Below are 84884 nucleotides of genomic sequence, written 5' to 3' on the forward strand. Positions count from 1 at the left end.
AATGAGTAAGTGCCCTTTAAACCCATAATAAGTTTCACTTTTTGAAGCACAATAACCGTAGTCAGCCTCTCCTTTAAAACGGCTACAGCTTTTTGCCCGTTTAAAGTGGCTCACGGGTAAAGGAAAAGCATCGACAATATGGAGTGGGTCAGTGATTGTTCCCAGTGCCATAGTGACTCGTTTTTGCAACTGCTGTTTTACCGCCCATAAGTTTGCTGCTTGCTTTGAAAATTGGCTTCTTGAGCCGATACCTGGAAAATAATTTCGCCAATGTTCGCGAAAATACCGCTAGATATGTGTATCTTAATCTAGCCCAAAAAACTCGCCGATGAGCTCCATTGCAATCACTTCAGGATCAGAAAGGGAAGGCATAGCCCCTCGTTCACGTAATCGCTGGCCTTTAAGTAAATCATTAAAGGTATCATCAACCCAGCAATAAACTGCTATGATAAACTCTTCTATTGACATCCCCTGTCCCTTTGAATTTGTTTCGGCAAAACAAAGGTTGGGGTCAGGGGTTGTCATTTCAAACTAATAAAAGTCGAGCATCGCGTTTATTTAATTATTTTAAACAGGATTGTAAACACGTAGCATTAAAACATGCTGATTTAATCGATATTTTTTTGTGATATAATTTGCAGGTTGTATACAGAATAGCTTGAGATTTAAATTCTCATTACACATTTTCCAGTATTGTCTAGAAGTATCTAAATTCAATGATTAAGCAAACCATAGCATCCTGGCGTAAATTCAGAAATGGCATGAATGGGGTATTAAATAGCTCCCTTTTAGTTTTGTGTACCATTGTTTCAAGTATTTGTTACGGAGGTGTTTCAAATCAAATTAAAAATGAACTTAGTATTAATAAAAATCAACTTGCTGTGCTAATTGATAATGAAGATGTTGACCTCGTAAAGATTGCTGCAACTAATAGCTATGGTGTTTCTTACAATAAGTTTTCCTCTTTCAACACGTTCGGAAAGCCTGTGAAGTTAATTAATGATGCTTCCTTAAACTTGAATTTATCAAGTCATCCTGCAACGGTGATTGTTATTGAAACAGAAGACACAAACGGTATACACTTAGAAGGGAGAGTTGAAGTTATTGGGCGACCTGCAGATCTTATTTTTGTGAATAAGACAGGTATAAGCTGTAATGGTTGTTCATTTAATGACAGCCCAAGAGTTGTTTTTGGTACAGGTCAAATTGACTTAGCCGATGATGGTGCAATCGATAAAATCACAGTTGATAGCGGACATATTTCCATTGAACAAGGTGGCCTTAAGACCTCTGGAGCTACTTTTTTAGACTTCATTAGTTATGGCATGTCTATTTATGGTGATGTATCAACTAGTTCGAAAGCTAAACCTTTAGTAAATGGAGAGTATGAGACTGACGAAAATGGATCTTTGGACATTATTGGTGGTGATATTCAAGTACTGCTTGGGAAGAATCAATATAAATACTCAAGTGCTAAAAGCACAGTCTTAGGTCGTATAGAAAATGATTACACTGCACTTCAAGGCAATGATGCTAAAATAATTGCTGGTGGAATAAAGATTAACTCGACAGTATTTGGCGGGAAAGTTGAATTACCAATGGAATTAACGACTGTTGGAGATTTAACAATGTCTAGCCAATATCGAGGTAAAAATATTATCCCTGATGATTCTATACATATTAAAACTAATGGTGTGGTTATTGTTGATGGTACTTTAACTGCCACAGATCAGGTTTCTATAGATTCGACATCAAGTATACGGATAAATAAAAATAGCACAGGCTTGCCAAATATTATGGCGAATACTGTGAATATCGCTTCTGTGGAATATTTTACCAATCTAGGTAATATAAGTAGTAATAAAATTTATATTGCAGGTTTGAGTATTGTTAACGAAGGACATATTGAAGGGCAAGAAGTAGTATATCTTTCAGGAACAGAAAGAGTATTTAACCAATTTGGAGGTACTGTATATGGAGAAAATATTGCACTTTTATCAGAGTCCCTGATTAGAAATGGTTCACGTAAAGTATATAAGCTTGAGCAAAGGAAAAATAGAAGAAGAAAACGTTCACTACTGGTTCGTAAGCCTCTCAAGGAAGGGATCTTTTTTAAAAATCCACCAGACCCTGAAAATACAGAACAAGTTATCCCAGATAATTTGAAGGCGTCAATAATTGGAAAAAATGTAAACATTAAAAGTAGTACATTTGAAAATATAAATCCCTATTCAGTTGTTTGTACAGATAACAAAGATTTTAAATCAGGTGGTGAACATATTACAGCAAGGATGGGGAATTGTGGAGATATCAAAATAGATAGTTTAAAGGCAAGTCAAGTTTCGGTTTCTGCAAGTAATAGCATATTAATAGATGCTCCAATAACAGTCTTAAATTCATCTTCTGTAATAGAAACTGTTAGTGGAGACTTAAAGATTATTACAGCAAACTTGATTAATGAACGATATCACTTAACTACTGATGTACGTTACAGTATATCCATTATTAATAGTGGGATTCATAATATTAATGATGTTTTTATTAGTGTTCCTAATCGGGATATATGGAGTAAGAAGGGGGTACAACTTGAAGCTAAAGTATCAACAATAGCTAAAGGTCGTGGAACAAGTAGTAGCACAGATGTATTTGGTGAAAGACAATTTGTTAAAGTTTTTTCACCTGCTGGACGTATTTACTCAGGAAAAAATGGATTCTTGAAAGTTTCGGGGCAATTGGATAATAATTTTAGTTTTATTGAAATATTTGGGCATTTGAATGGTGAGGTTAATCAATTTAATCAGAAGGGACTTCAACTTAAAAAAATAATTATTACTACACGAAAAAGGGTTAATTACGGCAGATCGTGTGGTTCTAAAAAATGTAGTTGGAGTATGTCTGTTTCTGGAAAAGATTACAAAAGTGAATTTGAAAATGGATATTTACTATCAGTGTTCGCTGTAGGTGGAAGTGTAGCAATTGAAGGGGATAAGGATATGAGTATTGTAACGCTTGATTTGCAAGATAGTGAAAAACAAAACCCTGAACGTAGAGAGTGTGATTGGAATAATCCTTTTCAGACTCTTTCAAAATGGTTTGAAGTTGCAAATAAGTGTTTGTTTTATAAAGAATATTATTCGAATAGTATGATTGAAAACATATTTTTAACTGAACGTGAGCTGATTGACGAATCACGTAAACCAAATTAGTTTTGTATTGATAGTAAATACCTTAAGAAGTAAATATGCTTAATTTTCAAGTCAGAAAGTTGCGTTGTATTGCAATTATCACATTACTTTCATTTGTTAATACAATAGTGCTATCTGCTCATGCGCATGTAGCAACGGTACCACAAACCCAAATTGCTTCTTCACTGAAAAGCTTAACTACTATAGAAAATAGTGATAGTGAGTATCTATTTAAAGAGGTTGAGTACTTAACAGATGATGTATTTAATGGGTATAAATATTTTTATGAAAAATTAAAAGCAGATAATTATAATGCTCTTTTAGATACAGATTTTATTCCTATTGGTGTCGGTGATATTACAATATTTATTCCTTCCATGAGGAGTATGCCGAAACTCATCGGAACCCCTTTTGTTGAAAGAGCTTTAATTCAGAGTCAACTTACTACTTTGATCCATCAGCGTTGGATACCAGGGTATGATAGCTATGAAGATCAAGTAAAACAGCTGTATACGAATGGTATAAGACTTTCACTATCTTGGGGATTAAAAATTGGTGAGTCAGTTCCGAAGGAAAAACTATCCTCAATCCCCTATGATATTATTTGGCCAGAAGTAGTCAATGTTAATGGTCAGCAAGCTTTAGTACCTGTTGTTTACTTATCACAAACAACGCTTAATACTAAGATTGAAAATAATACAGTGTCCTTGGGTTCAGCTAACTTATCCTTTGAAAATATCACTATTGATGGAGCTCATATTCAAGTTAGACGAAATGCTTTGATTAAAACGCGTGAAAATTTTGTTAATAAAAACACTGTTTTCGAAGCTAAAGATATAATTATTGCTTCAGGCAGAAATATTGAAAATCATTCAGGAACAATCAGTGGTGACAAACTCAAGCTTATTGCGAATAAGGTCGTTAATAATACACTTGTTATAAGACATAATTATGCAATGGGGTTTAACGATAAAATAGGGTCAATTGCTACAATTAAAGCAATTGGTGATATTGATGTTGATACCAAAAGTGATATTGCCAATATTGGAGGAGAGCTTAGTGCTCAGGGTAGTATTAAATTAAACGCCGGTGGGTCAATTTTTATTGTCCCTCAGCAAAAAACGAGCAACCATGAATTTAACTCAGAAATTTGGAAGCTCAAGGAGTCTTCTCTTAAGAATATACCTTCTAAAATTACTGCAGGAGAAGTACTTTCTCTTATAAGTGAGAAAGCGGTTTTGATCAAAGGCTCTGAACTGGAAGGTAAGACACTTGTTGAGATCTTGGCTAAACTTGGTATTCGTATTTTAAATGATGAAGACAGCTACTCTTATTATGAAAAGTATGAAGTTGAACTAGAAGGTTTTTTCAGTAAGGAAAGGGAGTTTACTGAGAAACAACAACTTGCGACTACCTTAGTAAGATCGTTGATTAAATCGGGTAATAATATCGTTATTAATACAAAATTAGGCGATATTGTGCTTAGGGCAATAAAACTTGAAAGTGAGGGAAGCACAGAGATAGTTGCTGAAGATGGTGCGATTGATGTTCAAATAGCTAAGGAAAAAAGCTTTTATAGTTACAGTAGTGTAAGCGAAGGGGCATTTCGCTTTAAATATCGAGGATATGGACATAATAAAGAAACAGCATTTTATAATGAGCTATTTGCGAGAGGGATTCTACGGTTAGATGCGGCAAAGGGGTTTCGGATCGAATATGCCGGTGAAGGTAGTCTAGATGAGATTATTAACAACCTTTCTCAATCTCCTGAGCTTGCTTGGTTAAAGGATGTTAGATCTCGAAGTGATATCAATTGGCAACATGTTGAATTAGCGCTTGAAGAGTGGGACTACAAACAGCAAGGTCTCACAAAAGCATCTGCTGCAATAATTTGCATAGCTGTTGCTGTTTCAACGGGTGGTGCTGGTGCATCATTATTATCAGGAGTGACGACAAACTCAACGTTAGTGGCAATGACCCAGGCTGCTATAACCAATATTGCTACCCAAGCGACAGTTAGTATTGCGAGTGGAAATAGCATAGGAGAAACACTTCATAACTTAGGCTCCAAACAAGCGATTAAATCATTAGCCACTTCAGTCGTTACGGCAGGTGTTTTAGATGTGGTTGATAGTAATTTATTTAATTCAACACCTACAGCTGAGGCAGGTAGTCAAGCTGCTACAGCTAATAGTTCTGTTTTAATTGATATACCTGAACAGTCGTTGCAGATGCTTAGCCATGCAATAGTGAACGTTAGTGTTGACCGGCTAATTAATGGCTCAGCTCAGGATAGCTTTAGCCAAAGCTTGATTAATAGCATGGCATTAGATGCGGTTAATAAAATAGGGGCAACTTTAGCTGGTAAAATTGGTAATGCAGCAAGAGGAGGAAAAATAGATACAGCTATTCAGTATATTTTGCATGCGGCACTAGGGTGTGCCATAGGAACAGTAAGTGCATCAATAGATAACGATGAAAAAGAATTGGCATGTTATTCAGGTGCTGGAGGAGCTGTTGTTGGTGAGTTTATAGCCCAGCAGTATTTAAAATCATTAAAAGAAGACCTTAATTATAAACTTACTGATTGGATAGAGCACCAAAATCCTGATATGGATACGGTGATTAGAAAGTCTAAAGAGTGGAAACGTAAAGGAGTTGATCTAGCAAAACTTGCTGCAGGTATTACAGCTTTTGCTTTAAAAGGCAATGTGGATATTGCAGCACAAACGGGGGCAAATGCTGCAGAAAATAATGCATTACCTTTAGTATGGATTGCAGCAGTTGCCATATCTGCGGCTTATACAACGTATGTAGGTGATGGTAACCCTATTGAAGGCCTAAAGGAAATTGGTCGTGGTAATGATGTTATTTCTCAAACTATGGGGCCAATTATTGATGAAGCCATCAAAAAAGGATTTGAAACACTGTCCCATGATCAGCAGGTTTTAGTTGTTAATGCATTGCAGAAGCTATCAGCACTCACTGAAGCTGCTTTGTTAACTGCAGACAATTCAACAGGTAACATTGCTAGTGAGTGGTGGAATAGCCTTGATGAAGAAACACAAGCCGCATTAAAAGGTACAACGATTGTTGTTTCTAGTATTACAGGTGGTGGTGCTGCTGCTAAAACAACGCTTAAAGTCGGTGAGAAAGTAATAGATGTTGTTGGCAATGCTAAAGCACTGTTGAAAAAGAAAAAAAATAGTGGGAGAAATATTCTTAGTGATGGGGGAGGCAGTGATGCTGAAGCAGGTCATAGTAACTTACCAGTTAATGAGACAGGTGCGACCACTAGAGCTGATAACCCTGGTGGTAGAAATATAGGGGATGAAACTGGAGGTGAGAGTGATTTTAATGGAAGTGAGAGTCATCCAGTTAAAAAGGATGACCCTAAAAGTGAAAGTCTCTCAAAGTCAAATATAGAGCTAAACCGTCTGGCTGATGACTTTATTGTTAAATTACCTGAATCCAAACAAATCATAAATGATATGCTTGAGCTTTCTAAATCTGGGAAGATTAAAGGTTTAGGTGATTGGATTGAGTTTGCTAGTCCAAAAGGACACTCAAATAAATCTGATTTGGTTTCAGAGTTAAGAGAAGCTAAGCGTATTATATTAGATAACCCAAATTCCATTGTCGATATCGGAAGTGACTTGAATCCACCCCTTAGAAAAAATGGTGAAAGAATGACAACAATGGATCTTATTGTTGAGGGTCCAATAGTAAGAAATATTGAAGTAAAAACTATAGAAAAGCCTATTCGAACTTCAAAAGAAGTTTTGAAAGGAATAAGCCATGCTGCAGAAAAAGCTAAAGAGAGAGTTGAGGATGGTAAACCATTTAAAGGAAGAATAGAAGGGACATCTGTGATAGAGCTACAATTAGGAAAAAAGCGAAAAGGTAAACTAATAACTGATGTAAGCTTGGACGGAACAGTCAAAACATATTCACTAGATGGCGTTGAAAGAAAATCCTCAAATATCTTTGACTCAATTACTAATGACTTAAATAATTATAAAGGTGAAGGTGTTGAGTTAGTAGATTCGTTTAACGTTGTTGATAAAACAAGTGGGGAGCTATTAGCTCTATATAGTAAAAATGGAAATATTTGGGTTAGAATCAAATGACTGGTGATAATTATTTGTATGAGAATCCTGAGTGTAAGATTTTTCTAGAAAAGACATGTTCTGATTCATGTGGTAGTGAGAGTCAGTTTATTTCCTTGGGTTTAAAAGATATTTTTGAATCATTTGGTGAATTATTATCACCACTTGTTATTGATATGGAAGTTTGTTTTATTGATAAAAAATATTTCTTTACTCGTGATGAATTTAACCCTAAGTATCCACACTTTAGATTTTGCCCTAAAGATATTGATTCAAAAGTGAAACTTATGGAAACATGGACTGATTCTGAGTTAATAGTGGTTGATAGTATTAATGCTGATGTTTTAATTAATAAGATTGATTATATTTTAAACAAAAACGGTGTTATTGATAAGGACTATATTCCTTCTGTAAGACAAGTTATTTTTAAGGCTTCAGATGTTAAAGTACCTATTGAAATTGATGATCTTGAAAATGGTGGAATACAAGTTATCGATGATCTAGAGTATAAGGTGTGTTATCCTGCAAAAATAGTTGATGGAGATGTTTGGGCAATTGGACCAAATTCACTTTCACGGATGGCACCTATCTACTTAGAGTTATCTCATGAGTCAGGTTATTTTGAGCTGGATATTCAATTGCCACTTGCAATAGGCGATTCAAGAGGTGAGTCATTAATTCATGATTCTTTAAAGAGGCTATTCGATAGAGGCTGGGAAGAGTTGAAGCCTCCAGAGCCGTTAACTCTAAGCTAATTAATTTACGGTAAGCTCTCCCCATCCTAAAAAGGTAATATTCATTTTAGGGGGGGAGTCTTAATAATAAGTGATTATTATTGAGGCTTACTTAAAACAGCATTCAAGCTACCAATGGTTCTAGGCCAAGGTTTTATATTATGTAGCTGGTTGAGTGGTGGTGTTGATAGTGCAAGTTTGGCTTGTTGTTGATTTTCATAAAGCCCATACACTAGTACATGCCAATTTTTTTGTTTAGCTGTGTACTCAAGCAAGATGCCACTTTGCAAGAAAGGGTGTTGTTTAAGTAGATTATTGATCGTTTGGGTCTTTTGTGCCGCTAATAACTGTAAGGTTAAGTAGTTAGTGGGTACCTCAGAAAAAATATTTCGAGGTATACTTGCTTGCTTTATTTGTTTACGAATCACTTTGGTAATACGTGGGCGTTCTTTCGTACTTACTGACTCAAGTGTTTCAGTAAAGTTTTCTCCATTATCTTGTTCTCCAGGTTTACACTTCCAAGCCGTGTTTTTACCTGCCAGACATTCCCAGCCGGAGGCGATACCTGTAGAAAACTCAGCCATTGATACGTCAGCATCACTGACTGCCTGGGTGTCTGACGTTTCCATAGTGATATCGTCTTGGCTGTCTTCTGAATCATCAAAAGAAAACCAAGAGCAGCCAGCAATTGACATGATCAATAGCATGGCTAGATAAAGATTCAAGGTTAACTTCATGGAAACGCCCCCGTTTGATGCTTTACGAAATCTTTAATTATTAGAAAGAACCTTTTGAGATGACTAGATAAACGAAACCTTTCTTCTTTTTGGGTGAGGCTCTTCAGTTTGGAACTACTTAATTAGATATAGCAATCGAATGGCTATAAGGCGAATCTTTCATTAATTGAATACGTACCATCCGCGAAGGTTGTAGGTTAAAAACAGCATTTACGCTGAATCAAAAGTAGTAAGTAGTCACTTATTGTTATGACAGTTTAGATAACTCAAGCCATACTAAAAGTATGCATGTTGCTGTTAGGGGGATATTTAAAGCAGAAGAGAGGTTCCCATATGCCGATTGAAAAACTTAAACAACAGACAGTTGAATCTACTCAACAATTAAATGCACTCTATAAAACATTGGCTTCAACCATTCAACAGCAGCCAGAAAATCAGGAGTTGATAAAACTGGTTGAAGAACTAAACCGTTGTTGTCATCGAGTTGAAAAGCATACAAAAGAACTGCTTGTAGCCGCAGGTGTTATGAACCAAACGCTTGAGCAACAGTTTGAAAGGGATTTACAGCAAGTGATGGAGAAGTGGTAATTTTTAATGTTAATCGTTGAGTAGCCTTGGCATGTGGAACTGTTAGCTCAAGGCTAGTTCAAAAACTAGAAGTCTTTAGGGGCTTGTTCGAACACTAGGTTTACTTGTTGTTGCTGGGCTAAACGATTAATTTCAGCATGAAGCCGTTTACCAACGCCTCTGTTTCGAGTTACTTTTCGCACACACATGGAGCGAATATGCCAGTCATGTTCAAGTTGTTCAACTACTGCAGCACCCACAAGCCGGTCATTGAAACGGGCTCCAATAAAGTGGGTCACTGGCTGCTCAATAATGGATTGAACAAACTGTTTAACTCGGCTAATGGCATGATGGTTTTCATAGTCACATAACATCCAGTTAGGCGCATCCAAGTAAATCTTGGTTAAATCCTCACGGTCTTGTTCGCTGGGAAAGTCAATAATTTCAACAATAATCGGCATAATTAACCATCGTCTTAAAACACAAGTCGTATTCTAAACAGCTTCTATGTAGGATCATTAGATAGCATGTTTGTTATGAGCCTACCATAAGTCGAGTATATACCCTGCGTGAACTCTTTTTTATACACATTATCGTTAGCACTCATTATTTATGGGATGGTGATGTATTACTTATGTAAGCTAAATTACTCTGTGTTGAAGTGTATATGTATATACAACTCCTTTGCTAAATACTCGGTAAATTAGCTTAAAATGCGGGCAAAATGATTATATCTGCGGTTATAATGTGCCTATCTTTAAATTGGTGATAAGTTTTAATGGGTTAATTTATACCTAAAACGGCAAGTGTATTTGAAGCAAGCACCCATATATGGGTGAGAAGTGTGCTGAAGTAAGCTTTGAACTCATTATCAAATAAATTCATATCAACAAGATGAGTGCGTGGAGATCGAAATGGTGAGTCGTACTGCCACTGTAGAACGCAATACCCTGGAAACTCAAATCAAAGTGACAGTGAATCTGGATGGTTCTGGAAAATCACAGTTTGATACAGGCGTTCCCTTTTTAGAGCATATGCTAGATCAGATTGCACGACATGGTCTGATTGATATGACAATTGTGGCCAAGGGCGATAACCATATTGATGATCACCATACTGTTGAAGACATTGGCATCACACTTGGTCAGGCTACTAGCCAAGCGCTTGGTGATAAAGCGGGTATTACTCGCTATGGTCATGCCTATGTTCCTCTAGATGAAGCACTGTCTCGAGTAGTGGTTGATTTTTCGGGTCGGCCGGGGCTGGAGTTTCATGTTCCTTTTACTCGCGCGATGATAGGACAGTTTGATGTGGATTTGTGCTATGAGTTTTTCCAAGGGTTTGTGAATCATGCGCTTGTGTCCTTGCATGTGGATAACTTGCGGGGGCGTAATGCTCACCACCAAATAGAAACGGTATTTAAAGCATTTGGGCGCGCACTGCGTATGGCGTTGACCCTTGACTCACGAATGTCTGGCATTGTGCCCTCCACCAAAGGCAGCCTATAAGAAATTTCACTTTCTTAAATTAAGTTTGATTAATTAGAAAACGAGGGTTGTTCATGAAACGTGTGGTGGTGGTGGACTATGGCATGGGGAACTTGCACTCTGTGGCAAAAGCGCTGGAGCATGTCGCGCCTATTGACTGGCGAGTACAGGTAAGTGCTGATGCAGAAGTGATTCGCCATGCTGATCATGTGGTATTTCCCGGGGTTGGTGCTATCCGTGACTGTATGGCTGAGATTAAGCGCTTGCACTTGGATGAATTGATCAAAGAAATTGTTCAGCGAATACCTGTACTCGGTATTTGTGTAGGGATGCAGTCGCTACTCAGTCACAGTGAAGAAAATGAAGGTGTTGATTGCATTGACTTGATTCCAGGTCATGTACGTTTTTTTGGTAAACACTTAAAGGATGAGCACAGCCAACGATTAAAAGTACCGCATATGGGGTGGAATCAAGTTGAGCAAGTAGGAGGCCACCCTATTTGGCAAGGTATTCCTGATAATAGTCGCTTTTACTTTGTGCATAGCTATTACGTTCAAGCTGATCAGCCTGCAGATGTTATTGGACGTGCCTACTACGGGGTGAAACTCGATGCTGTGCTGGCTGTGGATAACTTAGTTGCAGTGCAGTTTCACCCAGAAAAAAGTGCAGCGCTGGGACTTCAGCTGCTGAAAAATTTTCTTTCCTGGCAACCATAAGATAGGGCTTTCTCAATGTTGTTAATTCCAGCCATTGACTTAAAAGATGGAGAATGTGTTCGTTTACGCCAAGGTGAAATGGCCGATGCTACCGTCTTCAGCGATGATCCAGTTGCCATGGCAAGTCATTGGGTTGATATGGGATGTCGTCGCCTGCACTTGGTCGATTTAAATGGAGCCTTTGCAGGAGAACCTGTGAATGGGGAAATTGTTAAAGCTATAGCTAAGGCCTACCCTAATCTACCTATTCAGATTGGTGGTGGTATTCGCTCACTCGCTACGATCGAAGCCTACCTTAGGGCTGGAGTGCATTATGTGATCATTGGTACTCAAGCGGTTAAACAACCTGAATTTGTAGCCGAAGCTTGTGCAGCTTTTCCTGATCATATTATTGTGGGATTAGATGCCAAAGATGGCATGGTAGCCATTGATGGTTGGGCAACAGTGACCTCGGTTAATGTGATTGAGCTGGCTCAACGCTTTGTGAATGATGGCGTCTCTGCCATTGTTTACACTGATATTGCCCGAGATGGCATGATGCAAGGGGTCAATGTTGAAGCAACAGTACAGCTTGCTGAGCAGTGTAATATTCCAGTGATTGCATCAGGTGGCATCACCAATATGGATGATATTCGGGCACTGAGTGCTGTAGCTGATCGCGGTATTCTGGGCGCGATAACAGGGCGTGCTATTTACGAGGGCACATTAGATTTGGCTGAAGCACAGGCATTTTGTGATTTATCCACAGAGCAGCGGGGTAGTTAGTCAAATGGGTCTAGCGAAACGCATTATTCCCTGTTTGGATGTTGAAAATGGCCGCGTTGTGAAAGGTGTGCAGTTTGTTGATATTCGTGATGCAGGTGATCCCGTTGAAGTGGCTAAGCGTTATAACGAGGCTGGGGCGGATGAAATCACGTTTCTGGATATTACCGCCAGTCATGAAGAGCGGGATACCACCGTTCATACTGTGGAGCGCATTGCTGGAGAGGTATTTATTCCTCTGACTGTTGGCGGAGGTATTCGTAAGATTGAGGATATACGCACCATGCTCAATGCAGGGGCAGATAAAGTCAGCATTAATACCGCTGCTGTCTTCAACCCTGACTTTGTGAAAGCGGCTGCAGACCGTTTTGGTGCTCAGTGCATTGTTGTAGCCATAGATGCGAAAAAGGTGAGTACACCACAGGAAGAAGATCGGTGGGAAATTTTTACCCATGGAGGCCGTAAACCCACAGGCTTAGATGCAGTTGAATGGGCAACGAAGATGGAGGCCTATGGTGCGGGTGAAATTTTACTGACCAGTATGGATCAGGATGGTGTTAAGTCTGGTTATGATTTAGGCGTCACAAGAGCTATCTGTGAGGCGGTCAATATTCCCGTGATCGCATCAGGTGGAGCGGGTAATCTCGACCATTTGGTGGATGGCATTAAACAAGGCCTGGCTGATGCAGTGCTTGCTGCCAGTATTTTTCACTTTGGTGAGTATACGATCCAGCAGGCTAAAGATTATATGCGTCAACAAGGCATAGAAATGCGTTGATTGGTGCTTGAATAACACTTATAGCGGTTTATTCCCCAAAAAAAACGGCAATCTTTACTTGGATTGCCGTTTTTAAATATCACCTACAGTACTGTACTAGTGCGTTGCCTGATCACGTTGATGGCGAGAAATACCTTTAACAAATGTCTCCTTGATATTTCGATCATCCCCCAGAATACACAGCACAAACAGTGTTTCAAACACATTGTTGCAGTTGTTCATGCGGTACTGCATGAGTGGCGTACTGTGCAGATCCAGCACGATAAAATCTGCTTCTTTTCCTGGTAAGAAATTACCCAGTTGATCATCCAGCTGTAATGTTTCTGCGCCTGCTAATGTCGCAAGATAGAATGACTCAAAGGGTGACAGCTTGTCGCCACGCATTTGAGTGACTTTATAGGCTTCATTGAGGGTTTGCAGCATGGAAAAGCTGGTGCCCGCACCAACATCAGAGCCAAGGCTGACTTTAACCTTATGTTGCTTCATCTGCTTCAGGTTAAATAAGCCACTGCCTAAAAACAGGTTGGAGGTTGGACAGAAAGAAATGGCTGCATCCTGTCGAGCAAGCCGTTGTATCTCGTCTTCACAGAGGTGAATACCATGAGCAAACACCGAGCGTGGACCTACTAAACCATAATGGTCATAGACATCTAGATAGTGGCAACGTTCTGGGAACAGCTCACTGATCCAGGCAATTTCTTTGTGGTTTTCGGATAAGTGGGTCTGCATGTACAAGCCATCATACTCTTTGAGTAAGTGGCCAGCTGCTTCGAGCTGTTCAGGGGTACTGGTGATGGCAAAGCGTGGAGTGACAGCATAATGTAAGCGACCTTTGCCATGCCACTGCTCAATAAGAGTACGGCTTTGTGTAAATCCTGCCTCTGGCGTATCACGAACCGTTTCTGGTGCATGACGGTCCATAAGCACTTTACCTGTTATCAAGCACATATCGCGCTGGTAGGCTTCTTTGAATAGGGCTTCTGCAGATTCAGCGTGGACACTGGAAAAGGCCATTGCTGTCGTGGTGCCATTACGAAGTAACTCATCAAGGTATACGCCGGCGACTTGCTGAGCATACTCCAAGCTCTGGAATTTACTCTCCGTAGGGAAAGTATAGGTTTCCAGCCAGTCGAGTAGCTGTTCACCAAAAGCAGCAATCATTTCTGTTTGAGGAAAGTGGTTATGTGTATCAATAAACCCTGGAGTAATGATGGCATTTGGGTAAGTTGTGATAGGAAACCCTGATGGGAGTGTGGGTAGAATTTGATCGGCAGGCCCCAGGCGCTCAACCTTACCTTCATCATTAATCACCAGAATACCATCAGCATAGTACTCATAGGCTTCTTCTGGTGTTGCTGTGGATGTTGGGTCTGCAAGGCAGTGAAAGATGCCTGCTCGATATGCATGGCTGACAGATTGTTTACTCATGGCATTAGGACTATTTTTAACTACTGCTTAAAGTTTATTCACTTCGGATACCCTTTGTGTGCCGCATTTACAGCGAAGTAGCTGCAGCACGAATGTTTTACTGGATATGACGAAGCACGTTTTAAACACTGCGAGCAAAATGATGGCATATGGGGACTGAATCCAATGCGATGACTGAAGTTTGCTGATGGACTGATAAAGCAAATTTTAGTCAATAATTGACTCACAAACGCTCAATTCTATTTAAAGTGAGACTGGCGGTCTAATGCTTTTAAGTGGTTTTTTTCACATAAAAAAATGCCCTTTTAGAAAGGGCATTTGTTCAGCTTGAAAAATGTGTATGTGCTGTTGCTTAAGGTGATGTTTTAACAGCAATATGTAAACCTTTTAGTAAGTTTAGTGCTTGTTGAACTTGGTAATCTTTCTCTGCAAGGTCATCTGTGTTGCTGGCTGTTGCCTGTGATGAGGGTTTGTCTGCTTTACCATTTCCGTTCGAAAGGTGTCTTGCCAGGTCAGCCTCTTTGTAAGAGGCGGCATTTTCATCTTCGATCTTGGTGACTTTAGCGCGGTCAACTCGAATATCGGGGGAAATACCATGTGCTTGAATAGACCGCCCATTTGGCGTGAAGTAGAGTGCTGTTGTGAGCTTTAATGCACGATCACGGTTAAGTGGTAGCACAGTTTGCACTGAGCCTTTGCCAAAGCTATCTGTACCCATAATGATGGCACGCTTATGATCTTGTAAGGCACCTGCAACAATCTCAGAAGCGGAGGCTGATCCGGCATTGATCAGTACAACCATCGGTACTCCATCAGATGGGTCGTCGACTGTAGCATTAAAACGTAATTCTGAATTGGGGATACGACCTTCAGTGTAAACAATAGTCCCTTTGGTTAAGAATGCATCTGATACGTTAACCGCTGCTTCCAATACGCCGCCAGGGTTATTACGGAGGTCTAAGATAATGCCATTTAAGCCGTTAGCTGACTTTTTAAGCTTTTGCAAGCTTTTGATCACCTCTTCACCCGTTGAGGTTTGGAATTGGGTTACACGTAAGTAGCCATATTTTTGGTTGAGAACTTTATGCTTAACACTTTGGACTTTGATTACTGCACGTTTGAGTGTGAGCGTGAATGGTGCGCTTTTTCCTTCTCTCACAATCGTCAGGCTGATGGGTTCACCTACTTTGCCACGCATCTTTTCAACAGCTTCCAGTAAGGAGAGGCCTTTAACAGGCTTGTTGTCGAGTTTGATGATTAAATCGCCAGCCTGAATACCTGCTTTTGCCGCAGGAGTATCATCGATAGGGGCTACCACTTTAATAAAGCCATCTTCCATCCCTACTTCAATACCCAAACCGCCAAACTCACCCGTGGTATTAATTTGCAGGTCCTTGTAGTCATCAGGCGAAAGGTAGGCTGAGTGTGGATCAAGTCCAGATAACATGCCTCGAATGGCATTTTCTAAGAGCGTTTTGTCATCAATCTGTTCAACGTAAGCAACCTTGATACGATCGTAAACTTCAACGAATGTTCTTAAATCTTCAAGTGGAAGGCGTGGCTGGACTTGCTCTTTGATTTGCTCTTCAGCACCTACGGGGATTGCCAGTGTTAGAGCAAGGGTGACACTGCCAAATAATGACCAAAGCTTACGGTGTGTCATATTCATCAATTACTCTCAGATAAATCAAAGTCTGTAAGTGTAGTTATATCCCATTACTGGGCTACACACCAATGTAATGGATTTTGCGGTTTTCCTTTGCGGCGAATTTCAAAATATAAGCCATTCTCTTGCCGCCCTCCGGTATTACCTACGGTTGCTACTTTTTCCCCAGCTTTAACCCAGTCTCCTGTTTCCTTTAACAGAGTCTGGTTATGAGCATATAAGCTCAAAAAGCCATCGCCATGGTCAATGATTAGCAATAATCCAGATCCACGCAGCCACTCTGAGAAGACAACGCGGCCATGATGAATAGCATAGATGGGCTTACCTGCACCTGCTTGAATAAACAGACCATTGTTACGAAGCTTGGTCTGTTTATTCATTGCACCAAATGACTGCGTAATGACTCCTTTTGCGGGTAAGGGCATCTTACCTTTATTGAATTGGAAAGGTTTGCCTGGTACCACGAGGTTGGCAATGGTACTCTGTAAATTTTTTAAAACTTGCTCTAGTTCGCGTCTGTCCTGTTCTAATTTTGAAAGCTCTTTATCTTTACTTGCAATGGTTTTTAGCAGCGTTGTAATAATTTGCTGGCGTTCGTTATGTCGCTTAGAAAGCTGTTCTTTGGCTTTAACAACTTCCATTCGTTGTTCATTTAACTTTAGCTGTTGCTGATTTATTTGGTCAGTAACTAATTTCAGTTCTTGTAATGTCTGGTTATAAGCTTTGATTTCTTTAATTCTTGATGCATTAAAATAGTCAAGATACTCAAGCTGCCGGGCCAGTTTCATCGGATCCTGCTGGTTTAGCAGCAGTTTCAGATAAGGTTGATGTCCTGCGAGATAGGCGGCACGGAGTGTGGCCGCCAGTCCTTGTTGTTGGCGCTGCTTAGCAACATCAAGGTGATGTTGCCGGGTTTGATACTTTTTTAGTTGTTGCTGGCCCTCCACTAGCCGGCGTTCAATGTTGGCAATTTCCTTATGCAAGCGTTCCATTTCAACTTCAGTTTTACGAAGTGACTCTTGTGCGGCAGAACGTTTTTGCTTCATTTCGTCCAACAAATCACGCATACGTGAGATATCAGCTTCAAGTTGATCGAGTTGTTGCTTGGTTGCTGCTTCATCATTGATTTGTGGCGATTTATCAGCCTGAACCTGAAATGCACCAAACCACAGTGGTAATGAAAGGCCGATAATACAAATGAGCTTTTTAGCCATTCGGGGCTTTGGAGTTGAATTGCTTATCATCTTGTCATTCTTCAAAAACGGATTCGGGTTAAGTATGCATGTAGCTCTAAATATAAATAAAGCCCGAATACCACAAACGGGTATTCGGGCTCATTTTTTTATAACAAAATGTGATTAATGATGAGTGCTTGGTTAATGTTTGATAAGCGACTTTCCAGTCATTTCCTCAGGCTGAGGAAGCGCCATTAAATCCAACAGTGAAGGGGCTATGTCAGACAAAACACCACCATCATGCAGCTGGATTTGCTTAGGTCCACAGTACAGCAAAGGTACTAACTCTGTTGTATGCGCTGTATGAGCCTGGCCTGTTTCCTTGTTCACCATGAGCTCAGCATTACCATGGTCAGCAGTAATGAGACACTGGCCGTTAACTTCCTCTAACGCGGCAACAACACGACCCACACATTCATCCAGACACTCAATGGCTTTCACAGCTGCATCGTAATCACCCGTATGGCCCACCATATCGCCATTCGCGTAATTACAGACAACTAAATCAAACTGACCACTTTTGATTGCATCTACCAGTTTATCAGTCACTTCTGGCGCACTCATTTCTGGCTGTAAGTCATAGGTGGCTACTTTAGGAGAGTTGACCAGAATACGGGTTTCACCTTCATAAGGCTCTTCTCTTCCGCAGCTGAAGAAGAAGGTGACATGGGCATATTTTTCGGTTTCTGCAATCCGTAATTGGGTTTTACCTAGGTTAGCCAGGTATTCTCCCAGTCCATTCTCGAGCACAGCAGGTGGGTAAGCGCTAGGAGCAGCAAGGTCGGCTGAATACTGGGTAAGCATGACAAAGCCAGCTAGCTCTCTAACCACCTCTCGCTCAAAGCCTGAAAATTCTTTATCTACGAACACTTGAGTGAGTTGGCGAGCGCGGTCTGCACGGAAGTTCATAAAGATGACCGCATCTCCCTCTTCAATAAATGCAGGATTGTTACTTTCGTCAACAATAGCTGTTGCTTTGACAAATTCGTCATTTTCATCACGCTCGTAAGCGGCCTTAAGCCCTGCAACTGCTGTGTCAGCAGTGAACTTAGCTTTACCTTGGGTAAGTAAGTCATAGGCTGTTTGAACACGATCCCAGCGCTTGTCCCGATCCATGGCAAAGTAGCGACCAATAATGCTAGCGATTCGACCTACTCCAAGGTCTTTTAGCTTGGCATCCATTGCTGCAAGCGAGTTTTCAGCACTTCTAGGCGGCGTATCACGACCATCTAGAAAGGCATGTACGTAGACTTTTGTTGCACCTTGTTTAACGGCAAGATCAACCATGGCATGTAAGTGAGACTCATGACTATGGACACCACCAGGAGACATCAGGCCCATAATATGTACAGCTTTATTAGCTTGAGCAGCAGCTTGTACTGGCTTGACTAAGACTTCGTTAGTATAGAAGTCACCATCCTCAATAGCTTTGCTGATACGGGTGAGTTCTTGGTAAACAACACGCCCTGCACCGAGGTTCATGTGTCCCACTTCTGAGTTACCCATTTGGCCATGCGGTAGACCCACATCATTCCCTGATCCAGAAACGAGCGCATGAGGGTTATTTGCCCAGAGTTTATCCCAAACGGGTTTGTTGGCTCCAGCAATGGCATTTGCTTCGCTTTCTTCACGATAACCAAAACCATCCAAAATGATGAGAGCTGTAGTACAACGTTTGTCAGTCATAGGATTCCACTACTTATGTGAAGGGTAAGTGAACGAGAAATACTAACGATTCCTGAAGTGAATAGCTATTGATACTGGCTACTAAGTATACATCACTAAGCAAACAATTGTGCTGCATCAATTATGTGTTTTGCCTTAGTGTTGAGTGCCAATTTGATTCACTCAAAGCATGTTTAAAAGACAATGGGTGTTTAGCCAGGAAATGTAACACGCTATACTTGCTAGCTTGATTAATATCGGGTTGGTAAGTTAGATGGAACACCTAATCGTATTTGTCAGTAATCACCCAGTGTTGGTTACTTCATTTGTTGTGTTGTTATTGCTCCTGCTATTTACTGAGAGCCGAAAAGCAGGCAAGACAGTGACGACCCAACAGGCGACACAGTTGATTAATCAGCAGCAAGCAAAAGTGGTTGATGTAAGAGAGCGAAAAGAGTTTTCAGAAGGACATATTGTGGATGCGATCAATATTCCTCTCAATAAGCTGACAGAGCACATGTCAGAGTTGGAAAAGTTCAAAGACACTCCCATTATTATTGTTGATAATATGGGACAGCATGCAAGCTCTGCAGGTAAAGCCCTAAGCAAAGCGGGCTATACGCATGTGGTTCGATTACAGGGTGGAATTTCTGGCTGGCGGGGAGAGAATCTTCCGTTAGTGAAGTCCTAGTGCAGGGATTGTCGATGAGTAAAGTTGTAATTTATTCTTCTGCCTATTGCCCTTTTTGTATACGTGCGCTAAGACTGCTTGATGCAAAAGCGGTGGACTATCAGTTGATTTCTGTAGATGGTCAACCTAATGTCAGGCGCGAAATGACTGAAAAAGCTGGTCGTACTTCAGTCCCGCAAATCTGGATTGGCACTACTCATGTTGGAGGGTGCGATGATTTGTATGCGCTTGAAGCCAAGGGAGAGCTTGATCGTTTGCTAAGTCAAGCGCAGTAACTGAGTACATTACATTTTAATGAGTAAACTAAACAAGAAAGGAAAGCTCGATGGCTGAAAATCAAAATAATCAGGCGCAACCTCAATTTGCTTTACAACGTATTTATGTAAAGGACTTATCATTTGAATCACCTAAGGCGCCTGATGTATTTACCAAAGAGTGGAAGCCACAGGTAAACTTGGACCTTAATACACAGAATAAGCAGTTGGAAGATAATGTTTATGAAGTTGTATTGACACTAACGGTAACAGTGACCTCTGATGAAGAAACTGCATTTGTTGTAGAAATCCAACAAGCGGGTGTATTCTTGATTCGCGGCTTAGAAGATGAGTCTTTACATCAAACACTAGGCGCATTCTGCCCAAATATCCTGTTTCCCTATGCCCGTGAAGCGGTTGATAACCTTGTACTACGTGGTAGCTTCCCTCCAATTATGCTTGCACCCGTAAATTTTGACGCACTTTATATGCAAGCTTTAGAGCAAAGAAAGGCAGAAGCCCAGCAGTCTACTGAAACTATTCAGTAATTATCACTGTAACACGTCAAATAACCACATTTAAAAAAAGCTCAGTGTACTTGTGCAATGCAAGTACTGAGCTGAAGTATAAGCGTCGTGAACTTGATGTGTTACACCCGTTATATTTAATGTCTGTGATTTAGTAATACGTTCTTCACTACATTTTCCCTATCCCTCTCCTGTCTACCATAAAAAACCTTCTCTGAGGGTATACGTAGAAAATACTTAATACCTAAGTCGAATAGTCAACATGCCGTAGAGAAATATATAATGTTCTGTGAAAAGGCAGGCATAATAAAAATCTAAATTAGCTTTTTCTAGGGAGGAGGAATGAGTAATGATTATGGCTATGATATCAAACTAATAAATGTCAATAAGATCATAGCTACTGAACATCACTGCAAAGAACATGCGTATAAATTATCTCAAATAATTAAAGTAGAAAGTGTCTGGACTGACCCTCTGATTATTGAAAAAAATAAATTTTTTGTCATGGATGGTCACCATCGTTTGGCTGCAGCACAGTTGCTGGGTTTTTCTAATATTCCATGTATTTTACTTGAATATAGTGACTCTCGTTTAAGCGTTTCAAGTTGGCGACCCGAGTTTGAGATTACAGAGTCACTTATTAATCAGTATGTACAAAAGCAAGCGCTCTTACCTTATAAAACAACGAGACATACACTGAATCCAAAGCCAAAAAAAATAAAAATTACAATAAATGAGTTAACTCAAAATGAATCAACCTGTAGTTACGCTTTTTGATAATAAAGTAACAGAAATATACCATTCGCCGATAGATTATAGGCCCAGTAATGTATTTTTTTGTTTAGATAATATTATTCGCAGCAATGTCTATATGAAGTATGAGGCAGGGAACTTTGCCGGATCGATAAAGATAAAGCCTGCCCTCAGAATGATAGAAGCACTAGAAAAAGAAAATAAAATTAATCGTGATACAGTGATTGTTGAATCTTCATCAGGTAATTTAGGAATAGCCTTGAGCTTAATTGCAGCGTCAAAAGGCTATAAATTCCTATGTGTCACTGATGCGATGGCTTCTCAGCAAAGTATTAACCTTATGAAGAGTTATGGAGCGGAAGTCGTTGTTATTACTGAGCGTGATGAAAATGGTGGGTATTTAAAAAAACGCTTAGCGTACATCAACCATTACTTACAAGATAACCGGAATTGTATTTGGTTAAACCAATATGCTAACCCCAACAACTATCTTGCACACTATTACTCAACAGCAAAAGAACTGCTAGATAGCTTTTATCATATTGACTATCTATTTGTCGGCGCAGGAACAACAGGCACATTAATGGGGTGCATTAACTATTTTGAAGAATTTTCCCCTAAAACAACGATTGTTGCTGTAGACAATAAAGGCTCCGTTACTTTTGGTTTACCACCGGGCAAACGTAATATTCCTGGTCTAGGGACCAGTCGAGCACCAGAAATTCTACAGGCTGATAAAGTGAGTAATTTGGAGGTTGTCAGCGATCAAGAAACAATCGCCATGTGTAGGGAAATGGTTAAACGAGGTTATCTGGTGGGTGGATCCACAGGAACTGTTCTGGCAGCAATTAAACGTTGGAATGATGTTATAGAACCCCATGAAACCGTTGTGATGATTGCGCCTGATAGTGGAGAAAAGTATATCGACACGATTTATAACGACGAGTGGTGTCAGCATATTGCGGGATAGCGTAGGCCACCACTAAAAGTACAATTTTTACAGCAAATAAAGCGACTTTATTTAAAAGAGTTAAATATGAAAATGGTTCCAAAGTTCCGTGTAATATCTGGTGAAACAGTTAATGATTTACTCTCACAAAACTATGAAACCTTATCCAATATTGTTGAAAAAACATACTTAGATCATGGGCAAGGATTAACAATTAATCCTGATAGTTACTTTTTACGGTTTAAGCACAAGCCGAATGCGAGAATTATTGCTTTGCCAAGTTACATTGACCCAATCAATGTCAGCGGTATTAAATGGATTTCCAGTTTTCCAGATAATATTCAAGAGGGTATTCCTCGGGCATCTGCTGTACTGATTCTCAATGATGGAAATACAGGCTATCCTTTAGCTTGCATGGAAGCCAGCATAATCAGTGCAATGCGTACTGCTGTTTCGGCGGTTATTGGTGCATACCATCTGAGAAATAAGAATGACAAGGTAGGTACCCTGGGAATCGTGGGCAATGGGCTTATTGCAAAATATGTTGTGGCTGTTTTGCAGGGGTTACAGTGGGATATTGGTCAAATTAATGTTTATGACCAAAATAAAGAGTACAGTGCTCAGTTTGCAGAATCTATTGGTAATAAAACAGGTTACGCCTTTAATGTCAGTCATAGTTTAGATGAGTGTTTACAAAACTCAGAGATGATATTACTGACAACAACTGCAGCTCAACCATATATTAATGATTTGAGCGTGTTTGAGCATAATCCACTGATTCTTAATATATCTCTTAGAGACCTGGGAGAGGAGATTATTCTCGGATCATATAATGTGCTAGACGATATTGACCATTGCTTGAAAGCAAATACATCACCACACTTGGCTGAAATAAAAGTAGGCCATAGAGAGTTTATTGATGCTACTTTGCCTGAGATATTAAGTGGTTCTAAAAAAATACCAGATAACAACAAGCCTATCGTTTTTTCACCCTTTGGTCTTGGTGTATTGGATCTTGCATTAGGACACTACATTTACCAACAGGCTATTGAGCAAGGTTCTAGTATCGAAATAGATAACTTTTTTTATGATCTGAGCAGAAATTAACGTTAGGGATAAGTTATGTTAAAACAAGAAACTATTGGACATAGTCGATTTCCTCATGAGCAATACTGGCCGCCTGTAAATGCAGCCTATGAATTTAGTTTAACGCTAAATGAGTTGTTAGCTCTTAATATGGGAGAACTTACTGATAAGTTGCAAGAGATCATTTCAGCAACTCACAATGAAGAGCTTGTCAATAAATACTTGGCAGAGATTTATTCGTTGTACTATGGCTATAAAGATGCACCAAGAATAGACTTTTGGGAAAAGCCTGAGACTTTTTCTCGTATCGAGTTTATTAAGCTAACTTTAGAAGGTTTTTTTATTAATACGTTACTAAAATCTAGGTATGAACTCCCTGAAATCAGTTGTGCTGCCCAAGTGGGCGACTACCTTAGATTTTTTGTCGAACATAACTACGGTGTTAGTCATGCATTCTTTGACTTTGTTGCTGATGAAATGTCAGAACAGCAAATGAAAGAGTTTTTACTGCTGGAAGTTATTCGAAATGAAATAGTTGATGATGAAGTTGCTTTAATGGTGCCAGGGTTACAGTACTCAATGAAGCAGGTTGTAGTGTCTAATTTATGGGATGAGTGTGGAAATGGGGCTATTGATAATTTCCATACTAATTGGCTAAGACGTTTACTGACAGCCCATGATGAGTGGTCAAATATTTTAACGTATCGGGCAGAACAAAAACCTTGGTTTGCATCGATTTCATCAAATTCGTTTAATGCGGTGTTAACGACGCGTTTTAAATGCCACCGGGCTTATGGTCATTTTATGACAACAGAAGCGTGGGTAGCTCCTCACTTTAAAAAGATACTTCAGGGAATGGATCGTCTTGGTATTACTGATCAGAATGTACGGGTATATTTTGACGCCCATATGAGAATTGATCCACACCATGCTGAAGAAATGATTGAGGGGCTATTAAAAAATACGCCAGAATTAGCACAGGTAGTGTTGTATGATATTATCAAAGGAGCCCACCAGGCTGCGATGGCTGGTGAGATGATGTATGACAAATTATTAGAATACTTTCGAGGGAATGGACATTGAACAGTATCTACTTCTTACTAGCCGCATTGCCGGTGCTGTCGTCGATTACTGTAATTCTTTGTGGAAAAGGAGCCCTAAATGGGGCTCTTGTTGGTTTAGTCACAGCCATTTTAGTTTCTTTGTTGATACCAGAGTTTGCGATTGACTCTGCCCAATATAATGCAGGTATTGGGACGGTTTTGATTTTAGGTCTTAGTGTTGCGTTGGTTATTATACCAGGACAACTTCTAAATCGAGTTCTTCAGCAGCAAAATATTATTAAAGCGTTAGCACACTATATCGACTGTGTACAATTACCTAAATTACATAAAGCGTTGTTGTTGTTATTGGGAGTAGCGCCCGCTGTCGAATCTCTTACAGGATTTGGTGTTTCACTTTTTTTATCTGTGCCAATTATTTTCCAGCTTTATCAGGGAAAAGCTGCATATCGAACAGCCATGTTAACCATGAATATTATGCCGTGGGGAACACTGGGGCTTGCGACAGTCGTTGGTGCTGGAATTGCGGGTTTGTCTATTCAGCAGTTAGGAATTTATTCTAGCATAACCAGCATGGCCGTATTTCCAACATTAGGTATTGCCTGTTTATTTGCATTAGGGGGCTGGCAGGCATTTCGCCAGTATGCTTGGCTGGCTATTTTGCTGGGACTGGTTTTTTCTAGTCTTTTGTATATTAATAATCGCTGGTTATGGGTTGAAACAGCAGGTATTTTTTCGGGGTTAGGTACGCTTGTTGTTGGTGTGATTTTAACGAAAGCTCGGTTTGAAAAACAAGAGTTTGCTGGTGTGCCTCTTATTAGAGCATTAATACCTTACGGTCTTTTGTTAATGCTTGTGGCTTTACCGCGATTAATTCCTGGCGCTTGGGACTGGTTAAGTAATCTTTTAATTTTAGAAACTGAGCATATCCGGTTTACCCCTTTTACCAGCCCTGGTTTTGCTTTATGTATTACTGCGATAGTTATTGCGCTATCACAGCGAACTAAAGTGTCTATTAAATCAATATTACCCACGGTTGCACGACCAATAGTGTCTATTATTGCTTTTGTTGCTATGGCTCAAATTATGCGTGAAAGTAATATGCTGAGCTATGTCGGTAGTACACTGGTAGGTGCAAATCAAACCCTTAATGTCGTACTTTCCTCTTTTTTAGGAGGCGTCAGTGGCTTTGTCACAGGCTCAAATGTAGGTGGCAACGCATTAATGATGCCACTGCAGCAAACGCTTTCATCTGGAGCCGATACCCAATTGACTATATTGGCGGCTATTCAAAATAGTGCAGCAGGGCATTTAGTCTTTGCTTCAATTCCCATGATTTTATTAATGACAACCATTGCAAAGGATTTATCTGGTCCTCAGGAAGTACCAGTAGCTTCATTGCTTAAGTTTGGTTTAGGTATGTCTGTGTTAATTGTGAGTGTGATTGGCGTAATGGGAATAGTTTTGGCGACTGTTGCGTAGATTTTATTAGTAAGTAAGAATGTTATTTAATCCCCCAATTGGGGGATTTTTTTGTGCTTTATAGGCATTTTAAATGCCTTCTTTATAATCCAATTGTCGCCAGCTTTCGTAAACCATAATGGCTACTGTATTTGAAAGGTTTAAACTGCGGCTTTTTTCTCGCATTGGAATGCGGATAATTTGCTCTTCGGGGAGTGATTCTAAAATGGAGGCAGGTAAACCACGGGTTTCTGGTCCAAATACTAAGGCATCACCCTCTTGGTAGCAGGGATCAGCATGATAGCGCTTACCTTTTGTGCTGATGGCATACACATTTTTAGGCTTAACCTGCTTAAGAAAAGCAGAAAAGTCATCATGTAATTGTACGCGCGTAAATTCATGATAATCCAATCCAGCACGTCGCATACGTTTGTCATCAAAATCAAAGCCTAATGGTTTGATTAAGTGCAAATGAAATCCCGTATTGGCACAAAGCCGAATAACATTCCCAGTGTTGGGCGGAATTTCAGGTTCAAACAGTACAATGTGTAGCATACTTGGTTCAACTTATTGGTAATACAGGCTAAATTGGCCTAAGCAAGTATATAGAAGGTCTCTAAAAATGCACTATCTGTTGCTATATCCTTCGCTGTGGTTATAGCTAACCAGAGCGGCTGAAATTTTTATACACAGGTTACTGTGTTTGGAAGGTCAGCTGGCTATTCCTTCATCTTCTTCATCGTCATTATACATACCTAACTCTTTTATCTTTCGTGTCAGTGTATTGCGCCCCCAGCCCAGCAAGTTGGCTGCATCCCGCTTGCGTCCACCAGTGTGCTTCAAAGCGACTTCAATCATAATGCGTTCAAAAGTCGGTACTGCAGTTTCTAGAATATTTTTATGCCCTTTGCGTAACTCTTTATTGGCCCATTGCTGTAAGGCTTGCTCCCAATCTAGTGAAGGGGTGGGTTGCTCACTGTGTTGCAAAAGCTCTTGCGGGAGATCTGAAATATGAACTTCGCGGCCTGAAGCCATGACTGTCAACCAGCGACAAATATTTTCCAGCTGGCGGACATTGCCGGGCCAGTCAAATTGGCTCAGGAAGTTAGCCGTTTCTGGGAGAAGAATTTTAGGTTCAACGTCAAGTTCATGGGCTGCGCGTGACAGGAAGTGGTTGGCTAACAAAGGGATATCTTCCCGGCGATCACTGAGCTTAGGGATGTGAATACGAATAACATTTAAACGATGAAATAAGTCTTCGCGAAATAAACCCTTAGTGACGAGTTTTTCTAAGTTTTGGTGAGTCGCTGCGATAATTCGAACATCTACTTTTATCGGCGTGTGGCCGCCAACGCGATAAAATTCACTGTCGGCTAGCACTCTCAGTAGGCGGGTTTGCGTTTCTGCAGGCATATCGCCAATTTCATCTAAAAATAGTGTGCCCCCATTGGCTTGTTCAAAACGACCTTGCCGTTGTTGGGCTGCACCTGTAAAAGCCCCTTTTTCATGACCGAATAACTCTGAGTCCATCAAGTCCTTGGGAATTGCTGCCATATTCAGTGCGATAAAGGGATGTTGTGTTCTAGGGCTGTGGCGGTGTAGGGCTTGGGCAACCAGTTCTTTCCCGGTGCCCGACTCCCCGTTGATTAATACGGTGATATTTGATTTTGATAAACGTCCAATTGCCCGAAACACCTCCTGCATGGCAGCTGCTTCACCAATAATCTCGGGTGTAACAGGTACCTGCTCTGGTGTTATGTTCGGCTGTTGCTCATGGGCATGGGCTAATGCTCGTTTTACCAAGTTAACCGCTTCATCCACATCAAAGGGTTTGGGTAAGTACTCAAAGGCTCCTCCCTGATAGGAGGCAACAGCACTTTCTAAATCTGAGTGAGCGGTCATGATAATGATAGGAATATGAGGAAATTGACCGCTGACGCTGTTTAGAAATTCAAGTCCATCAGTACCGGGCATACGGATATCACTAATGATAACTTGAGGCTGATGGCGTCGGAGTTGAGCCAGTGCGGCATCAGCAGATGAAAAGCTGCTCACAATATAGGTTTCCCGTTGTAAAGCTTTTTCCAGCACCCAACGGATAGAGCGGTCGTCATCAATTATCCAGACGTGATCATTTGTGTTCATGGGCCGATCCTTGATGATGCTCAAAAGGTAAATAAATCGTAAAGGTTGTGTTGCCTGGCTCGCTGTTGCAACGTATAAGCCCTTTGTGCTGGCTGACAATAGCCTGGGCAATACTCAACCCAAGTCCAGTGCCGTCAGCTTTGCCACTGACCATTGGATAAAAAATGGTATCAATGAGAGAGGCTGGTATGCCTGGACCATTATCATGAATGTCAATCTGGCAAACTAAACGATGACAGATACTGGCAATAGTGAATTGGCGAACAATACGGCTGCGTACAGTCAGTATGCGAGGTTGTGATTGTTGACTGGTTTGAAGTGCCTGCAACGCATTATGCATGATATTGAGGACAGCCTGGATAAGCTGTTGTGCATCCCCAGGAAGCTCAGGAATACTGGGGTCATAGTCACGAATAACATCAATACACCCTGATGCTTCTGCGCTGATTAGATTGCAAACATGTTCCAGCACAAGGTGGATATTGATGGGATTCATTTGCGGAGGGCGCATGGGACCTAGCATCCGGTCTACAAGATCCCTTAAGCGGTCTGCTTCTTCAATAATAACCTGAATATATTCTTGCAAATCAGCGCTGGGCAGCTCTCTGGAGAGGAGTTGAGCTGCACCTCTAATGCCACCAAGGGGATTTTTTATCTCATGAGCTAAACCACGAACTAAAAGCTTTGAGCTTTCTTGCTTGGCGAGAATGGACTCCTCTTTGGAGATACGCAGTAAGCGGTCTTTAGGAAATAGCTCAACAAGCAGTGTACTGGTATCCGTCAAGGCACTAGGGTCAGTGATGGGGGTAATGGTGTAGTCCAGAATTAGCTGTTGTCCATTAAAGAGTGTGAGTTTGGCCTCTCGTTTGGTGAGTGGGTGAGCGCTGCTTAAGGTTTGTAGAAGATTCGCTTGAAACTCATCAGCATTTCGGAACAGATCTTCTGAAGCTTTATGCTGAATACGTTGCCCACTGACCGCTAACAGCACTTCTGCGGCATGGTTGATGTAACTGAGTTGTAATTGGTGGTCAATTACTACCACTGCAGTCGTTAAATTATTAAGAATTGTTAGGTTATCCAAGGTAATTTGTTGTATTGCTAATAGGTTAATGGGCACTTCATATTTAAAGGTTCAAAGCCAACCAAAATTTGCCCGTTAGTAACGCAAAATTGGGGCCAAAAAGGTTATTAAGAGATAAATACTTATAACAAATTTTATTTTCTGGCTGCAGTAGTTGGTGAACTTCATGCGTTTCTAAGTACTGAGTGGTTTAGCAGCAATGATACGCAGTTGTAATGATAAGCTGATTGGACAAAGGCAGGCTGTCAGTGCTGAAATCATCCTTGCACTATTTTAGTGCAAGGATGCATTTTTGCGAATGGTTTCGATAGATTATCTTGCTTGATATTAGCTGCCACTATTATTGCTTGGGGCTGGGGCTGGGGCTGGGGCTGGGGCTGGGGCTGGGGCTGGAGTTGGAGTTGGAGTGGGCTTAGGTTTATTTTGGGGGTGGTTAGGGTTTTGGATGCTTGTGCGCTTAACATGTACTGTGGTGCTGGCAGATTGAATCTCATTACCTTTGCTATCAAACAGCTTTACTTCAACAGTATGCGTTCCTCTTTCAACATTACTTAGTGAAAAACTGAGTAGTTTTTGTTTTGAGCCTTGGGATGCGCCATCCAGAAAAACCTGTGCCTTATGACCCCGCTTGAGGCGAGGAGAGGTTTTTGCTGTTACTTTGAAATTGCCTGGGTCACGGATGGTTTCATTATTTTTAGGTGAAGTAATGGTAAATGAGTCATAGGTAAAGCTTTCTTTGTCATCTTGTGATGTGTCTTTTGAGCTTGCAGCTGGTTTGGGTAGAGAGATAGTTGTTACAGGCTTGACGTCAATTTTTTCAGGGTTTTTGGTTTTAGGCTCATCCGTAAAAATAATATTGCCTTGCTCATCAGTTTCTTTATAAATCTTGTCTGCACCTGTCAGTAATAAGAGGCAACAACCCAGAAAAGCGATTGTTTGTAGCCCTTTGCTCACCACTTTATTTATGTTGTACATAAGCGTTCTGTCCTAGATGGGGATTTACCAGTAATTATAACGATGAACCATATCAAGGACGTGTCAAGGAAGAAGAGGAGAGCTGAACAGAAGATAAGCTGTATCGTATAAAAAGGGCTACTTGATAGTAGCCCTTTAGCATTGTGCCTAAAAGCTGAATTACACGCTGTAGTACATATCAAACTCAAGTGGGTGAGTGGTTTGAGCTAAACGCTCACACTCAGACCGTTTAAGATCAATGTAGCCATCAATCAGGTCATCACTGAACACACCACCTTCTTTTAGGAACTCACGGTCTCTGTCTAAAGCAATCAGTGCTTCTTCAAGACTTGTCGCAACGGTTGGGTATTCTGCCGCCTCTTCTGGAGGCAAATCATACAAGTCTTTATCTGCAGCATCCCCAGGGTGAATTTTGTTACGGATACCATCAAGGCCAGCCATTAGCATTGCAGAGAATGCTAAATATGGATTTGCAGCAGGATCAGGAAAACGAATTTCAACACGGCGTGCTTTTGGACTATTCACGTAAGGAATACGGATAGAAGCAGAGCGGTTACGTGCAGAGTAGGCAAGCATAACAGGCGCTTCAAATCCTGGCACTAAGCGCTTATAGGAGTTAGTAGCAGGGTTAGTGAAAGCATTGAGTGCTTTCGCATGCTTGATAATGCCGCCAATGTAGTAAAGGGCTGTTTCAGAAAGGCCAGCATAGCCATCTCCTGCAAAAATATTTTCGCCTTGCTTGGAGATTGATTGGTGACAGTGCATGCCACTACCATTATCGCCTACTAATGGTTTCGGCATAAAAGTAGCGGTTTTACCATAGGCATGCGCAACATTATGTACGCAATATTTGAGGATTTGCACTTCGTCAGCTTTGCGTACCAGTGTATTAAATTTAACGCCTATTTCATTTTGACCTGCAGTACCTACTTCGTGGTGATGAACTTCAACCGCCAGTCCCATTGCTTCCATTGCAGAACACATGGCTGTCCGTAGATCATGACAAGAGTCAACCGGTGGTACAGGGAAATAACCACCTTTTACTTTAGGACGGTGACCAATATTACCGCCTTCAAAGACTTCAGATGACGCCCAGTGAGCTTCTTCTGAGTTGATGTGGTAGTTACAGCCAGAGATATCCACTCTCCACTTTACATCATCGAATACAAAGAACTCAGGCTCTGGGCCAAAGAATGCTGTGTCACCAATGCCTGTAGACTTCAGATACTCTTCGGCACGCTTGGCAACAGAGCGCGGGTCACGATTGTAACCTTGCATGGTGGCTGGCTCGATGATGTCGCAGCGAACGATTAAGGTTGTTTCATCAGTGAAAGGGTCAAGCACAGAACTGCTGTCATCAGGCAACAGAATCATGTCTGATTCATTGATTCCCTTCCAGCCAGCAATGGATGATCCATCAAACATTTTACCTGATTCAAAGAACTCATCATCAATTTCGCTAACGGGCATAGATAAATGCTGCTCTTTACCATGAGTATCAGTAAAGCGAAGATCTATCCATTTAACTTCATGTTCTTTGATAAGATTCAGCGTATGCTCTGACATTGCAATTCCTCCAGAGGGGTATACCCAGCGGGACACTGCTATTGTTATTTTGCAGAGTTGCCCGTAATGATTTTGGCTACTCAGTTTAAGTAAAACGCGAACAGCCCCCATAAAAAGATGTTTACCTTGACAGCAATTAGTGTGCCATTCAGATAAACACCCTTATTTGGTGAGTAAATGCACCAGAATTGGGGGTGAGTCGATTCACTATATGCACAAACTTAGTGCAATATATTGATTTATGCACTTAAAAAGTGCTTTTTTAAACCAACTGGCTATTTAATGATTCACGGATGATCCATTCCTTGGCCGAGAGTGAGCGTTATCAGAGCACTCAATGCTCGAACATACAATGAGTAGCATGTGTCTTCGGTGTTAATGAAAAAATACAAGATAGATTAACGGTGCTGATAATAGCCAGATTTTGTATAATGTTTTGCTACATTTTTATTGACCATCCATGAATTTTGCCCATGAATTTTGTTGTAAAGATCTTTCCAGAGATAACCATTAAAAGTAAGCCGGTTCGGCAGCGCTTTGTTAAGCAGCTAAGACGTAATATCCGAACCTTATTACGGCCTATTGATCCTGGTATCGATGTGACGGGTACATGGGACAAAATCATTATATCTACTGAACAGCAAGACAAGCAGGTATGTCGACAAATTAGAGAGCAGCTCCAACATACCCCCGGCATTTGTCATATTTTGGAAGTCGTTGATTTTCCTTTGGTTGATCTAGATGACATTACTGAAAAAGCTTTTCAAGTAATGGGTGAAGCCATACGAGGCAAAACATTCTGCGTTCGTTGCCAGCGTAATGGACATCATGAATTTTCATCAATTGAGGTCGAGCGTTATGTCGGTGGTGGGCTATTGCAGCGTGTGCAAGATTGCTCTGTTAAACTCAAAAACCCTGACGTTACTGTACGTATCGAAATTCATCATAAACAGCTGTATATCGTTCGTGAAAGGCACCTTGGCATTGGTGGCTACCCATTAGGTACGCAGGATGCTGTCTTGTCACTGATTTCAGGTGGGTTTGATTCAACCATTTCTAGCTTTTTGACGATGAAGCGAGGTGTCCTCACCCACTTTTGCTTCTTTAATTTAGGCGGTCATGCTCACGAAATAGGCGTTAAGGAAGTTGCTTACTATCTTTGGAGCAAATATGGTGCATCCCACCGTGTGAAATTTATTACCGTGCCTTTTGAGGGCGTGGTGGAAGAAATACTCACCAAAGTAGATAACTCCTACATGGGTGTTGTGCTCAAGCGAATGATGTTGCGTGCTGCTGATAAAGTCGCTGAGAATCTGGATGTTCATGCATTGGTAACAGGGGAGGCTATTTCTCAAGTCTCCAGTCAAACCTTACCTAATCTGGGAGTTATTAATCAGGCTACGGATCGGTTGGTGCTGAGACCTTTGATTACAATGGATAAGCAGGACATCATTGATACTGCCGCCAGAATAGGTACAGAAGAGTTTGCGAAGCATATGCCTGAGTACTGTGGAGTGATTTCGGTTAACCCTACAACTCGGGCTAAACCCGAAAAAGTTTCAAGAGAAGAGCAGGTATTTGACTTTGCTGTGCTTGAGCAGGCAATTAATAGTGCAAGTGCGGTGAGTATTCATGAAGTTATGCAGGATGACCGGCAGATTCATGAAGTGCAAATTGATGAAGTGCTACCTGAACAGGCTATCGTGATAGATATTCGCCACCCTGATGAAGAGGAAAATAAACCGCTTGAACTGGATAATGAAGTGAAAACGGTACCTTTTTATCAGCTGAGTCGTGTATTTGCAGAGCTGGATCGTAATCAGCACTATTATCTCTACTGTGAAAAAGGGGTTATGAGCCAATTACATGCACTGCACTTGCTCGATGAGGGCTATAAAAATGTTAAAGTGTATCGTCCTGCTAAATAACTCACGCTGTTTGTCAAATATGCCCACTACGATGGGCATTATTATAAATTTTTAATGCTTTTTAGTTGAAGGTGACATATCTGCGGTTAAGATATGGCACTTTTTATTTGCCGGTTGAAATGTCACATATTCTTTCATCAGAAGGGAGTGTGAAGGGTAAAAACGTATCGCTACTTAGTCGTTATGTTAGTAATGAGCTTATACTTTACGCAGAACTCTTGGGTATAAAGCTAAGCGTTTGTCTGTTGGTTTGTTCATTGCAGTCCAGTAAGACCGGGTAATCCTTATTGAGGCACTGTCTTGTGATTGAGAAGTTACGGAATATAGCCATTATTGCGCATGTTGACCATGGTAAAACTACGCTGGTGGATAGATTGTTGCAGCAGTCTGGTACGCTGCAGCGCAAAGATATGGGTACAGAGCGGATCATGGATTCCAATGATCAGGAAAAAGAGCGTGGAATCACTATCTTAGCCAAAAATACCGCGATAGAGTGGCAAGATCACCATATCAATATTGTAGATACACCAGGACACGCTGACTTTGGTGGTGAGGTAGAGCGTGTACTATCCATGGTCGACTCTGTACTCTTACTGGTTGACGCGGTTGATGGTCCGATGCCTCAAACACGCTTTGTTACACAAAAAGCATTTGAGCAAGGATTACATCCTATTGTGGTGGTAAATAAAGTCGATCGTCCAGGTGCTCGTCCTGAGTGGGTGGTGGGTGAAGTACTGGATTTGTTTGACCGCCTGGGGGCTACTGAAGAGCAGCTGGACTTTCCTGTAATGTATGCCTCTGCCATTCAAGGAAAAGCAGGCTTAGAGCCTGACCAGCTGGCTGATGATATGACACCACTGTTTGAGATGATCGTAAACAATGTGCCTACACCGGATGTTAATGTGGAGGGTCCCTTCCAAATGCAGATTTCTGCGTTGGACTATAACAGCTATGTAGGTGTTATTGGGATTGGTCGAATTACCCGCGGTAAATTAACGCCTAATATGCCTGTCAAACTGGTTTCCAGTGAAGGTCAGCAGCGTAATGCCAAGGTATTGAATGTAATGGGATATCTTGGTTTGGAGCGTGTTGATACAGCTGAAGCATCTGCGGGTGATATTGTCTGTATTACCGGTATTGATGGCTTGAATATCTCTGATACGCTCTGCCATCCTGACCACCCTGAAGCGTTACCAGCGCTAACGGTAGATGAGCCTACTGTGAGCATGACCTTTCAAGTCAATGACTCCCCTTTTGCAGGGCGTGATGGTAAATACGTCACCAGCCGTAATATCAAAGAGCGTTTAGAGCGAGAGTTAATCCATAACGTTGCACTGCGTGTTGAGCAAGGCGATAGCGCTGATAAGTTTATCGTTTCTGGGCGAGGGGAACTGCACTTATCTGTGTTGATTGAAACGATGCGCCGTGAAGGCTATGAAATTGGTGTCTCTCGTCCAGAAGTTATCACCCGTGAGGTGGATGGTGAGCATCAGGAGCCTTATGAGCATGTCATGATTGACATCGAAGAAAATCATCAAGGCGGCATCATGGAAGAGCTGGGTAATCGCAAGGCTGAGTTAAAAAATATGGTTCCTGATGGCCGTGGACGTATTCGATTAGAGTACATCATGCCTGCGCGAGGCTTAATTGGTTTCCGCTCTCAATTTTTAACCATGACTTCAGGTAGTGGTATTCTGACGCACGTTTTTGATCACTATGGCCCTGTTAAAATCGGAGAAGTGGCGAGCCGGACAAATGGTGCCTTGGTGTCAATGGTATCTGGTAAGGCATTAGGTTATGCCCTTTATAATCTTCAGGATCGTGGTCGTTTATTTATTGGTCCAAATGTTGAAGTGTATGAAGGAATGGTAGTTGGTATCCATAGTCGTGAAAATGATTTGGTGGTTAACCCAACAAAAGCGAAACAACTAACTAATATTCGTGCATCAGGTTCTGATGAGAATATTATTTTAACACCGCCAATTAAACACTCTTTAGAACAAGCACTTGAGTTTATTGAAGATGATGAACTGGTTGAAGTAACACCAACATCAATTCGAATTCGCAAGAAGTTCTTAAAAGAGAATGATCGGCGGAAGGCGGCACGTGCTAAAAAATAAAGTACTCACAAAAAAATGAGTATTATATTGAGTTAAAAAAAGCCTGTTGTTATGCAGGCTTTTTTTATGTGAGCCTAAATATGGTGAGTATTTTTAAAATGGTATTACTATGGAAGCAATGAGTAAGTATAAGTATTTTTTAATTATTGATTTAGAAGCGACCTGCTGTGATCAAAAAACGATAGCACGAAATCAAATGGAAATTATTGAAATCGGTGCGGTCCTGACTGAGGCAAAGACACTCGCCATCGTAGACGAATTTCAAACATTTATTCGTCCAGTCAGAAATCCAGTATTAACTCCTTTTTGTACTGAGCTGACAAGTATTACACAAAAGAATGTAGATAATGCTCCAGGTTTTGCTGAAGCAATAGAACATTTAAAACAGTGGTTACAGTCTTATAGTAGCTATATTTTCTGTTCATGGGGTGATTATGATAAAAAACAGTTTGAACAAGACTGTCAATTTCATCAAGTAGCTTATCCTTTAACTAATGGACATATCAATATTAAAAAAGCCTTTTCAGAGGCTCAAGGTCTTAAGCGCAAGTACGGTATGAGTACAGCTTTAAATTTGATTGGTGCTCAGCTTGAAGGTACACACCATCGTGGTATTGATGATGCGAGGAATATGGTTAAACTGATGCCGTTTGTTTTAGGGTGCAAGAAATTAAGTCGTTTATAAACTTGACGAGTTATGGTTGATCATAAAAGCTTGTAGTGAGTGTTATTGGTTATGTGGGTGAACCTTAGGCGAGTGGTTAGCTTATGGAAATTTTTGCTATAGGTGTAATTATAATCGCTGTTATTTTTTTTGTTATTAATCATAAGGTGAAGAAAGTTCAACAGCTACATTATATTGAGCGCTACCCATTTCAAAATGCGCTTAAAATGAAAGTAAGTAAAAAGTACCCTCAACTTGATAGAGAGCAATTAAAGCTCGTTTTTGAAGGGTTGAGGGATTATTTTTGGATGTGCCATAAAGCTAATAGTCAAATGGTTGCCATGCCTTCACAAGTGGTTGATGATGCTTGGCATGAGTTTATTTTATTTACGCGAGCGTACAGTCAATTTTGCAAAATGGCCATTGGTCAGTTTCTTCATCATACCCCAACAGAAGCAATGAAATCTTCAACAGATGCCACTGAAGGTATCAAGCGTGCTTGGCGCTTAGCATGCGCAAGAGAGGAAATAAACCCTAAATATCCAGCTCAGTTACCCTTGATCTTTGCTATAGATACCATGCTCGATATTCCTAATGGGTTTAGGTATGTACTGGACTGCAAAGAAAACAAATTTGGTGATGGCTATTGTGCCAGTCACATTGGATGCTCTTCGGGATGTGCTGGCAGTTCTGGTGCCTCAAGTTGTAGTTCTGATAGTGGTGGTTCAAGTTGTGGAAGTAGTTGTGGTGGTGGCTGTGGAGGAGGTAATTGAGTGTATAGGCCTTTATAAGGTTGACCTACTAAATAAGGTAGTAGGTCCTGGAATGAATAAAACACGTTAAGTTTTGATTGGTTAAGGTCCAGGAAACATTGTTGTTACCTGGTTAACTACAGAGTTATATAACATACTTCCTTTTTTTGTTGCTGAACAATTATTGCTGGCAAGGTTACCTAAATCATTTGTGAGTGTAGCTGAGCCTAATATTCTTCCTCCACGAAGAGGTGTTTCTGAGCAACTGGTGTCAGCAATGAGTGAATTACAAAGATCTATCATGGTTTGTTTTGATGCGCAGTGTGCACTATCAAACGCACTGTTGGTATTAGCAACGCAGGGATTATTACAATAAGTATTTTGTATATAAGTCCATGTGGCATCGCTGAAGTTTGTGCAGTTAATATTTGGACAGGCTGCCTGGACATTAAAAGGTAATAAAGATGATAACAAAATTGCTGAAAAAAATTTAAAGTACTGAGTAAAGGGGCGTTTAAGCGTATCCATTATATTAGCCTCCCTGTTAGAGTAATCCTTCTTGGTACTTATTTAGTAGTTTATAGTAGTTTAGTAGTTGATATTTTTCTCTTATTGAATATAAACCATGAATGATGATTTAGGGCTAACTTGTGCTATAAAAGTTCATTACAGCGGGAGTCATAAAAAAGCCTACCAATAATTAGATAGGCTTAAAATATTATGTGCTTAAAACGAGGTTTATACTTTTGTTCGTATTATGCGTAAAGCTTCCAGTAGTATTCAATATAATAGTGACCACCATGACCATAAAAATGACTACGGTGGATGCCTGAGGTGGTTGAGCCCCAAACGCCATTAATTGTCCAGCGAGCACCAAAAGAGGGAACAGTACAGCTGACTGTTTTGGGGGGGAAGATATCATCATTCCAAGCATCGATAAACCAGTCAACAATTTTGGCAACCGCATAACCTACAGCTGCACCAATGAGGGTGCCTAGTGGACCGAAGCTGGAGCCAATTAAACCACCCACATAGGCGGCAACAGCATCCTTAACTTGAGACTCTACTTTTTCCCATAGTTTTTGTAAGAAAGCGGCTAAACCACCATTATCTTTTTCTGCAAGAATCATCGTAATGTAATAGGATTTTGGCCAGCTGTCACCTTCACGCATACTAAACCAGTGGAAACGCCAATGAGGGTTATACCAACGGCTATCACCGTCATCAAAACCTCCACCAACAAAGTGCTCATTTATTTTTTTGGTATCACCTGTTTCATCTACAGATGTTCCAGCAACAGATACTTCATCGGAACCCCACCACTCTGGATTTGTTTCATCAACACACTTCACACGACGTACATAAAGTGCGAGTTTGTCTGTAACAGCTTGAGGTTCAAAATCATCATGATCAAATTCAGCTTGTAAATCAGTAAATACACGACCACCACCTAACAAGGCATCTGAGGTTAAAATATTATGACTATTTAGGATTTGAGGTTGTGTTGAACGCATACGTTCTATTTCTGGCTGACTGATATCAGATACAGGGGAAGGCGTCCAAATACCCAGTAGACGAGGATCAATTTTTAGCTTAGGCAGTTTTGTCACTTCATGTTCAACACTTTCCATTGCTTTGACATCTATTGCACCTAGATCACCGTATAATCTAGTTCTAATGGCTTTATCGGCAGTGTAAATGGGCTTTAGATTTCGCCTAATGGTTTCTTTCTTTTCCTTAGAGTACTCGTCAAAGCGTGATTTGAAAACATCCTCAAAGCTACGCTCTAATGGATGAAAGCTTTCCTCAACGGCAACTTTTTCAGCAGCAATTTTTGCACTATTTATTACACGCTCAACGATTTTTTTTATTTCACTGTTGGCGAGTGTAATGTTGTCGTTAATAATCGGTTCCTGTTTCATGTAGTCCTCACTTTCCTTATGTTAGTAAATTCCCTACAAATCAATTTATAGGGTTATTCTTTCTGACTGATAAAATCAGTTCTGCAAGAGTGCTTGTTAGTGTTTAGGAATGACTTTAGGGTAGGTTAAGTCACAAGATTTATTAGATTTACTGAAACGGTTTGCCTTAGTTTTAGCACTAAAGATGAAAAGTGCAAAAAAAATTATTTTTTTAAATAATTATGAACTGTCAACCCTGCGGCAATGACACAGGCCTGGGAACTTCCTGAGTGGGTATGCCAACGTGTTAAACCCGTTGACTCAATGTTTTCTCCTGGTGCTAAGTAATAATGACTTTCCGCCTGGTAACATTCTGGCAGCGCTTTTCCTTGATTATTACAAGCAGAGATAGCAAAAACCTCTGGAAGTATTGCAGGAAATAAAAGCGTATCACGACCATAGTTGCCCGCTGCTGCAAATATGGGAATATGTTGTTGACTTAATTGTTTAACAATATGCGCTATTGTTGGATGGTTTCCCATTGCGCCTAACGGCATAATGATAAGTCCAGCATGTTTGGTACACCATGTTAATGCCCTCGATATAGCATTAACTTTTTTTTGTTTGGATAAGTGCTTACCTATGACTTTGGCTATGACTAGAGGGGAATTGGGTATTAAACCACAAAAACCGGAAACATCACGACCTACTAAAATACCTGCACTATGAGTACCATGTCCTATTTCATCATGACAGTTACCCTGTGGATAAGTGAAGTCTTTTAAAATGAGCTGACTGTTATTAAAGGCTGGATGGCTTACATTAATACCTGTATCCAGTAAAACAATATGGTGCTTGCTATGCAATCTCTCTTGCTGGTTTGTAGATAGTTTGGGTAATAAACAGTAGTTTTTATTTATTTGCTCATTGATGGGTGGTATGAACATTCGGTATATAGAGTTCATTTAGTACTTACTAAATTAAAATAGATACCCATAACGAAGTTTTTTAGGGGAGTTTACCATAAACCCTAAAAATGATTTGTGAAGGGTATAGATCTTGAGGATTGGTATTTAGTCCTTTATTTCCATATAAGATAATAACCATTGGTCGTCAACTTTTTTCCAGCGGCCTTTGACTTGGTATATTTTGCCAGACTCAGGTATCCATCCAGCTTGTCCAGTCACTAGAACAGTAGCCTCTGTATCAGCTTCATTAGGGTGTTGCTTATTTATTTCAGTGTCTGATTTTGTAATTAGAATCGTGATATTTTTATGACGAAAAAAATAAAGCGCCATGATGCGTTTTGCCCAGGTTTTATCCTGGTTCTTATTCGTCACAAAGTCATCACTAAGCGTATTAAGGACTAATTTGCTATTCTTGGTTTCCAGTCCCTCTTGTATGCTGTTGATAGCTTCTGCAATAATCTCTTCATCAGGAGAGGAGCTGCATGCACTTAAAAGAATACTGATGGTTAATGCGAGTAATGCTTTTATTAGTTGCGAAAAAAAGGTACTTTTTCTATTCATAGCGATTTAGTTATACTCAAAGCGAATTTTAGTGGGAATGTCAGCAAACAACCTGAGGTAAGCGTATATTGAGTGCGTGTGTACCCAAAATGTGGGTATAAATTAGGTTAAACGAGTTTGTGCGTAAGTCCATGTAAATACATGCTTAGCCATTGATTACATTGGCCACATCTTTTCATAAAGACGTTTCGTGAAGGGTATATCATATAGGGGTCAGGCCTGGGTAAAGGAAAAACTATGTATACGCTCTATCCTGCAATTAAGCCTTATGCTCGTCATACATTGCAAGTAGATGAACCACATCAACTCTATCTTGAAGAAAGTGGCAATGCTGACGGTATCCCGGTTTTGTACTTACATGGTGGCCCAGGGGCTGCATGTGATAAACATAGTCGACGTTTTTTTGATCCTCAAACCTACCGCATTATTTTATTTGATCAGCGAGGATGTGGACGATCTACGCCTCATGCTGAGTTGAGAGCAAATAATACACAAGCGTTGATTGAAGATATTGAAGCAATACGAAAGTTTTTAAATATTGACCGGTGGGTGCTTTTTGGAGGTTCCTGGGGTTCTACACTTGGACTACTTTATGCGCAACAGTATCCGTCTAATGTGATGGCAATGGTGTTGCGAGGTGTTTTCTTGTGTCGAGAGACAGATATTCGCTGGCTTTATCAAGAGGGTGCAAACCGTATTTTTCCTGATTACTGGCAGCACTTTGTTGCACCTATTCCTCCCGATGAGCGAGAGAATTTATTAGGTGCTTACTATCGTAAATTAACAGGAAATGATGAGTTAGCCCGTATGTTTGCAGCAAAAGCCTGGTCTGTCTGGGAAGGGCACTGTGCAACGCTACGGCCTAATCAAGAAGTACTTGATTCCTTTTCAGAGCCGCATCGAGCAACATCCCTAGCAACCATTGAATGCCATTATTTTACTAATAATGGTTTTCTAGAGCCTGACCAAATCATGCGAGATATTGATAAAATTGCCAATATTCCCGGCATTATTGTACATGGTCGCTATGACATGATTTGTCCGCTGGATAATGCATTGCTTCTGCAGGAAGCATGGCCTGCTGCCGAATTACACATTGTGCGTGATGCTGGACACTCTGCGGCTGAGCCGAGTATTGCTGATGCATTAATTCGTGCAACAGATGAAATTGGTAAACGCCTGAAGCATGAGTGGGGTGAAGACTGATTCGTTAGGCTCAGTCAGTGGTGACTGTTTAGTATTAGTTTGGGTGTATCAATCAACGAAGTAAATTAGTTATGAAAGCATTGTTGCAGCGTGTTTCTCAGGCTCAGGTAGAAGTAAAAAACCAAATTGTTGGTGCTATTGATCATGGGCTTTTAGTGTTATTAGGCGTTGAACAGCAGGACACCCCAGCCATTGCAGAAAAGCTGGCAGAAAAAGTACTTCATTATCGCTTGTTCAGTGATGATGCAGGGAAAATGAATTTAAATGTTCAACAAGTCAGTGGGGGAATACTCGTTGTTTCGCAATTTACCTTAGTTGCAGACACCAAGAAAGGTTTACGTCCTAGCTTTAGTGCTGGGGCTTCTCCAGAGCATGGTGAAGCAATGTATGATTACTTCGTAAATTATTTGCGCCAGCGTTACCCCCAAATTGCCACTGGTACATATGCTGCTGATATGCAGGTATCACTGACCAATGATGGACCAGTGACATTTATGTTGGAGTTTTAATGTACTAGGGCCTGATAATAAGCCCTAAAAAAAGTATTACGTTAGATTAAACATGCGGCCGACCAGTGTTGGAATGGCCGTTTCAACTCTTAAAATACGCTCACCTAACCTAATAGGCTCGAACCCTCTTTCAGCTAACATATCTACTTCGTACTCAATAAATCCACCTTCAGGGCCAACAGCAACAATGCTGGGCGTCGTCAGGTTGGTTGGTGGTGTAGAGATAGCTGCAGGATGGGCGATATAGCATTGGTTACCTGCACAAAGTGAAGGGAGCTGATCTTCGACAAAAGGCTTAAAGCGCCTTGCGAGAATAACTTCAGGTAAAAGGGTATCTCGTGCTTGCTCTAGGCCTGCATGGAAAAAGGGCGCCATTTTTTCAGGTTTTAGCCATGGGCTTTGCCAGTAGCTTTTTTCAACGCGATAGCTGTTAATGAGTATTATCTTTTTTATTCCCAGTGTGGTTGCTGAAAATAAAATTCGCTTGAGCATTTTGGGACGCGGTAGCCCTAATAATAAGGTTAGAGGCAATGGCGGCGGTGGAGGAGACGTTAATTCAATGGCTAATTCAATTCCCTGTTCATTAATTGCTGTGACAGTTCCTTGGCCGACATCTCCTCCCAATAGGCCAACAGTGACCTTATCACCAACCTGTTTGGTCAATATATTTTGAATATGCCATCGTCTTCGATCAGTGATTCGAACATGGCTTACACTGATAAAGTCTTCTTTGAACAGCAATATTAAATTCATTTTTTTATAATTATCATTCGGTGGTTATGTTGTGGCAGATGAACGCTGTGTAATCATTTTCCCAAACAATAGCCCGCTTTCAAATAACAACCACATGGGTATGGCAAGTAAACTTTGTGAAATAATATCTGGTGGTGTCAGTAGCATACCGACCACAAAGCAAATAACAATAATATAAGGGCGTTTTGCTTTTAAACTATCAACAGATGCAATTCCAGACCAAATAAGTAAGACAGTAGCAATAGGTATTTCAAACGCAGTACCAAATGCCAAAAATAGTTTTAGCACAAAATCAAGATACTTGTTGATATCGGTCATAATTGCTACATCGGTAGGGCCTATTTTAGTAAAAAAATCGAATAATAAAGGGAATACAACAAAATACGCAAAGGCCACACCGAGATAAAATAACAGCACACTAGAGGCAAGTAATGGAACGGCTAACCGGCGTTCATGCCGGTATAAGCCTGGAGCAATGAAACTCCACGCTTGATGAAGTATATAAGGGATAGTTAAAAAAATGGATGCAATAATGGTGAGTTTAAAAGGTGCTAATAAAGGAGAGGCCACTTCGGTAGCAATCATAGTGCTGCCTTCTGGAAGAAGCTCCCTTAAAGGCAAAGAAATAAACTCATAAATAACATTGGCAAAGGGAATTAGGATCACAAATGCTACCCCAATTGCCATAAAAACTCTTAATAAGCGATTTCGTAGTTCCGTTAGGTGCTCAATAAAAGGTTGTTCTTTATCTTTGTTATGGATCTCTTCAGTACTTGAGTTTTGCGAGCTCATGGGTTTTCACAACTTATATCGTACGGTTAGGAATCAGATTGATGAGCTGACTTTTCTGCCGGCACTTCGTTTTTGCCTGTCTCAGGTGCAGACTGAGAAACAGTATAAGGCTTAATTGTCGGTGGTGCTTTTGAGTCAGTTGCAGCTGGTTGCACTGATGAAGAAGAGGGCTCGGAAAGCGTGGGATGAATAGAGTTATCCAAGCCGTGTTTTACATCCTCAACATTTTCTTGCAAGCTTCGCTGTGCTTGTTTTAACTCATCCATGATCCGCTCATTATGAAGTTGGCGCTTAATTTCATCCGCGCCAATTTCACGCTCGATTTCGGATTTCATTGCTGTAAAACCACGACGAATTCTGCCAACCCAGAGAGTTACAGTACGAATAGCATGGGGGAGTCGCTCAGGACCTAATATGATCAGGCCAATAATGGCAATAAGCAGAAGCTCTGCAAAGCCTATATCAAACACGTTGTATCCTCAAAGTAAAACCCCAAAACTACTGCTTATTTACAGTGTTGTGTTCTTTGGTTGTTTCTTGTTTGGTTTCTGAAGAGGTATTGTCCTGTTGTTGATTTTGTTGCTCTAGCTTTTGAGGTGGAGCATCTTTGTTCGTATCTGAATCAGAATCCATGGCTTTTTTAAAACCCTTGATAGCAGAACCTAGGTCACCCCCTAAGTTGCGTAATCGCTTACCACCAAATAACAGTAAGACAATCACCAGTACAATTAACAGCTGAACCCAACCAATATTACCCATGTGTTACTCCTTTTAACGAATTTCAACAGCAAAAGCGATGCTGTATTATAGGGGACTTAATGGCCCACCACCTAGTATATGAAAGTGCAGATGGAAAACCTCCTGGCCACCGCCTTCACCTGTATTGGTTACCGCTCTAAAGCCATTATCTAGATTTTGCGCTTTGGCAATCATAGGAATGGTTTTGATGAGGTGGGTTAGCAAGTGATCATGTTCAGGTTTTATATCATAAAGGTTACAAATATGTTGGCGAGGGATCACTAATAAATGAGTGGCAGCCTTTGGGTTAATATCCTTAAAGGCAATACAGTGCTCATCTTCATGAACAATGTCTGCTTTAATATCTCCAGCCACAATTTTACAGAATAAACAGTCTGTCATTATTTGTTACCTGTTCGTGAAGCTTTTTCGTCTAAGCCAGAAATTGAAAAACGTCTGGCCAACTCTTGTAATATTTCTTCCGGCTTTATATTCAAGTGAGCCAACATGACAAGCGTGTGAAACCAAAGATCGGCTGTTTCGTAGACAACATCCGCTTTTGACTGGGCTTGTTCTGCATCTTTAGCGGCAATGATAACTTCTGTTGCCTCTTCGCCGACTTTTTCCAATATTTTATTGAGTCCTTTGCCATAAAGACTCGCAACGTAGGAACTATCAGCGCTTGCGTTTTTTCTTTCTTCTAATATGTTGCCTAATGCAATTAGCACATCACTCATAGATTGGACCTTGGTAAACAGGTTTTAGCTGAAAGATATTTCATCATAGGCTCTGATAATTTTTTTAGCGCCGATAAAGTTTTGTTGGCAGACTATCTACTTTTTCGAGTAGATGACTTCTGGATCTTGTAAAACAGGAGCAACGGTCTGCCACTGGGGTGCTTTTTGGCTGGTGTCTAGCTGACGATAGAAACAGCTAAGCCGGCCAGTATGGCAAGCAATACCTCCTTGTTGAGTCACTTTTAGAATAATGACATCACTATCACAGTCCAAAAAAATACTATGGACTTGTTGAGTATGGCCAGACTGTTCACCTTTATGCCATAACTTCTGGCGTGATCGAGACCAGTAGACAGCCTCACCCACTTCAACTGTTTGCTGGAGGGCCGCTTTGTTCATCCAGGCCATCATGAGAATTTGGTCAGTGCTGGCATCCTGAGCAATGGCAGGTATCAGTCCATTTGCATCCCACTTGATAGTGCTTAACCAATCATCGTGATTTCTATTTGTATTTATCATGCTGCATTTAGTCCTGCTTAACCAGTAATACTACACCCAGTGCTACAAGTAATAAGTGGGCTTCACTTGCATTTAGTATGACGTTATACCAGTCTGGAATCCACAAACCAATCAGGCCCACTGCCAGGGTAGCACAGCCAACCCACTGTTGAATTCTGCGGCGCTGTCGCTTATGACGTGCTTCTTCAAGCTGCTGCTGGTAATGATGCTGGTGTGAAACATAGCCCTCGACGGCTTTAACCACTGTTTGTGAGAGCAGTGGTGCTTGCTCAAGTAGGTCGGGTGCTTTGGTGTGTAGTGATTTTAGAAGACCCATAGGGCCAATGCGCTTCTTCATCCACTGCTCAAGAAAAGGCTTAGCCGTTGACCAGAGGTCCAACTCGGGATAAAGCTGCCGACCTAGACCTTCGATATTGAGCAGTGTTTTTTGTAAAAGTACCAGCTGAGGTTGGACCTCCATATTGAAACGGCGAGCCGTCTGGAATAAACGAAGCAACACTTGCCCAAACGAAATATCCTTCAGTGGTTTTTGAAAAACTGGCTCGCACACTGTACGAATAGAGGCTTCTAGCTCATTTACTCGGGTATTTTTGGGTACCCAGCCTGAATCAATATGCAGCTGGGCAACCATACGATAGTCCTGTTTAAAGAAAGCAATCAGGTTGCGAGCCAGATAGCTTTGATCTTCCGGAGTCAGCGAGCCACATATCCCACAGTCTATGGCAATGTAACAAGGGCTACTTGGATCTTCTGTGGCAACGAAGATATTTCCTGGGTGCATATCTGCGTGAAAGAAGCTATCTCGAAAGACTTGAGTAAAGAAAATTTCTACACCTCGCTCAGCAAGCTTACGCATATTGGTTCCTTGGGCTAGCAAGGCTTCGACATTGGCGACAGGGATTCCATGAATCCGCTCCATCACCATAACTTGAGTCGAAGTAAAGTCCCAATAAACTTGAGGCACATAGAGTTTGTCTGAATCCGCAAAGTTACGGCGAAGCTGGGAAGCATTTGCGGCTTCACGCTGCAGATCTAACTCATCAAAAATCGTATTTTCATAATCTTGAACAACTTCAAGAGGGCGAAGTCGCCGGCCTTCGCGAGAGATTAAAACGATGATTCTTGCTAGTAAGTAGAGTAAGGCAATATCCTGGCGAATGACTTTTTGGATACCTGGTCGAATGACTTTGACCACAACTTGCTGGCCATCAGGCAATTCTGCGGCATGCACTTGAGCCACTGAAGCAGAAGCCATCGGCGTTGCTGAGAATGAAGTAAATACCTCTGTAACTGACTGCTGGAGGCTTGCTTCGATAATTTTGATAGCCCCTTCACTGGCAAAGGGGGGGACTTGATCTTGGAGCTTTTGCAGTTCTTGGGCAACGTCATCAGGAAGCAGGTCTCGACGTGTAGAAAGTAGCTGACCGAACTTAACAAAAATTGGGCCTAGCTCCTCCAAAGCCAAACGAAGTCGCTCTGCACGCGGGCGCTGATTACGGACAAACCAACGCCATGGTAAGCACCAAAAAGCCAACCTTAAGTAAAAGGGTAGTGGGGCATCGTCGATGAGGTTATCTAAGCGATACTTAGCAGTAACATAAATGATTTTTAGCAGGCGAGGAATCTGAACCACGGCTAGTCCTGTTGCGGGGCGTTTTTAAAGTGTTTCTGAAGGCGAGCAAGCCGGTCTTCAAGTTGGTCTGTATCAGATTGAAGTTGCATCAGGTCTTCTTGAAATATTTCTACCGCATTGCGCGGAGGAAGTTCTTTCAGCTCTTCTTGCAAATATTCAGTGATATTTTGCTGTAATGTTTGTTGGGTATATTGCAGCCAATGAAGGCCACTTCTTAAACCATTGGTAACTTTATGTGCTAAGAGTGGGCCTACTAACCTGGCAACTAGAGCCTCCCAGTCAAGCTCACTTTCTTGAATGACTTGGTGAACAGCCATGATAAAGTCGGTGTTGCCAGCAAGTTGTAAGTGCTCACCTAATGTACTATCTGCTGTGCTTTTATTAAGCAGGAGACGAAGCAAGTCGCTACCCTCACCAGTGAGGCAAGCGGTAAGGCTGTTTTCATGATGACTATGCAGGCTAATACCTTGCAATGTAAACGAGATATAAAAGGTGAGCTTGGGCTGTGTACTTTGGATACACAGAGTTTCACCACTAAACTGGGCAAGACGCTGTTGAGTCAGTGGGTCGAGTGCTAATAACTCATTAACCACCTTCTCCATGGCGGCTTGCAGGGCTGTATTCACAGTTATGCTCATACTTCTGACTCCCTTCTACTTCGCAACTTATTTGTTGTAAATAAACTATTCAGGGTAATAGTGCTCGCTAGACAAATGCGTACTCATTAATTACAGAGCAATTGCTCTAGCTGTTTTTATTGATGAAAAAAAGCACTTGTTGCTATGGTTTTGTTCCTTTATGCAACGCGACAATGCCTCCAGTCATGTTATGGTAACTGGTACGGACAAACCCGGCCTCTTGCATCATTCGCTCTAATGTTTCTTGATCAGGGTGCATGCGAATAGATTCTGCAAGATAACGATAGCTCTCACTGTCATTGGTAATTAATTTACCTAGCAATGGAAGTACCGTAAATGAGTAGGCATCGTACATCTTACTCATAACTGGGTTGTTGGTTTTAGAAAACTCAAGAATTAATAGGCGCCCACCAGGTTTTAACACCCTATGCATGGATTTTAGTGCTTCTTCTTTGTGAGTCACATTACGCAAGCCAAAAGCAATCGTAATACAGTCGAAAGTGTTATCGGCAAAGGGTAGCTTTTCAGCATCAGCTTGAACGTACTCAACATTACCGCAAATACCGTGGTCAATGAGTCGGTCACGGCCTACTTTTAGCATTGAGTCATTGATATCCGCGAGCACTACTTGGCCATCCATGCCCACAAGGTTGGCAAATTTACGGGTGAGATCACCTGTACCGCCAGCTATATCTAATACTTTATTGCCAGTACGTACACCACTTAGCTCAATAGTAAAACGTTTCCAGATACGATGAATGCCCATCGACATGAGATCATTCATCAAATCGTATTTCGGCGCTACAGAATGGAAAACATCAGCAACTAACTTAGCTTTTTCTGTCTCATTAACTTGCTTGTATCCAAAATGGGTCGTGTTCTGTTGGCCATCTGATGGCTTATTATTTCCAGACATACGCGCCTCTATTGATGGAAAAATAAAATAGTTTTTGAGTAAAGGTAAAGATTTTCCTATAAAGAAGAAAGCTTATCTATACCATGATGGGGATAAATAAGGTGGAGACTAACGACCTTTACTCAATAAATTTAACAACACTAACATCTGGGTCTCTGCTGGCGCCAGCCTGATGGAGCTGTTGCAGGTATGTGTCCCAGTATTTTTGCTGATGACAACATAAGTCGTATAAATAGTCCCAGGTATACAGTCCACTATCATGGCCATCATCGAAGGTGATTTTTAGTGCATAATGACCAATAGGCTCAATTTGCTGTATGTTTACTAATCGCTTTCCTGTCTGTAATACAGCCTGGCCTTGACCATGACCACGCACTTCAGCTGAAGGGGATAATACTCTTAACAGTTCACACGATAATTCAAACTGCTCGCCACTGTCGTAGGAGAGACTTATTTTACGTGACTTTTTGTGGAGTTTGATATCAATCAGCAAGGGTGTATTCATAATGTTGCTGGTAGTTGTGCTTATTTCAGATGATAGTCCGCGTTGATTGTAGACTACTCCTAGGCATATTGGGAGAGAGGCGTTAGTGAGTATGCTTATCAATGCAGTGATGAGGAAACTTAGTAAGAAAGGCTAGAATATTTTTTTAAACGCCTGAATAAGCTCCAGTTTATAAAGCTTATTCAGGTAGGGCATATTGTGCTTGCTTTCGTTAATTCGTTATAAAATGTAACGACTTAAATCTTCATCTTGAGCAAGCTTGCCTAAGTGCTCATCAACATATTTAGCATCAATGGCAAGAGGCTTATCACTGTATTCGGTACTCAAGTCTGCAGCACTGAAGGAAATCTCTTCTAGTAACCGCTCCATTACGGTATGTAGACGGCGAGCACCAATGTTCTCGGTACTTTCATTGACGTGCCATGCTACTTCCGCAATACGAGTGATAGCATCTTTGGTAAATTCAACATTCAGGCTTTCAGTTGCAATAAGTGCTTGATACTGCTCTGTTAGTGAAGCATCAGGCTCTGTCAAAATACGCTCAAAGTCTTGAACTGTCAGCGCGTTAAGTTCTACTCGAATGGGCAGACGACCTTGCAATTCAGGTATCAAGTCTGAAGGCTTGGACAAGTGGAATGCACCTGATGCAATGAAAAGTATATGATCGGTTTTGATCATGCCAAACTTAGTGTTGATGGTGCAGCCTTCGATCAACGGCAGCAAGTCACGCTGTACTCCTTCACGAGATACGTCAGCATTGCTGCCGGCAGAACGCTTGGCGACTTTGTCAATTTCATCAAGAAAGACAATACCGTTTTGTTCCACAGACTCAATGGCACTTGCTTTAAGCTCGTCTTCATTGACCAGTTTGGCAGCTTCTTCATCCTGCACTAACTTGAAGGCATCTTTAATCTTAAGTTTGCGCGCTTTTTTTCGGCCAGAAGACATATTTGAAAAAATGTTTTGTAGTTGGCTTGTCATTTCTTCCATACCTGGAGGAGCCATAATCTCAACACCTACAGGGGAATCTTTGACTTCAATTTCGATCTCTTTGTCATCCAACTCGCCTTCTCGTAATTTTTTCCGAAAGACTTGCCTTGTGCTTGAGCTTTCACGCTCTTTAGCGCTGTCTTCAAAGCTGCGGGCTGGAGGTAGTAGGGCATCAAGAATACGCTCTTCAGCTGCATCCAGTGCACGATGTTTTACCCGCTCCACTTCCTGTTCACGTTTCATCTTAATCGCAGCGTCTACCAGGTCGCGGATGATCGACTCAACATCGCGTCCCACATAGCCTACTTCTGTAAACTTGGTTGCTTCGACTTTAATAAAAGGGGCATTAGCCAGCTTGGCTAGACGGCGTGCAATTTCGGTTTTACCCACCCCAGTTGGACCAATCATTAAGATATTTTTAGGGGTAATTTCATTGCGTAGCTCAGCACTGACTTGCATTCTACGCCAACGGTTACGTAGGGCGATGGCGACAGCTCGTTTGGCTTCAGCCTGGCCAATAATATGTTTGTCCAGCTCGTGAACAATTTCCCGTGGAGTCATATTAGACATGGTAAACCTGTAATATCTAAAAAAGGTAAATCTTACTCACAATACGACGTGTCGTGCTTTTGTGCCCTGGTCTAGCGCTTACTCACAATCAAGCTCTTCGATGGTGCGATTGTGGTTAGTGTAGATACAAATATCTCCAGCGATCTCCAGGCCTTTTTCAACAATATCCCGAGCGGATAATTCTGAGCTTTCCAACAGAGCACGAGCGGCAGACTGGGCGAATGGACCTCCTGAGCCAATGGCGATTAACCCATTTTCAGGCTCAACGACATCACCATTACCTGTGATAATGAGTGAGGCTTTAGCATCTGCAACCGCTAACAAGGCTTCTAAGCGTCTTAGTGCTCGGTCTGTACGCCAGTCTTTAGCGAGTTCGACAGCTGCTCGTACTAAGTGTCCTTGATGCTTTTCGAGTTGCGCTTCAAAACGTTCAAATAACGTGAAGGCATCTGCGGTTCCGCCAGCGAAACCCGCAATCACGTTGCCATTGTATAACCGTCTTACCTTGCGAGCATTTCCCTTTAAGACGGTATTGCCCAGTGTCACTTGGCCATCACCACCGATAACGACTTTACCGTTACGACGTACAGACAGGATGGTAGTGCCTCGATACTGTTCCAATGTGAACTCCTCTGATCTTGCATGGGTATAACGCTACCTGAACATTTTCGTGTTGCCTGAAAACTGTCAAAACCCTAGCTTGTGATTGGGGCGTAAGACTGGCACGGGCAAAGATACATTTCTCTTCAGTATAAGAAAGCTGCTGACTTCGGCTGTTTCAGTGCGTCATCATCGAGCCTGATCGCAGGCTCGGGTATGTTTTCAATATGGGGTAATTAAAGAATAATTCAAGGACAACATACGAGGGGGTAGTTGTTACTTTAGCTGGAGTGCAATAGAGTCAATATTCTGCTGTGCTAAATTGCCTTTAACACTCACCATTTGTTGCTTGTTTGCAAATGGTCCTACTTGTACTCGATACCAGGTTTCCCCGTTGCGAATGTTAACGGGTTGGGTCTGAGCTGTTAGTCCAAGCAATATAAGTTCTGCACGTCGGCGGTCTGCATCTTGCCGATTTCTAAATGATCCAGCCTGAAGAGCATACTGAGTCTGGGCAGCCTTTTCTGGAGGGTTAGGGGCTGGTGCTTGTTGTTCAGGCTGAGTTAATTTCGCAGGTAACACTTCATTGTCTTCAACATTTTGTACAACTGTTTCAGACTCTGTGAGTAGTGTATAAAAGTCAAAGACAGCCTTAGATGGACTATCTGGCTGCTGCTCTGAGCTGGACTTGTTGCTGCTAGTGACAGTCTTGCGGATATCACTTGCATTAGGGACAAGCTTGATCAGAAAAGCTAAAAAGAGTCCAACAACAACACCTGTGACTAACCAAGGGAGTCCAGAGGGGCGTGCTTGCTGGGTTTGTTTGGGTTTACGACTAGCACCGCGTTTTGCCATAGTTTTTCGTTTCTTACTTACCTATGTGAAAAGATTATCAAAAAATTGAAAAAAGTCTTCCCTCGTTTACGAATTGAATGCCATATACAGAATCTACCATTTACTTGAGGTATATATAGTTTGTTAGCTTAATAGACTACATTTGTTGCAGCTGTATTCAGTTTGATTATTAAATTTTGAGGTATGTTATTCAGATAAGGCATTTGAGATGTATTCTAAAGGCAACAACTAGTGTGCATTATGCCAAAGCTTATTTGAATAATCAGTAGCCGAGCACTAAAGTTGTTTTGGTGCCAAGATTCGGCTAGTATGCACGCGCTATGAAATATATTTTTGGTAAGACAATACAGAATTTTTATGGAGATGTTACGCCCATAGTTTATTACTGGGGGACATCTGCATTGCTGCCATTACGACGAGGCTTCTCATTATTGCAGTTATGATGGCAAGCCTGTCGGTCTGTGCTCGTGGTATGTAACACAAGCCCGATTAGCATTGCTAATCGGGCTTTTTGCTTATGCATCTGGTAATAGCAAACAAAGGAAATCTGATGAACATTCGCCAGTTTTTAGAATCCGAAGTTAGCCGGGCGTTAGTTGCCGCTGGGGCACCAGAGGGGACTCAAGCAATGGTACGAACCAGCTCGCGATCCAGTTTCGGTGACTATCAGGCTAATGGGGTAATGGGTGCAGCTAAAAAGCTTGGCAAGAATCCTCGTGAACTGGCTGAAGATGTGATTCGACAACTCAGTTTGGCTGATGTGGCTGAAAAGATAGAGATTGCGGGTCCTGGCTTTATTAATGTCTTTTTGAAGCCTGAATGGATGCAGCAGCAGCTTCAACAGTGGATCGCAGATCCTAGAGTCGGTGTGCCTAAAGCAGATAAGTCAAAGACGATTGTCATTGACTACTCTTCGCCTAACTTAGCGAAAGAAATGCACGTTGGTCATTTACGTAGCACAATCATTGGTGATGCGGTAACACGAGCCTTTGAATTTTTAGGTCATAAAGTCGTTCGACAAAATCACGTGGGTGACTGGGGTACCCAATTTGGAATGTTGATCGCCTATATGGAACGGCTTGCAGCAGAAAATCCTGATGCAGTTTCTATGGAGCTATCTGACCTGGAAACATTTTACCGGGATGCGAAAAAGTCCTTCGATGAAGATCCTGAGTTTGCTGAAGTGGCGCGTGAGTATGTTGTTAAGCTGCAAAGTGGTGATGAACACTGTAAAAAACTTTGGGAAAAATTCATTGATATCTCACTGAACCATAGTGAAGAAATATATCATCGACTTAATGTGTCGTTGACTCGCGATGATGTTATGGCAGAAAGCGCCTATAACGATGATTTGCCTAATGTCATTAAGTTGCTTGAAGAAAAAGGCCTGCTGACAGATGACCAAGGGGCTAAAGTTGTCTTTTTGGAAGAGTTTAAAACCAAAGATGGCGAGCCTATGGGAGTCATTATTCAGAAGAAAGATGGTGGCTTTTTATATTCAACAACGGATTTGGCTGCTATCCGTTATCGTTGCCATACTCTGCATGCTGACCGCGTTCTGTATTATGTGGATGCTCGCCAGGCACAGCATTTTGAACAGGTTTTCACAATTTGTAAGAAGGCTGGGTTTTCAACAGCACGCTGCTCACTTGAGCACCATGCGTTTGGCATGATGCTAGGAGATGATGGTAAGCCCTTTAAAACCAGAGCGGGTGGTGTTGTAAAGCTTGCCGAGTTACTCGATGAAGCGGAAGACCGTGCAGCTACACTGATAGCTCAGAAAAGCCCTAACTTAGACGAAGAACAAAAAGTAGACGTTATTCGTGCTGTGGCAATGGGAGCAATTAAGTACGCTGACCTTTCTAAGAACCGTACCAGTGATTACATTTTTAACTGGGACAATATGCTGGCGTTTGATGGTAATACAGCACCTTATATTTTGTATGCATATACTCGTGTGAAAAGTATCTTCCGTAAAGCGGGTGTTCAACTGGAAGAGTTATCTGGTGAATTAGCTGTTTTAGCACCAGAAGAGCGCACTTTAGCTATGAAGCTTATGCAGTTTCATGAAACCCTTGATGTCATGGTAACTGAAGGTCAGCCACACTTGTTGTGTGGTTACCTATATGATGTAGCGGGTACCTTTATGACGTTTTATGAAGCTTGCCCAGTTAATAAGCCAGGTGTGGAAGAAGCAACTAAGCAGAGCCGCTTACTGCTTTGTGCGCTGGTAGCTAATACCCTTAAAGCAGGGCTTGACGTGCTGGGTATTGATACTGTGGAGCAAATGTAAGGTTTTTTACCGCTATATTTAGTCGTTAAAAAAGGGCCTAAAAAGGCCCTTTTTCTATTTTGCTTACATCATATCTTGTGGATCAATATCTACTGACCAGCGCAGTTTACGGGCAAGCTTAACCAGCATTTGGTTTCCACCCTCCAGTTGATGAACAGCAAAAGCAATGGCTGTATGCAGTGGTTGTCGAGCAGGGCTGCTAACGAGCATCTGCCATCGATACCAATTTTGTCGCTTTTCCATAGGGGCTGGTAGAGGCCCAAGCAACGTAACACCGAGTGGGCCATTTAAGTTATTGTGCTGCAAAAATTGGTTAATTAATTCTCGTAGTTGCAGCAGGAGCTGTTCTCCTTCTTCATGTTTTTTACACTCCACTCTAAATAATCCTATATAGCCATACGGTGGTAAACCGAGCTTTTCTCGCTCTGCAAGCAATGTATTAGCAAAAGTGTCATAGCCTTCAGTAACTAAGCTATTTAAAATTGGGCTTTCGGGGTGATGGGTCTGTATGACTACTTCGCCTGCTAATGTGCCTCTTCCTGCTCGGCCTGCTACCTGTGTGATAAGCTGTCCCAGGCGCTCTAACCCCCGAAAATCACTACTGAATAGCCCTGAATCAGCATCTAGAATGGCAACCAATGTTACTTTGGGGAAATGGTGGCCCTTTGCCAGCATTTGTGTGCCCACCAAAATAGCAGGTTCACCTTGGTGAATGTCCTTAAATAGTTGCTGTAAGCGGCTTTTCCCTCGAGTACTGTCACGGTCTATGCGAATAACAGGAGTAGGATCAAACTGTCCTATGAGAAAGTCTTCAATTCGCTCTGTGCCAGCACCAACAGGGAATAAGCTGGCAGTATTGCAGCGCCCACAGCGTTCTGGAATAGGCTGTTGGTAGTCACAGTGGTGGCAATGTAAATGGGCAGGCTGACGATGAATGGTCAGGTGGGCATCGCAGTCAGGGCAGTCTGCAGCCCAACCACATTCATGACAGAGTAGTGTAGGTGCATAGCCTCGACGATTAATGAATATGAGTACTTGCTGATCTTTTTCTAAGTGCTGTGTTATTTTTTGTTGTAATGCAGAAGATAATCCTGCCTGTAAAGTTTCACCTCTGATGTTAAGCAATTCTATGCTGGGTGGTTTGGCCATACCTGCCCGCTGATTCAGCCGTAAATGCCGGTAGCGGTGAGCCTTTGCATTATGAATGGTTTCTAAAGAGGGGGTGGCACTTCCCAATACAATCGGGATGTTAGCTTGTCTGGCTCGGTAAATGGCAATATCTCTGGCTGAGTAGCGTAAGCTGTCTTGCTGTTTATAAGAGGCGTCATGTTCTTCATCAATGATGATTAAGCCAGGTTTCGCGAGCGGGGTGAATACAGCAGAGCGAGTGCCAATAATAATGCCGGCGCGATAATCAATGGCCTTCTGCCAGGCAAGAAAGCGTTCACTGTCGTTTAGCCCTGAGTGAATAACGACAATGGGAACAGCAAAGCGCTGCTCAAAGCGGTGTAAGGTTTGTGGAGTTAAGCCAATTTCGGGGATAAGTACCAGTGCTTGCCTACCCGCTTTTAACGTATGCTCGATAAGTTGTAAATAGACTTCGGTTTTGCCACTGCCAGTGATCCCTTGCAGTAAAAAGGTTTGAAACTGTTGTGCGGCTTGCAGTATCTGTTGTACAACATGTGCTTGTTCGGGGTTAAGCGTTAAGGGTGCTTCATGCAGTATGCTTTGAGGCATAGTATGCAGTGTTGGCAGCTCTTCAAGAATACACTCAACCTCTCCTTTTTTTTCCAACGCTGAAAGTGTTTGGCTACTGACACCTAAACTTTTCAGCATAGGCTCATGTAATCCCTTTAAGTGCTGTTTTAATAATTGCCAGGCGGCTAATTGTAGTTTGGCATTGCGCGCAATGTTGCTTGGTACCTCAGCGGCAGGATAGGTAAGACGCCATAACTTTCGAGTTTGTTGGGCTACTGGCTTACCTTGGCGCAGTGCGACGGGGATAGCAGTGCTCAGTGTTTCTCCTAGACTGTGATGGTAGTAATGGGCTACCCACCGGCAAAGGTCCAGCAAGTCTCTAGGGATTATCGGCTGCTCATCCAGCACGTGTTCTGCATGCTTCAGGCTGCTTGGTGGTATATCTGTCTTAGTGGTAATCGCGATAAGGATGCCAATGAGTTTTCGAGGCCCAAAGGGCACTTTGAGTCGTATGCCTGGGGATAAAGCATCAATACCAGATTTTGGAGGGAGGTAGTCAAATACTCTGCGTAAAGGGGTTGGCAAGGCAACCTGAAGATAGTGCGTTGACTCTGTCTTGGCGTAATTGCCCATAAGTATATGATCAGTAAAGGTTTAAGAAGGCCGCTACAAAAAGTACATCATAACAGGCAAATTCTGTAAAAATGTAGTGCTATCGCTTTTGATGGTGGGTTACTTTGCAGAATAAATAGTGAACAATGATGGTTGAAGGTTGCCAATACTTTACTTTCTGGTAAGATGCCCGGTCAGTTTTATTTAGGTGGTGTTGTATTTGTGCTGCCACCCTCTAGCATGCTTTAAGTGCTGATATATTATTTATAGTAAGTGCGGTGCCTGGCAACGAGTTTGTGTAAATGGTTCGGGTAGCGGCACACGATACAAGAGGAAACGTCATGAAAGCAGAAATCCATCCAACTTATGAGGCGGTTGACATCACTTGTAGCTGTGGCAATGTCATTAAAACTAAGTCCACTGTCTGCAAAGATTTTAGCATTGAAGTATGCTCTGCTTGTCACCCGTTCTACACTGGTAAGCAAAAGATTCTTGATACTGGTGGTCGTGTTGAACGCTTCAAGAAACGTTTTGGTATGCGTACTACTCGCAAAGCATAATACCAACGCGCCAAGATTTTCAAAGAAGGTGCTGGTTATCAGCACCTTTTTTGTATCAGCTGTTTTCTCTCTATCACTAGCCCTTGCTTCAACCCTTCCTGCGTTTCACGCTTATTCCTCTGCATCAGCATCATACGTATCAGCCGCTCGACTCAACTGTAAACCCAAAGGTAAGCAGCAGGCTCTTCACCAGCCGAAAGTGATTGATGGTGATACGTTGTATGGAAATGGTCAAAAAATTCGGCTAATAGGTATTAATACACCTGAGTTAGGATATGATAACTCTCCGTCAGAGCCTTTTGCTCTAGCAGCAAAGCAAGCAGCTAAACGCTGGCTAGAACAATACTCAAAACATCTCTTCTTCGTTAAAGGTAAGCAGCAGCGTGATCGTTATGGAAGAGTGCTGGCTTATATCGTTAATGAGCAAGGAGAGCTGCTTTCCAAGCATTTGTTGCTCAAAGGATTGGGTTTTTACATTGCGGTTCCACCCAATACTGAATTATTGCCATGTTTTATAGCGGCAGAGAAGAGGGCTAGAAATAACAGGCAAAATATTTGGCGTGAGCTTTCACCAACAACTACTGGTAATGTAAGCCAGTCTGGCTTTCAGCTTGTACTTGGTAAAGTAACAAGTGTCATTATCACAGATAATCATTGGTGGGTCATATTGGGTAAAGATATTGCGCTAAAGATACAGAAAGCAGACCAGCCTTTCTTCAATGTCGAGTGGGTCAAAAAACTGAAAAATACAACATTAGAAGTGCGTGGCTGGTTAATTGATCGACAGCATAAACGGCGTAAACTGCCAAAACACTATGCTCGCTGGCTAATGCTGGTAAGGCACCCTGCAGTGATACAACTAAAAAAGCCATCAAATAGAGTATATTAGTACTCTTGGACTCATACCTGGCAACGTTTTTAAACGATTGTGAATGCTCATGAAACATCTTAGTTTTTCATTGTCACCTTATAATGGAACAGTTTTAATCCTGCTGATAGTGAGTTGCTTTAGTTTTTCGGGGTGTGTTGTAAACCCTGCAACAGGCGACTATGACTTTGTATTGATGAGTGAGCAGGAGGAGTTGAATGTTGGGAGCAAAAATAATCTAAAGGTTCGTAATCAGCTTGCCATACTAGATACTCAAACGTTGCAGCACTATGTCCAAGAAGTTGGGCTTAAGGTTGCCCGTGTTAGTCATCGCCCTTCACTACCTTACCAATTTACAGTGGTTGATTCTCCAGAAGTTAATGCCTTTGCTTTGCCTGGTGGTTATATCTATGTCTATCGTGGGTTGCTAGCGTATTTAAACTCTGAGGCTGAGCTGGCAGCAGTATTAGCACACGAAGTTGCTCATGTAACTGCAAGGCATAGTGTACAGCAGCATGGTATGAGTACAGCCAGTAATGTCTTTGGTCAAGTGGTTGCAGCCTATACAGGGGTTGGTATTGCAGGAGATTTAACCAGTATTCTGGGTACTGCTGTGGTAAGAGGGTATGGTAGGGAGCATGAACTTGAAGCCGATGGTTTGGGTGCTTCTTATCTTGCTAAAGCAGGCTATAACCCGCAAGCCATGATTAATGTAGTGAAAGTACTAAAAAATCACGAAGTGTGGGCTACCAAGAAGGCTGAGGCAGAAGGTAAAGAGGCGAGCACTTACCATGGTATTTTTTCAACACATCCTGATAACGACAAACGACTACAAGAAGTGGTAGCTAATGTACCAACTAAATCCCAAGGAAAAGTATTTTCAAGAAGGTACTTAGAGAAAATAAATGGGCTGGCATTTGGCGAAAGTAGCAGTACTGGTGTGACGATAAATAATCAGTTTTTACATAGGCCGATGAACTTTAAAGTGCACTTTCCCCAACACTGGAAAATTATTAATACACCTGCTCGTCTGATTGCCCACCCTATTGAAAAGTCCGCCATTTTTGTAATGGAACAAGGCCCCATCAAAAATGGCTTTAGGCCTGATGCATATTTGAAATCCCTTGTAGATCAACGTTATCGACTGCGAGGAGGACAGTCAATTCATATAGGTAATACTATTGGCTACACCGCGATAGTCCAGCCGAAACTGGGGGGGAGCTTTATTCGTTTGGCGGTTTTCTTTCATGAAGGAAAAGTATTTATATTACAAGGGCAAGTTAAACAGAGTTCAACATTTGCCAGTTATGATGTTGAGTTCTTGCAAATCATAAATAGTTTTCAGTCGTTACCCCCGCAAGATTACCAACGAGCAGAAGGCGATAAAATTAAACTTATCAAAGCTTCACCAGGGATGACATTTTCTGCATTGGCTAAGAGAAGTCCAATACGAGAGCAAGCTGAGCTTCAGTTACGTTTAATTAATGATATGTACCCTAAAGGGGAGCCCAAAGTAGGACAGTGGCTAAAGGTTATTGAATAAAACAAATATCTTCTAATAAAAGGATTTTATGTACAAATCTAGTAACACGTTGACACATGATTACGTAAAATTGACTATTAAACTTTGTAAATGTTTATGCAACATTGCTTGCTTGAGGGAGTAATGCCTTTTCTTTAAGCTGTTTAATTTAACAACAAATAATTGGAAAACAACGCCATGTCCGAGGACTTGAGAACCGCTGCACTGGAGTATCACGCTAATCCTAAACCAGGAAAAATCAGTATTGAGCTTACAAAACCTGCCGAAACTGCACGACACTTAGCGCTTGCCTATAGCCCTGGTGTTGCAGAGCCCGTTCGTGAAATTGCGAAAGACCCAGAAAATGCTTACAAATACACTGCTAAAGGTAACTTAGTTGCAGTTATTAGTAATGGCTCGGCTATTTTAGGCTTAGGTAATTTGGGGGCTTTGCCTAGTAAGCCCGTAATGGAAGGAAAAAGCTTATTGTTTAAGCGCTTTGCAGGCATAAACTCCATCGACATTGAGGTTGACTCTGAAAGCCCACAAGCGTTTATCGACACAGTAAAGCGAATTGCTATTAGTTTTGGAGGCATTAACTTAGAAGATATCAAGGCCCCAGAGTGTTTTGATATTGAGCGTGAGTTAATCGAACTTTGCTCTATTCCGGTGTTTCATGATGATCAGCATGGAACAGCTATTGTTACAGCAGCAGGCATGTTGAATGCACTGGAGCTAGCTGGTAAGTCTATAAGTGATGTATCTATGGTTTGCTTAGGGGCAGGAGCTGCAGCGATTGCTTGTTGCAAGCTTCTTATTTCTTGTGGCATGAAGCCTGAGAATATTTACATGCTTGACCGAAAAGGCGTTATTCACAGTGGCCGGCATGATCTAAACCAGTATAAAGCTGCTTTTGCTAATGAAACGTCGAAACGTACACTTGATGATGCTATTGAAGGTGCTGATGTCTTTTTGGGGCTTTCTGGGCCTAACTTATTATCGCCTGAGCAACTGAAAAAAATGGCGCCTAACCCCATTGTGTTTGCCTGCTCAAACCCTGACCCAGAAATCAAGCCTGAACTTGCACTCTCTGTTCGTGATGATGTCATTATGGCTACAGGGCGCTCTGATTACCCTAACCAGGTAAACAATGTATTAGGGTTTCCCTTTATTTTCCGTGGTGCGCTGGATGTTAGAGCGACAGTGATCAATGAAGAGATGAAGCTGGCGGCTGTTCATGCCTTGAAAGATCTGGCGAAAGAGCCTGTTCCTGAGGATGTTATTAATGCTTATGGTGGCAAGTCGCTCAGCTTTGGCCGTGACTATATTATTCCAAAGCCTATGGATGTCAGGCTGCTTGGAGTAGTATCTGCCGCTGTTGCCAAAGCAGCTGTAGACAGTGGGGCAGCCAAACTTGTATACCCGGATCACTATCCTCTTCAGGCTATTGAAGATATTAAGTAACTTTCATCTCAAGTCGCTTTCATTGATGTAATTACACAAATCTAACTAGCTGAAGCAAATACACAAAAAAGGCACCACATGGTGCCTTTTTATTTTTTATATTGTAGTGAGGGTCAATTTAATTAGTGGCGAAGATGACACCTTTCACTAGAAAATTTCCTCTGTTTTGAGTGCATCATCATTAATACTTGGCATCGCTACAGATGGGTCATACTCAGGTGCATTTTCTTTTAAGAATATTTCGAACATAGCTCCAGGTGTTCCTGCCGCTACAGCCATACCTGTTTCTGGGTCAACACGAACACGCACTAAACCATCAGGTTGTGGCAGAGGGTGCTCAGGCTTGCCGGCCAATGCTTCCCCCATAAAACGTATCCAGACGGGCAGTGCAGCTGTACCACCGTATTCTCTTCTACCAAGGGTTTTAGGTTGATCAAACCCAACCCAAACAGAGGTTGCAACATCGGTGTTAAAACCGGAGAACCAGGCATCTTTCTGGTCATTCGTCGTACCTGTTTTTCCTCCCAGATCACTACGTTTTAGTGCGAGTGCTCGGCGCCCTGTGCCATGCTTTATGACGTCTTGCAAAATGGTATACATAATGTAATTAGCTCTTGGGTCCATAATTTGCTGTGCGGGATAAAAGCTAGAGCCATCATCATCTGTTACCAAAAGTTCTGCTTCATCTGTTACCTTTGAAGGGTCTGGTGAGGGCTGGCAAGTCTTACAGACTTTATAGGGAGTTGCCTGGTACACTGTTTCATCTAGGTGATCAATACGACTGATAAAGTAAGGCTTTACTTGATAACCACCATTAGCAAGGGCTGCATAGCCTGTTGCAAGTTCCATTGGGGTAAAGTCAGCAGCCCCTAATGCTAACGACAGATTGGGGACCAGCTTTTTCTCATCAAAGCCAAAACGAGTTACATAACTAATGGCTTTGTCAACGCCCATAGCTTGCAAGAGCCTGATAGACACAAGATTACGAGATAAGTAAAGTGCTTTTCGTAGTCGTGTTGGGCCAAAGAATTTACCCCCCGCATTTTCCGGACGCCAAACTTTCAAATTAGCATCAGGCATGACGATTGGAGCATCATTAATGGTTGTTGCAGCAGTAAAGCCATTTTCTAAACCAGCACTGTAAATAAATGGCTTGAAGTTGGAGCCCACTTGTCGTGCAGCTTGCGCTGCTCGGTTGAACTTGCTGTGACTATAATCAAACCCTCCAACAACAGCAATAACAGCACCATCTTTGGGGTTAAGAGATACCAAAGCGCCTTGAACTTTAGGTATATGTCCAAGCTCATAAGTATCTTTTCCTTTGGGTTTAAATAGTCTGATCAGGTCGCCAATATTTACTACCTCGGCGGGTGATTTAGGCTGTGGCCCTAAAGAATTGACACTACGATAGCGGCGTGCCCATTTCAGTCCTTCCCAGCTCACACTGGCTGGTCCATGTTTCATCATTACGTCAATCGCATCTGGGCTAACATGAGTTACTATGGCTGGCTCTAAATTACCAACAATAGACGTTTGCTTAAGCTCTTTTTGCCATGCTTCTTCGTCAAACTCCGTGGGAGGTAGTTGTTTCTCAGGTCCTCTATAGCCATGGCGCTGTTCATACTCTAATAAACCCAGATGAATGGCTTCCTGTGCTGCATTTTGTAGCTTACTGGATACGGTAGTGTAAACCGTGTAGCCATCAGTATAAGCATTTGGCCCAAAGCGCTCGACCATTTCCTGGCGAACCATTTCTGCCAAGTAGGGAGCATCTAACTCAATTTTCAAGCCATGGTAGCTGGCAGTGATAGGTTCTGCGACAGCTGAGTCATACTCATCTTGGCTTATAAAACTGAGGTAGTGCATACGGCCTAAAATCCAGTTACGGCGCTCAAGTGCTCGTTCTGGATTAACTATAGGGTTATATGCAGAAGGTGCCTTAGGTAAACCTGCAATCATTGCAAATTGAGCTAAACTGAGTTGATCAATGGGTTTGCCATAATAAACTTGAGCCGCGGCGGCAATACCATAAGCTCGGTTACCCAGGTAGATCTTATTCATGTAAAGCTCAATGATATCGCCTTTGCTGAGTTCTTTTTCGATTTGAAGGGCAAGCAGGATTTCATTGAACTTACGGGAGAACACCCGTTCCCGACTAAGGAAGAAGTTACGGGCAACCTGCATGGTGATGGTACTACCACCTGACTGGATGGCGCCGCTTTTTAGAAGCTGAGCAACGGCTCGACCAAGGCCTTTGGGGTCAACACCGTTGTGTGAAAAGAAGCGGTTGTCCTCTGCGGCGACAAACGCATTGATCATTTGTTTGGGGGTATCTTCAAAAGCAATAGGTGCACGCCGTTGCTCGCCAAACTCGCCAATCAGTTTGTTGTCGCTTGAGTATATCCGTAATGGGGTTTGCAAATTAATGTCACGTAAACTTTCAACTGATGGCAATGCTGGGCTAAGGTATAGGTATACACTCGTCAAAATGAGGAATGTGCCACATATTAAGAGAAAAGTGGTCCAAATAAAAAATCTGATCAGTGTCACAGTATTCCTCGTTTTTTTCTAGACATATTAAGGAGTTAGCGAAGTGGTTAATCAATTTTGCATTGTTTTAGTATCGATTATAAGGACTTTTTTTGCATTTCACATAATTGCGCGAATGTAAAGTCTGGTATTTAATGTAAATAATGAGCTTTTAACTGTAAGTGGCCGTCTTGATAGGGAATTATCCGTGTTAGGGTTCCTCAATAAGAAATCAAAGCCCGTTTTGGGGGTAGACATTAGCTCCACATCTGTCAAGTTGTTAGAGCTAAGTCGTAGTGGTAACCGTTTTAAGGTAGAGGCATACGGTGTAGAGCCTTTACCGGAGAACTCGGTTGTTGAAAAAAACATCAATGACGTTGATGCTGTTGGTGAAGCTATTGCCAAAGCACTCAAAAAGTCGCGTAGTAGCTGTAAAGACTCTTCGGTAGCGGTTGCAGGCTCTGCAGTCATTACCAAGCACATCGAAATGGATGCCTCGCTTTCTGAAGATGAAATGGAAAACCAAATTTCCGTAGAGGCTGATCAGTATATCCCTTATCCACTTGATGAAGTAGCCATAGATTTTGAAGTTCAAGGTGTTTCACAGCGAAACTCTGAAATGGTTGACGTGCTGCTAGCGGCATGTCGGCGGGAAAATGTAGAGATGCGTGAGGCTGTGCTTGAACATGCAGGGCTGGTTGCAAAAGTTGTGGACGTTGAAGCGTATGCAATGGAGCGAGCATTCGAGCAAATAGCCAAGCAATTAAATCTGGATGATGAGCATCAGACTGTAGCCATTGTGGACATTGGCGCCACCATGACTACTTTAAGTGTGCTTAATGAAGGGAAAACTATATATACCCGTGAACAGTTATTTGGTGGACGACAGCTAACGGAAGAAATTCAGCGCAGATATGGTTTATCGTTTGAGGATGCTGGACTTGCTAAAAAGCAAGGTGGTTTACCAGATGACTATGAATCGGAGGTGTTGATTCCTTTCAAAGATGCTGTTGTACAACAAGTGTCTCGGTCATTGCAATTTTTCTACTCATCCAGCCAATTTAATGATGTTGACTATATTGTTCTTGCTGGAGGCACTTCATGCTTGAGTGACCTTGATAAGCTGGTTCAGGAAAAAATAGGTAACTCAACAACAATAGCTAACCCATTCGCGGATATGGCAGTAGCTAGCCGTGTTAATGCGACAGCTTTGAGCAATGATGCGCCAGCAATGATGATTGCCTGTGGTTTGGCCATGAGGAGTTTTGACTGATGGCAAAAATTAACCTTCTTCCATGGCGGGAAAAGCGAAGAGAAGAGCGGAAAAAACACTTTGTCACAGCATTGGCAATAACGGTTGCAGTGGCTGCAGGGCTTGTATTTTTAGGGGACCGACAGATCAATGGTGCTATTTCAAACCAGCAGGGGCGTAACGAGTTTCTGAAAAAAGAAATTGCTGCACTGGATACTAAAATAGCTGAAATTAAAGAGCTGAAAAAAAGGCGAGAACAGCTACTTGAACGGATGAATGTAATCAAGCGTCTGCAAGGTGACCGACCGATTATTGTTCGGGTGTTTGATGAGCTTGTACGAGTAATACCCGATGGCGTGTTTTTTAATCACTTAGTACTTGCGGGTGATAGACTCTCGATTACTGGGGTTGCCGAGTCTAATAATCGTGTTTCAACCCTGATGCGTCAGTTTGATAGCTCTAAATGGTTTAAAGAGCCTAATTTAGCCTCTGTAAAAAGAAATCCAGCGAATCAATCTATGAACAACTTTGTAATGGCGGTGTTGAAGACAACACCTGAAGCTGACAAAAAAGATAAGGAGGAGTAACCATGAGTGTTGCTGATTCCTTTAAAAATATAAATGAACTTGATCTTGAAAATGTTGGAGCGTGGCCAGCACCTATAAAAATTGTTGTAGCAATTATTCTATTTGGTGGTGTGCTTTTTTTAGGCTATAAATTTCATTTAGAAGAATTAAATAATCAATACGAAACAGTTCAAAAAGAAGAAGATCAGTTAAAAGAACAGTTTAAAATAAAAGCCTTTCAGGCCGCAAACCTAGATGCTTACAAAGAGCAAATGGTTGAAATGGAACGCACGTTAGGGGATTTAGTTAAACAGCTGCCTACAGATACAGAAGTTCCTGGTCTTTTAGAAGACATTAGCCGTGCAGGTTTAAGAAGTGGTCTATACTTTAATTCAATTGACTTGCAAGCGGAAATTACCAAAGAGTTTTATATTGAGCTTCCAATTCAAATAAATGTACAGGGTAATTATCACGATTTAGGTAATTTTGTGAGTGCTGTTGCTAGCTTATCAAGAATTGTTACATTGCATAATTTTGATATAAAGCCACAGCCAAATAATGCTGAAATTCTGACGATGAGTATTATTGCTAAGACTTATCGTTATAACGATAAGACAGAAGGAAACTAGGGGCTGGATATGAGCGGTTACACAAAAGTTTCCCTGGTAGCGTTATTAAGCAGTGCTGTGATACTGGCTGGTTGTACGAGTAGGGAGTATGAAGATTTACAATCTTTTATGGATGAAGTAAGAGCAAGACCAAAAGGAAATATACCCCCTATTCCAATTGTTAAACCTTATGAAGCATTCACTTATAGTGCATCGGGTTTACGTAGTCCTTTTATTGCCCCTATTGAGGTGGCTGAAAATGAAGAGCAGCAAGACTCTTCAGTAAAACCAGATTTTAACCGTCCAAAACAGTACTTGGAAAATTATGGTATAGAAACATTCCAGATGGTTGGCAGTATTAGTAATGATGATGGTTTTTGGGCTTTGATTCGTGGGGGGGGAGGTGTCCACCGAGTTAAAGAGGGAGATTACTTAGGACGAAATCACGGCAAAATTATTTCAATTTCGGAGACAGAAATAAAAGTAACTGAAATCGTCCCAAGTGGTAAAGATAAGTGGGTAGAACGCCCTAGAACAATTGCGTTAAATGAAGGGTAGGCCATTAAAGCACATCTTTGGGGGAAGTCTGTTTTATTCAATTCGCTGCTTCCAGTGCTGGCTGCGCTAACTTTACACAGTAATGTGTAAGGCATGGATTCGCCCGCCTTTAAGGACTGGCTTTTAAACATTAATGCATATTTTTTTATTAAAACTATGCTGGCGATGGTGGAATGAATTCGCTTATTTATTAATGTTGAGCTGCTCTGGTTAAGGCTATTCAAGACTCAGTGATAATCGTGGTATTCAATAACATTGGTGGGTAAGTATGAACACCATACGCTTAAAAAAAGCTGGTTTGGCAATAGCCACTGTTTTGGCTTTCAACTCCTGGCAGGTGTTGGCATCAGTCATTACAGATTTGGATGTAGCATCTCTTCCGGGGGAAAAAGTTGAATTAAAACTGCAATTTGATGGTGCAGTACCAACACCAAAAGGCTACACAGTAGAACGCCCTGCAAGAATTTCTATAGATTTACCTGGCACACAAAGTGCGCTAGCAAAGAAATTTAACGAAATTGGTTTTGGTAATACAAAAAGTATTACGGTTTTAGAGACAAAAGACAAAACACGCCTAGTCGTTAATTTAAACCAGCCGGCTAAATATGCGACGCGGATTGACGGGAATAATTTATATATTTTAATAGGAACGGATGGCCAGGATCTAGCTGCGGTGCAGCAGACCTCGCGATCAGGTTCTCAAGCAACATATACACAGACTCCACCTGCTGTTAGTAATAAGCAGGCTCGAAAAAAGCTATATAACAGGAACGTCAAGGCAATTAGTAGCATTGACTTTGAGCGTGGTACAGAAGGTGAAGGTAATATCATTATTCAATTATCAAACCCTAATGTGCCGTTAGACATGAACGATCAGGGGGGACGAATTCGTCTTGAGTTTCCTGAAACGCAAATTCCAGCGAATTTACGTAATCGGTTAGATGTAGTAGATTTTGCAACGCCTGTTCATTACATTGATGCCACAGTAGAACGTGGTCACGCGGTAGTTACTATTGAACCTGAAGGTGAGTATGATTATTTAGCTTACCAAACGGATAATACGTTGACTATTAGTGTTAAGTCTCTGACAGCTAAAGAAGTAGAACAATTAAGAAGAGACCGAGCGCTATATACCGGTGAAAAACTCTCTCTCAATTTCCAAAATATTGATGTGCGTTCAGTGCTTCAGTTGATAGCTGACTTTACGGATTTAAACTTGGTTGCAAGTGATACTGTTGGAGGTGATATTACACTGCGTCTGCAAAATGTTCCCTGGGACCAGGCGCTTGACCTGGTATTGAAAGCAAAAGGCTTAGATAAACGACAGGTTGGTAATGTGTTAATGGTTGCCCCTGCGGAAGAAATCGCTGCTCGAGAAAAACAAGAGTTGGAAAATAACCAGCAAATTGAAGAGCTTGCTCCAACATATACAGAGTTAGTGCAAATTAATTATGCTGATGCAAATGAAATAGCGGGCATTCTTCAAGGTTCTGGAGAGGGCGGAGTGCAGTTACTCTCTGAGAGAGGTACAGTGCAGGTTGTTAACCGTACTAATAGTCTTTTAATAAAAGATACTCGAGTCAAGCTAGATGAATTAAGAGATTTGCTTACAAAAATAGATATTCCTGTCAAGCAGGTGATGATTGAAGCTAGGATTGTTACTGCAGATGTTGATGTATCAAGTGACTTAGGGATTGATTGGAGTGGTGGTAAGATAAAGAAAGGCGGCAAATGGCGTTTAGGTGGTAGCGGAGACGATAATACTACAGGCTCATCAACGCCAGGTAATGCAAGTTTGGTGAACTTGCCTCTTTCTCCTGCTACGAGCACATTTAGTATTGGTTTTGTGTCTAATAGTGCCATATTGAATTTAGAGTTGAGTGCTATTGAGTCTGAAAATAAAGGAGAGTTAATTTCTCAACCTAAAGTTTTAACTCAAGATAAGCAAACGGCTAGGATAGAAACAGGCCAGGAAGTTCCATACCAAGAAGCAAGTTCTAGTGGTGCGACATCAACCTCCTTTAAAAAAGCAGTACTATCTCTTGAGGTCACTCCACAAATTACACCTGATGGGCATATATCACTTAAAGTTGATGTTACGAAAGATGCAGTTGCAGAAACAGAGTTTAATGGCGCTCCTGCTATTGATACCAATGAAGTTAATACAACAGTATTAGTACCTAATGGTGAAACCTTAGTGTTAGGTGGAGTGTTTGAAGAAACAAACAGGCAAGTAAATAGCAAAGTACCTTTTTTAGGGGATTTGCCTGCAATAGGTCGGCTTTTCCGCAGAACTACGGATAATAATAAGAAAGAAGAACTACTGATTTTCATTACACCTAAAATTGTTGATAATGCGTTAACCCAACGTTAATTGACATGTAGGCCATGATTAAAACGAGTATCTTTTTGGTTGGCCCGATGGGTGCTGGTAAAAGCACCATCGGGCGTTTGCTTTCTAAAGCACTTGATGTGGAATTCAAGGACTCTGATAGAGAAATAGAAGCACGAACAGGCGCTGATATTCCTTGGATTTTTGATGTAGAAGGTGAAGAAGGCTTTCGTGAGCGTGAATCTGCGATGCTGGCAGAACTAACTCACGAAAATGGAATTATTTTAGCCACAGGGGGCGGTGCTGTTCTACGGGAAAAGAACCGTAGAATGCTACTGCAAAGTACAGGGACGGTTATTTATTTGTATACAAGTGTTGAGCAACAGCTTGCACGTACCTTTCGAGATAAGCGGCGTCCACTGTTACAAAATGAAAATCCTCAAGCCGTCTTAGCGAACTTAATGAAAATTCGTGATCCATTTTATAGGGAAGTGTCTGATTATATTATTACCACGGATAACAAAATTCCTCGGACAGTGGTTAATGAAATTTGTCGTGTTATTCAACACTAGATGTGAATGTAACTACTTAGGGTGTAATGGTTGATAGGCTACTGAGTTTATGGGTAGCCTTTTTAGTTTTACTATAACTGATGTATTTCTGCTTTTTTGTATAGTTTATGTATACTCACCAGCAACTTGTCTTATAATAGTTGCAGTCTATATTTTAAACTGGTATATAAACATTGTACTTGCTGGTCATGATCTAGCTTGGTGGAAACACCGGAGCGGTGATGCGCCGTTCTTGCTTATTACTATGCACTGTACACAAGGAAGGCTATTTCAGGCTCGCTTTGCCACTATATACCGTTATGGTAACCAGCGACCTGAGCCAACCACGCAATCGCGGTTACGCTAGTTACCATAACGGTATATAGTGGCGCGATCCAGTGAGCCTTCCATGTCCCAAGTCATGAAGTAGATACACAGCAAGTAGAACCTAACAGTTTGACTGATAGCGTGTTGCTTTAAGTAAAGCATTGAGTCAAGTTGTTAGGTTTAATTTTATCTCCACATAATGATTGAGCGTTAGATTATTCTCACAAGTATTAGTGAGTGTTTTTGTACTGCTAAATAACAGCCTTCGTATACTGGCTAAGCAAGTGATAAAAACTAAAATGGACAAGCCCGTAGTATTATAAAGGTGTTACCTTGTCAGCATTATTATCGTTGAGCACACTTCAACAAGCCCTCCGTTCAAAAGACCCTCAGTTTTCTACATTTCTTAGTCAATATATAGCGCAACAACAAACTGTAGAGCCGCTCTCAAATAAGAACCAACGTACAGAGTTAATGTTAGCTGAGCAGTTTGTTATACATTTACGTTCCCCTAGTTATCTACAGCTTACAGTCGAGCAACAACAGCAATTTCGTGAAAACTATTTTCAGCAAGTGACTAAATTACCTGAGACTCATGGACGCTTGTTGATATATAAATTAGTGCTGCCTCTTTGGCAAAGTAAGAGTGTGCTAGATAGACAAATATTATTACAGGTTTTAGCTGAGTTACCTTTTGCTTATGGTGTATGGCGGGCAATTAAACTTATCTTTAAGTTGGCTGAGCTAGAGCAAGATTACGAAGTTTACGGATTGCTAGCAGCTCGTGTTGATATGGCTCTGGCTAGCCAAGGCCATTTTGATGAGGTAAGTAGTAAAACATTAGCTTATCTTGCACGACGGGTGTGGCGTACATTAAGGAATATTAGCAAGCGTTGGCCATCACTTTATCCTGTTGCGGCAGGTCAAGTATTAATTCATTATCGAGATGATACTCCTTGGGCCGCAACTTGGATTGCTAATCATATTTTTTACCATGAGAGTAAAAAGTATTCACGAAATCAATTTCGTCATATCCGTGACCGACAAAATGTCATTAAACACTGTGCTTTTTCTGAAGCTTGGCAATTACACTTAAAACCTCTTATCAAGATACTATCACTATCAAATGCAGAGCTGGTAAGGCTTTTTGCTATTGAACTGTTACAAAAGTACTTTATAACTGGGTTACGGTCTTTACCGTGTGAATGGCTGAAATCTTTGCCAACGGGTCAAAGTAGAGAAATTGATAAGTTTGTCATTTGGTTAATACACAATGCACCCGCTTATGAACAAAAATCACTACTAAAACTTGGGCTGTTTGATTTAATGTGGGGGTTGCTTAACTCTCAAGTTGCAGATGCACGACAGTTTGCAATTGATTTCTTTCAAGTTAATCGCAAAGAAATAACCTGTGACCAGCTTCTTGAGTTACTACAGTCACAGCACAAAAATACCCGTGCATTTGCTGAGACTTTGGTTCAGCTGTTTAATCTTCGTAAGCACGTTTCACTTTCAACTTGGGGTGCATTACTTGCGGATAAGTATGCCCATGAGTTTGCAGCTACGCAGATTAAAAAATTGTATACGCGTAAAGAAATTACTTTAGCTTGGTTAAAGCAACAGCTGCTATCAAATAATTATGAAGCCTTTAATTTTGCAGTTAATTATTTAGTTGATAATTACAGCTTATCTGAAATTACACTGAATTTCTTCTTGGAGTTATTACTTAACAATACTGACGAAGAGCAGCCGTTAGGTGCCTATGTTGCTGACTTTGCATTATCGAACATCAAGAACTTTGAACTATCTGGGTTAACACAAGATTACTTACAGCAGCTTTTACTCCATCCTTTAGCCACTGAAACCATTATCGACTGGATAAATGAGGGTAAATTAAAAGCAGCAACATTAGGTGCTGCATTTTGCCAATCACTGGTTTATGAACCAGACTGGCAGCAAGCTGAGTGGCGTGCACAACTTATAAACCAAGATAAAAAGTGGCCTGCAGTGACTCGGTTTATGGAAGAGTTAGCAGAAGAGGTTCGCGACTGGCTTAAGGATGTACGACAGTTTTCTGCGAAAACACTAGGTTTAGATTGGTTACTTACATTAGCATCATCAACTAACCAGGAATACCATCTGTTTGCAGTTGATATACTCACAATTAATTTCTTGCCGGCTGACTTTGCCAGTAACACTTCAGCTCAAGCTACAGCTTTATCTGAAGCCAAATCTGTTGTAATAGCACAAGCGGATGAGTCAGTAAATTTTGAAGGTCAACGCTTCTTATTTACGGGTAAGCTGGCAACAATGACAAGAAGTGAAGCACAAGCATTGGTTAAAAAGCTGGGAGGTACAGTTGCTAGTGCAGTTAATGGAAAATTAAATTACTTAGTCATTGGTGATGAAGGTTCGCCGCTGTATGGTAATGGTAAAAAAGGTAGCAAGCAGGTTAAAGCTGAGCAACTACAGGCTCAAGGTGCAGAAATAGCCATTATTTCTGAAACTGCATTTTTGAAAAAAACATCAGGACAGGAAGTTGAGTCTTCAGCTGAAGATATAATGGCTGGATGTGAGGTATTGTGGCAGTGGGCAACCGCATCTAAAGTTGAACAGCAAAGCTTAGCCGAATTTGCTCGCCATTATTTAATACGTCATCACCAACAGCTTTGTTTAATTGAAACTGATCGCCCCGTTGATCCAGGTGCAGAAATTCCTGTTGAGTTTTTAACATTACAGCGCTTTTTTCCTTTGTTTAAACACAGTGACCGAAAGTTAAGAACTTTTGCCTTACGGTTTGCTGAACAAGAGTGGCAAGCATGGCAGCCCACTACCAAAACTTTGGTTCAATTACTTGAGCAAAATCACCATGAAGTAAATGTCTTTATTCAGGACAGCATAGTAAATCAGCCAGCCATCCTGCAAGCTTGCCATTTGGATTTAAGTCACTATAAGGTTGTTGATTGGTTAGTGTTATGTGAGTCAAACCATAAAGTATCAAGAACGCTTGGCCTGTATGCATTGCAACAACTCGGGCAGTTAACCGCAAATGTGCTTTTATTATTACTTGATAGCCCAGATCGACAATTGCGCTATTTTGCAATACATCAATTATGGCTTCACTACCGAAAAGGTAATGGCATTCGTTCAGTTGATATTCCTTTAGATGATTGGCAGCAGTTAGTTTGTAATGAATTATTTACCATTCCTCCTACCCGTATGAATAAAAAGAAAGAGGCCTTTTCTACGGCATTTTCCTCTATAAAAAGTAAGTGTGCGTTGATTGCAACTATTCAGGAATTTGCTGAGCGTGATTTGCCATTTGCCCAAGCTATTTGGTCATTATTACAATGTTTTAGTCGCTCTTTAAGTAAAATGGAACGAGAGGCGTGTTTGGTTGCTTTGACTCGAATACGCCTAGCTCATCCAACGCAGTTTGCCTAATTAAAAAAGAGCAGGAAGAAGTTATGAGCCAGACGCTTTATTTACCCTATCGAGGTGCTATTCGTGCTCTGTTAGGTCATGATAATCAGTTGTATTGGGTGACAGAGCATAGTGAAGGGCAACCAACAGGGCTATATTACTACAACGTAAAAACTAAGCAGTTTAAAAGAGATGTTTTAGCGACCGGTGCTAAGCATATAGCAATTGATGAAGGTATTTTATGGTTGATGGATAGCCAACATCAGCTGTGGAAAAAATCACTTGCTGACGATGTACTGACACCAGTGCCATTTTCTCCGGCTGAATCAATAGAGATTGATACGATTGTTATCGCCGACAAGCAATTAGCTGTTTTACAGCAGCAGTATATTTGGTTGCTTGGCACAAAAAATGGTGAGTTACAGCAACAGCTGACGCTTATGGAACCAGGTGTAAAACTGGCTGTTGATAAAACAGGAAAATATATTGCTGTGGGTAGCATACAAGGTTTACTCACTATTTATGCTTTTACCGAAGAAAAAGGGTGGCAGCTATATCTCCAACAGGAAGTTCATAAACAGGCTTTTACTGCGTTAGCTTTTAGTGAGACGGATGGGCGTTTATACAGTTGTGGCCAAGATAAAACATTTTATTGCATTGATATTCATACTGGGCATGATGACATTGCGTTGCTGGATCGAGGACAAAGCGCAATGCATAAGCAAGCGATTAAAGAATTATTCATTACTGAAAATCGCCTGTTTACAGCAGCCAGTGATAAAACACTAAAAAGCTGGCCAATGACGAAAGGACAATCAGTGACTTATACAGGTAAGATTCCAGTGCCTGTAGGTTTGGCTTATGTGCAAGATTCAGAACAAGGTTGGTTAGCTGTTGCGGGTGAAGACCATACCATTCAATTAATAGCCCTTACAGCTGAACACCGTTTTGGTCAGTCGCAAAAAGTCATTAAAGACGCTATAGCTGAAGCAAAGTTTAATCTTTCTGCAAGTGATATAAAGCATCGACAGCAAGGTATTGAGCAGCTGGCCCAACACTTTGATCAACAATCACTTCGTTTATTGGCAGACGTTGTTGAGCGTGAGCGGGACGTTGAGCTTAGGCGGTTAGCAGCAAAATACCTTACTGAAGCACGTCACCCTAGTTGTTTGAACTTATGGTTAAAACAGCTTAAGCATAGTGATGATGACGTTAGGCTCAATGCATTTACGGCACTACAGTCTATTACGCAACGTGGTGATATTCGTTTAGCGCAAAAGGCATTACAAACAGAGTATGAAAATATTGGTTTTGCCGCATTAGCACTATTGACTGAGTGGGTGAATGCTAATGAAGAAGGACAGTCACAAAGTGTTTTAATGGAAGCATTAAATCACAATAATAATCGAATACGACATTATGCTCTGCACTGTCTTGAACAAGCAACAAGTGAAACAATTGAAATTTATTTACATGCATTAAATACAAAGTTTTCTGATATTCGAAGGGCAGCGCTTATTCGTTGCTATCAACAGCAGCAATTAATGAACTCTGCTGTAAATATTGCTGTAAGGCAGCGTTTAAGTGATCAGGACAATGATGTTCGAAATACGGCTTTTTGGGTTATGGTTCTCAGTCGTAAAGCGCTTGCTGCTTTTTTATATCAAGCAGATGAATATATTGCACGGCAATTAACCGATATAAATGATTTTTCTCTGAATGGTCAAAATAATCATAAGTCGCTTGAAAAACAGTTTGCGAATGTACCTTTACTTACACAGCATGATATAGATATTTTGCTGCCTGCCTCGGTTTCTCATTATACCGATATTGTTTTATTAGCAGCTCGCTGTTTAGCGCATCAGCAGCATCCCTGTGCACTTCCTGTATTGTTGCAATTGGTTAATCATCAGGCGCAGTCTACACGTCTAGATGTATGTTATGCCCTGTCATTACTTAAAGATCAGCATGCACTCTCACATCTCCAATGGTTGCTGAATGATAAAGATGGTGGTGTACGTATGGCTGCGTTCAGTGCCATTGAACAGCTCTTAATGGATGAGCCTTATCAAGTGATTGCATTGGCATGGCAATCAACTGCAGAAGATGTGCATCTACAAGGATTACAGCGCTTGTTGGCTATGCTTGAGGATGTAGAGCCGTCTTATCGTAAGTATTGGTTATTGCAAGGTATCAGCAGCCCTCATCAGCGAGTAAGACAAGAGGCCGCTAAGGCATGTTTGAATACAGCCTGGTCAGAAGGTAAAGCTGAAGGTGTAGCTTTATTATTGGATAGTCACTTTGAAGACTGCCATCTTATTGCCTTACATGAATTGTTAGCACATAAAAGGAGTGCTTGGCAGCCAGATCTGTTGATCCAGTTGTTTAATGATGGGTTTTATGAGGTTCGTTCACAGGCATTTGCTGCAGCTCAAAAGCAATTTGAAGATCAGCCAATAAAACCCTTACAGCATGCGGCAGAATCATTGCATAGGGATTTGCGTCAGCAGGCATTAAAGCAGCTAATTGATTTAAACTCTGATGCGGCACAATTACTGCTGGTGTCGTTTATTGCAGATGAAGATCCCGAGCTACGTCATCAGGCAATTGACTCTCTCATTATTGCTCAAGCTTGGGATGAAGTTGCGGTTGCATTAAGCTCAACCCATAAAGACTGTGTTATAGCTGCAGCAAAAGCCTTGACGATGGTTGGTGATGAGCGCGCACAACAGGCTTTATGTCAGTTACTGGCTGAAAAAGCACCTGAAAGTAAAGAGCACAAAATAATATGGCAGAACCGTCAAATAGAAGTGCTTGAGGCACTTGCTGAACTTGGTTCTGCAGACGCCATACCTTATATTCAACCTTATTTACAAGATAAGCATCAGCCACTAGCCACCACAGCAACCTATGCATTAAGTTGGTGTGCTACGCCGGCTGAGCAAGGTTTGTTACAACGCTTATTGCAAGTCGATAATACTTTGCAGCAAGCCTATGCGGCTTTGGGTTTGGTGTTGTTGGGTCAGCATGAGGCTGCTGGTATTCTTGAACAGAAAAACTCAGCCTTGACTTCGTGGCAGCAATTGGCGGTTTTTCTGTGTCTAAATAAAACAGTTGCAGGACATAGTGAGCCATTAACAGTCCGAAATACATTACCTGATGTCATTCAGAACCAGCCGCTACTTGGTTTTTTATTGGGGGTTTTACCCCATACCTGTCCACAAGCCTTAGACCCGACTCCATTATTAGACTTATTAAATCAGCGTGATTTACAGCTACACCTTTATGTTGCTCAAGCATTAGCTGTATTTAATGATAAGCCTGCACTACAGAAAACCATTGAGCAAAGTGTTGTATGTTGGCTACAGCAAGAGAGTAGTGAACTGTCTGGGTCTTCTACTAAAAAAATGGGTGATGATCAGGCTACTTTGTCAACAGATGTAACAACTGAAACACTGCTAACGCTGGATGATTTTAACATCATGGCAGCTATTCTTTTGGCTGATAATCTGCCATTGAAAGCACGCTTTGCTTACCAGTTATTTTCATGGGTGTCAGAAGAACCAAAACGTGCACGATTAATTTGGTTGCGATTCAAACAGCGTTATCAAGAAGATATTCAGCAATTGTTGCTTAATGCTGATACACAGTCTCAACAAAATATACCTCCAACGAGTGAACAATGCCTACAACAGTGGGCACTTGGTATTTTGTATGGCTTATTGAGTCATCAACAATTGCTGTCATCACAAGGAGTTGCTTTACGGCTAACTACTTTGCAAACCATCATCAAATTAACAGATCAATTTGGCGTATGGTGGCAACAAGCTGAACCCATATTAATTCAGTGTTTACATGATAAATATGCAGATATTCGCCAGCGTGCTTGGGCATTACTGTCTTCTCGTACTCAGCAAAAGCCATTGCTGATAGGGGAAGCCCTACAGAGCCAGTACTTAGATATTGCTAAAGCAGGTCTTCAACTGATCGCTGCAGAAAGGGTGAGTTATGCAGAAGTTGCTGTGTTAAAACAGTGTTTACAAGAACGTACGGATGGTTTGGAGTTTGAGGCGTTTACTTTATACGCTCAGTTTAAAGGTGAAGTACAAGCTGCTGCGCTAGGTACAAAAGCCAGCTCAGCTCAGCTTCGATCAAATACTGTTCAATGGTTACTTAAAAGTTATGAAGAAGGCAAATCTGAATTAATTGCCATTTTAGTTGAGGCGATGCAGGGAGCTTGGCGGGATACAGCCTTGCAGGTGGCTATTGCACTTTATCAGCAGCAAGGATTACTGTCATCACAACAAGATGCTCATTTACAAGCGGGTAAAATGCTTGTTCCACAAGGGCAGTCGCAGGCAATGGTGGTGCTACTCAACTTATTAGCCGATAGCCAGCAGCAAAGGGAAGCCCGCATAATTGTGAATGCCTTACGGCAGGTTAATCAGCCTGAAATTGTTGGGCCAGTCATGCAAATGATTGAAAGTAATCGCTCAAAGTCACTGCCTGCTGAGGATTTACTGACCATCGTTGCTAAATATCGACAGGTAACGTTAGCACCACAACTACTTAAGCTTTTAAATAAGCACCAGCATACGCGAGCAGTAACGGATGCTTTGACCACTATCAGTGGTTATGACCAAGCCTTAAAAATTACACCTACTCAGCAACTGCAAACTACGAAATATCCATTATGTGATGAGTTACTTGTGCAGCTGGTGCAAACGCTAGTCAATTTAGGTCACTTTGAGCGTTTAGAGAAACTCTTAAAGCCTTTAAAGTTTGCTGAGTCTGCTGATATTAATTCCCTGCTCGCGAATATAATGCCGTGTTTGCCTGATGCGATGTTTTATCGCTTACTTGAACACTATACATGGCGTGTAAGATACCGTGGGGCAAGTGCCCAATTATTACAGCAATTACTTGCACACCGACAAGCACAAGTGCGCTTTATTGCTGCAGAAGGCCTGGCAATGGTGGGTGATCGGGCGGGTAAGCGTATTTTGTTAGCGGCCATTGATATGGACCCAGCGTATGAAAATCGCCAGCGTGCAGTCATTGCTTTAGGTCGTCTTGGTGATGCAGATACAGTTGATTTATTACTGGATCTTGCGACCAATGAAGAACATGCGCTACAAGATGATGCGATAGAAGCAGTAGGTTACCTCAAGCATACAGACCAAGCTGATAAAGTACTCAGCTTACTAACCAAAATAGTGAAGCAAGGCGAAAATAATTACGCATCACAAATTGATCGCGCAATTAAAGCATTAAGGTGGTTTGATTCTCCCAAGTCTTGGGCTGCTCTGGTAGCGTGTATTAAAAATAAAGCATTTTTACCTCGGTATCGTGTTGAGGCGCTAAGGCAAATGCGATTTGCTCAAGATACACAACACCTGAGAGTTTTATTTAACTTGGTTGAGCTGGACGATAATAGGCGTATTGTCAGTGTAGCAATGGAAGTGGCGGAGCATATCTGGCCTGTTACTGACAACCAGGTACGCGAAATTGATTATGTGGTGCTTAAAAATCAAGCAAACTATTGGGATGAAAAATTATTAATTCGTGTTGCTCGTTATGGGGATGGATTAAAGCGTTTACTGCTGTTAGCAGAGTGTAGCGCTAAAACCAAACAACTATTGAGTCAAGGGTTTTTAGCTAATCCCATTTATGACGAGTCCATATTATTACAGGGTATTACTCACGAGCATCCTGATGTGAATGGTATGGCTGCTAGGTTGATAGGACGTTTGAGTGACCCTTCAAGCACGGCACTGGCAGCAGTGGAAGCAATGTGTCAGCGGCAATTAACATATTTCCGGCGTTCAGTGCTACCACTCCACATTGTTGAAGCAGACCAGAAAAACTTTGATCAAAAACAACTAAAGAACTGTTTGCGGGATGGTGTCTGGTGTTTAATTAAACACCAAGCTGCGGATATTGTGCTTACTACGGTCTACCAGTTACCTGCAAAGTATTTAGCTGTTCAGTCGTTAATGGCTCGAGTAATACAGCTTCAGCTGCAACAGTCGTATACCATGAGTGAACCGTTAATTGAGTTGCTGGAGTCACTCAAAAATCATGTTCAAGGTAGTTTGCAGCAACAAGTATTTACATTATTGAGTAAGGTACATAATGAACCTATAGCTGACAGCACCACTAATGCTTTTGACGCTTTGGCAGAAAATTGGTTAGGACAGCCTTCGCTGGAGTTACTGCAAAGATTGGAAGAAGACACGCAGCAACCCTTATTAGCATTGGCGGGCAAACAACAACACTCTATTGAGTCACTGTTGGCACTTATAAACAATGAGCAGCTAATTACACAGCAGCGTGCTGATGCACTCCTGGCATTAGGTTACTTACAAGCTGAAGATGCGGAGTTTGCATTGGAAAAACTCATTAAAGCCAAGTCACTATCACCCTCTCTGCAAAAAACAGCATATCGTGCATTGCGTAGTAGCCAGCGTGCTCGCCAACGTAAGAAAATTGAGCTGAGTGTAGCGGATGTGTTAGGCGATGATGCGAGTGATAAATCACTGGAAATAGGAGATCAGTATGAGTGACAAGGCACAGCAGTCATTATCTCCACTAAATAGCCAAAATGCTGAAGTGATGGAAATAAGTACGACAGCTGTTGAGTTGACCTATAGTCAGGTCAGTAGTGTTCATACCTCGGAAAAGCTGCAACAGTTATCACTATTCAGTACTCTGACTCGACAGCCTGTTAAGCTTCATGCGCGACTGATGTGTTCGACAGTCATGAGAAGTGGTTTATCTGCTTTATATCAGGTAGTCAGTAGTGATTTACGTTACAAACCAAAAGATCGCGCTCAATATTTAGCGTTTAAAGAATTACAGCGTACTAATCAACGTCGTCATATTTTATCTGCGCAACAAGCGTATTTTGACTGGCTGGCTGAAAATGATCTGCTCGCTTATTGCGTATTAGACCCTGTGGTAAGTGTTCATCCTGATTACACGACTTTTGAAGTATTTAGTAAAGATGAGAGTTGTTATGCTCAGTTAAGTATTGCTCATAGCCAGTTGGAGTTATTGTCACCAATAAGTTGTGGTACCACCAATGTTGATTTTTCAGCACATTTTTTTCAGGGTGTTCAACAGTTACGGCAATATAAAACCACTGAAATCCATATAGGCCAGCAAGCCATTGGGCTGGAAACAGCGCAGCAAGGACAAGTATTAGCAAAGCAAACGCACTTGCCTGATAGTTGGTTACGAGGATTATTGCAGATTCAATCAGCCATGCAATTGCCAGGTGACAGCTTTAAGCTGGCCCCCATTGATCTTTATAACGTGCTGCATTTTTTACGTTTAAATCGTGATGTTAAAGGTAAAAAGCGTGGAATTAAAATTGAGCTGGTGCCAAATCAATACCCAAAACTGGTCTTAGAACCTTGGGAAAAAGTCATTGAGTCTTCTGCAGAACCCTGGACAGGCTCAGAACCTAAGGTTATTCGAATATGGGGGCGTCGTCGGTTACAGCATTTACAGTCATTTTTGTCTCATACTAAACACATCTCTGTTCATTTATTAGGTAGTGGTTTACCCAGTATTTGGCAAGCTCAAGGTGAAGGAGTTGGAATAACCTTGGTATTAAGTGGTTTTACTGCAGCAAACTGGTCTCAAGCTGCTCGCTTTGACTTATTGTTACCAAGACATCAAACCATAAACGTTGAACAATTCGATGCATTGTTATCATGTTTACAAAAGCAACCGCGTCGTTTGGATGCGTTGGCCACTGAATTAAGCCTATCTTCACCAGACATACTTGCGTTGACTCAACATGGCATTCAGCATGGTTTAATTAGTTTTAACATGCTGCAACAGTGTTTTTATTATCGGCCTTTATTGGATCAAATACCGGACAGCCACCAGCTTCGTTATCGTGATGATGTGTCTGCTGATGCTATGAATTTACTAGATACGAGTGCTGTTTCTGATGTTAAACAGCATTGGTTACCAGGTGATACTATTGAGTTAACAGCGACATTAAATGCTGACAGTAAATCACCCATCAGTACAATGATTCAGGTAACTGAGGAAGGTCATGTCAGTAAAGCAGAGTGCAGTTGTTTCACATTCGTTAAACAAGGGATGAGCCAGGGACCATGTGCACATATTGTTGCCTTGCGGATGACACACTTTCAACAACAACAGCAGCCTGAAAGTGACCCTATTTATGAGCGCCATTATTTTACCCGTCGTGTTGCGGAGAGCGAGCATGTTTACTTGGTTCAACGTCACCAGCAGCGGGTAACACTGCGTTGGGGAAAAGCAGGTACTTCATTACGAATGCAGCAGTGGGTATTTAATACTCAGCAAGCAGCGCAGTCGGCCGTTAATGAGCAAAAGCAACGTCTATTAGCTCGTGGCTTTATTGATGCAACAGCAAGGTAGTATGACCAATGACTGACTTTCAGCAACTTTGGCAGGATATACAGCACGCAGGTAGTATTGACGCGTATGTAAACAAGCAGCTGCAGAAAAAAGGTTATTTGGTTAAGCGGTTGGATGCAAAACAACTGTCGGCTAAAGAGCTTGCTCGGTATAAACAGCAGCTTAAACAAGAAGCAGAAGCAATACAAAAGCTGAACCAAGAGGCTTGGCAGGTTTATAAACAAAATAACATTGTTTATTTAGGTGATCAGGTTTATTGGCATGATAATGACGACTGGGATAAGTATGACCGAGAAAATGCAGATAAAGCATTGGTGGGTTATCAATTGCCCGTTATTCATACTCCAGCTGAGCTTGCTGAACAGTTACAACTAACGATAAAAGAACTGCGTTGGTTTACTTACCACCGTAACGCTGCTGAGTATAGTCATTATCAACAGTTTTCTATACCCAAGCGAAGTGGAGGAGAACGATCCATTTGGGCTCCTAAGCCAAAGTTAAAAGCAGCACAACGTTGGATATTATTAAACATTGTTGAGCGTATGTTGATTCATGGCGCTGCTCACGGTTTTGTGGGTGGCCGTTCTATTCTGACGAATGCACAACAGCATACACAAAGCGAACTTGTAGTTAAATTTGATCTTGCAGACTTTTTCCCTTCTATTTCTTGGCGGCGTGTTAAAGGTATATTCCGTAAAGTTGGGTATAAAGAGCAAGTAGCGACACTATTAGCATTATTATGTACAGAAGCGCCTCGTGAACGTATTGAGCATGAGCATAAAACTTATTTTATTGCTTTAGCAGATCGTTGTTTGCCGCAGGGGGCACCGACAAGTCCATCATTGACCAATATATTATGTAAAAGCATGGACCGTCGCTTAACAGCATTTGCTGAAAAAAATGGGTGGCGATATAGTCGTTATGCTGATGATTTAACATTTAGTTGGTCAGGTTCTCAGAGTGAGCCAAATATAAAACAGCTAATAGGTATTGTGCATCAGGTTGTTAAAGACGAAGGGTTGAATATTAATAGTAAAAAAACACGTATTCTACGGCCAGGAAGTTGTCAGCAAATTACAGGATTAGTGGTTAATGAGCACGCTCAGCCTCGTGTACCTAGAGCAACAAAACGAGAAGTACGTGCAATGCTACATAATCTGTCAAAAGGGAAGTCACTACATGAGGATGAAACGCTGTCCCAACTCCAAGGGAAAATTAATTTTATCCGCATGGTTGAGCCAGAATTAGGTGCAAGCTTTTTAACGCAGTTTCAGCAAATTGTTCAATCCGCGTAACTGTTCTATTGTTCGACAGAACAGTCAACCTTAGTGATTTGCTATAAACCATATAAAATTAACTTCTCTTCCCCCTATTTAGCTGAGTGGTGCGATCTCGTAGATCCAGCACCTCTATAGCTACTGCTTATTTTTTATAGTGAACGAACTGAGCTTCTAATTTCAGTCATCGCAGCAGTAATTACCTTGGGGTCATGAGAGTAACTTTTGTTGATGTGCGAAAAGCTATATGGGTTAAAAGTATATTTTGAAGAATATTTATACCATTGCGACAGCCTGCCCTGGGCTGGGAATGTGTATTGATATATTTCGGGTATTTAGTTATCATGATAACTAAATTTTATAGAGGGGCCAGTTATGTCAGATCAACTATTCATACTTGCCAGAATAACCCCGAAAGCCGAGTTTTTCGAAGATGCAAAGACTGCTATTTTGAAAATCATAACGCCTACTCTGAAAGAGAAAGGTTGTAGACAATTCATCGTTCACGAAGGTGATATTTCACTGTATCTATATGAAGAATGGGACGATCAAGCTGCATTGGATAACCACTACTCAATGCCTTATGTTGTGCCGGTATTCGAATCATACAAAGAGTGGCTGGCAAAGCCTGTAGAAATTACCAAACTATCTAAGCTGGGATAGGCAATATCATGTTTTTTCTAAAGGAATTGCCAACAAGACAAATGATTCAGGGATATGCTAAGCAGCACTCTATGGAAATCGTAGATTCTGTTGAAACTGCTCTACTGATGATGCGTCAAGCCAGTCTGTTAGTCCGTCAAATAGAAGCATATTTCTCCGACCATGATACTTCTCAGCTAAGATTTCTTATTCTAATCGTTATTGACCGCGAACCAGAAAGAGATAGTTTACTTGTAAGTGAAATTTCAGACCGTATCGATGTATCTCGCCCTGTAATGACCCGAACCTTGCAAAGTATGGTGGATGAAAAGTTAATTGTCATGAAAGCTGATCAATCAGACCGTCGAGCAAAACAAGTATCTTTAACCGAAAAGGGATGTAAGTTTTTAGAGTCAGTTCTTCCTGGTTACTTTGATGTAATCTGTAAGTTTATGATGGATTTGAAGAAATGAATAAACAACTGTTACACGTCTTTTGTATATGGGCATTTGTCTATCCAATAGTAACGACTTTTCTATTTGTCATACAGAGATTAGATTTATCTTTTTCACTTGAATTAAAGTCACTAATAATGACTGTAATCCTTGTACCCTTGATGTTTTTTTATATTGTTCCTTTAGTTAACCGATTGCTTTCTAACTATGGTGATTAACTCGTTGACAGGTAAGCCACTAGTTTGACTAGTGTGACTCTCAAGGCTTGGCCTCTAGATTCAGTTTTATGGAGAAAGAAGACATGTGTAAAGTTTCCAGTGGCTTGGCGGCCCACATAAAAGGAAACAATGCACATGTCATATCAAAGCTTAAGTCATTCTAAATGGGATTGTAAGTACCATTTGGTTTTTGTGCCAAAAGGAAGAAGAAAAATACTTTACGGTAAAATCAGAA

The 84884-nt window shown here is 41.4% G+C and carries 70 protein-coding genes and 2 pseudogenes; 40 read left to right on the plus strand and 32 right to left on the minus strand.

Translation table 11 applies throughout. The features are described from left to right. A pseudogene (locus F607_RS35955) lies at positions 1-468 on the minus strand (transposase family protein); the annotation flags it as partial. A gap of 248 nt (positions 469-716) precedes the next feature. Between F607_RS35955 and F607_RS0103835 the strand changes: the two are divergent. The 3 genes from F607_RS0103835 to F607_RS0103845 are packed head-to-tail and all read left to right on the plus strand — an operon-like array spanning position 717 to position 8049. Further along, a complete protein-coding gene (locus F607_RS0103835; protein ID WP_027707002.1) occupies positions 717-3206 on the plus strand; it encodes a two-partner secretion domain-containing protein in 2490 nt (829 codons plus the stop codon). 35 nt (positions 3207-3241) lie between these two features. Continuing rightward, a complete protein-coding gene (locus F607_RS0103840) occupies positions 3242-7315 on the plus strand; it encodes a DUF637 domain-containing protein (protein WP_027707003.1) in 4074 nt (1357 codons plus the stop codon). Continuing rightward, positions 7312-8049 carry a hypothetical protein gene (locus tag F607_RS0103845; protein WP_027707004.1) on the plus strand — a complete coding sequence of 246 codons (738 nt, stop codon included), beginning with the start codon at positions 7312-7314 and terminating at the stop codon, positions 8047-8049. Before F607_RS0103840 ends, F607_RS0103845 begins: the two co-directional genes overlap by 4 nt. A gap of 77 nt (positions 8050-8126) precedes the next feature. Here F607_RS0103845 and F607_RS0103850 read toward each other — a convergent pair whose 3' ends face one another. Beyond that, entirely contained in the window at positions 8127-8765 is a 639-nt protein-coding gene (locus F607_RS0103850) for an SPOR domain-containing protein (RefSeq protein WP_027707005.1), read from the minus strand. Positions 8766-9098: 333 nt separating this feature from the next. On the opposite strand from F607_RS0103850, the gene F607_RS0103855 reads away from it, so the two are divergent. After that, positions 9099-9353, plus strand: coding sequence for a hypothetical protein (locus F607_RS0103855; protein ID WP_027707006.1), 255 nt, complete (start codon positions 9099-9101; stop codon positions 9351-9353). Between the two features lie 65 nt (positions 9354-9418). Here F607_RS0103855 and F607_RS28045 read toward each other — a convergent pair whose 3' ends face one another. Further along, on the minus strand, positions 9419-9793 hold the full coding sequence (locus tag F607_RS28045) for an acetyl-CoA sensor PanZ family protein (protein WP_051310846.1): 375 nt from the start codon (positions 9791-9793) through the stop codon (positions 9419-9421). A 453-nt stretch (positions 9794-10246) separates the two neighbouring features. Here F607_RS28045 and hisB point away from each other — a divergent pair, with 453 nt between their 5' ends. Genes hisB through hisF form a run of 4 tightly spaced genes read left to right on the plus strand, consistent with a single transcriptional unit; the run spans position 10247 to position 13075 of the window. After that, entirely contained in the window at positions 10247-10840 is a 594-nt protein-coding gene (gene hisB, locus F607_RS0103865; protein WP_027707007.1) for an imidazoleglycerol-phosphate dehydratase HisB, read from the plus strand. A gap of 53 nt (positions 10841-10893) precedes the next feature. Next, complete coding sequence (hisH, locus tag F607_RS0103870) at positions 10894-11535, plus strand: imidazole glycerol phosphate synthase subunit HisH (RefSeq protein ID WP_027707008.1); 642 nt, start codon at positions 10894-10896, stop codon at positions 11533-11535. Between the two features lie 15 nt (positions 11536-11550). Beyond that, positions 11551-12300, plus strand: coding sequence for a 1-(5-phosphoribosyl)-5-[(5-phosphoribosylamino)methylideneamino]imidazole-4-carboxamide isomerase (gene hisA, locus F607_RS0103875; RefSeq protein ID WP_027707009.1), 750 nt, complete (start codon positions 11551-11553; stop codon positions 12298-12300). Between the two features lie 4 nt (positions 12301-12304). Next, positions 12305-13075 carry an imidazole glycerol phosphate synthase subunit HisF gene (gene hisF / locus F607_RS0103880; RefSeq protein ID WP_027707010.1) on the plus strand — a complete coding sequence of 257 codons (771 nt, stop codon included), beginning with the start codon at positions 12305-12307 and terminating at the stop codon, positions 13073-13075. Between the two features lie 96 nt (positions 13076-13171). On the opposite strand, the gene guaD is transcribed toward hisF, so the two are convergent. From guaD to gpmI, 4 genes are all read right to left on the minus strand, one after another. Further along, a complete protein-coding gene (guaD, locus tag F607_RS0103885) occupies positions 13172-14503 on the minus strand; it encodes a guanine deaminase (RefSeq protein ID WP_027707011.1) in 1332 nt (443 codons plus the stop codon). 352 nt (positions 14504-14855) lie between these two features. Beyond that, the gene (locus tag F607_RS0103890) at positions 14856-16172 is read right to left on the minus strand and encodes a S41 family peptidase (RefSeq protein ID WP_094789023.1); all 1317 of its coding nucleotides are present in this window, start codon (positions 16170-16172) and stop codon (positions 14856-14858) included. A 47-nt stretch (positions 16173-16219) separates the two neighbouring features. Continuing rightward, the gene (locus F607_RS0103895; RefSeq protein ID WP_084611090.1) at positions 16220-17413 is read right to left on the minus strand and encodes a murein hydrolase activator EnvC family protein; all 1194 of its coding nucleotides are present in this window, start codon (positions 17411-17413) and stop codon (positions 16220-16222) included. A 132-nt stretch (positions 17414-17545) separates the two neighbouring features. Further along, on the minus strand, positions 17546-19090 hold the full coding sequence (gene gpmI / locus F607_RS0103900) for a 2,3-bisphosphoglycerate-independent phosphoglycerate mutase (protein ID WP_027707014.1): 1545 nt from the start codon (positions 19088-19090) through the stop codon (positions 17546-17548). A 253-nt stretch (positions 19091-19343) separates the two neighbouring features. Between gpmI and F607_RS0103905 the strand changes: the two genes are divergently transcribed. The 8 genes from F607_RS0103905 (at position 19344) to F607_RS0103940 (ending at position 25872) form a co-directional block, all read left to right on the plus strand. After that, positions 19344-19760 carry a rhodanese-like domain-containing protein gene (locus F607_RS0103905; RefSeq protein ID WP_027707015.1) on the plus strand — a complete coding sequence of 139 codons (417 nt, stop codon included), beginning with the start codon at positions 19344-19346 and terminating at the stop codon, positions 19758-19760. Positions 19761-19774: 14 nt separating this feature from the next. Continuing rightward, positions 19775-20035 carry a glutaredoxin 3 gene (grxC, locus tag F607_RS0103910; protein ID WP_027707016.1) on the plus strand — a complete coding sequence of 87 codons (261 nt, stop codon included), beginning with the start codon at positions 19775-19777 and terminating at the stop codon, positions 20033-20035. A gap of 50 nt (positions 20036-20085) precedes the next feature. Continuing rightward, positions 20086-20562, plus strand: a complete 477-nt coding sequence (gene secB / locus F607_RS0103915; protein WP_027707017.1) for a protein-export chaperone SecB — start codon at positions 20086-20088, stop codon at positions 20560-20562. A gap of 321 nt (positions 20563-20883) precedes the next feature. Further along, positions 20884-21318 carry a ParB N-terminal domain-containing protein gene (locus tag F607_RS28050; RefSeq protein ID WP_051310848.1) on the plus strand — a complete coding sequence of 145 codons (435 nt, stop codon included), beginning with the start codon at positions 20884-20886 and terminating at the stop codon, positions 21316-21318. Continuing rightward, entirely contained in the window at positions 21290-22264 is a 975-nt protein-coding gene (gene sbnA / locus F607_RS0103925; RefSeq protein WP_084611091.1) for a 2,3-diaminopropionate biosynthesis protein SbnA, read from the plus strand. Before F607_RS28050 ends, sbnA begins: the two co-directional genes overlap by 29 nt. Before the next feature lie 66 nt (positions 22265-22330). Further along, the gene (gene sbnB / locus F607_RS0103930) at positions 22331-23350 is read left to right on the plus strand and encodes a 2,3-diaminopropionate biosynthesis protein SbnB (RefSeq protein ID WP_027707019.1); all 1020 of its coding nucleotides are present in this window, start codon (positions 22331-22333) and stop codon (positions 23348-23350) included. Positions 23351-23365: 15 nt separating this feature from the next. Next, complete coding sequence (locus F607_RS28055) at positions 23366-24412, plus strand: iron-containing redox enzyme family protein (protein ID WP_051310850.1); 1047 nt, start codon at positions 23366-23368, stop codon at positions 24410-24412. Continuing rightward, positions 24409-25872 (plus strand): L-lactate permease, encoded by a 1464-nt coding sequence (locus tag F607_RS0103940; protein ID WP_027707020.1) that lies wholly within the window; start codon positions 24409-24411, stop codon positions 25870-25872. The genes F607_RS28055 and F607_RS0103940 overlap by 4 nt, the downstream gene beginning before the upstream one ends. Positions 25873-25941: 69 nt before the next feature. Here the strand turns inward: F607_RS0103940 and trmL are convergent, their stop codons facing one another. The 5 genes from trmL to glnA form a co-directional block, all read right to left on the minus strand. Further along, the gene (gene trmL / locus F607_RS0103945) at positions 25942-26406 is read right to left on the minus strand and encodes a tRNA (uridine(34)/cytosine(34)/5-carboxymethylaminomethyluridine(34)-2'-O)-methyltransferase TrmL (protein WP_027707021.1); all 465 of its coding nucleotides are present in this window, start codon (positions 26404-26406) and stop codon (positions 25942-25944) included. Between the two features lie 156 nt (positions 26407-26562). Further along, the gene (ntrC, locus tag F607_RS0103950) at positions 26563-27996 is read right to left on the minus strand and encodes a nitrogen regulation protein NR(I) (RefSeq protein WP_027707022.1); all 1434 of its coding nucleotides are present in this window, start codon (positions 27994-27996) and stop codon (positions 26563-26565) included. Further along, on the minus strand, positions 27983-29077 hold the full coding sequence (gene glnL, locus F607_RS0103955) for a nitrogen regulation protein NR(II) (RefSeq protein WP_276523941.1): 1095 nt from the start codon (positions 29075-29077) through the stop codon (positions 27983-27985). The genes ntrC and glnL overlap by 14 nt, the downstream gene beginning before the upstream one ends. A gap of 327 nt (positions 29078-29404) precedes the next feature. Next, a complete protein-coding gene (locus F607_RS0103960) occupies positions 29405-30052 on the minus strand; it encodes a DUF4124 domain-containing protein (protein WP_027707024.1) in 648 nt (215 codons plus the stop codon). A gap of 159 nt (positions 30053-30211) precedes the next feature. Further along, the gene (gene glnA / locus F607_RS0103965) at positions 30212-31618 is read right to left on the minus strand and encodes a glutamate--ammonia ligase (RefSeq protein WP_027707025.1); all 1407 of its coding nucleotides are present in this window, start codon (positions 31616-31618) and stop codon (positions 30212-30214) included. A gap of 473 nt (positions 31619-32091) precedes the next feature. Here glnA and thiI point away from each other — a divergent pair, with 473 nt between their 5' ends. From thiI to F607_RS0103985, 4 genes are all read left to right on the plus strand, one after another. Beyond that, entirely contained in the window at positions 32092-33546 is a 1455-nt protein-coding gene (gene thiI, locus F607_RS0103970) for a tRNA uracil 4-sulfurtransferase ThiI (protein WP_027707026.1), read from the plus strand. Between the two features lie 302 nt (positions 33547-33848). After that, positions 33849-35666 (plus strand): translational GTPase TypA, encoded by a 1818-nt coding sequence (typA, locus tag F607_RS0103975; protein ID WP_027707027.1) that lies wholly within the window; start codon positions 33849-33851, stop codon positions 35664-35666. Between the two features lie 109 nt (positions 35667-35775). Further along, positions 35776-36351 (plus strand): 3'-5' exonuclease, encoded by a 576-nt coding sequence (locus F607_RS0103980; RefSeq protein WP_027707028.1) that lies wholly within the window; start codon positions 35776-35778, stop codon positions 36349-36351. Positions 36352-36434: 83 nt separating this feature from the next. Further along, a complete protein-coding gene (locus F607_RS0103985; RefSeq protein WP_027707029.1) occupies positions 36435-37103 on the plus strand; it encodes a glycine-rich domain-containing protein in 669 nt (222 codons plus the stop codon). An 81-nt stretch (positions 37104-37184) separates the two neighbouring features. Here the strand turns inward: F607_RS0103985 and F607_RS0103990 are convergent, their stop codons facing one another. From F607_RS0103990 to F607_RS0104005, 4 genes are all read right to left on the minus strand, one after another. Then, positions 37185-37610, minus strand: coding sequence for a hypothetical protein (locus tag F607_RS0103990; RefSeq protein ID WP_027707030.1), 426 nt, complete (start codon positions 37608-37610; stop codon positions 37185-37187). 227 nt (positions 37611-37837) lie between these two features. Then, a complete protein-coding gene (locus F607_RS0103995) occupies positions 37838-39004 on the minus strand; it encodes a hypothetical protein (RefSeq protein ID WP_027707031.1) in 1167 nt (388 codons plus the stop codon). A 203-nt stretch (positions 39005-39207) separates the two neighbouring features. After that, positions 39208-39948, minus strand: coding sequence for a S8 family peptidase (locus F607_RS0104000; RefSeq protein WP_084611092.1), 741 nt, complete (start codon positions 39946-39948; stop codon positions 39208-39210). A 108-nt stretch (positions 39949-40056) separates the two neighbouring features. Further along, positions 40057-40512: a hypothetical protein gene (locus tag F607_RS0104005; RefSeq protein WP_027707033.1), complete on the minus strand. Its 456-nt coding sequence runs from the start codon at positions 40510-40512 to the stop codon at positions 40057-40059. A 237-nt stretch (positions 40513-40749) separates the two neighbouring features. Between F607_RS0104005 and pip the strand changes: the two genes are divergently transcribed. Together pip and dtd are read left to right on the plus strand one after the other, a co-directional pair. Beyond that, entirely contained in the window at positions 40750-41718 is a 969-nt protein-coding gene (gene pip / locus F607_RS0104010) for a prolyl aminopeptidase (RefSeq protein WP_027707034.1), read from the plus strand. Positions 41719-41789: 71 nt separating this feature from the next. Further along, positions 41790-42227 (plus strand): D-aminoacyl-tRNA deacylase, encoded by a 438-nt coding sequence (dtd, locus tag F607_RS0104015; RefSeq protein WP_027707035.1) that lies wholly within the window; start codon positions 41790-41792, stop codon positions 42225-42227. A gap of 36 nt (positions 42228-42263) precedes the next feature. Here the strand turns inward: dtd and F607_RS0104020 are convergent, their stop codons facing one another. From F607_RS0104020 to F607_RS0104085, 14 genes are all read right to left on the minus strand, one after another. Further along, a complete protein-coding gene (locus F607_RS0104020; protein ID WP_027707036.1) occupies positions 42264-42980 on the minus strand; it encodes a 16S rRNA (uracil(1498)-N(3))-methyltransferase in 717 nt (238 codons plus the stop codon). A gap of 24 nt (positions 42981-43004) precedes the next feature. Next, positions 43005-43772: a twin-arginine translocase subunit TatC gene (gene tatC / locus F607_RS0104025; protein WP_051310852.1), complete on the minus strand. Its 768-nt coding sequence runs from the start codon at positions 43770-43772 to the stop codon at positions 43005-43007. 26 nt (positions 43773-43798) lie between these two features. Next, a complete protein-coding gene (gene tatB / locus F607_RS32515; RefSeq protein ID WP_051310854.1) occupies positions 43799-44242 on the minus strand; it encodes a Sec-independent protein translocase protein TatB in 444 nt (147 codons plus the stop codon). A 28-nt stretch (positions 44243-44270) separates the two neighbouring features. Beyond that, on the minus strand, positions 44271-44531 hold the full coding sequence (tatA, locus tag F607_RS0104035; protein WP_027707038.1) for a twin-arginine translocase TatA/TatE family subunit: 261 nt from the start codon (positions 44529-44531) through the stop codon (positions 44271-44273). A gap of 45 nt (positions 44532-44576) precedes the next feature. Then, positions 44577-44912, minus strand: coding sequence for a histidine triad nucleotide-binding protein (locus F607_RS0104040; protein ID WP_027707039.1), 336 nt, complete (start codon positions 44910-44912; stop codon positions 44577-44579). Further along, the gene (locus F607_RS0104045) at positions 44912-45247 is read right to left on the minus strand and encodes a phosphoribosyl-ATP diphosphatase (protein WP_027707040.1); all 336 of its coding nucleotides are present in this window, start codon (positions 45245-45247) and stop codon (positions 44912-44914) included. Before F607_RS0104045 ends, F607_RS0104040 begins: the two co-directional genes overlap by 1 nt. A gap of 96 nt (positions 45248-45343) precedes the next feature. After that, positions 45344-45766, minus strand: coding sequence for a phosphoribosyl-AMP cyclohydrolase (hisI, locus tag F607_RS0104050; protein WP_027707041.1), 423 nt, complete (start codon positions 45764-45766; stop codon positions 45344-45346). Positions 45767-45773: 7 nt separating this feature from the next. Then, positions 45774-47399: a ubiquinone biosynthesis regulatory protein kinase UbiB gene (gene ubiB, locus F607_RS0104055; RefSeq protein WP_027707042.1), complete on the minus strand. Its 1626-nt coding sequence runs from the start codon at positions 47397-47399 to the stop codon at positions 45774-45776. 2 nt (positions 47400-47401) lie between these two features. Continuing rightward, complete coding sequence (locus tag F607_RS0104060) at positions 47402-48037, minus strand: ubiquinone biosynthesis accessory factor UbiJ (RefSeq protein ID WP_027707043.1); 636 nt, start codon at positions 48035-48037, stop codon at positions 47402-47404. A gap of 142 nt (positions 48038-48179) precedes the next feature. Beyond that, entirely contained in the window at positions 48180-48953 is a 774-nt protein-coding gene (gene ubiE, locus F607_RS0104065; RefSeq protein WP_027707044.1) for a bifunctional demethylmenaquinone methyltransferase/2-methoxy-6-polyprenyl-1,4-benzoquinol methylase UbiE, read from the minus strand. Between the two features lie 118 nt (positions 48954-49071). Then, positions 49072-49458, minus strand: coding sequence for a gamma-butyrobetaine hydroxylase family protein (locus tag F607_RS0104070; protein WP_027707045.1), 387 nt, complete (start codon positions 49456-49458; stop codon positions 49072-49074). A 219-nt stretch (positions 49459-49677) separates the two neighbouring features. After that, positions 49678-51018, minus strand: coding sequence for an HslU--HslV peptidase ATPase subunit (gene hslU, locus F607_RS0104075; protein WP_027707046.1), 1341 nt, complete (start codon positions 51016-51018; stop codon positions 49678-49680). A 78-nt stretch (positions 51019-51096) separates the two neighbouring features. After that, positions 51097-51639, minus strand: coding sequence for an ATP-dependent protease subunit HslV (hslV, locus tag F607_RS0104080; protein ID WP_027707047.1), 543 nt, complete (start codon positions 51637-51639; stop codon positions 51097-51099). A 255-nt stretch (positions 51640-51894) separates the two neighbouring features. Further along, the gene (locus tag F607_RS0104085) at positions 51895-52473 is read right to left on the minus strand and encodes an SPOR domain-containing protein (RefSeq protein ID WP_027707048.1); all 579 of its coding nucleotides are present in this window, start codon (positions 52471-52473) and stop codon (positions 51895-51897) included. A 550-nt stretch (positions 52474-53023) separates the two neighbouring features. Between F607_RS0104085 and argS the strand changes: the two genes are divergently transcribed. Next, a complete protein-coding gene (gene argS / locus F607_RS0104095) occupies positions 53024-54766 on the plus strand; it encodes an arginine--tRNA ligase (RefSeq protein WP_038289955.1) in 1743 nt (580 codons plus the stop codon). Positions 54767-54829: 63 nt separating this feature from the next. On the opposite strand, the gene F607_RS0104100 is transcribed toward argS, so the two are convergent. Next, positions 54830-57097 (minus strand): primosomal protein N', encoded by a 2268-nt coding sequence (locus F607_RS0104100; protein WP_051310856.1) that lies wholly within the window; start codon positions 57095-57097, stop codon positions 54830-54832. A 320-nt stretch (positions 57098-57417) separates the two neighbouring features. Between F607_RS0104100 and rpmE the strand changes: the two genes are divergently transcribed. The 4 genes from rpmE to F607_RS0104120 all read left to right on the plus strand — a co-directional run bounded on the left by rpmE (position 57418) and on the right by F607_RS0104120 (position 61490). Then, positions 57418-57636 (plus strand): 50S ribosomal protein L31, encoded by a 219-nt coding sequence (rpmE, locus tag F607_RS0104105; RefSeq protein ID WP_027707051.1) that lies wholly within the window; start codon positions 57418-57420, stop codon positions 57634-57636. Positions 57637-57664: 28 nt separating this feature from the next. Next, complete coding sequence (locus tag F607_RS28065) at positions 57665-58525, plus strand: thermonuclease family protein (protein WP_051310858.1); 861 nt, start codon at positions 57665-57667, stop codon at positions 58523-58525. 49 nt (positions 58526-58574) lie between these two features. Then, complete coding sequence (locus F607_RS0104115; protein WP_169719762.1) at positions 58575-60047, plus strand: M48 family metalloprotease; 1473 nt, start codon at positions 58575-58577, stop codon at positions 60045-60047. Between the two features lie 177 nt (positions 60048-60224). After that, a complete protein-coding gene (locus tag F607_RS0104120) occupies positions 60225-61490 on the plus strand; it encodes a malic enzyme-like NAD(P)-binding protein (protein ID WP_027707053.1) in 1266 nt (421 codons plus the stop codon). Between the two features lie 147 nt (positions 61491-61637). Here F607_RS0104120 and F607_RS28070 read toward each other — a convergent pair whose 3' ends face one another. Beyond that, positions 61638-63911, minus strand: a complete 2274-nt coding sequence (locus F607_RS28070) for a penicillin-binding protein 1A (RefSeq protein WP_230400361.1) — start codon at positions 63909-63911, stop codon at positions 61638-61640. A 316-nt stretch (positions 63912-64227) separates the two neighbouring features. Here F607_RS28070 and F607_RS0104130 point away from each other — a divergent pair, with 316 nt between their 5' ends. The 13 genes and pseudogenes from F607_RS0104130 to F607_RS33425 form a co-directional block, all read left to right on the plus strand. Then, positions 64228-65292 (plus strand): pilus assembly protein PilM, encoded by a 1065-nt coding sequence (locus F607_RS0104130; RefSeq protein ID WP_027707054.1) that lies wholly within the window; start codon positions 64228-64230, stop codon positions 65290-65292. Beyond that, on the plus strand, positions 65292-65858 hold the full coding sequence (locus tag F607_RS0104135) for a PilN domain-containing protein (protein WP_027707055.1): 567 nt from the start codon (positions 65292-65294) through the stop codon (positions 65856-65858). The genes F607_RS0104130 and F607_RS0104135 overlap by 1 nt, the downstream gene beginning before the upstream one ends. 2 nt (positions 65859-65860) lie before the next feature. Further along, complete coding sequence (locus F607_RS0104140) at positions 65861-66466, plus strand: type IV pilus inner membrane component PilO (protein ID WP_027707056.1); 606 nt, start codon at positions 65861-65863, stop codon at positions 66464-66466. A 9-nt stretch (positions 66467-66475) separates the two neighbouring features. Continuing rightward, positions 66476-67003, plus strand: coding sequence for a pilus assembly protein PilP (locus F607_RS0104145; RefSeq protein WP_027707057.1), 528 nt, complete (start codon positions 66476-66478; stop codon positions 67001-67003). A gap of 268 nt (positions 67004-67271) precedes the next feature. Beyond that, positions 67272-69377, plus strand: coding sequence for a type IV pilus secretin PilQ (locus F607_RS0104150; protein WP_027707058.1), 2106 nt, complete (start codon positions 67272-67274; stop codon positions 69375-69377). A gap of 14 nt (positions 69378-69391) precedes the next feature. Beyond that, positions 69392-69907, plus strand: a complete 516-nt coding sequence (aroK, locus tag F607_RS0104155; RefSeq protein ID WP_038289959.1) for a shikimate kinase AroK — start codon at positions 69392-69394, stop codon at positions 69905-69907. 639 nt (positions 69908-70546) lie between these two features. Beyond that, positions 70547-73657 carry a BRCT domain-containing protein gene (locus F607_RS0104165; RefSeq protein ID WP_027707061.1) on the plus strand — a complete coding sequence of 1037 codons (3111 nt, stop codon included), beginning with the start codon at positions 70547-70549 and terminating at the stop codon, positions 73655-73657. 23 nt (positions 73658-73680) lie between these two features. After that, positions 73681-80202, plus strand: coding sequence for a HEAT repeat domain-containing protein (locus F607_RS0104170; protein WP_027707062.1), 6522 nt, complete (start codon positions 73681-73683; stop codon positions 80200-80202). Continuing rightward, positions 80195-82057, plus strand: a complete 1863-nt coding sequence (locus tag F607_RS0104175; protein ID WP_027707063.1) for an SWIM zinc finger family protein — start codon at positions 80195-80197, stop codon at positions 82055-82057. The genes F607_RS0104170 and F607_RS0104175 overlap by 8 nt, the downstream gene beginning before the upstream one ends. 8 nt (positions 82058-82065) lie before the next feature. Then, positions 82066-83352, plus strand: coding sequence for a retron St85 family RNA-directed DNA polymerase (locus F607_RS0104180; RefSeq protein ID WP_027707064.1), 1287 nt, complete (start codon positions 82066-82068; stop codon positions 83350-83352). A gap of 357 nt (positions 83353-83709) precedes the next feature. Beyond that, on the plus strand, positions 83710-83997 hold the full coding sequence (locus F607_RS0104185; RefSeq protein ID WP_027707065.1) for a putative quinol monooxygenase: 288 nt from the start codon (positions 83710-83712) through the stop codon (positions 83995-83997). 71 nt (positions 83998-84068) lie between these two features. After that, positions 84069-84449, plus strand: a complete 381-nt coding sequence (locus F607_RS0104190) for a MarR family winged helix-turn-helix transcriptional regulator (protein WP_211233591.1) — start codon at positions 84069-84071, stop codon at positions 84447-84449. A 335-nt stretch (positions 84450-84784) separates the two neighbouring features. After that, positions 84785-84884 (plus strand): annotated as a pseudogene (locus F607_RS33425) (IS200/IS605 family transposase); the annotation flags it as partial.

The organism is Zooshikella ganghwensis DSM 15267, from assembly GCF_000428585.1.
Taxonomy (GTDB): Bacteria; Pseudomonadota; Gammaproteobacteria; order Pseudomonadales; family Zooshikellaceae; genus Zooshikella; species Zooshikella ganghwensis.

Bases quoted from the DNA above. Each gene is read 5' to 3' on its own strand.
- F607_RS0104040 (WP_027707039.1), bottom strand. From the start codon at position 44,912: ATGACAGACTGTTTATTCTGTAAAATTGTGGCTGGAGATATTAAAGCA.
- F607_RS0104150 (WP_027707058.1), top strand. From the start codon at position 67,272: ATGAACACCATACGCTTAAAAAAAGCTGGTTTGGCAATAGCCACTGTT.
- F607_RS0104060 (WP_027707043.1), bottom strand. From the start codon at position 48,037: ATGAGCATAACTGTGAATACAGCCCTGCAAGCCGCCATGGAGAAGGTG.
- gpmI (WP_027707014.1), bottom strand. From the start codon at position 19,090: ATGACTGACAAACGTTGTACTACAGCTCTCATCATTTTGGATGGTTTT.
- argS (WP_038289955.1), top strand. From the start codon at position 53,024: ATGAACATTCGCCAGTTTTTAGAATCCGAAGTTAGCCGGGCGTTAGTT.
- hisF (WP_027707010.1), top strand. From the start codon at position 12,305: ATGGGTCTAGCGAAACGCATTATTCCCTGTTTGGATGTTGAAAATGGC.
- F607_RS0103995 (WP_027707031.1), bottom strand. From the start codon at position 39,004: ATGAAACAGGAACCGATTATTAACGACAACATTACACTCGCCAACAGT.
- F607_RS0104020 (WP_027707036.1), bottom strand. From the start codon at position 42,980: ATGAATTTAATATTGCTGTTCAAAGAAGACTTTATCAGTGTAAGCCAT.
- sbnA (WP_084611091.1), top strand. From the start codon at position 21,290: ATGAATCAACCTGTAGTTACGCTTTTTGATAATAAAGTAACAGAAATA.
- tatC (WP_051310852.1), bottom strand. From the start codon at position 43,772: ATGAGCTCGCAAAACTCAAGTACTGAAGAGATCCATAACAAAGATAAA.
- trmL (WP_027707021.1), bottom strand. From the start codon at position 26,406: ATGCTACACATTGTACTGTTTGAACCTGAAATTCCGCCCAACACTGGG.
- F607_RS0103960 (WP_027707024.1), bottom strand. From the start codon at position 30,052: ATGTACAACATAAATAAAGTGGTGAGCAAAGGGCTACAAACAATCGCT.
- F607_RS28055 (WP_051310850.1), top strand. From the start codon at position 23,366: ATGTTAAAACAAGAAACTATTGGACATAGTCGATTTCCTCATGAGCAA.
- F607_RS0104100 (WP_051310856.1), bottom strand. From the start codon at position 57,097: ATGGGCAATTACGCCAAGACAGAGTCAACGCACTATCTTCAGGTTGCC.
- thiI (WP_027707026.1), top strand. From the start codon at position 32,092: ATGAATTTTGTTGTAAAGATCTTTCCAGAGATAACCATTAAAAGTAAG.
- rpmE (WP_027707051.1), top strand. From the start codon at position 57,418: ATGAAAGCAGAAATCCATCCAACTTATGAGGCGGTTGACATCACTTGT.
- F607_RS0104120 (WP_027707053.1), top strand. From the start codon at position 60,225: ATGTCCGAGGACTTGAGAACCGCTGCACTGGAGTATCACGCTAATCCT.
- secB (WP_027707017.1), top strand. From the start codon at position 20,086: ATGGCTGAAAATCAAAATAATCAGGCGCAACCTCAATTTGCTTTACAA.
- F607_RS0103850 (WP_027707005.1), bottom strand. From the start codon at position 8,765: ATGAAGTTAACCTTGAATCTTTATCTAGCCATGCTATTGATCATGTCA.
- grxC (WP_027707016.1), top strand. From the start codon at position 19,775: ATGAGTAAAGTTGTAATTTATTCTTCTGCCTATTGCCCTTTTTGTATA.
- F607_RS28050 (WP_051310848.1), top strand. From the start codon at position 20,884: ATGAGTAATGATTATGGCTATGATATCAAACTAATAAATGTCAATAAG.
- hisA (WP_027707009.1), top strand. From the start codon at position 11,551: ATGTTGTTAATTCCAGCCATTGACTTAAAAGATGGAGAATGTGTTCGT.
- hisH (WP_027707008.1), top strand. From the start codon at position 10,894: ATGAAACGTGTGGTGGTGGTGGACTATGGCATGGGGAACTTGCACTCT.
- F607_RS0103990 (WP_027707030.1), bottom strand. From the start codon at position 37,610: ATGGATACGCTTAAACGCCCCTTTACTCAGTACTTTAAATTTTTTTCA.
- F607_RS0104140 (WP_027707056.1), top strand. From the start codon at position 65,861: ATGAGTGTTGCTGATTCCTTTAAAAATATAAATGAACTTGATCTTGAA.
- F607_RS0104045 (WP_027707040.1), bottom strand. From the start codon at position 45,247: ATGAGTGATGTGCTAATTGCATTAGGCAACATATTAGAAGAAAGAAAA.
- F607_RS0104005 (WP_027707033.1), bottom strand. From the start codon at position 40,512: ATGAATAGAAAAAGTACCTTTTTTTCGCAACTAATAAAAGCATTACTC.
- sbnB (WP_027707019.1), top strand. From the start codon at position 22,331: ATGAAAATGGTTCCAAAGTTCCGTGTAATATCTGGTGAAACAGTTAAT.
- tatA (WP_027707038.1), bottom strand. From the start codon at position 44,531: ATGGGTAATATTGGTTGGGTTCAGCTGTTAATTGTACTGGTGATTGTC.
- F607_RS0104180 (WP_027707064.1), top strand. From the start codon at position 82,066: ATGACTGACTTTCAGCAACTTTGGCAGGATATACAGCACGCAGGTAGT.
- F607_RS0103835 (WP_027707002.1), top strand. From the start codon at position 717: ATGATTAAGCAAACCATAGCATCCTGGCGTAAATTCAGAAATGGCATG.
- F607_RS0103905 (WP_027707015.1), top strand. From the start codon at position 19,344: ATGGAACACCTAATCGTATTTGTCAGTAATCACCCAGTGTTGGTTACT.
- F607_RS0103855 (WP_027707006.1), top strand. From the start codon at position 9,099: ATGCCGATTGAAAAACTTAAACAACAGACAGTTGAATCTACTCAACAA.
- F607_RS0104170 (WP_027707062.1), top strand. From the start codon at position 73,681: ATGAGCCAGACGCTTTATTTACCCTATCGAGGTGCTATTCGTGCTCTG.
- F607_RS0103845 (WP_027707004.1), top strand. From the start codon at position 7,312: ATGACTGGTGATAATTATTTGTATGAGAATCCTGAGTGTAAGATTTTT.
- F607_RS0104000 (WP_084611092.1), bottom strand. From the start codon at position 39,948: ATGAACTCTATATACCGAATGTTCATACCACCCATCAATGAGCAAATA.
- dtd (WP_027707035.1), top strand. From the start codon at position 41,790: ATGAAAGCATTGTTGCAGCGTGTTTCTCAGGCTCAGGTAGAAGTAAAA.
- F607_RS0104085 (WP_027707048.1), bottom strand. From the start codon at position 52,473: ATGGCAAAACGCGGTGCTAGTCGTAAACCCAAACAAACCCAGCAAGCA.
- hslU (WP_027707046.1), bottom strand. From the start codon at position 51,018: ATGTCTAATATGACTCCACGGGAAATTGTTCACGAGCTGGACAAACAT.
- guaD (WP_027707011.1), bottom strand. From the start codon at position 14,503: ATGAGTAAACAATCTGTCAGCCATGCATATCGAGCAGGCATCTTTCAC.
- F607_RS0104190 (WP_211233591.1), top strand. From the start codon at position 84,069: ATGGAAATCGTAGATTCTGTTGAAACTGCTCTACTGATGATGCGTCAA.
- F607_RS0104185 (WP_027707065.1), top strand. From the start codon at position 83,710: ATGTCAGATCAACTATTCATACTTGCCAGAATAACCCCGAAAGCCGAG.
- ubiE (WP_027707044.1), bottom strand. From the start codon at position 48,953: ATGTCTGGAAATAATAAGCCATCAGATGGCCAACAGAACACGACCCAT.
- ntrC (WP_027707022.1), bottom strand. From the start codon at position 27,996: ATGAACACAAATGATCACGTCTGGATAATTGATGACGACCGCTCTATC.
- glnA (WP_027707025.1), bottom strand. From the start codon at position 31,618: ATGTCAGAGCATACGCTGAATCTTATCAAAGAACATGAAGTTAAATGG.
- F607_RS0104135 (WP_027707055.1), top strand. From the start codon at position 65,292: ATGGCAAAAATTAACCTTCTTCCATGGCGGGAAAAGCGAAGAGAAGAG.
- hisB (WP_027707007.1), top strand. From the start codon at position 10,247: ATGGTGAGTCGTACTGCCACTGTAGAACGCAATACCCTGGAAACTCAA.
- F607_RS0104115 (WP_169719762.1), top strand. From the start codon at position 58,575: ATGAAACATCTTAGTTTTTCATTGTCACCTTATAATGGAACAGTTTTA.
- F607_RS0103890 (WP_094789023.1), bottom strand. From the start codon at position 16,172: ATGAATATGACACACCGTAAGCTTTGGTCATTATTTGGCAGTGTCACC.
- F607_RS0103980 (WP_027707028.1), top strand. From the start codon at position 35,776: ATGGAAGCAATGAGTAAGTATAAGTATTTTTTAATTATTGATTTAGAA.
- F607_RS0104145 (WP_027707057.1), top strand. From the start codon at position 66,476: ATGAGCGGTTACACAAAAGTTTCCCTGGTAGCGTTATTAAGCAGTGCT.
- pip (WP_027707034.1), top strand. From the start codon at position 40,750: ATGTATACGCTCTATCCTGCAATTAAGCCTTATGCTCGTCATACATTG.
- F607_RS0103895 (WP_084611090.1), bottom strand. From the start codon at position 17,413: ATGATAAGCAATTCAACTCCAAAGCCCCGAATGGCTAAAAAGCTCATT.
- F607_RS0103840 (WP_027707003.1), top strand. From the start codon at position 3,242: ATGCTTAATTTTCAAGTCAGAAAGTTGCGTTGTATTGCAATTATCACA.
- F607_RS0103985 (WP_027707029.1), top strand. From the start codon at position 36,435: ATGGAAATTTTTGCTATAGGTGTAATTATAATCGCTGTTATTTTTTTT.
- F607_RS0104175 (WP_027707063.1), top strand. From the start codon at position 80,195: ATGAGTGACAAGGCACAGCAGTCATTATCTCCACTAAATAGCCAAAAT.
- F607_RS0104070 (WP_027707045.1), bottom strand. From the start codon at position 49,458: ATGAATACACCCTTGCTGATTGATATCAAACTCCACAAAAAGTCACGT.
- F607_RS28045 (WP_051310846.1), bottom strand. From the start codon at position 9,793: ATGCCGATTATTGTTGAAATTATTGACTTTCCCAGCGAACAAGACCGT.
- hisI (WP_027707041.1), bottom strand. From the start codon at position 45,766: ATGATAAATACAAATAGAAATCACGATGATTGGTTAAGCACTATCAAG.
- aroK (WP_038289959.1), top strand. From the start codon at position 69,392: ATGATTAAAACGAGTATCTTTTTGGTTGGCCCGATGGGTGCTGGTAAA.